At 58.6% G+C, this 111519-nt stretch carries 121 protein-coding genes, 3 tRNA genes and 2 other RNA genes (2 of these 126 running past the window's edge); 90 read left to right on the top strand and 36 right to left on the bottom strand.

The genetic code is table 11. The annotated features are described in order from the left end of the window. The 5 genes from F3H58_RS06055 to F3H58_RS06035 all read left to right on the top strand — a co-directional run. On the top strand, positions 1-41 hold the 3' portion of the coding sequence (locus F3H58_RS06055; RefSeq protein WP_149741551.1) for a LysE family translocator. The gene continues 592 nt to the left of window position 1, outside the view; only the last 41 of its 633 coding nucleotides appear in the window; its start codon lies beyond the left edge, outside the window; it ends in the stop codon at positions 39-41. A 164-nt stretch (positions 42-205) separates the two neighbouring features. Next, positions 206-652, top strand: a complete 447-nt coding sequence (locus tag F3H58_RS06050) for a 6,7-dimethyl-8-ribityllumazine synthase (RefSeq protein ID WP_020809943.1) — start codon at positions 206-208, stop codon at positions 650-652. Between the two features lie 4 nt (positions 653-656). Beyond that, positions 657-1154, top strand: a complete 498-nt coding sequence (gene nusB / locus F3H58_RS06045; RefSeq protein ID WP_004441180.1) for a transcription antitermination factor NusB — start codon at positions 657-659, stop codon at positions 1152-1154. Between the two features lie 21 nt (positions 1155-1175). Further along, positions 1176-2399: an MFS transporter gene (locus F3H58_RS06040; RefSeq protein WP_149741550.1), complete on the top strand. Its 1224-nt coding sequence runs from the start codon at positions 1176-1178 to the stop codon at positions 2397-2399. Positions 2400-2617: 218 nt separating this feature from the next. Then, on the top strand, positions 2618-4756 hold the full coding sequence (locus F3H58_RS06035; RefSeq protein ID WP_149741549.1) for a sodium-translocating pyrophosphatase: 2139 nt from the start codon (positions 2618-2620) through the stop codon (positions 4754-4756). Positions 4757-4832: 76 nt separating this feature from the next. On the opposite strand, the gene F3H58_RS06030 is transcribed toward F3H58_RS06035, so the two are convergent. Further along, positions 4833-5363, bottom strand: a complete 531-nt coding sequence (locus F3H58_RS06030) for an outer membrane protein assembly factor BamE (RefSeq protein WP_149741548.1) — start codon at positions 5361-5363, stop codon at positions 4833-4835. Positions 5364-5635: 272 nt separating this feature from the next. On the opposite strand from F3H58_RS06030, the gene F3H58_RS06025 reads away from it, so the two are divergent. The 44 genes from F3H58_RS06025 to F3H58_RS05820 all read left to right on the top strand — a co-directional run bounded on the left by F3H58_RS06025 (position 5636) and on the right by F3H58_RS05820 (position 46126). Next, positions 5636-6175 carry a ubiquinol-cytochrome C chaperone family protein gene (locus tag F3H58_RS06025; RefSeq protein WP_149741547.1) on the top strand — a complete coding sequence of 180 codons (540 nt, stop codon included), beginning with the start codon at positions 5636-5638 and terminating at the stop codon, positions 6173-6175. 8 nt (positions 6176-6183) lie between these two features. Further along, complete coding sequence (locus F3H58_RS06020) at positions 6184-6747, top strand: YceD family protein (RefSeq protein WP_149741546.1); 564 nt, start codon at positions 6184-6186, stop codon at positions 6745-6747. A 98-nt stretch (positions 6748-6845) separates the two neighbouring features. Then, on the top strand, positions 6846-7907 hold the full coding sequence (gene plsX / locus F3H58_RS06015) for a phosphate acyltransferase PlsX (RefSeq protein WP_080817235.1): 1062 nt from the start codon (positions 6846-6848) through the stop codon (positions 7905-7907). 4 nt (positions 7908-7911) lie between these two features. Continuing rightward, on the top strand, positions 7912-8883 hold the full coding sequence (locus tag F3H58_RS06010) for a beta-ketoacyl-ACP synthase III (protein WP_149741545.1): 972 nt from the start codon (positions 7912-7914) through the stop codon (positions 8881-8883). Between the two features lie 244 nt (positions 8884-9127). Beyond that, positions 9128-9466 carry an integration host factor subunit alpha gene (locus F3H58_RS06005; RefSeq protein ID WP_003502236.1) on the top strand — a complete coding sequence of 113 codons (339 nt, stop codon included), beginning with the start codon at positions 9128-9130 and terminating at the stop codon, positions 9464-9466. A gap of 273 nt (positions 9467-9739) precedes the next feature. Next, positions 9740-10273 carry a MerR family transcriptional regulator gene (locus tag F3H58_RS06000; protein WP_149741544.1) on the top strand — a complete coding sequence of 178 codons (534 nt, stop codon included), beginning with the start codon at positions 9740-9742 and terminating at the stop codon, positions 10271-10273. Positions 10274-10436: 163 nt separating this feature from the next. Then, positions 10437-11165, top strand: coding sequence for a nuclease (locus F3H58_RS05995; protein ID WP_149741543.1), 729 nt, complete (start codon positions 10437-10439; stop codon positions 11163-11165). Positions 11166-11823: 658 nt separating this feature from the next. Continuing rightward, positions 11824-14415: a DNA-directed RNA polymerase gene (locus tag F3H58_RS05990; RefSeq protein ID WP_149741542.1), complete on the top strand. Its 2592-nt coding sequence runs from the start codon at positions 11824-11826 to the stop codon at positions 14413-14415. Positions 14416-14495: 80 nt separating this feature from the next. Next, complete coding sequence (locus tag F3H58_RS27140; RefSeq protein ID WP_162180300.1) at positions 14496-14645, top strand: hypothetical protein; 150 nt, start codon at positions 14496-14498, stop codon at positions 14643-14645. A gap of 427 nt (positions 14646-15072) precedes the next feature. Next, positions 15073-15750, top strand: a complete 678-nt coding sequence (locus F3H58_RS05975) for a hypothetical protein (RefSeq protein WP_188128795.1) — start codon at positions 15073-15075, stop codon at positions 15748-15750. A 349-nt stretch (positions 15751-16099) separates the two neighbouring features. Then, positions 16100-16783, top strand: coding sequence for an ssDNA-binding protein (locus F3H58_RS05970; RefSeq protein WP_149741539.1), 684 nt, complete (start codon positions 16100-16102; stop codon positions 16781-16783). 2 nt (positions 16784-16785) lie between these two features. Beyond that, positions 16786-17208: an endodeoxyribonuclease gene (locus tag F3H58_RS05965; protein ID WP_113049071.1), complete on the top strand. Its 423-nt coding sequence runs from the start codon at positions 16786-16788 to the stop codon at positions 17206-17208. Next, positions 17205-17849, top strand: a complete 645-nt coding sequence (locus F3H58_RS05960; protein WP_210246911.1) for an N-acetylmuramoyl-L-alanine amidase — start codon at positions 17205-17207, stop codon at positions 17847-17849. Before F3H58_RS05965 ends, F3H58_RS05960 begins: the two co-directional genes overlap by 4 nt. A gap of 106 nt (positions 17850-17955) precedes the next feature. Beyond that, positions 17956-18138, top strand: a complete 183-nt coding sequence (locus F3H58_RS05955; RefSeq protein WP_149741537.1) for a hypothetical protein — start codon at positions 17956-17958, stop codon at positions 18136-18138. 4 nt (positions 18139-18142) lie between these two features. Next, positions 18143-18355, top strand: a complete 213-nt coding sequence (locus F3H58_RS05950) for a helix-turn-helix domain-containing protein (protein WP_113090377.1) — start codon at positions 18143-18145, stop codon at positions 18353-18355. Between the two features lies 1 nt (position 18356). Beyond that, positions 18357-18716, top strand: coding sequence for a hypothetical protein (locus tag F3H58_RS05945; protein ID WP_149741536.1), 360 nt, complete (start codon positions 18357-18359; stop codon positions 18714-18716). Then, complete coding sequence (locus tag F3H58_RS27135; RefSeq protein ID WP_188128794.1) at positions 18716-18856, top strand: hypothetical protein; 141 nt, start codon at positions 18716-18718, stop codon at positions 18854-18856. The genes F3H58_RS05945 and F3H58_RS27135 overlap by 1 nt, the downstream gene beginning before the upstream one ends. Positions 18857-18876: 20 nt before the next feature. Then, positions 18877-19053, top strand: a complete 177-nt coding sequence (locus tag F3H58_RS27130; RefSeq protein ID WP_188128793.1) for a hypothetical protein — start codon at positions 18877-18879, stop codon at positions 19051-19053. A 2-nt stretch (positions 19054-19055) separates the two neighbouring features. Next, the gene (locus F3H58_RS27125; protein ID WP_188128792.1) at positions 19056-19220 is read left to right on the top strand and encodes a hypothetical protein; all 165 of its coding nucleotides are present in this window, start codon (positions 19056-19058) and stop codon (positions 19218-19220) included. 10 nt (positions 19221-19230) lie between these two features. Next, positions 19231-20862 carry a toprim domain-containing protein gene (locus F3H58_RS05940; protein ID WP_210246910.1) on the top strand — a complete coding sequence of 544 codons (1632 nt, stop codon included), beginning with the start codon at positions 19231-19233 and terminating at the stop codon, positions 20860-20862. Between the two features lie 115 nt (positions 20863-20977). Then, on the top strand, positions 20978-21742 hold the full coding sequence (locus F3H58_RS05935) for a hypothetical protein (protein ID WP_113090373.1): 765 nt from the start codon (positions 20978-20980) through the stop codon (positions 21740-21742). A 9-nt stretch (positions 21743-21751) separates the two neighbouring features. Then, the gene (locus F3H58_RS05930) at positions 21752-22354 is read left to right on the top strand and encodes a hypothetical protein (protein ID WP_149741535.1); all 603 of its coding nucleotides are present in this window, start codon (positions 21752-21754) and stop codon (positions 22352-22354) included. Positions 22355-22408: 54 nt separating this feature from the next. Continuing rightward, positions 22409-24460: a DNA polymerase gene (locus F3H58_RS05925; RefSeq protein WP_210246909.1), complete on the top strand. Its 2052-nt coding sequence runs from the start codon at positions 22409-22411 to the stop codon at positions 24458-24460. Then, positions 24432-24653, top strand: a complete 222-nt coding sequence (locus F3H58_RS05920; protein WP_149741534.1) for a hypothetical protein — start codon at positions 24432-24434, stop codon at positions 24651-24653. Before F3H58_RS05925 ends, F3H58_RS05920 begins: the two co-directional genes overlap by 29 nt. Further along, positions 24650-25396 (top strand): exonuclease, encoded by a 747-nt coding sequence (locus F3H58_RS05915; protein ID WP_149741533.1) that lies wholly within the window; start codon positions 24650-24652, stop codon positions 25394-25396. The genes F3H58_RS05920 and F3H58_RS05915 overlap by 4 nt, the downstream gene beginning before the upstream one ends. After that, positions 25372-25953: a deoxynucleotide monophosphate kinase family protein gene (locus F3H58_RS05910; RefSeq protein ID WP_149741532.1), complete on the top strand. Its 582-nt coding sequence runs from the start codon at positions 25372-25374 to the stop codon at positions 25951-25953. The genes F3H58_RS05915 and F3H58_RS05910 overlap by 25 nt, the downstream gene beginning before the upstream one ends. A 448-nt stretch (positions 25954-26401) precedes the next feature. After that, positions 26402-27943 carry a portal protein gene (locus tag F3H58_RS05905; protein WP_149741531.1) on the top strand — a complete coding sequence of 514 codons (1542 nt, stop codon included), beginning with the start codon at positions 26402-26404 and terminating at the stop codon, positions 27941-27943. 3 nt (positions 27944-27946) lie between these two features. Beyond that, positions 27947-28171, top strand: coding sequence for a hypothetical protein (locus tag F3H58_RS05900; RefSeq protein ID WP_149741530.1), 225 nt, complete (start codon positions 27947-27949; stop codon positions 28169-28171). Continuing rightward, on the top strand, positions 28171-28944 hold the full coding sequence (locus F3H58_RS05895; protein ID WP_149741529.1) for a capsid assembly protein: 774 nt from the start codon (positions 28171-28173) through the stop codon (positions 28942-28944). The genes F3H58_RS05900 and F3H58_RS05895 overlap by 1 nt, the downstream gene beginning before the upstream one ends. 18 nt (positions 28945-28962) lie before the next feature. After that, positions 28963-29202: a hypothetical protein gene (locus F3H58_RS05890; protein ID WP_113090363.1), complete on the top strand. Its 240-nt coding sequence runs from the start codon at positions 28963-28965 to the stop codon at positions 29200-29202. Between the two features lie 221 nt (positions 29203-29423). Next, positions 29424-30398: a phage capsid protein gene (locus F3H58_RS05885; protein ID WP_113090362.1), complete on the top strand. Its 975-nt coding sequence runs from the start codon at positions 29424-29426 to the stop codon at positions 30396-30398. Between the two features lie 93 nt (positions 30399-30491). Continuing rightward, the gene (locus tag F3H58_RS05880; RefSeq protein ID WP_149741528.1) at positions 30492-31073 is read left to right on the top strand and encodes a phage tail tubular protein A; all 582 of its coding nucleotides are present in this window, start codon (positions 30492-30494) and stop codon (positions 31071-31073) included. Further along, on the top strand, positions 31070-33436 hold the full coding sequence (locus tag F3H58_RS05875) for a phage nozzle protein (RefSeq protein ID WP_149741527.1): 2367 nt from the start codon (positions 31070-31072) through the stop codon (positions 33434-33436). Before F3H58_RS05880 ends, F3H58_RS05875 begins: the two co-directional genes overlap by 4 nt. A gap of 1 nt (position 33437) precedes the next feature. Beyond that, positions 33438-33926 carry a DUF2833 domain-containing protein gene (locus F3H58_RS05870; protein WP_149741526.1) on the top strand — a complete coding sequence of 163 codons (489 nt, stop codon included), beginning with the start codon at positions 33438-33440 and terminating at the stop codon, positions 33924-33926. Continuing rightward, a complete protein-coding gene (locus tag F3H58_RS05865) occupies positions 33905-34435 on the top strand; it encodes a virion core protein, T7 gp14 family (protein WP_149741525.1) in 531 nt (176 codons plus the stop codon). Before F3H58_RS05870 ends, F3H58_RS05865 begins: the two co-directional genes overlap by 22 nt. 104 nt (positions 34436-34539) lie before the next feature. Continuing rightward, positions 34540-36708 (top strand): hypothetical protein, encoded by a 2169-nt coding sequence (locus F3H58_RS05860; RefSeq protein ID WP_149741524.1) that lies wholly within the window; start codon positions 34540-34542, stop codon positions 36706-36708. Positions 36709-36753: 45 nt separating this feature from the next. Beyond that, entirely contained in the window at positions 36754-40518 is a 3765-nt protein-coding gene (locus tag F3H58_RS27120; RefSeq protein ID WP_188128791.1) for a hypothetical protein, read from the top strand. A gap of 73 nt (positions 40519-40591) precedes the next feature. Then, positions 40592-41968: a phage tail fiber domain-containing protein gene (locus tag F3H58_RS05850; protein ID WP_149741523.1), complete on the top strand. Its 1377-nt coding sequence runs from the start codon at positions 40592-40594 to the stop codon at positions 41966-41968. Further along, positions 41968-42411 carry a hypothetical protein gene (locus F3H58_RS05845; protein WP_035256515.1) on the top strand — a complete coding sequence of 148 codons (444 nt, stop codon included), beginning with the start codon at positions 41968-41970 and terminating at the stop codon, positions 42409-42411. The genes F3H58_RS05850 and F3H58_RS05845 overlap by 1 nt, the downstream gene beginning before the upstream one ends. 8 nt (positions 42412-42419) lie before the next feature. Then, positions 42420-42683, top strand: coding sequence for a hypothetical protein (locus F3H58_RS05840; protein ID WP_010971457.1), 264 nt, complete (start codon positions 42420-42422; stop codon positions 42681-42683). Next, entirely contained in the window at positions 42668-42916 is a 249-nt protein-coding gene (locus F3H58_RS05835) for a DNA packaging protein (RefSeq protein WP_210246908.1), read from the top strand. The genes F3H58_RS05840 and F3H58_RS05835 overlap by 16 nt, the downstream gene beginning before the upstream one ends. 465 nt (positions 42917-43381) lie before the next feature. Beyond that, positions 43382-45034 carry a phage terminase large subunit gene (terL, locus tag F3H58_RS05830; protein ID WP_210246907.1) on the top strand — a complete coding sequence of 551 codons (1653 nt, stop codon included), beginning with the start codon at positions 43382-43384 and terminating at the stop codon, positions 45032-45034. Positions 45035-45293: 259 nt separating this feature from the next. Continuing rightward, positions 45294-45827 carry an IS1/IS1595 family N-terminal zinc-binding domain-containing protein gene (locus F3H58_RS05825; RefSeq protein ID WP_149741521.1) on the top strand — a complete coding sequence of 178 codons (534 nt, stop codon included), beginning with the start codon at positions 45294-45296 and terminating at the stop codon, positions 45825-45827. A gap of 119 nt (positions 45828-45946) precedes the next feature. Further along, on the top strand, positions 45947-46126 hold the full coding sequence (locus F3H58_RS05820) for a hypothetical protein (RefSeq protein ID WP_149741520.1): 180 nt from the start codon (positions 45947-45949) through the stop codon (positions 46124-46126). A 54-nt stretch (positions 46127-46180) separates the two neighbouring features. On the opposite strand, the gene F3H58_RS05815 is transcribed toward F3H58_RS05820, so the two are convergent. Continuing rightward, a complete protein-coding gene (locus F3H58_RS05815) occupies positions 46181-46717 on the bottom strand; it encodes a hypothetical protein (protein ID WP_149741519.1) in 537 nt (178 codons plus the stop codon). A 722-nt stretch (positions 46718-47439) separates the two neighbouring features. Between F3H58_RS05815 and F3H58_RS05810 the strand changes: the two genes are divergently transcribed. The 7 genes from F3H58_RS05810 to F3H58_RS05785 all read left to right on the top strand — a co-directional run bounded on the left by F3H58_RS05810 (position 47440) and on the right by F3H58_RS05785 (position 50664). Further along, positions 47440-47904: a hypothetical protein gene (locus tag F3H58_RS05810; protein WP_149741518.1), complete on the top strand. Its 465-nt coding sequence runs from the start codon at positions 47440-47442 to the stop codon at positions 47902-47904. A 21-nt stretch (positions 47905-47925) separates the two neighbouring features. Next, an RNA gene (locus tag F3H58_RS05805) (hammerhead ribozyme type II) lies at positions 47926-47993 on the top strand. A gap of 242 nt (positions 47994-48235) precedes the next feature. After that, the gene (locus tag F3H58_RS05800; RefSeq protein ID WP_149741517.1) at positions 48236-48511 is read left to right on the top strand and encodes a DUF7249 family protein; all 276 of its coding nucleotides are present in this window, start codon (positions 48236-48238) and stop codon (positions 48509-48511) included. Between the two features lie 17 nt (positions 48512-48528). Then, positions 48529-48604, top strand: an RNA gene (locus F3H58_RS05795) — hammerhead ribozyme type II. 9 nt (positions 48605-48613) lie between these two features. Further along, positions 48614-48946 (top strand): hypothetical protein, encoded by a 333-nt coding sequence (locus F3H58_RS05790; protein WP_149741516.1) that lies wholly within the window; start codon positions 48614-48616, stop codon positions 48944-48946. Between the two features lie 637 nt (positions 48947-49583). Then, a complete protein-coding gene (locus F3H58_RS27495) occupies positions 49584-49715 on the top strand; it encodes a hypothetical protein (protein WP_286169117.1) in 132 nt (43 codons plus the stop codon). Between the two features lie 481 nt (positions 49716-50196). Beyond that, the gene (locus tag F3H58_RS05785) at positions 50197-50664 is read left to right on the top strand and encodes a MarR family winged helix-turn-helix transcriptional regulator (protein ID WP_010971460.1); all 468 of its coding nucleotides are present in this window, start codon (positions 50197-50199) and stop codon (positions 50662-50664) included. Between the two features lie 5 nt (positions 50665-50669). Here the strand turns inward: F3H58_RS05785 and F3H58_RS05780 are convergent. After that, positions 50670-50753 (bottom strand) — tRNA-Leu (locus F3H58_RS05780). A gap of 54 nt (positions 50754-50807) precedes the next feature. Between F3H58_RS05780 and F3H58_RS05775 the strand changes: the two genes are divergently transcribed. The 9 genes from F3H58_RS05775 (at position 50808) to F3H58_RS05735 (ending at position 62249) form a co-directional block, all read left to right on the top strand. Further along, positions 50808-51974, top strand: coding sequence for a tyrosine-type recombinase/integrase (locus tag F3H58_RS05775; RefSeq protein ID WP_149741515.1), 1167 nt, complete (start codon positions 50808-50810; stop codon positions 51972-51974). 367 nt (positions 51975-52341) lie between these two features. Next, complete coding sequence (locus F3H58_RS05770) at positions 52342-54846, top strand: heavy metal translocating P-type ATPase (protein ID WP_188128790.1); 2505 nt, start codon at positions 52342-52344, stop codon at positions 54844-54846. A gap of 12 nt (positions 54847-54858) precedes the next feature. Next, complete coding sequence (locus F3H58_RS05765; protein WP_149741641.1) at positions 54859-55869, top strand: 2Fe-2S iron-sulfur cluster-binding protein; 1011 nt, start codon at positions 54859-54861, stop codon at positions 55867-55869. Between the two features lie 11 nt (positions 55870-55880). Beyond that, on the top strand, positions 55881-56369 hold the full coding sequence (cueR, locus tag F3H58_RS05760) for a Cu(I)-responsive transcriptional regulator (RefSeq protein WP_065654034.1): 489 nt from the start codon (positions 55881-55883) through the stop codon (positions 56367-56369). Between the two features lie 72 nt (positions 56370-56441). Further along, positions 56442-57386, top strand: coding sequence for an ABC transporter permease (locus tag F3H58_RS05755; protein ID WP_020810438.1), 945 nt, complete (start codon positions 56442-56444; stop codon positions 57384-57386). Further along, complete coding sequence (locus tag F3H58_RS05750) at positions 57376-58281, top strand: ABC transporter permease (protein WP_149741513.1); 906 nt, start codon at positions 57376-57378, stop codon at positions 58279-58281. Before F3H58_RS05755 ends, F3H58_RS05750 begins: the two co-directional genes overlap by 11 nt. Before the next feature lie 139 nt (positions 58282-58420). Then, a complete protein-coding gene (locus tag F3H58_RS05745; protein ID WP_020810436.1) occupies positions 58421-59503 on the top strand; it encodes an ABC transporter ATP-binding protein in 1083 nt (360 codons plus the stop codon). 12 nt (positions 59504-59515) lie between these two features. Continuing rightward, positions 59516-60526: an ABC transporter ATP-binding protein gene (locus tag F3H58_RS05740; RefSeq protein ID WP_149741512.1), complete on the top strand. Its 1011-nt coding sequence runs from the start codon at positions 59516-59518 to the stop codon at positions 60524-60526. 229 nt (positions 60527-60755) lie between these two features. Beyond that, a complete protein-coding gene (locus F3H58_RS05735) occupies positions 60756-62249 on the top strand; it encodes an ABC transporter substrate-binding protein (protein WP_149741511.1) in 1494 nt (497 codons plus the stop codon). Between the two features lie 247 nt (positions 62250-62496). Here F3H58_RS05735 and F3H58_RS05730 read toward each other — a convergent pair whose 3' ends face one another. Together F3H58_RS05730 and F3H58_RS05725 are read right to left on the bottom strand one after the other, a co-directional pair. Further along, on the bottom strand, positions 62497-62751 hold the full coding sequence (locus F3H58_RS05730; protein WP_003521591.1) for a heavy-metal-associated domain-containing protein: 255 nt from the start codon (positions 62749-62751) through the stop codon (positions 62497-62499). Positions 62752-62857: 106 nt separating this feature from the next. Continuing rightward, positions 62858-64315 carry a TrkH family potassium uptake protein gene (locus F3H58_RS05725; RefSeq protein WP_188128789.1) on the bottom strand — a complete coding sequence of 486 codons (1458 nt, stop codon included), beginning with the start codon at positions 64313-64315 and terminating at the stop codon, positions 62858-62860. A gap of 80 nt (positions 64316-64395) precedes the next feature. On the opposite strand from F3H58_RS05725, the gene ilvA reads away from it, so the two are divergent. The 3 genes from ilvA to F3H58_RS05710 all read left to right on the top strand — a co-directional run bounded on the left by ilvA (position 64396) and on the right by F3H58_RS05710 (position 67435). Then, a complete protein-coding gene (ilvA, locus tag F3H58_RS05720) occupies positions 64396-65670 on the top strand; it encodes a threonine ammonia-lyase (RefSeq protein ID WP_065654028.1) in 1275 nt (424 codons plus the stop codon). Positions 65671-65740: 70 nt separating this feature from the next. Next, positions 65741-66052 carry an HlyU family transcriptional regulator gene (locus F3H58_RS05715; protein WP_065654027.1) on the top strand — a complete coding sequence of 104 codons (312 nt, stop codon included), beginning with the start codon at positions 65741-65743 and terminating at the stop codon, positions 66050-66052. A 117-nt stretch (positions 66053-66169) separates the two neighbouring features. Further along, positions 66170-67435 carry a GGDEF domain-containing protein gene (locus F3H58_RS05710; RefSeq protein ID WP_149741510.1) on the top strand — a complete coding sequence of 422 codons (1266 nt, stop codon included), beginning with the start codon at positions 66170-66172 and terminating at the stop codon, positions 67433-67435. Between the two features lie 28 nt (positions 67436-67463). Here F3H58_RS05710 and F3H58_RS05705 read toward each other — a convergent pair whose 3' ends face one another. Beyond that, a complete protein-coding gene (locus tag F3H58_RS05705) occupies positions 67464-68081 on the bottom strand; it encodes an FMN-dependent NADH-azoreductase (protein ID WP_080856228.1) in 618 nt (205 codons plus the stop codon). A gap of 149 nt (positions 68082-68230) precedes the next feature. On the opposite strand from F3H58_RS05705, the gene F3H58_RS05700 reads away from it, so the two are divergent. Beyond that, positions 68231-69199 carry a LysR family transcriptional regulator gene (locus tag F3H58_RS05700; protein ID WP_149741509.1) on the top strand — a complete coding sequence of 323 codons (969 nt, stop codon included), beginning with the start codon at positions 68231-68233 and terminating at the stop codon, positions 69197-69199. A gap of 272 nt (positions 69200-69471) precedes the next feature. Further along, the gene (locus tag F3H58_RS05695) at positions 69472-70014 is read left to right on the top strand and encodes a DUF2087 domain-containing protein (protein WP_149741508.1); all 543 of its coding nucleotides are present in this window, start codon (positions 69472-69474) and stop codon (positions 70012-70014) included. Positions 70015-70057: 43 nt separating this feature from the next. On the opposite strand, the gene F3H58_RS05690 is transcribed toward F3H58_RS05695, so the two are convergent. The 3 genes from F3H58_RS05690 to F3H58_RS05680 form a co-directional block, all read right to left on the bottom strand. Next, entirely contained in the window at positions 70058-72046 is a 1989-nt protein-coding gene (locus F3H58_RS05690) for a bifunctional 2',3'-cyclic-nucleotide 2'-phosphodiesterase/3'-nucleotidase (RefSeq protein WP_149741507.1), read from the bottom strand. A gap of 207 nt (positions 72047-72253) precedes the next feature. Beyond that, entirely contained in the window at positions 72254-72589 is a 336-nt protein-coding gene (locus F3H58_RS05685) for a PilZ domain-containing protein (protein ID WP_003502271.1), read from the bottom strand. Between the two features lie 97 nt (positions 72590-72686). Then, positions 72687-73154: a DUF1203 domain-containing protein gene (locus tag F3H58_RS05680; RefSeq protein ID WP_149741506.1), complete on the bottom strand. Its 468-nt coding sequence runs from the start codon at positions 73152-73154 to the stop codon at positions 72687-72689. Between the two features lie 164 nt (positions 73155-73318). Here F3H58_RS05680 and F3H58_RS05675 point away from each other — a divergent pair, with 164 nt between their 5' ends. Then, positions 73319-74206 carry a DUF4344 domain-containing metallopeptidase gene (locus F3H58_RS05675; RefSeq protein WP_149741505.1) on the top strand — a complete coding sequence of 296 codons (888 nt, stop codon included), beginning with the start codon at positions 73319-73321 and terminating at the stop codon, positions 74204-74206. Positions 74207-74488: 282 nt separating this feature from the next. Here F3H58_RS05675 and sseA read toward each other — a convergent pair whose 3' ends face one another. The 4 genes from sseA to F3H58_RS05655 all read right to left on the bottom strand — a co-directional run bounded on the left by sseA (position 74489) and on the right by F3H58_RS05655 (position 79276). Beyond that, positions 74489-75910 carry a 3-mercaptopyruvate sulfurtransferase gene (gene sseA / locus F3H58_RS05670; protein ID WP_149741504.1) on the bottom strand — a complete coding sequence of 474 codons (1422 nt, stop codon included), beginning with the start codon at positions 75908-75910 and terminating at the stop codon, positions 74489-74491. A gap of 16 nt (positions 75911-75926) precedes the next feature. Next, complete coding sequence (locus F3H58_RS05665; RefSeq protein ID WP_149741503.1) at positions 75927-76664, bottom strand: alanyl-tRNA editing protein; 738 nt, start codon at positions 76662-76664, stop codon at positions 75927-75929. 12 nt (positions 76665-76676) lie between these two features. Then, entirely contained in the window at positions 76677-77714 is a 1038-nt protein-coding gene (locus tag F3H58_RS05660; RefSeq protein WP_003521575.1) for a cysteine synthase A, read from the bottom strand. A 122-nt stretch (positions 77715-77836) separates the two neighbouring features. Further along, the gene (locus tag F3H58_RS05655; RefSeq protein ID WP_149741502.1) at positions 77837-79276 is read right to left on the bottom strand and encodes a cryptochrome/photolyase family protein; all 1440 of its coding nucleotides are present in this window, start codon (positions 79274-79276) and stop codon (positions 77837-77839) included. Between the two features lie 188 nt (positions 79277-79464). Between F3H58_RS05655 and F3H58_RS05650 the strand changes: the two genes are divergently transcribed. The 3 genes from F3H58_RS05650 to F3H58_RS05640 all read left to right on the top strand — a co-directional run bounded on the left by F3H58_RS05650 (position 79465) and on the right by F3H58_RS05640 (position 80984). Further along, positions 79465-79734: a DUF982 domain-containing protein gene (locus tag F3H58_RS05650; protein WP_188128788.1), complete on the top strand. Its 270-nt coding sequence runs from the start codon at positions 79465-79467 to the stop codon at positions 79732-79734. Between the two features lie 135 nt (positions 79735-79869). Beyond that, positions 79870-80427 carry a methylated-DNA--[protein]-cysteine S-methyltransferase gene (locus F3H58_RS05645; protein WP_149741500.1) on the top strand — a complete coding sequence of 186 codons (558 nt, stop codon included), beginning with the start codon at positions 79870-79872 and terminating at the stop codon, positions 80425-80427. A 113-nt stretch (positions 80428-80540) separates the two neighbouring features. Beyond that, positions 80541-80984, top strand: coding sequence for a TIGR02594 family protein (locus F3H58_RS05640; protein WP_149741499.1), 444 nt, complete (start codon positions 80541-80543; stop codon positions 80982-80984). 70 nt (positions 80985-81054) lie between these two features. Here F3H58_RS05640 and F3H58_RS05635 read toward each other — a convergent pair whose 3' ends face one another. Continuing rightward, positions 81055-81294, bottom strand: a complete 240-nt coding sequence (locus F3H58_RS05635; protein WP_065654014.1) for a hypothetical protein — start codon at positions 81292-81294, stop codon at positions 81055-81057. Between the two features lie 170 nt (positions 81295-81464). Here F3H58_RS05635 and F3H58_RS05630 point away from each other — a divergent pair, with 170 nt between their 5' ends. Beyond that, on the top strand, positions 81465-81854 hold the full coding sequence (locus F3H58_RS05630; RefSeq protein ID WP_149741498.1) for a DUF2934 domain-containing protein: 390 nt from the start codon (positions 81465-81467) through the stop codon (positions 81852-81854). Between the two features lie 102 nt (positions 81855-81956). Here F3H58_RS05630 and F3H58_RS05625 read toward each other — a convergent pair. After that, a tRNA-Asn gene (locus F3H58_RS05625) sits at positions 81957-82031 on the bottom strand. A 176-nt stretch (positions 82032-82207) separates the two neighbouring features. Between F3H58_RS05625 and F3H58_RS05620 the strand changes: the two genes are divergently transcribed. Further along, positions 82208-82486 (top strand): hypothetical protein, encoded by a 279-nt coding sequence (locus F3H58_RS05620; RefSeq protein ID WP_125145988.1) that lies wholly within the window; start codon positions 82208-82210, stop codon positions 82484-82486. Positions 82487-82489: 3 nt separating this feature from the next. Here the strand turns inward: F3H58_RS05620 and F3H58_RS05615 are convergent, their stop codons facing one another. Next, positions 82490-83134 carry an exopolysaccharide biosynthesis protein gene (locus F3H58_RS05615; RefSeq protein ID WP_149741497.1) on the bottom strand — a complete coding sequence of 215 codons (645 nt, stop codon included), beginning with the start codon at positions 83132-83134 and terminating at the stop codon, positions 82490-82492. 511 nt (positions 83135-83645) lie between these two features. On the opposite strand from F3H58_RS05615, the gene F3H58_RS05610 reads away from it, so the two are divergent. From F3H58_RS05610 to F3H58_RS05580, 7 genes are all read left to right on the top strand, one after another. Continuing rightward, positions 83646-84233 (top strand): YqaA family protein, encoded by a 588-nt coding sequence (locus F3H58_RS05610; protein WP_080856238.1) that lies wholly within the window; start codon positions 83646-83648, stop codon positions 84231-84233. 138 nt (positions 84234-84371) lie between these two features. Continuing rightward, positions 84372-84926, top strand: coding sequence for a dual specificity protein phosphatase family protein (locus F3H58_RS05605; RefSeq protein ID WP_003521565.1), 555 nt, complete (start codon positions 84372-84374; stop codon positions 84924-84926). 295 nt (positions 84927-85221) lie between these two features. Next, a complete protein-coding gene (locus F3H58_RS05600; protein ID WP_188128787.1) occupies positions 85222-86334 on the top strand; it encodes an ABC transporter substrate-binding protein in 1113 nt (370 codons plus the stop codon). Between the two features lie 112 nt (positions 86335-86446). After that, positions 86447-87499, top strand: coding sequence for a FecCD family ABC transporter permease (locus F3H58_RS05595; protein WP_149741496.1), 1053 nt, complete (start codon positions 86447-86449; stop codon positions 87497-87499). Beyond that, the gene (locus F3H58_RS05590) at positions 87496-88317 is read left to right on the top strand and encodes an ABC transporter ATP-binding protein (RefSeq protein ID WP_149741495.1); all 822 of its coding nucleotides are present in this window, start codon (positions 87496-87498) and stop codon (positions 88315-88317) included. The genes F3H58_RS05595 and F3H58_RS05590 overlap by 4 nt, the downstream gene beginning before the upstream one ends. Further along, positions 88314-88769 (top strand): pseudoazurin, encoded by a 456-nt coding sequence (locus F3H58_RS05585; protein WP_149741494.1) that lies wholly within the window; start codon positions 88314-88316, stop codon positions 88767-88769. The genes F3H58_RS05590 and F3H58_RS05585 overlap by 4 nt, the downstream gene beginning before the upstream one ends. Positions 88770-88841: 72 nt before the next feature. Continuing rightward, positions 88842-89339 (top strand): ferritin, encoded by a 498-nt coding sequence (locus F3H58_RS05580; protein WP_065654008.1) that lies wholly within the window; start codon positions 88842-88844, stop codon positions 89337-89339. Positions 89340-89409: 70 nt separating this feature from the next. Here the strand turns inward: F3H58_RS05580 and F3H58_RS27115 are convergent, their stop codons facing one another. The 3 genes from F3H58_RS27115 to F3H58_RS05565 all read right to left on the bottom strand — a co-directional run bounded on the left by F3H58_RS27115 (position 89410) and on the right by F3H58_RS05565 (position 90192). Further along, entirely contained in the window at positions 89410-89613 is a 204-nt protein-coding gene (locus F3H58_RS27115; protein ID WP_020811145.1) for a hypothetical protein, read from the bottom strand. A 103-nt stretch (positions 89614-89716) separates the two neighbouring features. Next, positions 89717-89977 carry a hypothetical protein gene (locus tag F3H58_RS05570; protein ID WP_065654007.1) on the bottom strand — a complete coding sequence of 87 codons (261 nt, stop codon included), beginning with the start codon at positions 89975-89977 and terminating at the stop codon, positions 89717-89719. A gap of 138 nt (positions 89978-90115) precedes the next feature. Beyond that, positions 90116-90192: transfer RNA gene (locus tag F3H58_RS05565), tRNA-Pro, on the bottom strand. Between the two features lie 218 nt (positions 90193-90410). Here F3H58_RS05565 and F3H58_RS05560 point away from each other — a divergent pair. After that, a complete protein-coding gene (locus F3H58_RS05560; protein WP_149741493.1) occupies positions 90411-90947 on the top strand; it encodes a DUF1269 domain-containing protein in 537 nt (178 codons plus the stop codon). Positions 90948-91018: 71 nt separating this feature from the next. Here F3H58_RS05560 and F3H58_RS05555 read toward each other — a convergent pair whose 3' ends face one another. From F3H58_RS05555 to uppC, 6 genes are all read right to left on the bottom strand, one after another. Continuing rightward, on the bottom strand, positions 91019-91660 hold the full coding sequence (locus tag F3H58_RS05555) for a hypothetical protein (RefSeq protein WP_149741492.1): 642 nt from the start codon (positions 91658-91660) through the stop codon (positions 91019-91021). Between the two features lie 172 nt (positions 91661-91832). After that, a complete protein-coding gene (locus F3H58_RS05550; RefSeq protein WP_104679367.1) occupies positions 91833-91982 on the bottom strand; it encodes a hypothetical protein in 150 nt (49 codons plus the stop codon). A 79-nt stretch (positions 91983-92061) separates the two neighbouring features. Beyond that, positions 92062-93303 carry a polysaccharide biosynthesis O-antigen ligase family protein UppF gene (uppF, locus tag F3H58_RS05545; RefSeq protein ID WP_149741491.1) on the bottom strand — a complete coding sequence of 414 codons (1242 nt, stop codon included), beginning with the start codon at positions 93301-93303 and terminating at the stop codon, positions 92062-92064. Further along, on the bottom strand, positions 93300-94853 hold the full coding sequence (uppE, locus tag F3H58_RS05540) for a polysaccharide biosynthesis glycosyltransferase UppE (RefSeq protein ID WP_149741490.1): 1554 nt from the start codon (positions 94851-94853) through the stop codon (positions 93300-93302). The genes uppF and uppE overlap by 4 nt, the downstream gene beginning before the upstream one ends. Before the next feature lie 221 nt (positions 94854-95074). Beyond that, entirely contained in the window at positions 95075-96220 is a 1146-nt protein-coding gene (gene uppD, locus F3H58_RS05535; RefSeq protein WP_188128786.1) for a polysaccharide biosynthesis type 4 glycosyltransferase UppD, read from the bottom strand. Between the two features lie 16 nt (positions 96221-96236). Next, positions 96237-96809, bottom strand: a complete 573-nt coding sequence (uppC, locus tag F3H58_RS05530; RefSeq protein ID WP_003502309.1) for a polysaccharide export protein UppC — start codon at positions 96807-96809, stop codon at positions 96237-96239. A 210-nt stretch (positions 96810-97019) separates the two neighbouring features. Here uppC and uppB point away from each other — a divergent pair, with 210 nt between their 5' ends. Beyond that, positions 97020-99287, top strand: a complete 2268-nt coding sequence (gene uppB, locus F3H58_RS05525; RefSeq protein WP_149741488.1) for a polysaccharide biosynthesis protein UppB — start codon at positions 97020-97022, stop codon at positions 99285-99287. Positions 99288-99305: 18 nt separating this feature from the next. Here the strand turns inward: uppB and uppA are convergent, their stop codons facing one another. Next, positions 99306-100532: a polysaccharide biosynthesis GNAT family N-acetyltransferase UppA gene (uppA, locus tag F3H58_RS05520; RefSeq protein WP_149741487.1), complete on the bottom strand. Its 1227-nt coding sequence runs from the start codon at positions 100530-100532 to the stop codon at positions 99306-99308. Positions 100533-100629: 97 nt separating this feature from the next. Further along, positions 100630-100842, bottom strand: coding sequence for a DUF2842 domain-containing protein (locus F3H58_RS05515; protein ID WP_020811154.1), 213 nt, complete (start codon positions 100840-100842; stop codon positions 100630-100632). Between the two features lie 143 nt (positions 100843-100985). On the opposite strand from F3H58_RS05515, the gene F3H58_RS05510 reads away from it, so the two are divergent. Continuing rightward, positions 100986-102089 (top strand): COX15/CtaA family protein, encoded by a 1104-nt coding sequence (locus F3H58_RS05510; protein ID WP_162935989.1) that lies wholly within the window; start codon positions 100986-100988, stop codon positions 102087-102089. Positions 102090-102095: 6 nt separating this feature from the next. Here F3H58_RS05510 and F3H58_RS05505 read toward each other — a convergent pair whose 3' ends face one another. The 8 genes from F3H58_RS05505 to F3H58_RS05470 form a co-directional block, all read right to left on the bottom strand. Next, positions 102096-102941 (bottom strand): aminoglycoside phosphotransferase family protein, encoded by an 846-nt coding sequence (locus tag F3H58_RS05505; protein ID WP_149741486.1) that lies wholly within the window; start codon positions 102939-102941, stop codon positions 102096-102098. A gap of 10 nt (positions 102942-102951) precedes the next feature. After that, positions 102952-103884 carry an N-acetyl-gamma-glutamyl-phosphate reductase gene (gene argC, locus F3H58_RS05500; protein ID WP_080856250.1) on the bottom strand — a complete coding sequence of 311 codons (933 nt, stop codon included), beginning with the start codon at positions 103882-103884 and terminating at the stop codon, positions 102952-102954. Between the two features lie 70 nt (positions 103885-103954). Then, complete coding sequence (gene speB, locus F3H58_RS05495) at positions 103955-104908, bottom strand: agmatinase (RefSeq protein ID WP_149741485.1); 954 nt, start codon at positions 104906-104908, stop codon at positions 103955-103957. After that, complete coding sequence (locus F3H58_RS05490; protein WP_149741484.1) at positions 104908-105240, bottom strand: XRE family transcriptional regulator; 333 nt, start codon at positions 105238-105240, stop codon at positions 104908-104910. Before F3H58_RS05490 ends, speB begins: the two co-directional genes overlap by 1 nt. Beyond that, on the bottom strand, positions 105230-105595 hold the full coding sequence (locus tag F3H58_RS05485; RefSeq protein ID WP_149741483.1) for a type II toxin-antitoxin system RelE/ParE family toxin: 366 nt from the start codon (positions 105593-105595) through the stop codon (positions 105230-105232). Before F3H58_RS05485 ends, F3H58_RS05490 begins: the two co-directional genes overlap by 11 nt. A gap of 117 nt (positions 105596-105712) precedes the next feature. Next, a complete protein-coding gene (gene rpsI, locus F3H58_RS05480) occupies positions 105713-106180 on the bottom strand; it encodes a 30S ribosomal protein S9 (RefSeq protein WP_149741482.1) in 468 nt (155 codons plus the stop codon). A 2-nt stretch (positions 106181-106182) separates the two neighbouring features. Then, entirely contained in the window at positions 106183-106647 is a 465-nt protein-coding gene (rplM, locus tag F3H58_RS05475) for a 50S ribosomal protein L13 (RefSeq protein ID WP_003502335.1), read from the bottom strand. 252 nt (positions 106648-106899) lie between these two features. After that, positions 106900-107736: an EamA family transporter gene (locus F3H58_RS05470; RefSeq protein ID WP_149741481.1), complete on the bottom strand. Its 837-nt coding sequence runs from the start codon at positions 107734-107736 to the stop codon at positions 106900-106902. 906 nt (positions 107737-108642) lie between these two features. On the opposite strand from F3H58_RS05470, the gene F3H58_RS05460 reads away from it, so the two are divergent. The 3 genes from F3H58_RS05460 (at position 108643) to F3H58_RS05450 (ending at position 110791) form a co-directional block, all read left to right on the top strand. Further along, positions 108643-109077 (top strand): CoA-binding protein, encoded by a 435-nt coding sequence (locus F3H58_RS05460; protein WP_149741480.1) that lies wholly within the window; start codon positions 108643-108645, stop codon positions 109075-109077. Positions 109078-109151: 74 nt separating this feature from the next. Beyond that, positions 109152-110435: an O-acetylhomoserine aminocarboxypropyltransferase gene (locus F3H58_RS05455; protein ID WP_149741479.1), complete on the top strand. Its 1284-nt coding sequence runs from the start codon at positions 109152-109154 to the stop codon at positions 110433-110435. 14 nt (positions 110436-110449) lie between these two features. Continuing rightward, entirely contained in the window at positions 110450-110791 is a 342-nt protein-coding gene (locus F3H58_RS05450) for a cupin domain-containing protein (RefSeq protein ID WP_149741478.1), read from the top strand. Between the two features lie 22 nt (positions 110792-110813). On the opposite strand, the gene F3H58_RS05445 is transcribed toward F3H58_RS05450, so the two are convergent. Further along, positions 110814-111128, bottom strand: a complete 315-nt coding sequence (locus tag F3H58_RS05445) for an ArsR/SmtB family transcription factor (RefSeq protein ID WP_149741477.1) — start codon at positions 111126-111128, stop codon at positions 110814-110816. 89 nt (positions 111129-111217) lie between these two features. Between F3H58_RS05445 and F3H58_RS05440 the strand changes: the two genes are divergently transcribed. Continuing rightward, a protein-coding gene (locus tag F3H58_RS05440) for an SDR family NAD(P)-dependent oxidoreductase (RefSeq protein ID WP_188128785.1) crosses the window boundary here: on the top strand, positions 111218-111519 show its beginning. The gene runs 469 nt beyond the window's last position; the window shows 302 of its 771 coding nt (coding positions 1-302); it begins with the start codon at positions 111218-111220; the stop codon falls past the right edge of the window.

The following is a 111519-nucleotide window of genomic DNA, read 5'->3' as shown; positions in this document are numbered from 1 at the left end:
TGATGGGGCTTGGCGTCCATCTCGCCTTCCAGAAAACCTGATTGTCGCGGAGCCGCGCCTGAAGGCGTGAAACCCGGCCAAATGCCCCGCAGACGCGGCCCCTTGCGCCGCTGATACATGAAATTACTTGCCAAAAACGGCCAGCCGTGGTTTGACCGCCGCAAAAGCCGGTATGATCCGGCATCAAGCTTTTCAGGAAAATATCATGTCCAAACCCCATCTTCTTATCGTGGAAGCACGTTTTTACGACGATATGGCGGATGCCCTTCTCGAAGGCGCGAAATTCGCGCTCGATGAAGCCGGCGCCACCTATGACGTCATTACCGTTCCCGGTGCGCTGGAAATCCCCGCCGCCATCGCCATGGCGCTTGACGGTGCTGACAATGACGGCACGGAATATGACGGTTTCGTTGCGCTCGGCATGGTAATCCGTGGCGAGACCTACCATTTCGACATCGTCTCCAACGAATCCTCCCGCGCCCTGATGGATCTCGCTGTCAGCGAATCGCTGCCGATCGGCAACGGGATCCTCACCGTCGAGAATGACGAGCAGGCATGGGCGCGCGTGCGTCGTTCCGACAAGGACAAGGGCGGTTTTGCGGCGCGTGCGGCGCTGACCATGATCGAGCTGAAGAAGAAGCTGGGTGGCTGAGCGCATGTCGAACGTTGAAAATGGCGGCGAACCGCGCCAGCCTTCGGTAAAGCCCGCCAACCAGCGCGGCGCGGCCCGCCTTGCGGCCGTGCAGGCGCTTTACCAGATGGATGTCGGCGGAACCGGCGTCATGGAAGTCGTGGCCGAATACGAGGCGCACCGTCTTGGGCAGGAAGTCGACGGCGATACCTATCTGAAGGCTGACCCGTCCTGGTTCCGTTCCATCGTTTCCGGCGTCGTCCGAGATCAGACGAAGATCGACCCGCTGGTGCGCTCCGCCCTTCTGGAAGACTGGCCGCTGTCGCGCCTCGATGCTACCGTGCGCGCCATCCTGCGGGCCGGCACTTTCGAGATTCTCGAGCGCAAGGACGTGCCGGTCGCCGTCATCGTCACGGAATATGTTGAAATCGCCCGTGCTTTCTTCGAGCATGACGAGCCCAAGCTGGTGAATGCGGTTCTGGACCGCATTGCCAAGCAGGTGCGCGGCGAGGCAAAACGCTAAAATACGTTAGGTGAGGAAGATATGAGCGCGGTTTCCGTCCCCGGACTTGAAGTTCAACTGGACGAGGCGAAGCGCAACGTCTTTCTCCTCACCATCGCGCAGGCGATCATGGGATCGGCTGCGCCCTTAAGCTTTTCGGTCGGCGCACTTGCCGGCTATCAGCTGCTCGGCGCGGACAAGTCGCTGGCGACCGCGCCTCTCACCGGCTTCAATATCGGCGTTGCGCTCGGCGCGATCTGCGTGGCGGCCGCATCCCGCTTCCTCGGCCGCAAGGCAGGCTTCATGGTCGGCGCGCTGATGTGCTCCATCGGCGGCGGCATTGCCGCCGTGGCGCTCTTCCGTTCGGATTTCTGGCTGTTTGCCGTCGGCCTGCTGCTGATCGGCATTTCCGGCGGCTTCACGCAAAAAATCCGTTTCGCCGCAGCCGACGCCTCTCCATCCTTTTACAAGCCTAAGGCGATCTCCTGGATTTTGGCCGGCGGCATCATTTCCGCGATTGTCGGGCCGCAACTCGCCATTTTCGGCAAGGACCTGCTTGCGCCGGTCACCTTTGCCGGCGCTTTTCTGGCGCTCGTTCCGCTCGGCCTCGTCTCGATCGCCATTCTGGCGTTTCTGAAATTGCCCGACCCCAAGGCGGCCGCCGCCCATGTCGAATCGGTAAGGCCGCTGTCGGAAATCGTCCGCACGCAGCGTTTCATCACCGGCATGATCTGCGGCATCGGTTCCTATGCCCTGATGACCTTCATGATGACCGGCGCACCGCTCGCCATGGTCGTCGGCTGCGGTTTCCCCACCGAACTCGCCACGCTCGGCATCCAGTGGCACGTTCTCGCCATGTTCGGCCCGAGCTTCTTCACCGGCATGCTGATTTCCCGATTCGGGGCGGAAAAAATCGTGGCAGTCGGCCTGATCGTGCTGATGGCCTGCGCCATCGTCGCCCATATGGGCATAGAGCTGTGGAATTTCTGGGCGGCGCTCATCCTGCTTGGCCTCGGCTGGAATTTCGGCTTCATCGGCGCGACCGCCATCATCACCTCCAGTTACCGCCCGCATGAGGCGGACAAGGTGCAGGGTTTCCACGATATCGTGCTGTTTGGCACCGTGGCGCTGTCATCCTTCTCTTCCGGCAAGGTGTTTACGGCCTGGGGCTGGTCGGTGATGAACCTCGTCATCTGGCCGGTTGCCGGGCTTTGCCTCCTGCTTGTCCTGTCGCTCGTCCTGACAAGCCGCAAAAAAGCAGCCTGAGTCGCGCGCCGCACTCTACTCCTTTCAAGTTTCAGGCAAATTTGTGGGCTTGACGCGGCACCTCGCGCCAACGCAATCTCCGCTCCGAGGACATTTTTCCTTGGGAGGGGAACAAATGCCCAAGACGGGATTTGGGACAGGCCGTCCGCATCTCCCTGCACAAGGTTTCGCCACGCCGGGGAGGGAGTGAGACCCGGCCTTTTGGGAGGTAAGTGCGCATGACCGTAATACCCATAGTAATTTTATGCGGTGTCCTGTCCGTCGTTTACGCGGTATGGGCCACCAAAAGCGTTCTCGATGCCGATCAGGGCAACGAGCGTATGCGTGAAATAGCAGGTTTTATCCGTGAAGGTGCGCAGGCTTATCTCACCCGTCAATATCTCACCATCGCCATCGTCGGACTGATAGTCGCCATTCTGGCCTGGTATCTCTTGTCCTCCATGGCGGCTATCGGTTTCATCATCGGCGCGGTTCTGTCCGGTGTCGCCGGTTTTGTCGGCATGCATGTCTCCGTGCGCGCCAATCTGCGCACCGCGCAGGCCGCCTCGCACAGCCTTTCCGCCGGTCTCGATATTGCCTTCAAGTCGGGCGCCATCACCGGCATGCTGGTGGCGGGTCTCGCGCTGCTCGGCGTCTCGATCTATTATTACATCCTCACCGCGGTGATGGGCCACGCGCCCGGCTCGCGTGAGGTGATCGACGCGCTGGTGTCGCTCGGTTTCGGCGCTTCGTTGATCTCCATCTTCGCCCGTCTCGGCGGCGGCATCTTCACCAAGGGTGCGGATGTCGGCGGCGATCTCGTCGGCAAGGTCGAGGCCGGCATTCCCGAGGACGACCCGCGCAACCCGGCAACGATTGCCGATAACGTGGGCGACAATGTCGGCGATTGCGCCGGCATGGCGGCTGACCTCTTCGAAACCTATGCCGTCTCCGTTGTCGCGACCATGGTTCTCGCCGCCATCTTCTTTGCGGGAACGCCGATACTGGAAAGCGCCATGGTCTATCCGCTGGCGATTTGCGGCGCGTGTATTCTGACGTCGATTGCCGGCACTTTCTTCGTCAAGCTCGGCACCAACAACTCCATCATGGGCGCTCTCTATAAGGGGCTCATTGCCACCGGCATCTTTTCCGTCGCCGGCCTTGCCGTGGCAACCTATGCCACGGTTGGCTGGGGAACGATCGGCACTGTGGCCGGCATGGAGATCACCGGCACCAATCTCTTCTTCTGCGGATTGGTCGGCCTCGTCGTGACGGCGCTGATCGTCGTCATCACCGAATATTATACCGGCACCAACAAGCGGCCGGTCAACTCCATCGCCCAGGCATCGGTCACCGGCCACGGCACCAACGTCATTCAGGGCCTTGCGGTGTCGCTGGAATCAACGGCGCTGCCGGCCATCGTCATCGTCGGCGGCATCATCGGCACCTACCAGCTTGGCGGCCTGTTCGGCACCGGTATTGCCGTTACCGCCATGCTCGGCTTGGCGGGCATGATCGTCGCACTCGACGCCTTCGGTCCGGTCACGGACAATGCCGGCGGCATCGCCGAAATGGCTGGTCTTGATCCAGACGTTCGCAAGGCGACCGATGCGCTGGATGCCGTTGGCAATACCACCAAGGCCGTGACCAAGGGTTATGCCATCGGCTCGGCCGGTCTCGGCGCCTTGGTGCTGTTTGCCGCCTATGCCAACGACCTGTCCTATTTCGCCGCCAATGGCGATACCTATCCCTACTTCAAGGACATTGGCGAGATTTCCTTCAGCCTCGCCAATCCTTACGTTGTTGCCGGCCTGCTGTTCGGCGGCCTCATCCCCTATCTCTTCGGCGGTATCGCCATGACGGCGGTGGGTAAGGCGGCAAGCTCTATTGTCGAGGAAGTGCGCCGCCAGTTCCGCGAAAAGCCCGGCATCATGGCCGGAACGGAAAAGCCTGATTACGGCAAGGCCGTGGACCTGCTGACACGGGCAGCGATCAAGGAAATGGTCATCCCGTCGCTCCTGCCGGTTCTGGCGCCGCTCGTCGTTTATTTCGGTGTGCTGGCCATTTCCGGCTCCAAGGCGTCGGCCTTCGCGGCACTTGGCGCATCGCTGCTTGGCGTCATCATCAACGGCCTCTTCGTGGCGATTTCCATGACCTCCGGTGGCGGTGCATGGGACAATGCCAAGAAGAGTTTCGAAGATGGTTTCATCGACAAGGACGGCGTGCGCCACGTCAAGGGTTCGGACGCCCACAAGGCGTCGGTGACGGGCGATACGGTCGGCGATCCCTATAAGGATACCGCCGGTCCCGCCGTCAACCCGGCGATCAAGATCACCAATATAGTGGCGCTGCTGCTGCTTGCGGTTCTTGCCCACTGAGGGCTTATGTTCCGAACAATGAAAAAGGCCCGGGGAGCGATCCCCGGGCCTTTGAATTTTCCGTTTCTTCTTCCGATCAGGGGGTGTTGTTGCCCTGACCCAGAATGCTCTTGGCGATATTGGCGCCCGAGGTACCGCCGGAAAGCAGCTGCTGCAGGAAGGTGAGGTCCTTGCCGCCCGTCGGCGTGGTGCGCGAAATCGTGTCGAAGACCTTGCCGTCCTGCAGCGTATAGTTGGCCTTGCGCTCGATTACGCCGTCCTTGTTGAAGTAGATCGCGAGAATGTTCTGCTCGACCAGCGCCGGCTTCATGAAGGCCGCGCGGCGCACGCGCTTCTGCGAGATGTAATAGAAAACCTCGTTGCCGAAGGTCGCGGTGGTGGAGGGCGTGCCCATGGTCAGCAGAACCTGCTCGCGGCTCGAACCTTCCGGGATCAGCTGAAGCGACTGCTCGTCCATGACGTAGCCGTTATGGAACACATCGGTCGTGCTGCTGCAGGCGGAAAGCAGGCCGGATGCGAGCACGATTGCGATGGCGGTCTTGCTCAGAACATTGCCGTGATTTGCGGATTTCTGCTTGCTCAACTGCTTTTCCCCGACTGCGATCATGAATGGCACCTTCCGGCATTGCGTGGTGCACAGTGTCTGTGCACATGATTGTGTCAATCCGGGGACGGAAAATCCCGGTCACTCCCCAAATTCAATGCTTTCCCGGTCTTTTGGAACTCTCTCCAGTTCTCTTCGACTGTTTCAGGCGAAAGACGAACGTGACCGCGACAGCATTGCAATTCGTGGATGCTTCGGTAAACCAGCTTTGACGATCATGCAACAAGTGCGATGGGCGGTAAGCGAATTCACCCGTCCCGTTCGGAAAAAAAACGATGATATTCGGGCTGTTCAAGAAGAAAAACAACAATCGCGCCATTGTCGACCGGCAATATGCGACTTTGACCGCCGCGGCCCGTACGCCCGCTTTCTATCTCGATCTTGGTGTTCCCGATACGGTCATGGGCCGCTTCGAGATGCTGTCGGTCATCATGATTCTCTATTTCCGCCGCACCAAATCCTCCGATGTCAGCGGGCAGGAAATTGCCCAGGAGATCGTCGACGCCTTTTTTCAGGACCTCGATCATTCCATTCGCGAATTGGGGATAGGCGATCAGGGCGTGCCGAAGCGCATGAAGAAATTCGCCGGCATGTTCTATGGGCGGCTTGAATCCTATGCAGCGGCGCTGGATGCTTCCGATCGCGTTGCCCTTGCCGCGGCGCTCCGGCGCAATATATATCCGCAGGTAAATGAAAAGGCGCCCGATATGGAGGGGCTGGCAGGCTGGATGATGGACACATCCGCGCAACTTGCCGCCCAGTCCGAAGACACAATAGCAACCGGAAGCCTGACGCTGCCCTTGCCTGGACGATGAGGTTCACGATGAACGCGCGACACCCTGCAAATGACGACCTGCCTTTTTCCTATCCCGTAAAGGTAGGCCATATTTCCGCCAATCCGGTCAGGATTGGTCTCGAAGCCAGTGCCGAGGAACTGAAGGCGCTGGCGAAATTCTGGAATGTGGTTTCCGTCGAATATCTGAAGGCGGAGCTGCAGGTTTCCCGCTGGAAGAAGGATGGCGTCAAGATCAAGGGCGAAGTGCATGCGGCGGTAACGCAATCCTGCGTCGTCACGCTGGAGCCGGTATCGAGCAAGATCGATGAGACCGTCGAGCAGATTTTCGTTCCGGAAGGTTCGAAACTGGCGCGGATGGTGACCAATGAGGAAGGCGAGATCGTGCTCGACCCCGACGGCCCGGATATTCCCGACCAGTTCACCGGCGACAGCATCGACGTCGGCGCGGTGGTTGCCGAATTTGCGGCACTCGCGATCGATCCCTATCCGCGCAAAGCGGATGCGGAATTTGCCGAAGCGGCCGACAGGGAGCCTGAAGAAGAAAAGCGCCCGTCGCCCTTTGCCGTGCTGAAAGATTGGAAAAAAGACTGAATGGCCCCGTTGGGCTGAAATAATTTTATTGTAACGAAGGCCGGAAAAGGTATTTTCGCGCAAAACCGCTGATTGGCGGGAAGAAGGATAAGGGACGAGTGATCAGAATTGCAATTGACGTCATGGGTGGCGATTTCGGCCCAGATGTTGCCATACCCGGTGCCGCCAAGGCGCTTGAACGGCACAACGATGTAACTTTTCTGCTCTACGGGCAGAAGAGCAAATGCGACCCCATTCTGGCACAATATCCCGCACTTCGGGAAAAGTCGGTCTTTCACGATTGTGAAGTCTCTGTCAGCATGGACGAGAAGCCGAGCCAGGCGCTGCGCCGTGGCCGCTACGTCTCCAGCATGTGGCGCGCCATCGAGGCCGTGAAGCTCGGCGAGGCGGATGTTGCCGTTTCCGCCGGCAATACTGGCGCGCTGATGGCCATGGCGAAATTCTGTTTGCGCACCATGGCGCGGGTGGAACGCCCGGCAATCGCCGGCATCTGGCCGACGCTGAAGGGCGAAAGCATCGTGCTCGACATCGGCGCGACCATCGGCGCCGATTCCCAGCAGCTGCTGGATTTCGCCCTGATGGGCGGCGCCATGGCGCGTGCGCTTTTCGATATCGACCGTCCAACCGTCGGCCTGCTCAATGTCGGCGTCGAGGAGGTCAAGGGTCAGGAAGAGGTGCGGGAGGCCGGACGTCTGATCCGCGAGGCCGATCTCGCCACCATCGATTATCGCGGTTTCGTCGAAGGTGACGATATCGGCAAGGGCACGGTGGATGTGGTGGTGACCGAAGGTTTCACCGGCAACATCGCGCTCAAGGCCGCCGAAGGCACTGCACGCCAGATCACCACGCTTTTGCGCGAAGCGATCTCCCGCAGCTTTTTTGCCAAGATCGGTTATGTTCTGGCAAAAAGCGCCTTTGACGTGCTTCGTGAAAAGATGGACCCGCGCAAGGTCAATGGCGGCGTGTTTCTCGGCCTGAACGGTATCGTCATCAAGAGCCATGGCGGCACGGATGCCATCGGTTTTGCCTCGGCCGTCGATGTCGGCTACGACATGGTTCACAACGGCCTGACGGCCAAGATTGAAAATGATCTGAAAATTTACCACGCAAGACGGCTTCCGCCCCCGGCGCCCGAAGCTCTCGTGGCTGACGAGGAATAAGGGAATGATCCGCTCTATAGTCCGTGGTTTCGGGGCAGCGCTTCCGAAGCGTGTCATGACCAACAGCGAAATCGAAGGGGTCGTCGAGACTTCCGACGAATGGATCGTGCAGCGCACGGGCATCAAGCAGCGCTATATCGCCGGCGAAGGTGAAACCACCGCGTCTCTCGGCGAAGCGGCGGCGCGCGCCGCGCTCGATAATGCCGGCCTGACGCCCGACGATATCGACCTCATCATTCTGGCCACCTCGACCCCGGATAACACCTTTCCGGCAACGGCGGTGAACATCCAGAACCGTCTTGGCATGACCCATGGTTTCGCCTTCGACATGCAGGCCGTCTGCTCCGGTTTCGTTTATGCCGTATCGACCGCCGATCTCTATATTTGTGGCGGCATGGCCAAGCGCGTTCTGGTGATCGGCTCCGAGACCTTCTCGCGCATCCTCGACTGGAAGGACCGCACCACCTGCGTTCTCTTCGGCGACGGCGCCGGCGCGCTGGTTCTGGAGGCCGGTGAAGGCGAAGGCACTTCTGCCGATCGCGGCATTCTGACAGCGCAGCTTCGCTCCGATGGCTCGCACAAGGAAAAGCTTTATGTCGATGGCGGACCTTCCACCACCGGCACGGTCGGCCATCTGCGCATGGAAGGCCGGGAAGTGTTCAAGCACGCCGTCGGCATGATCACCGACGTCATCGAACAGGCCTTCGAGGCAACGGGCACGACGTCCGACGATCTCGACTGGCTGGTTCCGCATCAGGCGAACAAGCGCATCATTGACGGCTCTGCAAAGAAGCTCAACATCGACCCGGAAAAGGTCGTGATTACCGTCGATCAGCACGGCAATACCTCGGCCGCCTCCATTCCGCTGGCGCTCGCCGTTGCCGCTGGTGACGGACGCATCAAGAAGGGCGATCTGGTCATGCTGGAGGCCATGGGCGGCGGCTTCACCTGGGGCGCGGTGCTGCTGCGCTGGTAAAGGCCTGATTTCCGCATTTGCCGGGGCGCTGGCGCGAAATCGGTTGTGATTTTCGCGCTCACGCCCCGATCGGAAGCGCCGGAGCGGCCGAAGCCTGTGTCAAAACCGTATCACTCGCTCTAAGCCCTTGCACTGATTGCCGAAAGCCTCAAATGAATCTGGAACAATCCCTTGACCGGTCGCCACAAGGGAAATAATCTCGGCGGCTCCTAGAGAAGAGTTCAGACACGGTTTGCGGGGAAAAATGGCCGGGAAGACAGTGACACGCGCAGATCTTGCAGAATCTGTGTTTCGTAAAGTCGGGCTGTCCCGCACCGAATCCGCCGAACTGGTCGAAACGATCATTGACGAAATATGCAACGCGATCACCCGCGGCGAAGTCGTCAAGCTTTCTTCCTTCGCGACATTCCAGATACGGGAAAAGAACGAGCGTATCGGCCGCAACCCGAAGACGGGTGAGGAAGTTCCGATTTCCCCACGTCGCGTCATGACCTTCAAGGCCTCGAACGTGCTGAAGCAGCGCATTCTGAAGGCCCATACGGCCCGCAAGGCCAAGCAGAAGGGCCAGAAGGCCGGGGCGTAATCCCTCTTTCAGGTCTAAGCAACACGCCTTTTTTGCCGTATCGCAAGCCTTTTTCCCCATTCTTCTTGTGAACATACTTGAATTTCAACGTGCAAGCCGTTGAAATCCGGTCGACTCATATCATAATCAATTTTAGTGATTTGTATCTCGCCGCAACGGCGTCGGCGCGGGGTCGTAACCGACTTTGCGTGGTGTTTGACCGGCGGGTGAAAAGCGTTCTCGTTCAGTGTCCGGCCGGATGCATGGCGCTTCGGTTCGGATGGGAGTGGAAATTTGGATAAAAGCCCCGACGCGTTTCGGACGATCAGTGAAGTGGCGGATGAGCTGAACCTGCCGCAGCATGTGTTGCGTTTCTGGGAAACACGCTTTCCGCAGATCAAGCCGATGAAACGGGGCGGGGGCCGCCGTTATTACCGTCCTGACGATATCGATCTCCTGAAGGGCATTCGCCACCTTCTTTATGACCATGGCTACACCATCAAGGGCGTACAGAAGCTGCTGAAAGCCAATGGCAACCGCTTCGTGGCGGCCATCGCCTCCGGTGATCTCGCGACCATGGAAGCCATCATGGCGGCGAGCGGTGAAAAGGAAGTCGCCGAACCGCGTGTCATCGATACCGATGGGGACGAGGTCGTCGGTCGCCCGAAGGCCAAGCCAAGCGGCCGTTTTTTCGGCTTCGGCGGTGGCGGCGGCGATGCGGAAATATCGGTCGGCAAGTCGAGCATCGGCAAGGACGACCAGGCGCTTTTGCAAGAGGCCCTGTTCGATCTCCTCGAATGCAAGCGCCTTCTCGATCAGGTTCGCTGAGGGTTTATCCACAGCTCATTTGCGTGCTTTCCATTCGGGAAATCGAGAAAACAAGGGGTTAGGGCGTTTTCCCGATTCTCTGAAAAACGAAAACACCCGGCAATGCCAACCTTTCGGAAACTCCTTTGGCCGATAATGCGGCTCCGTAAAAAGGAGTCCGATCGTGAGCAATCGAAAATCGACAGCACGACGCCGCACGGCGAAGAAATCGGGTGGCGGCAGCGTTTGGCCCTGGGTGCTGATGTTGGGCGTCGTTGCCGGCGGCATTCAGGCTTACGAACATCGCGACAGTCTTTTGCCGCAGCGGCATGTTGCAAAGGCGACATCTCCGGCCACAAGTTCTTCGAAAGTCGCGACGGCGGCCAAACGCGATTCCGTCACGCCGCAGAAAGTGGCGTCCATTCGTCCCGCATCGCCGGCTCTGCCCGGCAACGGCCCGGTGCCGCCGCGCCCTATCGCCATGCCATCCGCCTCGCAGCCGAGCCAGGTCGCCGCTATCCTGCCGGAAACGCGCCCTTCGGTCGAAAAAATCTCGCTCGGTGAAAAAAGCGGTACTTTTGCCTTTTGCGGTCGTTCCGGCCTCAACAATTGCGTGGCCGATGGCAACACCTTCTGGATGAAGGGCGTGAAAATGCAGCTTGCCGGCATAGAAGTGCCGCAGATCGACCGGGCGCGCTGCATGGAAGAGCGCCAGCGTGGTTTCATTGCAAAGGTCAGGCTTCGCGACATGCTGAACGCCGGCGCCTTCGACGTGGCGTCTTCCGGCGAAGCTGGCGGGCAAGCCACGGAACGCAAACGGCTTTCACGTTCGGGCGTTTCTTTCGCCGATCAGCTCGTGCGGGAAGGGCTCGCGCATCCGGCACCGGCAAAAAATCAGTCTTGGTGTGGCTAAAGTCTTCTCGCTTTTCTTCGAATCGGAAAAACGCTCCAGCTCTTTGTTTGCCGCATTTCCGGACGGAAAACCGGGTTCCACTTTTCCTGGAAATGCTCCGAGGCCCCGTTGACCGAAACGGTTCGGCCTGTGTAGATGAGGCTCAGTCGTGTTTGGGACCGGCCCCAATGCCGGGCGCCAGAAACATGACGATTTTTTGCAGCGCCTCTGCCGAAACGGTACGCGGCTCGGCAATGCGGACGTGGCGAAATCGGTAGACGCAGCAGACTTAAAAGATCACCTTTAGTCTAGTCATCCGTGGATAGTTTCAGAATAACGAGGCGTGGAACCTAGCAGTTCTGCGCCTTTTTTACGACTTATATCTATCCACTACTGCATAACATAGCGTTTTTGCATAGTTGGTTCCTCTGCCTGTGGCAGGACTTGTGGCGTAAATGCGGGAATTTGACGTCCTACTGAGCCAGCACCGCAGGCAATTACCCCACACTTAAGGAAAAGACGGCAACGGCATCCCCTTCGTAACGAGAGGGATGATCAGCCGTGCGCCGATTACCCCTCACCATAGGCATCTCACAAAACCCCTCACCATAGGCCCAGTCCCCGGTTCACTTACTTAGGTGTTCCGAGGGCGGGCCTTTTCTTTTGGAAGGCTCTTCCCTTGATCGAACTCGACACCACTAACGAACTTTTTCTCGCCGCCCATGGATGCCTCCCGACCGAGCATGAAGCTTGGGAAAAGCAGATCGCTCTTGAAGAAGAGATGCGTTCGGCAGGCATCGCCCGCTTCGAGAAGGGCTTGGAAAAGAACCGGGAGAAGAACGCCGAGGCGTCCAATCTCTCCTCGCGCCGCATGATCATCCATGCACACGCTCAAGTGATCGCTGGTCTTGAGGCATTTCTAGCCGAGGCAAGCTCAGGCAAGGCAGGGAAGAAGCATACCGCCGTGGCGTATCTCAAAGATGCGGACCTCGACGTGGTTGCCCATCTCACGCTGCGGAACCTCTTCGATTACGTCTCCATGCGCATGAAGCTCACGCCGCTGTCCATCCGGCTCGCTGCGATGGTCGAGGATGAGCTGTTTTTCAATGCGTTCAAGGGTCACGACAAGGACGCCTATGAATACGCAAGGAAGAAGATCAGCGAGCAGACACACAACGCAGTCCACCAGAAGCGCGCCATGACCAAGCATGCCAAGCATAAGGGTGCCGAGTGGCAGGACTGGAGCCAAGACGTGAAAGCCAAGGTCGGCTTGAAGCTGATCGAGATCGCCGTGGAACAGACCGGCCTCTTTGAGATCGTCCGTCAATCGGAAGGCGCTCACAACACCAACATTTACGTGGTCGCTACCAAGGAAACGTTGGATTGGCTGGCCACGGAGAACTCCCGCCTTGCACCGTTGTCTCCGGTTTATCTTCCGACCCTAGTTCCACCGCGTCCGTGGACCTCTCCATTCCGAGGCGGTTACTGGTCGGGCAGGGTTCGCAACCTCAGGCTCATCAAGACCGGCAACCGTCAGTATCTGATGGACCTTGAGAGCGTGGATATGCCGAAGGTCTACCACTCGATCAACGCGATGCAGAACACGGCTTGGTCAATCAATCACCGCGTCTATGAGGTGATGGCTTCGCTTTGGGATAATCAATCCACCCTCGCATGCATACCCCAGGCTGATGATATGCCGCTCCCGGAGAAACCCATGTGGCTCGCCCCGGAAATGAAGAGGGAAGACATGTCGCCGGAGCAGCTCGAAGAGTTCTCGCGTTGGAAGTCCGAGCGGACCACCATCTACGAGGCGAACGCCCGTGCCGTCTCCAAGCGTCTGGCTTTCTCCCGCATGCTGGGCGTTGCCACTCGGTTCAAGGATGAGGAGGAGTTCTACTTCCCGCATCAGATGGACTTCCGTGGTCGCGTCTACGCTGTCCCGCTCTTCCTTAATCCCCAGGGCGACGATGCGTCCCATGGTCTCCTCCAGTTCGCAAACTCGGTCCCGATCACGAACGAGGAGGGAGCTGACTGGCTGGCCATTCACGGCGCTGGTCTTTGGGGCGTGGACAAATGCTCGATGAATGAGCGTGTCGAGTGGGTCATGGCGAACCAGAGGGAAATCCTCGCGTCCGCTGAGAACCCCTACGACAACCGCTTCTGGTTGACCGCAGAGAAACCATGGCAGGCGCTTGCGTTCTGCTTCGAGTGGCAGGGCTACGTTGCCGAGGGCTTCGCCTTTCATTCGCATCTGCCGGTACAGATGGACGGTACATGCAACGGCCTCCAGAACTTCTCGGCCATGCTCTTGGACGAGATCGGCGGGGCAGCAGTCAACCTCGTGCCCAGCGACAAGCCCAACGATATCTATGCCACGGTCGCTTCGGTCCTCATAGCGAAGCTCCGTGATATCGATGCGGCATGCCCGGAAGACACGACCACCAAGGAAGTGAAAGACAAGGAGACGAAGGAGAACAAGACCATCGTTGTTGAAAGCGATGGCTCGATGGCTCGGAAGTGGCTGGCCTATGGCATCACTCGCAAGGTGACCAAGCGCCCAGTCATGACGCTCGCCTATGGTGCATCTGAGTTTGGCTTCCGGGAACAGGTGTTCACCGATACGGTCACCCCCTGGAAACAGGCAGCGGGCGAGGCGTTCCCCTTCGAGGGCACCGGCTTCGCTGCGGCTTCCTTCCTCGGTCTCCTCATTTGGGATTGCGTGGGTGAAGTTGTGGTCGCGGCTGCTGGTGCCATGGACTGGCTCCAGAAGGTGGCCAAGATCGCGGCTAAGGAAAGCCTGCCCGTCATCTGGAATACCCCGGCTGGCCTCAAGGTCATGCAGGAATACACCACGAGCGAACAGAAGCGGCTTGAGCTGACGTTCCAGAAGGTGCGCCTCCAGCTCTCCATCGACGTTGCATCTAAGAAGATCGACAAGCGCAAGCAAGGAAGCGGCATCTCGCCCAACTGGGTCCACTCAATGGACGCGGCGCATATGCAGCTCACCGTTTCCCGATGCCACGACGAAGGTATCCGTTCGTTCTCGCTCATCCATGACAGCTACGGAACCCACGCGGGTAACGCCTGGGCGATGGCTCAATTCCTCCGGGAAGAGTTCGTCAAAATGTACGGGGACCACGATGTCCTTGCTGAGTTTGGCCGAGAGATTACGGCCATGCTCCCCGAAGGAACCCAGCTTCCTCCGCTCCCTGAAAAAGGCTCCCTGGATTTGTCTCAAGTCCTTGAGAGCGCTTTCTTTTTCGCCTGATCAATCCACTAGTGGAAACATTTGCGATGGTGATTACCCCTCACCATAGCAATCCTCACAAATCGACAAGGATTTTCCCCATGACCACCAACGTCAATGAAATGCAGTCCACCCTCGGCAAGGCAATCGTGCTCTGGAAGTCTGGCCGTAATGTCAGCTTCGCAATGGCCACGGAACTCCGTGAGCAGGGCTACGATGTTGCCGCGCTGGCCAAGGCTCATCGAGCATGAGCCGCGTCTACAATCCTTGTGTGGACTGCCGGTTCGCTAAAGCCGAGTACGGGTTCGTATGCACTCACCATCAGGTCGAGAAGGCAGACCCCGTTCTCGGTGCCACGTATCCCGACTGCCGGGATGCCAGGGAGATAGTGGGGAAATGCGGACCACACGGCGAGTATTTCCAGAAGCGACCACCCAAGCGTTCACTCCTCCAGAAGATCGCGGGGGCGTTCAAAAGTGACGCCTCCTGAGATCACGCCGAACACAGTCTCCTCATGGTGCCGCACCTTATCCCTCCATCGGGAAGAGCTGGCGAGTAAGCCCGGTCACCAAGCAGCACTCAACATCCAAAACGCACAGCGCATGTTGAACCAGACAGTCGCCCAGGTTCGGGCTGGCTTTCGTCTGGTCAAGCGCACCTGACAAATAGGAAATGCGAATGACGAACCTAACGCCCGCGATATACGGCGCAGCCCCGAAAGACTTGGGCGAAATGAAGCTCGACACTTCCGAGATGATGTTCTGGCTCTACCTGCCAATCAAGATGCCCGGAACATATTCCGAGCAGTTGCCCAAGCAACTCGACCCATACTTGGAGGTCATCGACCGCGTTTATATGGACGTGATCAAGACCTACGGACGGCAGCGCTGGAAGGACAGCTACGTCTACCTTTCGGTCAAGGTTCTGCATGTCACCCCCGATGCCCCCGGTAATCGCCCTGGCTGGCACAGTGATGGCTTCCTTACAGATGACCTGAACTACATCTGGGCCGACCGTAACCCGACTGAGTTCTTCATCACCGACCGGCCCTTTAAGGTGGTCGAAAACCATAAGGAATCGATGCAAGTCTTCGACCGTATGGCAACCTACACTCTACCCTCAGCAGGTGACCGCCTCGAACACGCCAAGGTCAACCACCTCTACCGCCTAGATCAGACCGTCATCCATCGGGTGTCACTGAATGTTGACAGCGGCAAGCGGGCGTTCGTGAAGGTCTCGATTTCCGACAAGCCTTACGTCCAGCTCGGCAACTCTATCAACCACCTTCTGCCTGAACATCCGCGTCCTTCGTTGGTACGTCAGGCCGAGCGCAACTGCCCGCAGGGTGGTGCATGATCTACCTCCGCATCCGAGGCAAGGTGGCACGTGTCGTGGACTGCCCTCGTTGCAATGGCTCAGGTGTTAGAACGTTGCGGTCGGGAAGCGTTCTCATATTGCAGCCTGACGGTAGCCTGTCCGAGATGATGACGGGTCATACTTGGCGCTGCCGCTGCCAAGCTGGAAAGATCGTGACCCATCCTTGGACCCGAGGACGCAGCCTGCCTCCCTTAATCGCAGCCAATATCCACCGCCGCTGAGCGATTACCCCTCACCATAGCAATTCTCATAACCGCCCAAGCTCGCCCCCTGCGCCACCTCGGCCAGGGGGTTTTTCTGTTTGGGCCAAGCCAACGGAAATTCAACAATGGCAAAAGCCCCCCAGCGTCCAACCCTCACTTCCATGAAGGGCGCTTTCAAATTCCCCAAGCTCACCGTGCCGGACACCAAGTTCAAGGCCGAGGGTGAGTATTCCGTCAAACTCGTGGTCGCATCCGATGCCCCCGGCGTGGCTGACTTGATCAGCAAGTGCGACAAGGCCGCAGCCGACAGTCTCAAGGAAGCCAAGGCAAACGCGAAGAACGTGGCCGAGGCCAAGAAGTGGGAGACGAAGTATCTTCCCTACGCCTACCTCGAAGACGAAGAGACCGGCGAACCCACGGGTGAAGTCGAGTTCAAGTTCACGATGAAAGCTTCCGGCGTCTCGAAGAAGACCGGCAAGCCGTGGACCCGCAAGCCCTCGCTGTTCGATGCCAAGGGCAAGCCGATCAAGGACGAGCCGGAAATCGGTGGTGGCACCATCGGCAAGATCAGCTTCCAGATTATCCCCTATGCCCCGACCACAACGGTGGGTGCTTCCGCCAAGCTGGCTCTCGAAGCCGTCCAGATTATCGAGCTGCGTCAGTTCGGGGACAAGTCCGCATCCGCCTACGGCTTCGGTGAGGAAGAAGGCTACGAGTACACCAAGGACGAAGACGACGACAGCACGTTCCCCGATGGTGACGAGGACCAGTCCGGCGCTCCTGATGAAGAAGAGATGGTGGACTTCTAATCATGGGATACCGCACCCCCGCCGACAAGCTGGGGGATGTGGGCCTGCGTGAAGGCTTTCGCTCAGGGCTAGAGGAGAAGGTTGCAGACCAGCTCCGTGCCCTGGGCATCGAAGTGAAGTTCGAAGAGCGCCGTGTGAAATACACCAAGCCTGCCCGAACGGCCACCTACACCCCGGACTTCGAGCTGCCGAATGGCATCATCATCGAAACCAAGGGTCGCTTCGTCACTGCCGACCGTCAGAAGCATATCCTCATCAAGGGCCAGCATCCCGAGCTGGACATCCGCTTCGTCTTCTCAAACTCGAAGGCGAAAATCTCCAAGACCTCCGCGACGACTTACGCCGACTGGTGCCGCAAGAACGGTTTCCAATTCGCGGACAAGACCATCCCCCTCGGGTGGATCAAGGAAACCCCATGTCAATGAAATCCCGTACCCGCACGGACTACATCGCCGTGCATTGTGCGGCCACGCGACCATCCCAGGACATTGGCCGCGCTGACATCGACCGCTGGCACCGCGCCAAAGGCTGGTTGATGATCGGCTATCACTTCGTCATCCGCCGCGATGGTCGTGTTGAAACCGGGCGTCCGGTTGATGCTATCGGCGCTCACGTCGAAGGCTACAATTCCGTCTCGGTCGGCATCTGCCTTGCTGGTGGTGTCGATGAACATGGCCGCAGCCAGGACAACTTCACGCCTGCTCAGTATGCAGCGCTGGCCGAGTTGCTCATCGAACTCAAGGCCAAGTATCCCAAGGCCACCATCCAGGGCCACCGGGACTTCCCGAAGGTCGCCAAGGACTGCCCATGCTTCGACGTGCGGAGCTGGGTGAACCAGACCGGCGTGTTCCTCACGAAGGAACCCGTGGTCAATCCCAAGCCCGTCGAAGGTACGCCGAAGAAGGCACCGAAGGACAACGGCTGGGCGTACCACACGATTGTCGAGGGTGACACACTGTTCGCCCTGGGCCGCAAGTATGGCGTCTCGGTCGATCAGATCACGGCGCTCAATCCAGGCATCCGGGTCAAGTCCCTCAAGATCGGCCAGACCGTCCGCGTCCGCTGATTACCCCTCACCATAGCAATCCTCACACTCACCCTCGGTCCACTCGGGCCGGGGGGCTTCTGTGTTTCCAGCGCCAATGCGCAATCAACAACCGATAGGAAATCCAATGCCCGTTTCTCGCACTCGCCCCATCCCGACTTCCGCTGAGCGCACCCTTCACCCGACCAAGGGTTACCGCAAGGTGAGCATGAAGCGCTCCCTCGCTGCTGCTGCCACTGCTGCAATCAAGTCCGGCAAGGTCTCCGCCGATCTCAACCAGATGCGCAACTTCCTCAAGCACGGAGCCTGAGCCTATGACGACCAAGATTGAACGCATCCGCCAGCACTTCTTGTCTGGCCGCTCTCTCACCCAGCTCGAAGCTATCGGCCTCTATGGTGCATTCCGGCTCGCCGCCCGTGTCCACGAACTCAAGGCCAGCGGCATGAAGATCGATACGAAGATGAAGGAAGACCCGAACGGTTCGCCGTATGCGGAATACAGCCTTCGCAGCAAGAGGGTCCGCTAAGATGAACCAGCAGCAAGCAAAATATACCATCGCTCGAATTGATCAGCTCGAAGCAAGGAAGCTCGAAGAACTGAGGAAGGCTTGCACCACGCCAGCCAAGCGGCTCGCTAGCCATGAGCGGGCAGACCTCATCCGTAAGGGCAAGGTCAAGCTGCGGGCAGACTGCACCGACATCAACTACCACACCGATGTCGTCAACGCCTTCGACTTCTCCAAGCATGAGTGGTCCGAGCGGCTCTCTGATGATCACGAGGCACGAGCCGCAGCGGTCAAGGCTCAGGCCAGCCGGGTGCGGGACGAGGTGATGCTGGGCGACAACGCTGAGGCGCTCAAGCTGCTTCGTGAGTTTGCGGGGGAATGATGGCCGCATCCAACTTCCTCCCGGAACCCGAAAAGTTCCTCACCTTCCTCATCGTGCTCACCGTTGTTCTGGCTTTCGTTCTCTTGAGCGGGTGCCAGCACCAGCCGCCCGGTGAAAACCTCTGGCTCCTCGTTCGATGAAGAGCCGGAGGCCACCCTTAGTGCGCCTCCCGATTACCTCACTCGATACCGTCATCACCATGATCGTCACCAGCTACGCCAAGGCGCTGGCCGGTGCGGTCTCTCGGCGTGAGCTGACAACGGAGCAGGCTCTCCAGATCACCGACAATGCAGACGTTCTGATGCTCGAAGGCATCCAGACGCTTCCCAAGGAATAACCATGGAATATCTCATTCGCTTCATCGGCCTGCTGATCGCTGGCCTTATTTGGGCTGGCATCATCAAGCTCGCCGCTTGGTCGTTTGGCTACTCTGCTCCGTTCCTCGGCTCCTGGGTGCTGGGCTACGTGATCTCTCTTCTCGTAACGATGATCAACCGTCGATAACCACCGACGCATGACAGAAGAAAGCTCCTTCGTTCGCAAGGAGCCATGCCCCAAGTGCGGCTCAAGGGACAACCTTGGCCGGTACTCGGACGGTCACGCCCATTGCTATGGCTGCGGCTACCGCGAGCGGGGCGATGGCTCCAGCTACACCCCATCAAAATCCAAAGGCACCATCATGTTTGACCCTATCCAGGGCGAGTACCGCGCTTTGCCGAAGCGGGGGCTGACCGAAGAGACGTGCCGAAAGTTCGGCTATCTGGTCGGCCAGAACAAACACGGCAAGACCGTGCAGGCCGCTCCTTACTATGACGAAGAAGGCAACCTCGTGGGCCAGAAGACCCGCGATGCGGACAAGAACTTCTCCTTCCTCGGCTCCTCTCGTGACGCCCTTCTTTTCGGGCAACACCTTTGGCCGTCCGGTGGTCGCCGGGTGGTGATAACCGAAGGTGAGATCGATGCAATGTCGGTCTCCCAGGTTCAGAACCACAAGTGGCCCGTGGTCTCCATCCCGAATGGTGCCCAGGGTGCCAAGAAGTCCCTCGCCAAAAACCTCGAATGGCTGAACTCATTTGAGGAAGTCGTCCTGATGTTCGATCAGGATGAACCCGGCAAGGAAGCGACCCGAGCGTGTCTCGATCTCTTCCCATCGGGCAAGGTCAAGATTGCCGAGCTTCCCCGCAAGGACGCCAATGAGATGCTCATGGCAGGCGAGGGGGACAAGATCGTTCAGGCCGCGTGGAACGCTAAGACCCACCGACCGGACGGCATTGTCACCCTCGGGGACATCAAGGAAAAGCTCCTCAAGCCAATCGAATGGGGTCTCCCATGGTGGCTCGGCTCTCTCACGGACCTAACCTATGGCCGTCGCTATGGTGAACTTTATGCTCTCGGGGCTGGCACGGGTATCGGCAAGACCGACTTCCTCACCCAGCAGATTGTCTTCGATATCACCGAGCTTAACCAGCCGGTCGGCCTATTCTTCCTTGAGCAGCAGCCCGAGGAAACCGGACGGCGTGTAGCCGGAAAGCTTGCCGGTCGTCGCTTCCATGTTCCCGATGCGGGATGGACCGAAGGCGAATTGACCCAGGCCGTGGACCAGCTCGAAGCTGGCGGCAAGCTCTTCCTCTATGACAGCTTCGGTGCGACCGACTGGGAAGTCATCCGCGAAACTATGCGGTTCCTCAACAAGTCTGAGGGCGTCCGCATCTTTTACCTCGACCACCTCACGGCACTCGCTGCCGCCGAGGAGGATGAGCGCAAGGCCCTCGAAGTCATCATGGCTGAGATCGGCGGTCTCGTGAAAGAGCTGGACTGCATGATCATCCTCATCAGTCACTTAGCTACCCCCGAGGGCAAGCCCCACGAGGAAGGTGGTCGCGTCATGATCAGGCATTTCAAAGGCTCCCGAAGCATCGGCTTCTGGTGCCATTACATGTTTGGCCTGGAGCGCGATCAGCAGCACGAGAATGAGGAGCTTCGGTCTATCACCACCTTCCGGGTTTTGAAGGACCGATACACCGGCCAAGCAACTGGCAAGGTCATTTATCTCGGTTATGAGCAAGAGACCGGGCGGCTCTTCGAGACCACTCTGCCCGAAGAGCGTCCGTTCGAAAACGAGACTTCCGACGACATTCCATTCTAGGAATTTCATCCTCACTATCCACAACCAGAAACAGAATAGGAAATTTGTCCTAGCTCTTTGCCGTGCTTTGAGTTACACAAATGTTCCTGTTCTGTTCTAATTTAGGGAACCGCAAATGATGCACCAAGACACCAGCATGCACGTCCTCTCCGCAGTAGCCGCAATTGGTGCACTCGGGAAAGAGAACAGGGAACTATCTGGCGACAACCAGAAACTCATCAGGGGAGCAGCCAATCAGGCCGCGACTATTCGGACGCTCGAAGAGCGCAACTCCAAGCTGGAAGCCGAGGTCACCCTTGAAAAGTACAATGTCGAGTTCCTGAAAAACCAGGGCCGAAAGACGCGGTTCAAGAACAGGGAAACCAAGAAGGCTTTGGGCCAAGCCCGAAACCATCTAGGCCAAGTTCTCGACCGGGCCGAACGCGCAGAAGCAGCGAACGCAACGCTTAGCGCCGCAATGAGCAAGCTTGTCGCGGAGAAGGTGAAGCTCTTGGAAGAGAAGGAAAAGCTGGAACTCGCCATTGACCGCATGGTCGAAGGTGAGCGTCTGCCATTCCAGATCGTCACCGAGAAAGCACCATTCAACGTCCTCGTCTACAAAGGCGGTCCTAAGGATTTTCAGATGGATCAAGTCGTGGTCCGTCAGCTCGGGATGTCCCTTCGTATCGCCCCTGAACATCGCCGTGATCTTCTGGCGCATGCCGCTATGGCAAAGGAAGCTGCCGCAAAGGTTTCCGAGAAGATGGAGCTGGCAATCCTCGAAGCACTCCGAGGTGAGCCGGTGACCCATGGCGAGATCAACCAAGCTCGCCACGCATATTACGTCGAGCGCACCAAGCGCTTTATGGACCCCGACCTCTACCGTCACCCGCTTTTCTAAGGAAACCTCATGCACTCTCTGCACAACATATTCCCCAACGTGGGAGCGCTTCCGGCTGCTTGGAAGACGGAACTTTTCTGGCTCGGCGCTACTGCCTATCCCTTCAAGCCTGTCCTTTCGGGCGGCGCGCTTCGTGACCATTTCCATGGTGCTGAGGTGAAAGACCTTGACGTCTTCCTACCGTATGGTCCGGGTCTCGTGTCCGCTATTGATGCAGCCCTCCAGTCCTCCGGCTGGCTACTGACCCAATCCATACCGCCTTCTTGCGCTGGCCTAGGTGAAGTCGTGGAAGTCCGAGGCTACCAGAAGGACGGCGAGACCGATCTCAACATCATCTTCCTAGACCCCGGTGTCGATTACTCGGCTCTCGGTGTCGCCCAGCGGAATGACTTCGGTATTTGCCAGATCGCCGCCTGGATCGAGGATGACGAGTGGCGCTTCGAATATACCGATGCCTTCATTGAAGACGTGATGGCGAAAACCTTCACTCTGCTTCGGGAGGGTGACGAAGCCCGCAGTCTGCGCCGCTACGAACGGCTCAAAGAAAAGTACCCCGACCACACCTTGGTCACCCCCAACATTACCCCCACGACGAACCTCCTTCCGATCTAATCGAAGGGGGTTTTTTCTTGCTCGTGGGTGTCACTCCCGCGAGAGGACATCCCCTTGATCTCCCCCCCATTCATCTGGCGGAACCCTGATGGTTCCCCGGTTGCTATCGACGGTCCACGCTATAACTTCGACATTGAGACAAACGGTCTCCTTGATGCCACCGACCGCATCCATTCCATTTGCATGGAAGACCTCGACACCGGGGTCATTTACTCAGCACACGATCACGCCGACACCTGGAAAAACCCGAACGAAGCAGCGGGTATCGTGATCACCATCACCATCGAGCAGGCTGTGCGCTTGCTCATGGAGGCCGGTGAACTCATTGGCCACAACATCATCAAGTTCGACATTCCCGCCATCCAGAAGGTGTTCCCGTGGTTCAAGCCGAAAGGCCGCATCACGGACACCTTGGTCCTCTCTCGCCTCATCTTCCCGAACCTCGGGGACTGGGATGCGAAGCAGTCCCGCAAGGGGAAGTTCCCAGGCAAGCTCATCGGCTCCCACGGCCTTGAAGCCTGGGGCCTTCGCCTCGGAGAGTGGAAGGGTGACTACTCCAAGATGATGGAGGAGCAGGGGCTTGACCCTTGGGCGCACTGGTCTCCTGAAATGCAAACGTATTGCGAGCAGGACATCAGGGTCACTGGGGGTCTCCTCCAGCGGATTGAAGCGAAACGTTATGCTCCTCAATCAATAGAGCTGGAGCATGCCTTCGCCACCATCATCGCAATGCAGGAGCGTTACGGCTTCGGCTTCGATGAAGAGGGCGCTGCTCGTCTCTATTCCACTTTGATCGCCAAGCGGCAGGAGATCGCGGAGAAGCTCAAGGTTTCCTTCCCGCCGATCACCGTCCGAACCCCGTATGTCCCCAAGGTCAACAACAAGACCAAGGGGTGGGTCAAAGGCGTACCGACCTTCAAAGAGAAGGTTGTCGAGTTCAACCCATCATCCCGCCAGATGATCGCCCAGCGCCTCAAGGACTTCGGCTGGGAACCCGAGGAGTTTACGCCGAATGGCCAACCGAAGGTCGATGAAACAATCCTCTCAAAGCTCCCCTGGCCAGAAGCCAAGGTTCTTGCTCATCACTTCCTTATCGAAAAGCGAATTGGCCAGCTGGCCGAAGGAGATCAAGCCTGGCTGCGTCTTGTCCGTAAAGGACGCATCCATGGTGGCGTCAATACGAATGGTGCCGTTACCGGGCGTTGTACCCACTCTCGTCCCAATGTCGCCCAGGTGCCCTCAGTCGGCGCACCATATGGTGAAGACTGCCGAGCATTGTTCTGTGTCGCCAAAGGCCGGAAGCTGGTCGGCGCTGATCTCTCGGGCCTGGAGCTTCGCTGTCTCGCTCACTTCATGGCTCGCTATGATGACGGCGAGTATGGCCGGATGCTTCTCGAAGGGGACATCCACTGGGTCAACGTCCTCGCCCTTGGCTTCGTCCCAGCCGGGACCGAGCGTGATGAGGAACGATTCCCCATCCACAAGCTCTTTCGAGGCGGGGCCAAGACGTTCATCTACGGCTTCCTCTATGGTGCCGGTGATGCGAAAGCCGGGTCTATTGTGGCAGACATCGCCATGCGTGAAGTCCGAGACGGCCTAGGCTGCTCGGTTTACAAGCGGTATTTCCCAGCCAAGAATGAGCTGGGGTATAACCCAAGCCCGAGTGAGGATGACCTCAAGCGGGTAGGGAAGCGCCTCAAGAAGAGCTTCCTGGATAAGACCCCAGCCATCGCGAAACTTCGTGAAGCTGTAAAGAAGGCCGCAGAACGCGGTTACCTCATTGGCCTGGACGGACGCAAGCTCCACATCCGGTCACCCCATGCAGCCCTCAACACCCTCCTGCAATCCGCAGGTGCCCTCATCGCCAAGCAGGCGACCGTCTTTGCGTATCTGGAGCTATCCAGACGTGGATATCAATTCGGACGTGACTTCGCCATCGTGGCGCATGTGCATGACGAATTGCAGGTCGATGCCCGCGAACCAATCGCCACCGAAGTCGGAGAAGTCCTCGTCCAGTCGATGAGGGATTGCACCGCTCACTTCAAGTTTCGCTGCCCAATCGACGGAGAGTTCAAAATTGGCAACAACTGGAAAGAAACTCACTGACGTTCTCAGCCGCGCTTGGCATGGCCCTTTCAAGACCAAGAGCGATTTTGCACGAGAAAACGCTGACATGATCGGCATGGCCGCATCTGACGGCTTCATTACCACCCGCATCGCCACCGGCATGTATGGCCGCGAATGGCGCATTACCGCCTCTGGTATCCAGCACCTCCACACCCTGCGGGGTGAAGCATGAGCCGAACCCTCCTAATCGACGCTGACGTGGTGGCCTATCAAGCTGCTGCAGTTTGCGAAACAGCGACCGACTGGGGCGATGGATACTGGACGTGGCATGCTGATGAGAACGAGGCGAAAGCCAAGGTTCTCGAAGCCATCGACCGCACAATGGCCGAGTTGGAAGGCACGGCTATCAAGCTCTGCCTCACCGACAGCGAAGGTAACTTCCGGTTTGGCGTCCTGCCTTCCTACAAAGGAAACCGGAAGGGCACCAAGAAACCCTTGGTCCTCAAGGCGATCAAGCAGTGGCTCATTGATGAGCATGACGCCTACTTCCGCCCCGGCCTAGAAGGTGACGACTGCATGGGCATCCTCGCCACTGCAAACGTCATCAAGGGCGAGAAGGTCATCGTCTCCATCGATAAGGACATGAAGACCATCCCCGGCCTTTTCGTCCATCGCCTTGAAGACGGCATCATGGAAATCTCCGAAAGCGAGGCCGACTACTGGCACCTCTACCAGACGCTCACCGGGGACACCACGGACGGCTATGCCGGTTGCCCTGGGGTCGGCCCGAAGAAAGCCGAGGCTCTCCTTGGGGATAACCCGAGCTGGGCCACGGTCGTCAAGGCATTCGAAAAGGCCGGTCTCACTGAGGCCGATGCTCTCCAGCAGGCCCGCGTTGCCCGCATCCTCCGCGCATCCGATTACGACTTCAAGAAAAAGGAACCAATCCTTTGGACCCCAAGAACCCCAACCTGATTGCCTTCTATTCGCCTGCGGCACAGATGGGGAAATCCACGGCAACCCGGCTCCTCAAAGAGGGGCTGGGCTACCAGAACGTTAAGTTCGCGGACCCCCTCAAGGCAATGACCCGCTGCTTCCTGGAGCAGATCGGCGTCCCTCCTGAACAAATCGAAGACTACGTTGAGGGTCACCTCAAGGAAGAACCCCTCACGGAGTTCGGCTTTGACGGTCTCACCACTCGCAAGATCATGCAGACCCTCGGTAAAGAGTGGGGTCGTGATCAGATCGACCCTAATCTCTGGACAACGATCGCTGCCCGTAAAGCCCGCCGCATCATCGCAGACGGCAAGCGAGTGGTGATCGATGATATGCGCTTCCCGAATGAATACGACCTCGTGAAGAACATGGGTGGCGAGACGTGGTGCGTCTATAACCCCCGCGTGGAAATCCCTGTTTCCGGCCATCAGTCGGAAGGACTTCTCGCCAATCACGCCTTCGATAAAGCCCTCATCAATGCGGGGACGATTGAAGACCTGGAGCAGTCGGTAGCAGAGGCGGTCACCCGCTTCTGATTACCCCTCACCATAGGAGGCTCCCTTCATGTCTCAATCCATTCCACCAATTCCCGAAGGTTTGCTCAAGGAGCTGGAGAAGCGATTTCCCCCAACCTATCCCGACATTTCCCTTTCCGAGCGAGAGCTTTGGGCAAAGGCAGGTGAGGGGAGGATTATCCAATTCCTTCGAAGACAGTTTAACGAGCAGAACGAGGGACGCCTGAAAAGGTCACCCTAATGTGCAAGACCCCTAAAGTGCCCAAGTCGGAGACACCAGCTCCCGCACCGGCACCCCCTGCGCCCTCGGCAGCTACCGCCCAGGGTGATGTCATCCGAGAGGAAGACAACGACACGTCCGTCCAGAAGGCCCGTAAGAAAGGTCGTAACTCTCTTCGCATCAAGCTCGATGCTGGGAACACTGGCGGCTCAACCGGACTGAATATCCCGCAAGCCTAAGGAACCCAGCATGGCCAAGACCGCTGCTGCGCGTTACTCGCAGCTTGAGCGGCTGCGCCAACCGTTCCTTTCCAGGGCCAGAAGCGCAGCGAAACTAACCATTCCCACGCTGCTCCCTCCCGAAGGCCACAATGGCGATGCATCTCTCCCGACCCCTTTCCAGGGCATCGGTGCACGAGGCGTCAACAATCTGGCCTCGAAGCTCCTCCTCGCACTCTTTCCACCGAACAGCCCGATCTTCCGCCTTTTGATTGACGACTTCACGATTGAAGAACTCACGAAGCAGGAAGGCATGAAGGCTCTGGTCGAAGAGGCCCTCGGCAAAGTCGAGCGCGCCGTGATGACGGAGATCGAGGGAGCAGCAATCCGCGTCACCGCCTTCGAAGCGCTCAAGCAGCTCATCGTGGCCGGTAACGTTCTCCTCTACCTTCCACCTGAGGGAGGCATGAGGGCCTACCGATTGGACCGCTTTGTCGTCAAGCGCGACCCCATGGGTAATATCCTTGAGCATATCACCAAGGAGACCGTCGCTCCCGACACGCTGCCCAAGGAGTTCGTTGCCAAACTCGGCCCGAACGCCAAGCAGAAATTCAACAACGCGATGTCGGCGGATAAGACCCTCGATCTCTACACCCATGTCAAACTCGTGAATGGCATGTGGCGCATCTACCAAGAGGTGGAAGGCGTCAAGGTTCCGGGCACTGAGGGTACGTATCCCAAAGGCAAGTCCGCCTGGATACCGCTCCGGTTCACCAAGATCGACGGCGAGGATTATGGCCGTGGCTACGTCGAGGAATACTACGGCGATCTCAAGTCTCTCGAAACGCTAACCAAGGCGATTGTCGAAGGCTCTGCTGCTGCTGCCAAAATCCTCATCCTGGTAAACCCGAATGGGTCCACCAATAAGAAGGTGATTGCGGAAGCACCAAACGGCGCTGTCCGTTCTGGTGACGCCAAAGACGTTACCTTCCTCCAGCTCGATAAGTACGCTGACTTCCGCATCGCCAAGGAAACGATGAGCGAGATTTCGCAGCGGCTTGCTATGGCATTCCTTCTCAACACTGCCATCCAACGGGCAGGGGAGCGGGTAACTGCCGAGGAAATCCGCTACATGGCGGGCGAGCTGGAGGATGCCTTGGGTGGCGTCTATTCCATCCTCTCCCAAGAGTTCCAGCTTCCCCTCGTGTCCCGCATCATGTTCTCCCTAGAACGCACGAGGAAACTTCCGCCGCTGCCCAGTGGCGTGGTGAAGCCCGCTATCACGACCGGCCTTGAAGCTCTTGGTCGTGGTCACGATCAGATGAAGCTCGACAGTCTCCTCCAGCGCTTGGCTCCGCTCGGTCCCGAGGTGCTGGCCGAGTATCTGAACGTTGGCGATTACATCAAGCGCTCCGCAACTGCCATCGGCATCGAAGCCACCGGCCTCGTTCGAAGTGACGAGGAGGTTCAGCAGATGCGCCAGCAGAAGCAACTCCAGCAGATGATACAGCAATTCGTGCCTGAGATGGCCGGTGCTGTCCGCGATCAGCTCAAACCCGAAGCCCAAGGATAACCCATGGAAACCCCCGAAGTCACCCAGCCGGTGACACCGGAGATGCCCGAGGTTGTGCCCGCAGTTACCCCGGAGGTCACCCCTGAGGTGGCCCCCGAGCCTGCGAAGCCGAAGCCCGCCGCCAGCTCCAAGAAACCCAAGAAGACCCCCGAGGTATCCCCGGAACCCGCAACTCAGCCGCAATCGACCGCCCCTTGGTCGCTCGGCTTTACCATCGTGGACAACTGATGACGACTGAAACAACCTCAAATGCAAGTCCGGTAGACGCCCCGAACGGACACGACCAAGCGATGGCCGAGAAGTTCGATGCAGCTCAGGCCAAGTCCGGCCAGCATGAGCAACCGACAACGCCGAAGGTCGAGCGACCGGCTGGCCTCCCGGAGAAGTTCGCTTCTTGGGAAGACATGGCCAAGGCTTACTCCGAGCTGGAGAAGAAGCAGGGCCAGACCACAACGACCCCGGAAGTCCCGGCGAACGCCGAGGACGCCCAGGCCCAGGTCGAAGCTCTCGGCCTCGATTTTAATGCGTTCTCTGCTGAGTATGCGGCAAACGGCGAGCTGTCCCAGGCGACCTATGATGCACTCGCCAAGGCCGGTGTTCCCAAGGAAATCGTAGACGCCTATGTCGCTGGCCAGGAAGCCCAGGCTGCGCAGATGGTCGAGAGCGTTCAGGCCGAGTTCGGTGGTGCCGAAGCTTATGGCCAGATGGTCAACTGGGCTGCGGCTAACATGTCGAAAGCCGAAGTCTCCGCGTTCAACAAGGTGATGGATGGTGGCGACCTTGGCAGCATCAAGCTTGCCATCAGTGGCCTCCAGGCGCGCTACAAATCGGCGGTGGGTGACGAACCGAGCCTCCTCAATGGCGGTAACGGAAACACCGATGTCGATGCATTCCGGTCCACTGCCGAGATCACCTCGGCAATGTCCGACCCCCGCTACGCCAAAGACCCGGCCTACCGTGCCGAGGTCCAGGCCAAAATTGGAAGATCGAACGTCTTCTAATCCAACCAAGGAAAATCAATGGAAATTCTCACGACCGTTTGGGCGTGGCTCCTGTCCAACTGGGAGACACTCCTTGCAATCGCCTTCGCCGTAGAAGTCGTGGCCGTGCAGATCGTGAACCTTACACCCACCCCGGTGGACAATAAGGCTCTGGTCGCACTCCACAAGGTTCTCGTCTTCGTGGCCAATATCGTCCCGAACACCAAGGTCCAGGCAAATCGGGCCGCTGCTGATCAGGCGATGAAGTCCCTGAAATAACTATGATCTTGCTCCTCCCGCTTCGGCGGGCGGGGCACCTTATTCCTGATGATGAAGTCTAGTCACGCTGCGCCAAAGCAATGCGCGGTGACGCAAAGGTAAATCCCGAAAACAACACATGCCGACCCATTGCCCTCTGCGGAGGATAACCTTGGTTCTGCTTGTGACGAGTTCGCTGGAAAGCCTGATCAACTTCCAAACTCATCACAGGAAATCCAAATATGACTGATGCAAATGTAACCCGCCTTGGCCAGATCAACGGCGCTGGTGAAGTCGATGCAACCTTCGCAAAGATTTATGCCGGTGAAGTTCTGACGGCCTTCGAAAAGGCAACGGTTATGACTGATCGCCACATGACGCGCTCCATCTCTTCGGGCAAGTCTGCGGCGTTCCCGGCGACCGGCCTCATCGACGCCTACTACCATACTCCGGGCAAGGAGCTGGTGGGCCAGAAGGTGAACCAGAACGAAGTCCTCATCCATATCGATGACCTCCTGGTCTCGGATGCTTACTTCGCGAATATCGATGAAGCCAAGAACCACTACGACATGCGCTCCATCGTCACGACCGAGCAGGGCCGCAAGCTTGCCCAGGTCATGGACAAGCACGTCCTCCAGGTCGGCGTCCTCGCAGCCCGTGCGGCCAATGCTGTCTCCGGTCTTCCGGGCGGCTCGGTCGTCTTCCAGAACGAGAGCGGTATGCCGAACTCGGCTGACTTTCTCGGCAATGGCGACCATCTGGCCGCAGCTCTCTTTGCTGCTGCGCAGAAGTTCGATGAGAAGGACGTTCCCGAAGAGGACCGTTACGCCTTCGTCCGTCCGGCCCAGTATTACAAGCTGGTCCAGGCCGAGAAGACCATCAACCGCGACTTCGGTGGCGCTGGTGCTTACTCGGACGGCAAGGTCTATCGTGTTGCCGGTATCGAGATCGTGAAGACCAACAACCTCCCGAGCGCCAACATCACGGAAGGCGTCGAAGCCGGTACTTCTGCTCGCTATGCCGGTGACTTCTCGAAGACCGCGATGCTGGTCATGCAGAAGCAGGCCGTTGGCACGGTGAAGCTGCTCGATCTCGGTCTCGACGCTGGTTACGACCCGCGCCGTCAGGCCCACTTCGTGATCTCCAAGTACGCAGTCGGCCACGGCATCCTGCGTCCCCAGGCTGCAATCGAAGTCCGAGCCGCTGCTTCGGCCTAATATCATCCACCTTCGGGTAGAAAACCACAATCGACTAGGGGAGTGAGCTTCGGCTTGCTCCCCTTTTTTTCATCATTTGACCGGAGGCCCGCCATGCTGGCAGAAACCCCCACTACGGTCCTCGAAGCTGTGAACCAGATCATCGCTACCATTGGCGAACCCCCGGTGAACAGTGTGGAGGACAATGGCGTCATTGACGCTGTGATGGCGCTCCAGGCGCTATCTGCGGTGAACCGCGCAGTCCAACTCAAGGGCTGGCATTGGAACACCGAAGAGAACTACCCGATTGCTGCGACGTACCCCGAGGGCGAGCTTCGGCTTCCCAAGAACACCCTCAAGGTGGACACCTCGGGTGCAGATGGTGATCTCGATCTAGTCCACCGTGGCCAGCGGCTTTACGACCGGAAGAACCACACCTTCCAAATCGGTCGGTCGGTGAAGGTGGACATCGTGTTCCTCTTGCCTTTCGAAGAACTTCCCGAAGCTGCCCGAACGTACATCACCGTCAAGGCTGCACGGCGCTTCAATGAGGGACAGATTGGTTCCGAACTTCTCTCGAACTTCACCTTACGCGATGAGCAGATGGCTTTGTTCGCGCTGGAGGAAGCCGAAGGCGAGACCGCTGATTACAACATCCTCGACAATGCATTCATCGGTGAGGTCACCAGCCGATGACATTGATCAGCACGACCATCCCAAACCTCATCAATGGGGTTTCTCAGCAGCCATACTCTCTTCGCTTGTCATCCCAAGCGGAGGCCCAAATCAACGGTTACAGTTCTGTGGTCGAGGGTTTGAAGAAGCGGCCACCTGCGCGCTTCATTGCTAAGATCAGCAATACATCACTGGGCCGCGCTTATATCCACATGATCAACCGCGATGCTACTGAGCGGTATGTAGTGGTGGTAACCAACGGTAACCTCCGGGTTTTCCGCATGGACGGCTCCGAGGTCTCCGTGGCGTTTCCCAACGGCAAAGGCTACCTTGCATCTAGCGCGCCTGATGCCAACTTCGTGGCGGTCACCGTGGCCGACTATACGTTCATCCTCAATCGCGCCATCACGGTCCAGATGGAGGGGACGCTCACACCTACGCGCCAGAAGGAAGCGATGGTATGGGTTCGTCAAGGCGCATATGGCCTCACCTATGGCCTCGACATTGGCGGTTATTACCGTGAGTTCAAGACGCCAGACGGCAGCTCAGCCACACAGTCAAACCAAGTCGCTACAGACTTCATCGCGCAGAACCTCGTAAACCAGCTCAACAACGATGCGGGCTTCGTATCACAATACGCTTTGTCTCTGCATGGCTCGACCATCCATGTTGTGCGGCGAGACGGTGCCGATTTTTATGTCCAGACTAAAGACGGTCTTGGCGACCAGGGCATCAAGGTATGCAAGGATTTCGTCCAGCGCTTCACTGATCTTCCCGCCCGTGCCGTTCATGGGTTCCGGGTGGAAATCCGTGGGGATAGCTCGTCTAGCTTCGACAATTACTGGGTCGAATATGACAACCCAACGGGTGGCAACGCGACCGGAGTTTGGAAAGAAAGCTATCGTGGCGGGCAGCAGTATCGTCTCAACGGTGGGACGCTCCCGTTTGCATTGAAGCGATTGTCCAATGGCACATTCTCATTCGAACAAATTCCATGGGATGCCCGTAAGGTAGGTGACGCCGAAAACATTCCGCCGCCCTCATTCGTCGGGAAGCAGATCAACGACCTATTCTTCCATCGAAACCGCCTCGGCATAGTCGCGGATGAAAACGTTGTCTTCTCCCGGTCGGGCGAGTTCTTCTGTTTCTGGCGCTCTTCGGCAACTCAGCTTCTCGATACAGATACCATTGACGTGGCCGTGAGCCACTCGAAGGTGTCCATCATCCGGCATGCTATCCCGTTCAATGAGACGCTTCTGCTCTTCTCGGACCAAACACAGTTCATGCTTGGGGCCAGCGACATGCTCACCCCGTTCACGATCTCGATCAACCAGACTACCGAGTTCCAAGCATCGCTTTTGGCGAAGCCGGTGGGTGCTGGCCGAAACGTGTACTTCGCAATGAACAAAGGCGCCTTCTCCGGTATCCGGGAATATTACGTCGATGGCGAGACGAAGACCAACGACGCGGCAGACATTACCGCGCACGTGCCCAAGTACATCCCTGGGGGTGTCACGAAGTTGGCTGCAAGCTCAAACGAGGATGTCCTCGTGGCGCTCACGCCGGAAGAGCCGAACGCCCTCTATGTCTACAAATACTACTGGCAAGAGCTGGAGAAGCTCCAATCCTCTTGGTCGAAGTGGACATTAAGCCCCGGCTCCAAAATCCTTTATGTCGATTTTATCGAGAGCGATCTTTGGATGCTTGTCGAGAGGAACGGGCAGGTTTCCTTCGAGGTGATCAGCCTGGAGGCGGGGCGGTTCGATGAGGGGGTGCCCTTCATGTTCGCTCTCGACCAGCGGGTAACCTCCAGTCAGTGCGCGGTTACCTACGATGCCACCTCAGACACCACAAGGATTTCCCTTCCGTACACCGTTGATGCGCCATCGACTTTCCAGATTATCGGCATGGATGAAGGCCCGTATCGTCGCGGTCAAATTGTGCCATTCACCTGGGCCGATCAGCGTTTCGTTGTGAAGGGGAAGGTGACCAAGTTCCTGGTCGGAAGGGTCTTCGAGTTTAGATACACCTTCTCAAAGCTGGTCATCAAGGAAGAGGCGCTAGGCGGTGGGCAGATGACCGTGGGCGCAGGACGCATGCAGCTTCGGCGCATGATCGTAACATTCAACGATACTGGTTACTTCCGAGCGGAGGTCACGCCGTTCCGCCGAGATACCTTCCGATCGATCTTCTCTGGCCGGGTTATCGGCTCAGGCCACAACATCCTCGGCGCTCCATCTATCGAGCAAGGCCGCTTTCGCTTCCCGATCTCGGGCCGGAACGAGGACATCAAGATCGAGATCGTTAACGACACCCCGCTTCCTTGCGCGCTTCTCTCTGCGGAATGGGAGGCCACTTTCATCATCCGCTCAAGGAGAACCTAAGATGCTTACAGCCCGACCTTCGACCGCCGAGGACGTTGCCTATCTGGCCCCTCGGCTCCGCAAGGAGGATGTCGAGGAAGTCTTGGCCGCTGGGGGCGTGACTATGGAAGAGAGCCTGATGGACGGCCTCCAGTCTCCCGATGGGTGTTTCACCGGGATTGATGAGGATGGCAAGCCGGTCGTGATGTTTGGCACAGCTCCGCACCCTGTCTCTCCAATGGTGGGGTGCATCTGGCTGTTGGCGAGCGATGACATCCACAAACACCGGACGGACTTCCTAAGGAAAACCAAGCCGTTCGTTGATCTCTTCCAAGACAAGTATCAGCTCCTCATGAACTATACCGATTGCCGGAATGTCCTCCATCACAGGTGGCTCCGCTGGTGTGGTTTCAGCTTCATCAACATCGTCAAGGGCCTCGGCCCAGGAGACCATCCGTTCTTCGAGGTGGTCAGAATTAGGAACGACCAATGTGCGACCCCATTACAATGATGGTCAGCTCGTTCGCGATTGGTGCTGTGCAGACCGGCATGGAATTTATTGGTGCCAAACAGCAAGCCAAGGCGCAGAACGATATGGTCCGCGAGAACCAGAAAGCAGCAAACGCAAACCTTGTCCGAGAATATGCTGACGTTCAGACGCGGCAGATCCAGGAAGAAGATGCTGCCGCCGTTCAGAAGCAGGACATTTCCCGCGAAGCCCGAGCAGCCCGTGCCACCACCATGGCCGCAGCCGGGGAAGCCGGTGTATCCGGTCTCTCGGTCGATGCTCTCCTCGCGGACGTTTACGGCAAAGAGGCGACCGCCAAGGACCGAATCAGCCAGAATAGCGGCTTCACCACCTCAAACCTCACGCGGGAGATGGACGGCCTTAAGGCGAAAGCCCAGGACCGCATCAACTCCATGCCGTGGGCAACCGGCCCCAGCCCGTTTGCGGCTGCGCTCAAGATCGGTGGCATCGGCCTGAATAGCTACGACAAATACAACAAGCCCAAGGGGTAACCATGGCAAACCTACCGGGATTGACCCGACAAGATGACCGCCCCTCCGTGGGTGGTGCGAACCGTGGCCGGGTGCAGGTTCGTAACCCCATCGGGGATGTAGCCTTGCAGCCGCAGGCTCGCCCGGTGGACACCTATAGCCGCCCTCAGGCCGCACCTTCTGGACCCAACGGCCTCCAGCAGCTCGCCGGGGCGCTTGCTCAAATCAGCCCAGCGCTCACCAACTTTCTCGATAACTCAGCCGCGAAGGCACAGAAGGACGCCGAGGACCGCGCTATGCGGCGTATTGGCGGCATGAGCTTCCAAGAGGCCCGTGATGCTGTGAATAGCGGCAAGATGACCGAGATGGATAACCCGTGGTTCAAGGCTGCTTTCATGAAGCAGTACGGTGAGCGGCTGGCCTATGAGCGCGTCAATGAGCTTTCCACGGAATACGAGACCAACTTCGATAAGAACTCTGGTGATGTCGATGGTCTTATCCGTGGTCGAACCTCGGAAGACTTGGAGCAGTATGGAAACGACCCCCATTTCACCGGGGCGTATACCAAGGTCATGGACGGCTTCGGTGCCAGGGCGAAGACCGCTCAGGCTCAATACAAGACCGAGCAGGTAAAGCAGGACACCGTTAGCGGCGTCTATGACACCTTCCATGGCGAAGCCACTGCACTACGGGACGCCGGTAAATCCCCCCAGGAAATCGTCAGTACCCTACGGGGGAAATACGAGGGCAACCGATCTCTGCTCCATGTGGACTTCAAGGAGCAAGACAGGGAGATGGTCCGTCTGGCCGAAGCTTTCGCGGCCAAGGGCGACATGGCTATGGTCAACGCCATCCTCAACTCCGAACGCAAGGGAGCCGATGGCACTGTTCTCGGTCCCTTGTCAGCCAACCGGGAATTTCAGGCGGATGCCGTCCGTATCCAGAACGGTGCCAAGCGGCAAAACTTCGAGCAGAACGAGGAAGCCACCCGTGATGTCCGAATGGACTTTTGGGACCAAGCCAGACAGGGCCAGCTAAAACGAGATGATCTTGTGGCTTGGCACCGGGCGAACCCTGGGGCTTTCTCAGAGGCTCAAGTCCTCTCTCTGATCAATCAGAACGACACCTTCAACGAGCAGCAGTCCAAGGAGCTGGCCAAGGCAGAACAGAAGATCGCTCTGCAAAAGGCTGCTGATCAGGCCGAGGAAGATCTAGTCTCCCGGAACCTCGAAGCAACCACGCGGGGCATGCTGCCGTATATCGAAGAAGCAACCGTCCCCACGAAGACAGGGGAAACCCGAACGATCTCCGTGGATGACCAGAAGAAGGCAGTGGCCAAGCGCTTGGTCGATCAGACGGAGTGGCTCGTAGGGAAGGGCAAAGCTACCCCCGAGCAGGCTTTCGGGATGCAGGTTGAGAGCTTCTCAGTCGGAAATCTCACGAACCCGAAATGGGAGCATGTCCTGGGTGCCGGTCCTAAGGCCGCAACGCAATTCACGCTCTCCGGTGGCGAACCGCCGCCCGCTCTCCAGGATAGTGTTGATCTCTACATGAAGCTACACTCGGCCAACCCGAAGCTTCTTGAGACACACATAAAGGACAGTTCCGACCGGGATTTCTACGAGGCTTATCGCATCGCCACTCAATACGGGAAGATGAACCCTACCCAGGCGATGCAGACTGCAATGATGCAGACCTCGGACCCGTCGAAGTTTCAGGGGGCAGGGACGCAGCAGCGCTTCGATGCAATTGATGAGCGGGTGAAGGATATCACCTTTGGCGGCATCGCCGGCTGGTTCTCATCTGCTCCGAGAAACCAAGGCTACGTTGCAAACGAGATCGGACGCCTCGGAAAGTTCTATGCTCAGAATGGGATGGGAACCGATGCAGCGCTCGATGAAGCCAAGAAGCGTTTCGAGGCGACCCATACTGAGGTCAATGGAAACTTCGTCTACACCGCAGGCCGCGACATCCCGCCCAATTTCGGCCAACTCGCCACGTTCGCAATCGAACAGTATGTGAAGGACTTCGGAGACAAGGAAGGCGTTGATGTCAGTGACCTAACGCTTCGCCCCGCGACCAATGGGCAGGGCTGGATGATCGTCCATCAGCTCGGTCAATATCCTGTCGAGAACCCAGCTCGCGGGAACATCAGCCTGCGTTCGCTCTACGATCTTGATCAGAAGCGCCGCGCCGATGTCATCCAGGGCGTGATCGATGCTCAGGATACGAAGCAAGAAAACCGAGCCTTGTCCAAGGAGCGGGTCGATATCGAGAAACACTTCCTCCCATAACACGGGTCACCTTCGGGTGGCCCTTTCCATTTCTAAGGACCACCTATGTCAAACAGCAATAGCGCGCCTTCGTGGCTGCGGTACGCCAACCGTGGCGCAAAGCGTAACCTTCCGATCAGCGGCGATCTCGTCAGCGCCCTTGGGTTCCTTGAGGACATGGGTGTCGAAATGGAAGTTTTCAGTGGCGGGCAGGTAACCAAGGAAGAGGCCAAGGCTGGCAAAGGTCAACGCACGGGGTCCGTTCGGCATGACCACGGCGGCGCGGCGGATGTCTTCTTCTACCAAAACGGCAGGAAGCTCGACTGGTCGAACCCTGCGGACGTTCCGGTTTTCCAAGAGATCGTCCAACGTGCTCGTGGTGCTGGCGTCACTGGCTTCGGTGCAGGGCAGGGCTACATGCAGCCCGGTTCTATGCATATCGGCTTCGGGAACCCTGGCGTATGGGGGGCTGATGGAAGCGGTGACAACGCTGCTGAATGGCTACGCGAAGCCTACAACCGCGCCCCCTCATCAGGCAATCGGGAACCCACTCGGCTCACCTTCTCGAACCCAGGTCCCGACCAGCCGCAATCCAACTACACCCTAGGCCAGCCTGAGAACACCGTGTCAGTCATGGACGCTACTCAGCCAATGCTTCCGACAACCATGCAGGAAGACAGGGAAGCGGCCCAGGCCCGTGAGGATGCTATGCCGGACGTATCGCTCTGGCAGGGCGTGAAGGATGCCGTCAGCTCCCAGTCCTCAGTTGTTGCGCTCTTTCAAGACCGACCCGAAGCAGCGCCCGACCCGAACTTCCGGCTCGACAAGAAGCTCACCGAGGAACTCACCAAAGGCGTCCCGGAGCAATACTGGGACCGCTTCGCAGATGCGCAATCACTTCCCCATGCGGAGCTGATGCGAAACACCATCATCAAGAATTTGGAAGCCGAGCAACGTCTTGCATCTATGGGATGGGGCGGTGTCGGTTTGAAGATCGCGGCGGGCGTGACGGACCCCTTGGCTTGGGCTGCGGGCGCGGGCATCTCGGCTGTATCCATGGGAACCGGAGCACCTGCTGCTATGGCGGCTCGGTTTGGTCGGATGGGTCAGATTGCGTTGGCCGGTGCCGAAGGTGGCGCAGGCGCTGCGGTTTCCGAAGGCATTATCTACGCGAACAAACCTACCGCCGAGAGTGCTGATCTATGGTGGGGCATTGGCACCGGCATGCTCCTGGGCGGCGCGTTCGGCTCCCTAGCGAGAAACCCGGCAACCCGTGAGGAGGCCCAGCAGCTCCAGAAGATTGGCAGGGACATGCAGAACGGGACAGCCTTGTCACCGGCCGGTGGGTCAACCACGGGTGCGATGCAGGTGAACCCGAGGGAACCTCTCAGGATGGACACTGCGGATATCGTTCGCGATGCCGAGAGGCCGGATGTCTTCCATGCAGGTGGTGCGCGATATGACAGCGCTTACTCACTCAAGAGTTCCGAGAACGATCTCACCTCCATGATCGGTAACGTGATCGTAGAGGACGGTGCCCGCAACAAGACCGGCCTAACGCCAATCGGGGCTTCGGAAGTCCAGGCGCTCCTTCATCAACGTGCCGAGGCCCGCTGGGCAGCTTCCAACCAAGCCAACTGGAAGCAGTTCAAGGAGCGGAACCCGGAAGTCAGCCGCGATGAGTTTCATCGGCAGGTGACCGCGTTCGTCCGAGATCGCGATCTCATGGTGGAATACGACCCCGCCGTGAAAGCCCAAGGCTCCATCCTCAGGGATATCTTGGGCACCTATGCGGAGACCGCAGCGAACCCCGGCCTTATCGATGGTCGCACATTGCGCCCTGTTCGGGGTTTCGAAGGGATGACACGGAACGACTTCTATGTCCCCCGCATCTTCGATCTCGGCTCTATTCAGGAACACCTCACCAAGTTCGGCCATAAGACCCTCTCGGGCTTGGTTGCCCGTGCCATGCGTGAGGTCAATGACGAGATCAGCGAAGAGTTGGCCAACAAGTTCGCCTCGAATTACATCAGGAAACTCCACTCGCTTTCCGCTGGTGAGCTACAGGGGATGTCTCGGGTGTTTTCGGGTGAAGACCTCGACGCGCTCAAGGCAAACCTTACGCGGGACACCGATCTCTCCGAGGCCGACATCGACGCGGTTGTCAGTCACATGAAGCCGGGGAAGAAGGACGGTGCCAGCCGCCACGGGAAAAGCCGGATGTTCTATGATGAGAACTTCGGCCTCATGCTCCCATATTCCAACGGCCAGCCGGGGGCACAGTTCGTCCGCATCTCTGACCTGTTCGTCAACGATGCAGACACGCTCATGCGGTCCTATTCCCGGCAAATGTCGGGGCGTATCGCCATGGCTCGCATGGAGATCAGGAACCCGAAGTGGCAGGCCGGTGACCTGGGCGATGAACACTTCGTCAAAGGCATCACCTCGGATGGCGAATGGCAAACCCTGATGGATAAGGTGCGTGACGTGGGTGACCAGAAGGGCATCCAGGCTACCACCAAGGAGGACATTGAGCGCCTCAACTGGGTCTATAACACCATCGTCGGGAAGCCCACTTGGAACGAGGGGTCGAGATGGAGCCAGTTCCTTCGGATGGCCAGAGACTATAACTTCATCCGCGTGATGGGGCAGGTGGGCTTTGCGCAGTTGTCGGAGACTATGAACACGGTTTCCCAGCTCGGCCTCAAAGCCTCGTTCACCAACGTCCCTTCGTTCCGGGCAATGTGGCGTAATGCCAAGACTGGGATGCTAGATGATGCCTTGGCCCGCGAATGGGAGGAGATGACGGGCGTTGGTGCAGACTGGGTTCGTCACTCCACGCACCGGAGGGAGGATATCTTCGACAACCCGTTGGATGCCTTCAATAACCCAATTCTCCAGAAGTTGGACGATGGCCTTCAAGCCGGAAAACGTGCGGTCTCCGCAATGTCCGGCATGGCTCCGGTGAATACCGCGCTCCAGCGTTGGACCGGCAGGGCGATCATGAACAAGTTCGCGCTGATGGCCCAAGGGAAAACTACGATGAACCCAAGGCGACTGGCCGCGCTTAACCTCGATCAGCGCAGGGTGGAGGCCATTTATGACAACATCCGCAACCACGCTACGTTCAAGGATGGTCGGCTCAAGTCGATGAACTTCTCCAAGTGGGCAGATCAGGAGGCCGTGGCAAACTTCGAGTTCGCCGCGTTCCGTCTGAGCCGCTCCATCATCCAAGAGAACGACATAGGCCAGATGGCCATGTGGATGTCAGCTCCTCTTGCTCGGACGTTCCTCCAGTTCCGCTCCTTCGTGCTGGCGGCTTACACCAAGCAGACGCTCCAGGGGTTCAACTTCCGGGATGCCACGACAGCTACGGCGTTCATCACGACCTCCTTTGCTGCCTCCATGAGTTACATGATGCGGACCTATGCCAACTCAGTGGGCCGCAGTGACCGGGAGGACTATCTGGAGAAGCGCCTGTCTCTCGGAAGCATCGCGGCTGCGGGCGTCCAGAACGGCTCCTGGGCTACCATTATGCCTATGATCGTTGATACCCTGGGCGCTCCTTTACGTGAGGGTGGTCAGCCGATCTTCGATGCCCGGTCTACCGAGCTGGGGTCGGATGCAATCTTCGGAAACCCATCGGCCGATTTGGCATCCAGCGGTATCAAGGCTCTCAGCGTCTTCGGTCAGCAAGCGCACGGCAAGCGGTTCTCGCAGGCAGATGCCAGAAACCTTGCCCGCATCCTTCCGTTCCAGAACCTCAATGGAATTTCGCAGCTCCTCTCAACGATGATCAGTCCGCTCCCGGAGTGGTCACCGAAGAAATAACTGCACCCGATCAAACCTTTCGGCCCTCGTCACATAACAGTGGCGGGGGCTTTCTTCGTTTTTGGAGAATGCAATGCCTCTCTCATATGCCCACTCCTCGGGTGATGGCAGCAACCGCCTCTTCGATGTTCCTTGCGAATATCTCTCGAAAGCGCACGTTACGGTGCGGGTCGATGGCGTCCTTGTGCCGTTCTCGTGGATCGATACCTACCGCCTCCAGACGACCACGGCTCCTCCCTCGGGTTCCGTTGTGGAGGTACGAAGGGTGACGCCAAGGGTGGACCGTCTCGTTACGTTCACCGATGGCTCCACTCTGGTCCAGTCGGACCTCAACACCTCGACCCTCCAGTCGTTCTTTCTTGCTCAGGAAGCGTTCGATCAAGGCGCGGCATCCATGGCTGTCACTGAGGACGGACAGTTCTCGGCGCTCAACCGCCGCATTACAAGCCTTGCAAACCCTGTCAGTGCCCAAGACGCCGTGACAAAGCTTTGGGCTGAGACTGCTATGTCCTCCCAACTGGTCCTCGCAACGCAAAAGGCTCTCGATGCTGCGACCTCGGCTGCACAGTCGGAAGCTTCTGCGGCCTTTTCAGACAGTCGTGCCGCCGCCGCCCTGGCATCCAAGAATGCCGCTGCTGGTTCGGCCACCGCTGCCGCTCAGTCGGAAGCCAATGCCCTCGCAAACAAGAACCAGACGCAGCTTGATCGTGCCGCTACGGCTGCCGATAGGGTGCAGACTGGCTTGGACCGGGAAGCTTCCGCTGCGTCCGCTGCTGCCGCCAAGAAGTCGGCGGAAGATGCTGCCTTGTTCGACCCGTCGAGCTACTACACAACGTCTCAAGCTGATGCGAGATATCCCGCGAAGGCTGATGCTGCGACCAAGGCTCAGCTGGACGCTCTCGCGGCAATTGTTGATGACCCGTGGGCGACACAGCCGCTAGGTGTCCCTATCCCCGCAAGCATGGGCATTGCCGGGACCGCGTATCCGCCGACCAACAACCCGCGCTATCGCTACATCATCCTTACTGCGGGGCAGACAGGCTCGGGCGGATACAACAACGGCATACTCACTTCGGAGGCAGTTACGGGAAGTTGGCCCGCAATCAGCGCTGCCGCCATCATCAACTTGGCCGGTTCTCCATTCAATGGCAGGCAGGTTCAATTGATCAACACGTCCCGCGCATTCTTGCGTCCGGGCAACGGCGGCGCTCATCAATACTTCGCAGTGCAGTCACACAACCACGGCGTCAACGACCCAGGACACGCCCACGGTGGTGTTCAGAACGGCACGGCCTCTACGGGCCGGTCAACCTCAGTCGATCAGCCTCCCGCCGTCTTTTCTTTCGGTAATACGTGGGGGGCAACCACGGGCATCTCGATCCAATACGCAGGTGATGAAGAAACTCGCCCGCGCAACTTTGGTGTCGATTACGTAATGAGGATTAAATAATGCCATACGCATTCGAAGGCGGTGTTGCGACCGACCCCCAAGTCGGTGCCGTCGAAATTACTTGGGAGCAGTATCAGAACGCTATTGCTGGTTTCACGGCTGGTAAAGCTGTGACCATCAAAGGCGGGTTCCACTTAGTTGATGCACCCCCCATGGAAAGCCCCGGTGATGAACCTTCGGTAGACATGGGCCTCCCGAACATTTCTGGTAGGCAGTTATGGCTTGCTGCTCTCAGCATCGGCGTGAGAAAAGACGCCGTGCTGTCTTCCCTCAATGATATCGAGGATGAAGAGCAAGCTGAAATCCTCCGCATTGAACTCACCGAGCCACCGTTGAACGGCTACGAGCGACTTAGCCCCGCAGTGGAAACCTTCCGGGTGATGCAGGGTATTCCGATGGAGCAGTTCAATGACCTTTGGCTATGGGCCTCTCAGATCAAATAGCAGGACCAATGGACGACACTCAGAACTTCTATCTGATGTTCGGACGGCTGGAGGGCAAGGTAGACACTTTGCTCTCCCAGCAGGGCGGCATCAACAAGCGCATTGATGATCACGACACACTCATTGACGATCACGACACGCGCATCACGCAACTCGAAAACCAAAGAGAACGACAAGTCGGCATCCTGTCCTCCATCCGGTGGGGCTGGGTTCTGTTGGCCGCAGCTATCGGCACGTTCTCGGAGGAAATCAAAGCATGGATACTGCGATGACCAATCTCAGCGAAATCATGAAGAACCTTCACGAGGCCCTGGCCCAGGAGCTTCTCGACCGGGTTAACGGCGGGCAAGCCACTGCTTCGGACCTTTCGGTAGTTCGCCAGTTCCTCAAGGACAACGGCATCGACAGCGTTCCGAAGAAGGGCGACCCCTTGGAACGCCTCAGTCACACCCTGCCATTCACCGAGGCAGATGACGAGGAAGCTGCAAACACGCTTCCCTGCTAGCGCTCGACCTTGACTGGTCGCCAGATGACATGAGCGCCCCTGGGGTCGGGGTCGAAGAACTCAAGACTGATCTTCATTTCCCGGCCCTTGCACTCTTCACAGCGGAACTTCAAAGCCCACGGGCTGGTGTTCCATCCCTTGTACGACGCAACGTCCCGCGCAAGGAATTTACCAACACGGCCACAGCGTTTGCACTCCACAACAATCAACATGTTGTGCCGAGCTGCTTCTTCTAGGGTTCTCAAGCTTCCTGCCATGTCGGCATAGATGGAACGAAATGAGAACACCGTCAAGCAACCGCTGCTGGCTCTTCCTCTTCTCGTAACTCCCCAAAGGCGCATCAGTGCGGCCTTTCGCTCGCTAAGGCAGGTTTCGGCACAACGCTGAGCCTGCCTTTTCTATGCGCCCTTGGAAGCCCCAAGGCCACCAATGACATCCAAATCAGAACTTAGCTCGGGGACCAGTTTGACCCCGGCTGACCCGGTGCTGCGTGACTTTCGGAACTTCCTGTTCCTCGTCTGGAAGCACCTCAATCTTCCGCAGCCGACAGACGTTCAATACGACCTTGCCCAGTATCTCCAGAAGGGACCAAAGCGTTCCGTAATCGAAGCGTTCCGTGGCGTGGGGAAATCCTGGGTAACCTCGGCGTTCGTCTGCTGGCTTCTCCTCAACAATCCCCAACTCAACATCATGGTTGTCTCCGCTGCCAAAGATCGAGCGGATGCATTCTCCACCTTCACCAAGCGCCTCATTGCCGAGATGCCTATCCTTGAGCATCTCAAGCCGGGGAAGGGGCAGCGAGACAGTAACATCGCGTTCGACGTAGGACCGGCTGGGGCATCCCAGTCTCCCTCGGTCAAGTCCGTGGGTATCACCGGGCAGCTCACCGGCTCCCGCGCTGACGTGATCATTGCCGATGACGTTGAGAGTTTGAACAACGCGATGACCTCGACCATGCGCGACCTCTTGGCTGAACGCATCAAGGAGTTCGATGCCGTTCTGAAACCAGGTGGTCGCGTGATCTACCTCGGCACCCCTCAGACGGAAATGTCGATTTACAACCGACTCCCCGAGCGTGGCTATGAAATTCGCATCTGGCCCGCACGTATCCCGGTGGACCCGGACAAGTACCAGGGCCGACTGTCCCCGTTTGTCATGAGGATGATCCAGGACGGCGCTCCAGCCGGAACCCCAGTTGACCCCAAGCGATTCCATGACCTCGACCTGTTGGAGCGTGAGGCGTCCTATGGCCGCTCTGGTTTCGCCCTCCAGTTCATGCTCGATACCAGCCTCTCCGACCAGGACAGATACCCTCTCAAGTTCCGTGATCTTCTGGTCACCACGCTCGACCCGAGGATGGCCCCGGTCAAACTCATGTGGTCCTCGGACCCTGATAAGCGGCTGGACATTCCCATGGTCGGCCTCCAGGGCGATGCCTATCACCGCCCCATGTGGATGGCCCCGGAGATGGCCGAATACACCGGCTGCGTCATGGCTATCGACCCCTCAGGCCGAGGCAAGGACGAGACGGCCTATGCCATCGTCAAACACCTTAATGGCTGGCTATACGTGGTCGCCAGTGGAGGTTTCAAGGACGGCTATGGCGAGGCTACCCTCAAGGGCTTAGCGCTACTGGCGAAGCAGCACGGGGCGAACAAGATCATTGTCGAAGCCAACTTCGGTGACGGCATGTTCACCCAGCTCCTAAAGCCCGTAGTGACCCGCATCCACGCCTGCGAGATCGAAGAGGTGAAGCATAATCAGCAGAAGGAGCGCCGCATCTGCGACACTCTGGAACCGCTGATGAACCAGCACCGCCTCGTGTTCGACCAGAAGGTCATCGAGCATGACCACAAGGGCACCTCAGAACCCATCAGGCAGCTCATGTACCAGATGAGCCGTATCACCCGCGACCGTGGCTCCCTGGCCAAGGATGACCGCCTGGACGTGCTTGCGATGGCCGTAGGCTATTGGTCCGAGAGCATGGCACGGGATACCGATAAGGCGCACGAGGAACACCTGGAGGGTCTCCGGGATAAAGCCTACGAGGCGTTCATTGAGCTTTGCCAGAGCAACAGCGGGTTCTCGATGGACGATGAGCCGTCCTGGCTGAACTAGTAAAACTAGGGCTTCTTCGGAGGCCCTATTCCCCATCTATCTATTTATTTTTGGTGAAAAAGTGCCATTTAATTTGCGGGTCCATCGGCCTATTTTGGATTCGGTTCCAAGCCGAAAGGAGAAGCGAGTGGACTTACTTCAATTAACTGCAACAATTGTTGCTATCAGCGGCTTAATCGCTGCACTAAGCGCGCTACTTCGCGAGCTTCGAAACTGGCGGAAACCCGTCGCTACCGAGGTCGAGAAGGAGTAGCACGGCATGGAGGATGAAGACGTTTATTGCCCCCAGTGTGGGGGCGACACCTTTGTCAAAAACGGTAAAGTACGTGGAGTGCAGAGATATAGGTGTCAGCCCTGTCGATTTAACTTTGTGATGGAGGTTAAACACAGATGGGAGCCGACTGCGAAGCTGATAAATCTCATCTTCTTGGCAGATGGCGAAAATATAATAAAGGCTGCCGAAGATATCGGCGTTACTCCTCAGACACTAGATCGATGGCAGCTCGAAGCTAAAGAGCACAATGACTGGTTCATTGACGCACTTGCTTCGCATGCGGTTTTCTCTTTCAATGACGATGGGGATATAGAAAGCGCTCTGAGTGGCGCACTTGGTTTCTACCAATTCATTACAAATAGAGACCCGTGCAATTACTACGATGCCTTGGCTCCTAAGCTATTTCAGCGAATACTGGAACTCGGGACGCAAAGCATGCGGGTCGAGCTGGTACTGCTTCTCAGGAAACACCATGTCGGCCCACCACTCGATCCAATATTCGATTACCCCTCACCATAGGAGGAGGAAACCTATCCCCTCCGGTTCATATATATAGGTTGGGTATGATCAGTCCCATGCTTGTATCTCGTGAGATGAGATCGTAGGGATGGTTTCCATCATCCACGGTAGAGACCAGCATGGCTTCCTCTGATCATCGTTCTTCCGATCATCCCCCTTACGGTAATGATCCAATCTCTTTTGTTAAGATGCTCTTCAAAGGATGGAAGAGCCTCGGTCCTGGAAACCTCTGGTTCTGGATTGTCCCGCTTATGGTGGTTTCCATGGTCGCCGGTATCGTCCGCAGCGTCCTCGGTTGACCGCGCAGTTTTGTGGCGCTTCTCCTTCTCGGGCTTACGCCCTCGCAGGAGAAGTCAATAAAGCCCAGCTAGGATTTCCTCTCTAATCTCCATAACTGCCGGTTCGAATTTCCAGAGATCAGCATCTCCGGTCAGCAGCTTAGGCACTACCCCATTGGCATGCCATGGTTTAGCCAGTCCAAGCTGCCTTAGCCTATGCATATGGGTCGGGATGCCAAAACCGTTATCCATCCAGAACTTCCTAACGATACCCGCATCACTGGCATAGCCGAGAGCCTCTATCAGGAAGTCATGTTCCTCATTGGTTAGATGCCGTAAATTTCCCTTGACCAGTTCATTGTGCGCTTCACGTTCTCGAATGACACGCTCTCGCTTTTTGGACAGATAGACCCTCTGGCTAGCCTGACGAAAAACCCAAGTGACCACATGAGCGGCCAGTACCGAACCTGAGAGAACCTTTAGGATGGCCACTGTGTGGACGTTGAGTGCATCCGGTGCGGCAAAGGTGATCACCCAAGCAAAGAAGAAAAGCGCAATCGCTGATATTGGCGATGCGATCAACTCCTTTAGTGATGAGATAATTGGCTCCACGACTTCCCCCAGTAATACGCCCGCGCCTATTTTGCTGAAAAAATCCGAGGCGGCAATCGATAGAAATGCTCGCGCGTGGTCCCCCCTCGGCCCCCTCATTCTACCTCAGGCGGCGCATGGTGACCCCCGTAATGCCACGGATACCGCCACACGACACGCGGAAGCCCTGCATTTGTGGCACTCCAAGGAGACTAAGCATCGCATGAGGTGTCCTGATGGGCGCATATGGGGTGCAAAGGGCAGGGCTTAGGCCGTCCAGCACTTTCTTTCTGTGTGTCTCTCTTTGTCGGGGCGTCTACCTGTTTTCCTCATCAGTCCACCTAACGCCACCTCATGCCACCCGTGGCGCGCCCTCATGCTCTCCTCATGCCGTCCTAACGCCGCCTCATGCACTCCTCATGTCGCCACATATCCACCAATGCACACGCCACATGCTGCATTGGTATAAATTATTATCATTTAATTTCAGATAGATAGTTGATAAAACGCGGGCGACTGTCTGTTTTTTTCATTTTCGATGTTGATAAACTATGCAGTAGTGGATATATGTTTTGACAACGAACAGCGGTTCGGGGCGGCGGGTTATCCCTCCGGGTTCTTTGGAAAACTGAATAGCGCTAGTCCACCGTGCGCACGGAATAACGGGGACATTGTACGGGGCTGATGCTGTCCCGCTGATGAGGCCGAAGCAGGCCGAAACAATCACGAGATGGAGTGCAGGCATGTTCACACAAATCACCATGATCGACTACAGCCGCCCCATGGCAGAGCGGATTAAATCCCGTAAGTTCTGCGGTCCATACCGCTGGACACCTTCCGTACCGGGCAGTGGCCGTGGCTTCTATCAAGCTAGCCATGGGCTGCTAATGGACCGCCACGGGTCAAGCCTAAACCTCCGTTTGGAGGAAGCTAACGAACACCTTGGCCATTCGCGGTTGCGGTTCACTACTGGGTACTACGCGGACCCTTATGGTGAAGGCGATACACTGAAACCGATTATTGCGCGCCTTCCTCGTAATAGGGGTTTCTTGGCAGGGTGGACCATGGGCGAAGGAATGGCCGCTTCGGTTTCCGGGACTATCTACGAAACAGAGGAAGAAGCAGCATACGCCGCTCATTCCGAAGCTGAACACGACGCAGAGCGGTGCCGCGAAGCTTACGAAGAAGACACCACAATTGCGGCTTGATCTAACCACCACTGCATAGTTAAGCGAAACCGGAGGCTTTCCTCTGGTCGTCCTAGGGTCGCGCCTAGGGCCTGATGAGCTAGCGGAACAGGTAAGGCGGGCGGCCCCGCTGATCTAGCCGGAACGACCCGACGATACAGGGCCAACTTGTGGGAGAAAGAGCCATGACAACATGGACCTTCACCCTTCGCTGGAGAACGAAAAAGGCCAAGGTCTCGATCACCTTGGCCCTATTCATAACCCTATAGCGTAAGGGGGCCGGGGGGCCTTAGTGGCTCCTCGGTTCCCACAAGATAGTCAACTCCACCTATAGCGACAAGAGGAAACTATCATGAAGGACGAAGGCTGCAACGGCTGGACGAACCAAGAAACGTGGGTCGTCAACGCTTGGCTCACCAATGAGGAGCAAATCTACCATCTCGCCACCTCACTAGCCGTAGGCGCTCCCAATGCGCTTGTCGCGGGGGAGAACGTGAAGGCGCTGGTAGAGGAGATCGCCGCAAACTGGTTCGGTGATACCCGACCGGGAATGATCGGTGACCTCCTGAATGCCGCTATGGCGCGGGTCAACTGGACTGAGATAGGCGCGTCTTTGCGCGAAGAATAATCCACCAATGCAAACATATGCGAAACCGGGTGTCGATTCGGCTGGCGTCCGGTCGTCCTAGGGTCGCGCCTAGGGCCTGATGAGCAGCTACAAGGAGCAGACATGAACGCCAACATTCTGGCAATGCATGCGGTTGAGGGACGGACCTTCACCGCTTCGGAACTCTTCAATTGTTGTTCCAAATCGGAAGAACCCGACTGGTCCCAGTTTGACGGGCTGGAACTCGGCGGCTGCGTCAATGTTTCCGAGAGTGAGGATGAGACGTGGTTTGAGGGCGGCTATGATCGCACCGAGGCCGAACTCTTCACTGTATACGGGCACTACCCGGTCGGCGGTGTCGAGGCGATCACGGACGCATGTGACTTTGAGACGGCTATGGAGATCGCCCAGCACCTCCGAGGCCGCTCCGGTCTGCAACTGACGGTCATGTGCTGACATGGCCCGATACTCCTCAACAATCGACATATGGACCCTCACGGACGAACAGCGGGCAAAGCTGCCGGTCGGCCAATGGGTCACCGCTGGCCCCGATAGTGCCCGAGGTCGTTTCCTTGGTGCTGGGCGGTCAACTCAGGTTGTCGCGTGGCTCCCCAATGCTCGCGGCTCCGGGGACTACCGAGGCTACATGACAACACTTCGGAACTATGCCCGGAGCATTGCGCCATGACCCTTCACCCTATGGATGCTCACGTTATGGCCGCAATAGAGGGTCGGGATTACATAGATTGGAGGGGTCGGAACTACGGAAGACCGGCCAGCCGAAACCAGCCTTCGGCACCACCAAGTAGGGCAGATGCTCTATGACATTCAACACCAGCCTCTTCCTGCTTTTCATGGGCTGGAGCGCGCTGACCCTCGGGTGCGCCGTCTGGTTTTCCAAACAATCCAACTGATACCGAAACCGGCTCCCTAGGGTCGGTCGTGGGGCTTGGCATGCCCCACCTGATGATGGTTGCCATTCCCGGAGATCAACATTGACCCAAACACCATTTCTCGCTTGGTGGCGCTCAACGTGCCCCATGTCGCCCCTTGGTGACGCATATGCAGCCTACCGGCTAGCCCGAGGTGACGCATGAACGACATCACGCAATCAGGGCGTTTCCGCAAGTGGCGCGTTCGTCGCCGCAAGCGGTTCACGCTGGTCTATTTCATCGACTGCATGACCGGCCAACTGGTCGGCTTTCACGCTCCGGTGAACAGTTAACGAAAGCTCTTGCTAACATAATACGCGGCCTTTATATCCACGTCCGGGAATGTTCCCGATCTCGAAAAGGTGCGTTACAAGGCAATGATTGGCTTGGAAGTGAAACTGCCGGGGGGCAGAGAGAGTTTTATCGAAGTCCGCAATGAATGGCTGGGCTTCGGATGGATTGGAGATGCGGACGACCGGGAGGTCTTTCTCGGTTACCTTCAAGTCACGGTTTCGCGGACGCGGGGCCAAACTACGGGCCACTGGGGACCGCGCAGGGCTTTGACCTTGGCGTTCTTAGTCGGCCTCGCTGTTCCCATGAACTACGGGAAGGCGGTCGAGTTGATAAGCGATTGGGCTGTCATCTTGAGGCCCAATCAGGAGTTGGTTTTAGAAAAAAGCCGGTAGTGCGAGAAAAAGGGCTGGACAACATAGCCCCTCGGCGGTCTATCCATGAACGGGTAGATTTTCACCGGCGATATGACAGGAGAGGCCCATGACGACCACTACTGAAACGACCAAGCGCGATGCAGCTTTCACAGTGTCTCGCGTCATCAATATGCTCCGAACCCTAAGCCCTGATATGCCGATGCAGCAAGCGGACGTTCTGTTTCAGGTCGTTCTTTATCCGGGCCTCACCATGGCAGATATCTGCAAAAGAACCGGATTGTCTCAATCCTCGGTCTCGCGCAACGTCTCTGCCATGTCGAAATTCCATCGCCTCGGGAAGCCGGGGCTGGACCTTGTGGAAGCTGTCATCGACCCTCGGGAACCCCGGCGTCGTCTGATATTCCTCACAACTCATGGCAAGGCATTCATCACGAAATTGCTCCGCAACGTCGATGCAGAATATTCGGTCGATAAGGAAACGGATGCGCGCCTTGAGATCGAGCGCATGCACGAAGAGGCAATGGCCAAGGAAGAAACCAGCTCGACCCGTGGACGCGCTAAGCGGCCTCAGTAAGTAGCTGGTGCCCGCAGCCGGACTTGAACCGGCAAGCCAGAGGCGGCGCATTTTAAGTGCGATGTGTTTACCAATTTCACCATGCGGGCGGCTGCTTCTCGGTATGCCGGATGCATTCCCATGTCAACTTGAAGGAGAGCTAAATGGCGAAGAAACGTGGTTCCTCTTGGGAAGGGACCGTAACTCATAAAGGCGCTCGGCATCGCCGCAGCTTCGCAACAGAAAGCGAGGCAGAACTTTGGGAACTCGACAGTAAGGCGAAGCTCATCAGGGGCGAACCCATCGACATGGGTGAGAAGGCCGCAAAGCGTAGGGGCGACCTCCCGTACACGCTCGGGGAGCTGGTCCAGCACGTCTATGAAACCCATTGGGCACCTATGCCATCGGGTGCAAAGCAGCTCATCAACGCGAACCTCATCGTTGCCGAGATCGGCGCAAGTCTTCCGGTCGCAAAGCTGGGGAAAGCTGACGTTGACCGCGCGCGCTCGAAGCTGCTGGCGGCTGGCAACGCTCCGGGGACAGTGAACCGTAAGGTCGCGGCTCTTTCCAAATGCCTCTCAGAAGCCGAGGACTTGGGCATCATCGAGCGAAAGCCGAAGTGCAACAAGTACAAGGAGAGCGAACACCGGGTTCGTCGCTTCACACCGGACGAGGAGAAGAAGACGCTCGCGTTCTTTGATCGCATCGGGCACCAAGACATGGCCGATTACACCGTCCTATCTCTGGACACCGGCATGCGCCAAAGCGAAGTCTTATCTCTCCATTTCGAGGACATCCAGAATGGCCGTGTGACCGTTTGGGGTGTGGGCGCAACCGGGCAGCGTACCAAGTCCGGCAAGAGCCGCACCGTGCCTCTGACAGCTCGTGCCCAGGCGGTCTTTGATCGTCGCCGCGAATACACCGAGGGCAAGGCGGTGTTTCCGAGCCTCTCCAAAAACTCGGTCGCGCATTACTGGGGTCGTCTCTCGGAGGCGCTCAATCTGGAAAGCGACAAGCAATTCGTGCCGCATATCCTTCGTCATGAGTTCTGCTCACGACTTGCTTCTAACGGTGAGAACGCTGCTGCCATCCAGAAGCTCGCAGGCCATGCAACACTGCTGGTCACCCAGCGCTATGTGCACCTCTTCGGTGATGAGCTGGATGATGTCATTGGTCGCATGGAAAAGAAGGAAACTCTCGCCGGGAGCCGTGCCACAACGGTCATCGTAGACGAGATCGAGACGGACACCCAGGCACTCGCTCAGCTACTCTCGCAGTTGCCACAAGATCAGCTCAAGGCGATCTTTAAGACTGTGATTTCAGCGTCTTAAGCCGCACACTGGAAATAATCTTCGTGTGCGTCTTGTGGCTGATGTCGTGGCCACGCCCTACCTCTCACGACAAGTATAGGCTTCGGGCGTAGCTAAAACCGGAGCGTTATCAACGGCTTGATCAGACAGTATCGTCACCCAAGGGGACTTAAAATCTGCCGACCATTGGTCTTGCGGGTTCAAGTCCCGCCGTCCGCACCACTTTCTTCCCCTGACTTATCGTCCGTGTCCACCTCCTGAGCCGGCGTAAAACGCCCGTTCACGTGCACGGCATGGTCACCTGAAAATCATCAAAAAGAACCTATTGACCTTGCCACGATGGGAAGCCCTATCTTTTTTTTAACACAAGAAAAGAGGGGTCATACGCATGTCACAAATGGAGATTCGGGCGAGTCATCAGATTGCGATCGATGGCATGACATGCGCCTCCTGTGTCGGCCGCGTGGAAAAGGCGATTGCCAAGGTCCCGGGCGTTCTGAAAGCATCGGTCAATCTGGCAACGGAACGTGCCGACATTTCCTTTTCCGGGCCGCCGGATGTGCCGGCCGTTATCGAGGCTGTGCGGCAGGCCGGTTACAGCGTCGAAGAGAAAACCATCGAACTCGATATTGAGGGCATGACCTGCGCCTCCTGCGTCGGACGTGTCGAAAAGGCGTTGAAGGCCGTTTCCGGTGTTTCCGGTGCAAGCGTCAATCTTGCGACGGAGCGCGCCACCGTCCGCGTCGCCGGCAACGCCGCGTCTGCGGCCAATCTGGCGTATGCCATCCAGCGGGCGGGCTATAAGGCGAACGAGATTGTCCCCGACAAAGCCAGAGATGGAGAGCAGGACAAGCGCGAGGCGGAACTGCGCCGCCTCAAAATCAGCCTCGCCGTCGCCGTTGTTCTGACGCTGCCGGTTTTCGTGCTGGAAATGGGGTCGCATCTGGTGCCCGCCATCCATGATTTCGTGATGGAAACGGTCGGCATGCAGGAAAGCTGGTATCTGCAATTTGCGCTGACGACGCTGGTTCTGTTCGGGCCCGGCCTGCGCTTCTTCAAAAAGGGCATACCCGCACTTCTGCGGCTGGCGCCGGACATGAATTCGCTCGTCGTGCTGGGCACAGCCGCTGCCTGGGGATTTTCGGTTGTCGCAACCTTCATGCCCAAAATCCTGCCGAGCGGCACGGCCAATGTCTATTACGAGGCGGCGGCGGTCATCGTCACGCTCATCCTTCTCGGACGTTTTCTGGAAGCGCGCGCCAAAGGCCGCACCAGCGAGGCGATAAAGCGGCTGGTCGGCCTGCAGGCCAAGTCCGCCCGCGTGCTGCGCGATGGCGAAACCATCGATGTGCCGTTGCAGGATGTGCGCACCGGCGATGTGATCGTCGTTCGTCCCGGCGAGAAAGTGCCGGTCGACGGGCTGGTCCTCAGCGGCTCTTCTTATGTCGATGAATCGATGATCACGGGCGAACCGGTGCCGGTCACCAAGGCGGCGGGTTCCGAAGTCGTCGGCGGCACGGTCAACCGCAACGGTTCTTTCACCTTCCGCGCCACCAAGGTCGGCGCCGATACGCTGATCGCTCAAATCATCCGCATGGTCGAGGAGGCGCAGGCCGACAAGCTGCCCATCCAGGCGCTGGTGGACAAGGTAACCAACTGGTTCGTGCCGGCGGTGATGCTGGCAGCGCTCGCCACCTTCATCATCTGGTTCATGTTCGGGCCAGATCCGGCCTTGACCTTTGCGCTCGTCAATGCGGTTGCGGTGCTCATTATCGCCTGTCCCTGCGCCATGGGCCTTGCCACGCCGACCTCGATCATGGTCGGCACCGGCCGCGCCGCCGAAATGGGCGTGCTGTTCCGCCGCGGCGATGCGCTCCAGACGCTCCGGGATGCCGATGTGATCGCCGTCGACAAGACCGGCACCCTGACGCTCGGCAAACCGAAACTGGTGCATTTTACCACGACAGAGGGCTTCGATGCGGATGAGGTGTTGCGCCTCGTCGCCTCGCTGGAGAACCATTCCGAGCATCCGATTGCCGAAGCGATCGTCGAGGCTGCAAAACATGGCGGCCTGACGCTTGCCGATGCGGAAGGCTTCGAGGCGACCCCCGGTTTTGGTGTTGCGGCAACGGTTGACGGCCGCCAGGTGGAAGCGGGCGCGGACCGGTTCATGGCCAAGCTCGGTTACGATGTCGCGATGTTCGCAGACGATGCCGAGCGGCTGGGCCGGGAAGGGCAGTCGCCGCTTTATGCCGCCGTCGATGGCAGGCTGGCCGCGATCATCGCGGTCGCCGATCCGGTCAAGCAGACGACCCCGGAGGCGATTGCGGCGCTGCATGCGCTCGGCCTCAAGGTCACGATGATCACGGGTGACAATCGCCGCACCGCTGAAGCCATCGCCCGCCGCCTCGGCATTGACGAGGTGGTGGCGGAAGTGCTGCCCGACGGCAAGGTGGAGGCCGTCAAGAGGCTTGCTGCCGACGGGCGACGTGTCGCCTTTGTCGGCGATGGCATCAACGATGCGCCGGCGCTGGCCGCCGCCGATGTCGGTCTTGCCATCGGCACGGGCACGGATGTCGCCATTGAAAGCGCCGATGTGGTGCTGATGTCCGGCGATCTGCGCGGCGTCGCCAACGCCATCGCACTCTCCAAGGCCACGATCCGCAATATCGGCCAGAATCTGTTCTGGGCCTTCGCTTACAATGCCGCTCTCGTTCCCGTGGCGGCCGGAATATTGTATCCTGTCAACGGCGTTCTGCTGTCGCCTGTCCTTGCCGCCGGAGCCATGGCGCTTTCCAGCGTCTTCGTATTGACGAATGCGCTGCGCCTGAAAAGCTTCCGCGCGCCGCTGGTGGACAGATCGTCTGGCATGCAGCTCGCAGCGGCCGAATAGGAGGCGGACATGATGACGCCTGGCAACACAATCTATCTGCCGCAGATCGGACGCAGCATCATGGCGGCGCAGGGTGAGACCGTGCTTCAGGCCGCATTGGCCGCAGGGGTTACTTATCCGCATGGCTGTCGCATGGGCCGCTGCGGCGCCTGCAAGTCTCATCTCATTTCCGGCGAAATCGATCTTCTCAAGCATACGCCCTTCTCCTTGACCGAAGAGGAGAAAGCCGATGGCCTAACACTCGCCTGCCGGGCCGTGCCGTTGAGCGACATGACGATCAGCTGGCTCGACGGGGCGGATGAGATCGCCGATATTCCGACCGGCCGCTTTGAGGGCGTGGTTGCGGAGGCGGTGGATGTGACGCACGATATCAAGCTCATCCGCATCCGGCTTGACGATCGCGGGCAGTTTACCTTCAAACCCGGACAATATGTGCGCCTGCTTTATCCCGACTGTTCGCCGCGTGATTATTCCATTGCCAGCAGGGTGGATGAGGAACTGATTGAATTCCACATCCGGCATGTTCCCGGCGGCATGACGAGCGGCCGCATCTTCTCGCTCGCAAGCGCGGGTGATCCCGTCACGATAGTCGGGCCTTTCGGCTCTTCGTTCCTGCGGGAAAAACATTGCGGGCCGATCCTTGGTATCGCCGGCGGTTCGGGGCTCGCTCCCGTCAAGGCCGTTGTCGAGGCGGCGCTCGCAACGGGCCGCGAACGACCGGTTCATGTCTATTTCGGCGCGCGCGCGGAGCGTGATCTCTATATGCTTGACCGCTTCGGCGATCTTGCCGCGCGGCATGGCAATCTGAGTTTCGTTCCGGTTCTCTCGCATGAGGAACATGCCAATATCCGGTGCGGTTATGTCGGTGCGGCCGTGGCGGATGATTTCGACGATCTCGATGGCTGGAAAGCCTATATTGCAGGCCCGCCGGCCATGATCGAGGCGACGGTGCCGCAGCTTCTGGCGCGCGGCATGCGCACCGCCGACATTCATGCAGATGTGTTTTTCACCCCGGAAAGATAGGAGCAGGATCGATGAACATTGGCACAGCCGCCACCGCATCCGGTGTTTCTGCGAAGATGATCAGGCATTACGAGACAATCGGCCTGATCAAATCGGCAAACCGCACGGAGTCCGGATACAGGGTTTATACGGCCAATGATCTGGAAACGCTGCGTTTCATCCGGCGCGGACGCGATCTCGGCTTCTCCATCGAAAAGATCAGGCAGCTTATGACGCTCTGGCGCGATCCGGGCGGCGCCTCCTGCGATGTCAAACGTATCGTCATGGAACATGTCGTCGATCTGGAAGCGAAGATGCATACGCTTCGCGAGATGGCCGACACGCTGCGAAATCTCGCAAACTATTGCCCTGACAACGGGGAGCCGGATTGCCCGATCATCCATGATCTCGCCCATGCCGAGGATATCGATTTTACGACCGTGGCCATCGTGCCCAAGCGCACCGGAATGCTGAAGGGCACCTCCGGTCCGGTGATGGATCTACAGCGCCCGGTGAAATAAGCGGCCGTTTTCCTTTGGGAAACGGGTGTGGATTGCAGTGCAGACGCCAATTGTGGTGAAGGAGACCAAGCCATGTGGATACAGATAATACAGCGCTTCCTTATTCTGTGCCTGATGCTGGCGATCGTGTCTGTCATCGCGTTTCTTTTGCCCTATATGGCGGGCGGCGATCCGGCCCGCACCATTCTCATGTCGCGTATGCGAGATACGGCGCTCGATCCGCATGCGGTCGAGGCGCTCAGGGTCAGCCTCGGACTGGACCGCCCGCTCTATGTGCAATATTTCGCATGGTTGTCGGGCGCGCTGCGGGGCGATCTCGGATTTTCCTTCACCAGCAGCCAGCCGGTCGCCGCCGAGCTTTTGCGGTCGCTCTGGGTGTCGGTGACGCTGGCGCTGACGGCGCTGGCGGTCGCGGTGGCCGTCGCCCTGCCGCTCGGCACCCTGGCGGCGATGCGTCCCGGCGGTCGGCTGGACAATTTCGCGACGCTGATGATCCAGACCTTCGTTGCAACGCCCGAATACTGGTTTGCGCCGATGTCGGCGCTGGTCTTCGCGCTCTATCTCGGCTGGTTGCCCTCAGCCGGATGGGATAGCTGGCGTTCGCTGGTGCTTCCCGCGCTTACCCTGACGCTGCGGCCGCTCGCCTATTTCACCCAGGTGACGCGCGCGGCAATGGCCGAGGTTCTGCGCGCGCCCTATATCACGGCGGCCCGCAGCCGTGGTCTCGGCATGCATGGCACCGTCATGCGCCACGGCATCCGCAACGGCTCGCTGCCGGTGGTCACCTTCTTCGCCCTGTGGCTTGCCGGCCTGCTTGGCGGATCTGTGGTCGTGGAAGTGATCTTCGCCATTCCCGGCATGGGCCGGCTTCTCTACGACGCCGTGGTCAATCGCGATATTCCGATGCTGCAGGGCGGTTTCATCTGCATCGTGGCGCTCTCCATCCTGATCAATACCCTGGCCGACAGCTTTTATGTCCTGATCAATCCAGCAATGCGAGCTCACCATGACCATTAGCCACTTCCCGAGCGCGTCTGCCGCCGCCATGCCGATGACCACGCCCAAGCGCCCTTCGAACCTCGCCCGGTTCACGGATTTCATCCGCCGCCGGCACTGGACCTTCTATGCGGGATCGGCGATTTTTCTCGTCATCATCCTGCTGCTGGTGATCGCGCCGTGGATTTCGCCCTATGATCCGGCAAAGCAGAGCCTGCGGCTCAGGCTGAATGCGCCGAGCGCCGCCTATTGGCTTGGGACGGACCATCTCGGGCGCGATGTCTTGAGCCGGCTTTTGATCGGCGGCCGCTTCACGGTCACGATTGCCGCCATCACCGTCATTCTGTCGGTGGTGATCGGAACCTTCATCGGCATCATCAGCGGCCGCAGCCGCGGCATCCTCGACGAAGTGCTGATGCGCATCGTGGACCTGCTTATCGCCATACCGGACGTGGTGATCGCGATTTTTCTCGTCGCAATCTTCGGTCCGGGATATGGCACGCTGATCGCGTCGCTGACCATCGTTGGCTGGACACCTTTTGCGCGGCTGGCGCGGGGGCTGACGCTCTCGGTCAATTCCCGCGAATATATCCGCGCGGCAGAGGTGCTCGGCTGCACACGGCGCTTCATCATCTTCCGGCATATCATTCCCAACACGATCTGGCCCATCGCGGCCGTGGCGTTCCTGCGCTTTGGCCACAAGCTGATCACGGTGGGCGGATTGTCGTTTCTGGGCCTTGGCGTACAGCCGCCGGCGGCCGACTGGGCGCTGATGCTGGCCGATGCGCAGGCTTACGCGGAACGGATGCCCGTTCTCGTCATCGCACCGGGTCTGGCGATTTTCCTGGCGGCGCTGAGCGTGACGTGGATCGGCCATGGCCTGAACCTGGAAACGAAGAAAACCAACGGTCATTGACGCCTGCCAACGGGCAATGGTCGATTTGACGATTGTCAAACATAGATGACGCAACGGAACCGGAAGGAGAGTAATATCGTCTGAAGCCGCATGAAGAATACGCAATGCCTCCGATTCAATAAAAATAAGGGGAACTCTTATGAATATCGAAGGACAAACGCTTGCCAATACGGCCATGTCCCCTGAATGCGCACCGCTTCTGGAGATAGAGGACCTGCACGTTTCCGTGCCGGCGCAAAATGGCCGCAAGTTTGTTATTTCGGGCCTGACGCTTTCCGTCAACGCCGGAGAAGTCGTCGCTCTCGTCGGCGAATCCGGGTCGGGCAAGAGCATGACGGCGCTGTCGCTGATGCGGCTTTTGCCGCAGGGCGCGGAAATCAATTCCGGCCGCATTTCCTTTGCCGGTCGCGATATTCTCGCTCTTTCATCCTCCGAACTCGATGCGCTGCGTGGCGCCGATATCAGCATGCTGTTCCAGCAGCCGCAGGCCATGCTCGACCCGACCAGCCGGGTGAGGACGCAGGTGGCGGAGCCGCTCTGGATCCACCGTAAAATGAGCCGGCACGCAGCACTTAACCGGGTCGTCGGCCTTCTGTCGGATGTCGGCATTCCCGATCCGTCGGCACGGGCGCAATGCTTTGCGCATGAGCTTTCCGGCGGCATGGCGCAACGTGTGATGATTGCGGCCGCACTCTCGGGCAATCCGCAGCTTCTGATCGCCGACGAACCGACGACGGCGCTTGATGTCACTGTCCAGGCACAAATCCTGCGCCTGCTGGACGACGAGCGCCGCAAGCGCCGGCTTGCCACGCTGCTCATCACCCATGATCTCTCGGTCGTCGCCGCCTTCGCTGACCGGATCGCGGTCATGTATGCCGGCCGCATCGTCGAGGAGGGGCCGACCCAGGCGATCCTCAAGGCGCCGCAGCATCCCTATACCAAGGCGCTCATCAGCTGTTCGCTGTTGACCACCGACAGCGAGGGGCAGCTGCTGACGATCCCCGGCTCCAGTGCGCAGGCCCATGACATGTCCTGCGGCTGCCGGTTTCATCCGCGCTGCGCGCTTGCCAATTCGGCAGGCATGAGCGGCCGCTGCATGGCCTCGGAACCGGATTTGAATGCCTTGCCCGAAGGCCGCAAGGCGCGGTGCTGGGCGGTCGGTCACGACCATGCCAACCACGATCATACCGGTCACGACCATGCCGGTCACACGGTCTGCTGAGGGAGGGCGACGATGCTAGCAACAGCGACGACACAGACCCCGCCATCGGCGGAAAACAGCAAGCGGCCATTCGTGGTCGCGAAGAACCTTTGCAAATATTATCCCATATCGGGCTTCGGTCACCGTGTGGTGAAATCCGTCGACGATGTTTCCCTGACGATCGGCGAGGGGGAAGTGCTTGGTCTCGTCGGTGAATCCGGATGCGGCAAAAGCACGGTTGCCGGGCTGATTACGCGGCTGACCCACGCAACGAAAGGTGAGGTCAGCATCGGGCAGAACGATATGCTGCACATGCAGGGTGAGGCGCTCCGGCGTATGCGCCGGGTCGTGCAACTGGTGTTTCAAGACCCTTATTCCGCACTCGATCCGCGCATGCGTATCGGCCAGAGCATGGAAGCGCCGCTTGCCCAGCATGGCATCGGCACGCGCGAGGAGCGCACGGCAAGGGTTTTCCGGATGCTGGAAGAGGTCGGCCTCGACGGCTCTTTTTACGATCGGTATCCGAGCCAGTGTTCCGGCGGCCAGTTGCAGCGCGTCGTCATCGGCCGCGCGCTGCTTCTCAATCCGAGCTTCCTTGTCTGCGACGAACCGACATCGGCGCTCGACGCATCGATGCGCACGCAGATCCTGAACCTTCTGATGGACATGAAGCGCCGTCACGGTTTGACGGTTCTGATGATTTCCCACGATCTGCGCGTGGTGCGTTATCTCTGCGATCGCATCGCCGTGATGTATCTCGGACGTGTCGTTGAAATCGCCGACCGGGAGGAGCTTTTCCGGGCGCCGAAGCACCCCTATACCAAGGCTCTCATAGCATCGTCGATGCTGGACGAGACGGGGTTATATGCACCGGAGATGCTTCTGGACGGCGATCTGCCGAGCCCTCTCAATCCTCCCAACGGCTGTAAATTCCACACCCGCTGCAAATATGCGACCGAGATATGCGGCGAGGTGGAGCCCGTTCTGGAAGGCGTTTCCGGCGAGCATTTCGCGCGCTGCCATCGCTGGCGGGAATGGGGCTGACGGACAACGCAGTTACAGTTCTCTGTTGCCGTAAAACAGATGAATTGTGTGTTTTCGGATTAATATCGGAATAAAATTCCGAGTATAAAACGTAAAATAGATAATATTCGAATGGATAATCGAGAGATATCCATAGGGTATTCTTATTGACTTTATAATGATTGAGTGAAATTTCGTGAAAATATGCGAATTGTGAGCGTTGTCATCAAAAATAAAAGGGGAATATTCTATGATGAAGCACGTACTTCTGGCGTCATGCGCCATTGTGGTTTCGTTTGGAGCGGCTGCGGCAGAGGCCGCCACGATTACCTATGACGATTATACCGGCGTCAAGACCGGCTGGCAGATGGCTTCCGACGATGCCTATCTGGGTTCGCGCGCCGGCTGTTTCGAAAGCCTGGTCCGCGTCGGTTATGACACGAAACTGGAGCCGGGGCTGGCCGAATCCTGGACGCAGACCTCGCCGAAGGTTTGGGAGTTCAAGCTGCGCAAGGGCGTGAAATTCCAGAACGGCGAGCCGCTTAATGCCGCTGCCGCAGTCAATGCACTCACCAATCTTCTGAAAGCGCCCGTTCCGGCCCGGGCCTTTTCGCCGAAGCTGATCGCTGCCGTTGACGCAAGCGGTGACGATATCGTGAAGATCACCACCATCGAGCCATCGGTGCTGCTGCCGGCGCAAATGGGAAGCCCTGCGACTTCGATCCTCGCGCCGTCAGCCTATAAGGATGGCAAGGTCGATCCGATTGGAACCTGCACCGGCCCCTTCAAGATCACCAAGGTTGATCCCAACCAGTATATGGAGCTGACCGCGAACCATGACTATTGGGCCGGTATGCCGAAGCTTTCGGGTGGTCGCGTGAACTTTATTCCGGATGCCGATACGCGAGCCACCCAGATAAGAAGCGGTGAAGTGCAGATTTCGCGCGTGATCCCACCCTGGACGGTAAAGACCGTTGAAGCGGCCAAGGGCGTCAAGGTTGCGCCGATCACCGTGCCGCGGATTACCGAAATGCTGCTCAATAATTCAAAGGCGCCATTCAAGGATATCAAGGTTCGGCAGGCGATCCGGGCCGCCATCGATACCGCCGGTATTGCCGACAGCATCTATGAAGGCGTGGTAAAGCCCGCAACCATGCCTTTCGCACCGGGTGAGCCATGGGCGCCGCAAGACGTCGCACCCGCTTATGACCTGGAGAAGGCAAAGGCTCTGCTGAAAGAGGCCGGAGTTGCTCCCGGCAGCCTGAAGCTGACGCTTCTCGCCTACACGGAAAGAACCGAACTCAAGGATGTTGCCGCCGTTATCCAGGCCCAATTGCAGGAAATCGGCATCAAGGTCGATGTTCGCGTTGCCGACTACACCGCGATCGAGCCCGATCTTCTTTCCGGCAACTTCGACATGGTTCTTCTGTCGCGCGGTTATGCCACCGATGTTGCAGAACCGATCGGCTTCCTCAATGCCGATTACACCTGCACAGGCGGTTACAACATCTCGCATTATTGCAGTGAGGAAACGGACAAGCTGATCAAATCGGCTTATGCGGTTGCCGAGCCGGCCAAGCGTTACGCCATCTACGCCGAAGCGGCGAAAAGGGTTTATGATGAGGCCGTCACCGTCTACCTCATCCATGAAACCGCCTTTGATGCCTATTCGGACAAGGTTGAGAACTTCAGGCCGCATCCGATCAATTACTTTATCATGACTAAAGATTTGGCCGTGAAATAAGCTGATCTAGATTAGCTCACAAGATAAGGCCCGGCTCGCAGGAGCCGGGCCTTAGTGCTGATAGGGTGCCGTCATGCCTCGGTGTGAAACTGTCGCTACATGGTTCTGCAGGAATATCTTGTAGGGAATATCTGAAAGGACGAAATTCGATGTCGTCCAAAGGGTGCCACGCGGGTTCAGCGTGAGGCGGGGCAGATGGGGCGATCCGGCGGCCGCAGGGATGAAGCGCCGCCGGTATCTCTTCGGATCAGGCGCGTGCTTCCGGCGTATAGCCTGCAGCGGTGATGATCTCGGCAATACGTGCTGCATCGGAGACGCCGCCAACCACAACCGTGCGGCTTGCCGGATCGGCATGCACGGCAGCGCCGGGAACGGTCTTTTCGATCGCGCCCTTGATCACTCCTGCGCAGTGACCGCAGGTCATGTCTTCAACGTGAAAAGAAAGGTCTGCATCAACCGGTGCCGTCGTGGTTTCGGCGTGATGCTGGTGAGCGGTGCACATAGGCGGTTCTCCATGGTTTGGAATTCTAACAGGAGGAGCCTGGACTATTCCAACGTGGGAAGGTCAAGCGCTTTATTCGCTCGCGCTCAACAAGTGTGTCACGACATCAACTGCGCCAGAAGATCGGCATCAGCAGCACCAGAACAGTAAGGATTTCCAGACGTCCGAGCAGCATCAGGACCGACAGGAGATAAAGCGCGGGATCGCTGATGGTGGAGAAATTGCCGGCCGGGCCGATGATCGGGCCGATACCGGGCCCGACATTGGCGAGCGAGGTCGCCACGGCCGAGGTTGCGGTCAGGAAATCATAACCCATCAGGCTCATGGCAAGGCTGCCGGCGATCCACAGCGCGATGAAGCAGCTGACGAAGAGGAAGATCGTCCGGATCGTATCGGGATCGACCACCTGCTGGCCGTAACGCACCGAATAGACCGCGTTCGGATAGATCAGCTTCTTCAGCCCGGCGCGCACCACGTTGAACATGATGAGAAAACGATAGGCCTTGATGCCGCCCGCCGTCGAGCCGGAGCAGCCGCCCATGAAGGTTGCGAAAAAGGCGACGATGATGACGAAAGGCCCCCAGAGCGTATAGTCGTCGCTGGCAAAGCCACCGGTCGAGAGGATGGAGGTCATATTGAAGAAGGAGTGGCTGAGCGCATCGTCCAGCGGCACGCCGTTCCTCAGATGATGATACACGCCGACTGCGATGGAAATCGCGCAGAGATAGCCGAGAAAGACGGCGATCTGCGGGTCGCGTAGCGTTTCCAGCCGGCGGCGCACGGCAAGCAGGATCATGACCGAGAAGGGCAGGCTGCCGAATATCAGGAAGATGGTGGCGATCCACAGCAGCGCCGTATTGTTGAAATAGGCGAAAGATGCGTCATGGGTGGAGAAACCGCCGGTAGCGATCGTCGACATGGCATGGTTCAGCGCATCGAAATGCGACATGCCGGCAAAATCATATGCGACCGTGCAGGCCAGTGTCATGATGATATAGATGCCCACGAAAGCCCGCGTGAAGCTTGCCAGCCGCGCAAAAGGGCGGTCGTTGCCGGTATCGGAGGATTCCATACGGAAGAAGGTCATGCCGCCGACGCGCAGCAGCGGCAGGATGAAGAGACCGAGCGCGACGATACCGATACCGCCGAGCCAGCACAGCAGCGAACGCCACAGAAGGATACCCTGCGGTGCATTGTCGAGACCGGCAATGACGGTCGATCCCGTTGTCGTAATGGCGGAAATGGATTCGAAAAGGGCCTGGCCGAGCGTCAGGTTGAGTTCGGACAGGTAAAGCGGAACCGCGCCGACAATGGAAAAGACCAGCCAGAGCAGGTTGACCAGCAGAAAGCCGAAACGTTTGTTGAAGGCCGCAATCGGCCCGCGTGTCGCCAGCGCGCAGGCAAGCGCAAAGCCTCCGCACATGAAACCCGACAGCGCAAACACCATCCAGTCGTCATTGCCGTAATAAAGATCGGTAAGCGCCGGCAGAAACATGGCCGTCGCCATGTAAAGCCCGAAGATGGACGCCACATAGATGACCGAGCGCATAAGATTGCTGTTCAAGAAATCAAACCCATAGTTCGTGGCCGCGCTGAAATGAGTCTTTGTCTCGGACGCCGTCCTATGGCATAGCGGGTGCCATTATGAATTTCAATGGATTGACTATCGTGGACAAGCAGCTTGTGGAAGCAGCGCGGCGGGAAGTGCGGGAGATATTCCCGGAAACGCCGTTGCAGTTGAATGAACATCTCAGCCGTCGATATGGCGCGTCGATTTGGCTGAAGCGTGAGGATCTGTCCCCGGTTCGTTCCTACAAGATTAGAGGCGCATTCAACTTCCTGCGCAAGGCGGTGGCCAAGGCCGGCAAGGGCAAGGTTTTCGTCTGTGCTTCGGCCGGAAACCATGCGCAGGGCTTTGCTTTCGCCTGCCGTCATTTCGGTGTTCAAGGCGTTGTTTTCATGCCGGTGACGACACCGCAGCAGAAGATCGAAAAGACCCGCATCTTCGGCGGCGAATTCATCAGCATCCGTCTGGTGGGCGATATATTCGACCAGTGTTATGCCGCCGCCCGCAAATATGTTGAGGACAATGACGGCTACATGGTGCCGCCCTTCGACCATGAGGACATCATCGAAGGCCAGGCGACGGTCGCCGCCGAAATCATGGATCAGCTTCCGGAAGGCACAAAGCCGGATATCGTCGTCATGCCCGTTGGCGGCGGCGGTCTTTCTGCCGGTCTATCGGGCTTTCTGGCTGGCACGGTCCGCAAGGAGAACTTCGTGTTCTGCGAGCCGGAAGGGGCGCCGAGCCTGAAGAAAAGCCTTGAACGCGGCGAACCGGTGACGCTGAACAAGGTCGATAATTTCGTCGACGGCGCCGCCGTCGCCCGCATCGGCGACCTGAACTTCAAGGCCCTGAAGGATTTTCCGGCCGAGCAGGTCATGCTCATCCCGGAAAACGCCATCTGCGTGACGATCATCGAGATGCTGAACCTCGAAGGCGTGGTGCTGGAGCCGGCCGGCGCGCTGGCAATTACCGCGCTGGAAAAGCTCGGCCGCGAGAGGCTGGAAGGCAAGACGGTCATCGCCGTCGTCTCCGGCGGCAATTTCGATTTCGAGCGTCTGCCGGATGTGAAGGAACGCGCCATGCGTTATACGGGCGTGAAGAAATACTTCATCCTGCGCCTGCCGCAGCGCCCCGGCGCGCTGCGCGATTTCCTCAACCTGCTCGGTCCGGATGACGATATCGCCCGTTTCGAATATCTGAAGAAATCGGCCCGCAATTTCGGTTCGATCCTGATCGGTATCGAAACCAGCGCTAAGGAGAATTTCGCCGGCCTGCTGGAACGTTTCGAAGCCGCCGGTCTCGGTTATGAGGACATCACCGAAAACGACATCCTGTCGAACTTGATCATCTGATCGGAAGAGGCAGGGAAGGGCGGATCGTCTCCGCCCCTCAAAACTGACACAGATTGAGGGAGTGAAAGCCATGGCATCGTTTTTTTCCAAAATCCTCTCGGCCTTCGGCTCCGGCCAGCCGTCCTCCGACGCGCCGCAGAAGGTCGCCCAGGCGGAGCCGCATGCGCATGGCGACTATCTGATCTATGCGACGCCGATCAAGGAAGGCGGCCAGTTCCGCCTGGCGGGCCGCATCGAAAAAAAGGCCGGCGATGAAGTGCTGGTGCATGAATTCGTGCGCGCCGACGTCTTCACCAGCATGGACGATGCGGTTGAGTTCACGATCCGCAAGGCAAAGCTCATCATCGACCAGAACGGCGCTTCGCTTTTCCCAGGAAAATGATGACGCTTTCTTGCCTCGGATATTAAGATTCCGTTGTTTGCTTCGGCCTATCGTCTCTAGAGAGCATGGAGTCGCGCCAATCAACCCGCGCGATGTGGATCGATAGGGCATGTGCCGATGCAATGGGCAAATCTGGCCCTCTTTCTGACGGAGGCCATCGTCTATTTTTCGGTAATGACGGCATTCCTTCATTACCGGCATATTCTCGGCATCGGTGTTTTTCTCACCGCGCTGGGCGTCATGCATTTTCTGGAAACCTACCTGGCGGCCGTCTTTTACGTGCAGCTGCCTTTCGGTGTGGCGTCGCCCGGCTCCTCGATCCTTTTTGCCGGCAAGCTGATGATGATCCTCATGCTCTATATGCGGGAGGACGCGGCGGTCGTTCGACAGCCGATCTATGGCCTGTTTCTCGGCAATATAGTGACCGTCATCATGGCGCAGATCATCCGTTTCCATCAGACGGTGGCGATCGTTCCCGGGCAGTCGGTCAGCACCGCATTTCTGGATGACATGGGCGTGCTGATGGTCTGGGGAACCAGCCTGCTTTATATAGACGCCATCGCCATCATCCTGTTTTACGAAAAGCTGGGGCGTTATCTGCAGCGCCATATCGTACTGCGCTTTGCGATCTGCGGCGTCGTTATCCTGAGCTTCGATCAGGCGGGTTTTTATGGGGCGCTGCGATTGTTGTTCAATGCCCCCCTCGATGTCTTTTACGATGGCTGGAAGGCGAAGATGGCGGCAGTCGGCATCTATTCGCTGCTGTTTGCCACCTATCTCTGGCTGACATCGGCCAAGGGCCGCTTTCTGACACGCCGCAGCGTTGCCGATGTCTTCAACGATCTCACTTTCAGGGAACGTTACGAGGAGCTTCTGTCCCGCTCCGGACGCGATATGCTGACCGGCGTATCGGACCGCGCCCGCATGGAGCTCGATGCGCCCTCCGTCGTCGTGGAGTGCCTGGAGAAAAAGCGGCCGGTCAGCGTGCTGATTGTCGATATCGATCATTTCAAGACCGTCAACGATACGTTCGGGCACCTGCAGGGCGATGAGATCTTGCGGGAATTCGCCGCCGTCCTGAAGCGCGCCGTGCAGCCGCTGGGACATCTCTACCGCTTCGGCGGCGAGGAATTCGTGGCCCTACTGCCGGCGATGACGCATGAAACGGCGCTGGCATTTTCGAACAATCTTCGGGCAGCGATCCTTGCGGACCTGCAACGGCCGGACGGTTCGCCACTGACCGTCAGTATCGGCGTCGCCACCGCTTTCGAGGATGGGCAGCTTTTCCGCGCGCTCCTATCGGAGGCCGATGCGCGGCTCTATGCGGCAAAAAATAACGGCCGGGACCAGGTCCACGGCCGTTACGGAATGTGGGTCGGCTGATACCTTTTCGGTCTCAGCCTCAATCGGCTTAAGCGGCCTGCGCCAGCTCGGCAACCTTGGCTTCAGCGGCGGCCACAGCCTTTTCGACGGCTTCCGGACCGAATGCCAGGCCTTCGACATAGATGACTTCCACATCGGTCATGCCCATGAAGCCGAGAACGGTCTTCAGGTAAGGAACGGCATGGTTCATCGATACGGCCGGGCCTTCGGAGTAAACGCCGGCCGCAGCCAGAACGATGTAGACCTTCTTGCCAGTGGCGAGGCCGACCGGGCCGGTTTCGGTGTATTTGAAGGTCTGGCCGGCGCGGGCGACATTGTCGATCCACGACTTCAGGCCGGAATAAATGTTGAAATTGATGAGGCCGGTGCCGATGACGACGGTGTCGGCGGCCAGAAGCTCGGTCACCAGCTTGTCGGAATAATCGGCGGCAACCGCTTCTTCGGCGGTGCGCTGGTCGGGCGCCTTGCGGATGGCGGCGGTCTTGACGGTGTCGAGATGCGGGATCGGGTCAGCAGCGAGATCGCGGTGGACAAGGGTGTTGGAAGCCGACTTGGCCTTCAGCTTGCTTGCGAGTTCACCGGCAAACTTGTTGGAAACTGATTCGTCGCCACGCGGGCTGGAAGTGATGAGAAGAATGTTGGACATGGTCTTTCCTTGCATATGCGATGAATTGACGGGCGCCTTGGGAGGGCGGGAGAGCACGATGCCCTTCCTTTGCGCTCTATATGAAAAATTACTGCCATCAAGAAAACTGTGATAATGTGGAAGCAATCTATCGATGAAATGGATGGGACATGGACGCGAACCCGACCCTCGATCAATTGCAGGTGTTTTTGACGGTTGCCGAGACCGGCAGTTTTTCCGCCGCGTCACGTGCGCTCAATCGTGCCCAGTCGGTGGTCAGCTACACCATCGCCAATCTCGAGGCGCAGCTTGAAGTGACGCTGTTCGAGCGCAGCGGCGTGCGCCAGCCGAAGCTGACGGATGAAGGCCGCGCCATGCTGGAGGATGCAAGGCGCATCGTCGCCGGACTGCAGGAGATGCGCGCCCGCGCCAAGGGGCTGAAGCAGGGGCTTGAGGCGGAACTCTCGGTCGCCATCAGCACCATGGTGCCGGCGGAGGCCATGGTGGCCGTGCTGCGGGATTTTCGCCAACAGTTCCCAACCGTCACCCTCAGCCTCAATGTCGGCGAGCTGGGCATGGTCATGGAGATGGTGCTCTCCCGCAAGGCAGGTATCGGCATTGGCGGGGCGATGCTGCGTCAGGACGATGAACTCGTCGTCGAAAAGGTCGGCCATTCCTTTATGTTGCCGGTCGTCGCGTCGGATCACCCGCTGGCGCAGATCGAGCGGCCGCTGGGCCTTGCCGATGTGCGCGAGGAGGTTCAGCTTGTCGTCACCGATGCATCCGGCCTGACCAAGGGCCGCGATTTCAATGTCCTTTCCTACAAGACATGGCGGGTCAGCGACATCGCCACAAAATACCAGCTCATCAAGGGCGGTCTGGGTTGGGGCGGCCTGCCCGCATCGATCGTCCGTAATGACATCACCAATGGCAGACTCAAGGCGCTTGAACTCGAGGCCTATGAGCAGGGCGAATATCCGCTATTTGCGCTGCGGCGGGTCGATTCACCCGCCGGCCCTGCCGGCCAATGGCTTGCCGAAGCATTTCAGCAACGCCTCTCTGCCTGCCCCAACCACAAGGATTTCAACGGGATGCTTGCGGCACACAAGCAGAGGACCATTCCTGTCGCCGCTGAGTGACATTGTCTAATTATATCTGGACCGAGCGGAGCCACCTTTTCCCCGGCGTGGAGAAGAAACGCGCGGCAACCTCGGCGCTATGCCAGCAAGGCCAATTGACGTAGGCGGGTCGCCTGCCTATACCTAAACCACGGTCAGCATTTCACCGAGGCATCGCCGTCCCGCAAGGGAAGCTAAACCTGCATTTTTAAAGTTTGACAGCACTTATCCCGTGCCATGTCGGAAGCCGGCGATCAGCGACACCTTTTCGGAATGGCACTTGAGGGTAAGTCATGCCACGTTCGATCCTTTCCATTGATATCGCCGACCTCTCGACTTTCGCCAAATCCGTCCGCGAACAGATCGGCAGGCTGGACCGAAAGCCAAGCCATGTGGAGATGCTCAATCTTCTGAGCCGAGCTGCCGGGTTCCGAAATTTCCAGCACTTGCGAGCCTCGCGCGAGCCATCCGATGACAGCGGACCATCCCGGCCAGATATGCTGCCGGCAGCTAATGAGGGCAGGGTGCTGAAGACCGTTCGTGTCTTCGACGCTGCCGGCCGGCTGATGCAATGGCCGGCGCGCCGCTCGCAGCAGGAATTATGCCTCTGGTATCTATGGGCAAAAATTCCCGCCGGGCGGAGCTTTTCCGAGCGCGAATTCAGCAGCTTTCTGGATAGCCTGCACCTGTTCGGGGATGCGGCGATGCTGAGGCGCGATATGGTCGGCCTGAGGCTTATCCGCCGTAACCGGGATGGCAGCGATTATCGGCGCATCGAGCAGAAACCGCCATTGGAACTGCCGCTTCTGCTGCGAGCGCTCGGTGGGCGGGAATAGGGAAGTGCCCTCCCGACGATAAGCCGCCGAAAGGCCGCAGCCCTCAAAGAACCAGACGGAACTTCGCGAAACCTTCCGCGCCGTCGCCGGCATCCTCGATCTTTGCGCCCTTGATATCGGCCGCATAGTGGCGGCCCTTGGGGCCGGTCTCAAAGATCGCCGTGGTATCGGCCACCGGCGCGAAGGACCAGTTTGCATCCGCAGACGGGTTGATGGTGCCCTGATCGATGATATAGCGCACGATCACGTCGCGGTTGGTATCGGGGGCCACGAAGATCACCTTGTCGCCGGCGATATCGGGGAATTTGCCGCCGCCGCTGGCCCGGTAATTATTCGTCGCCACCACGAATTTCTGCTCGGGATCGATCGGCTTGCCTTCAAATTGCAGGTTGACGATGCGGTTGCTGTCCGGGTTGATGGCCTTGCCATCCTTGTCGAATTTCGCCGGTTTGGAAATGTCGATCTGATAGGTCACGCCGTCGATGACATCGAAATTATAGGACGGGAAATCCGCATTCAGCAGCGGCGCATCCTTTGCGCCGGCCTCGACCGTATTGAACATGCCGGCCGACATTTCCAGCCAGTTCTTTACCTGCGCGCCGTTGATCAGCACCGCCTGCACCGTGTTGGGGTAGAGATAAAGATCGGCGACGTTCTTGATGGCGATGTCACCGGCGGGGACATCGGTATAATAATCCGCACCGCCGCGACCGCCGGACTTGAAGGGGGCTGCCGCAGAAAGCACGGGCAGATCCTTGTATTGCCCTTCCTTCAGCATGTCCTTGATGTACCAGGTCTGGGCATTGGAGACGATCTGTACGGAAGGATCGTCGGCCACCAGCGCGAAATAGGAATAGAGCGGCGCGGAGGTCTTGCCGACGGGACGGCGCACATAGGCAAGGGCCGCCTCGTGATCGGCCTTGGCGGCGGCGAGGACTTCCGCCTTGTCCGTGAAATCGGCGACGACCTTGCGGTTTTCGTCGCGGTGGTAGATCGGCCGGGCTTCGGAGGTGAAGTCGACGATCTTCCAGCTCTTGCCGTCCTTTTCGAGCAGCAGGTCGATAAGGCCCATATGCGAGCCCCAGAAGCCGGCCATCACCGCCGGCTTGCCCATGAGCGTGCCCTTGACGGCATCCGCACCCTCGATACCGTCCCAGGTCTTCGGACCGGGGAAGACCAGATGCTGGTGGCCGGTGAAGATCGCATCGATGCCTTCGACACCTGCCAGATAAAGCGAGGCGTTTTCCATGCGCTCGGTCTGGCCCTTGCCGTCGATACCGGAATGGGAAAGGGCGATGACGATATCCGCACCTTCCTCCTTCATGACCGGAACCCAGGCTTTTGCCGCCTCGACGATATCGCGCGTCTGCGCCTTGCCCTCGAGGTTCTTGGAATCCCACATCATGATCTGCGGCGGCACGAAGCCGATGATGCCGACCTTGACCGGGCTCGTCACGCCGCCGCCGTCGCGGATCTGCTTTTCAAGAATGACATAGGGCTTGAAAAACAGCTCGTCGTTCTTCGGATCGGAAGCAAGCTGGCCCTTGGTGAGATTGGCGCAGACGTAAGGGAAGCCCGCACCCGCCAGCGTGTTCGACATATAGTCGAGACCGTAATTGAATTCGTGGTTGCCGAGCGTGCCGCAATCGTAACCCAGCACGTTCATGGCGTTGATCACGGGGTGCTTGTCGCCGGCCTTCATGCCGCGCTCATAGGCGATATAGTCGCCGAGCGGGTTGCCCTGCAAGAAGTCGCCATTGTCCACCAGCATCGAGTTTCCGGCTTCGGCGCGGATGGTGTCTATGATCGAGGCGGTGCGCGCCAGTCCCATCGTGTCGTTCGGCTTGTCGGCGTAATAATCATAGGGAAAGACGTGAACATGGATATCGGTCGTTTCCATGATGCGCAGATGCGCCTGGTTGGCCGCCGCACGCGCAGCAAAAGGGTGCAGCATCACCAGCGCCGAGGAGGCTGCGATGCCGCCCAGAAGCGAACGCCGGGTAATGGGGTGGAGAGCGAGAAGCGACGACATGGGAACTCCTTCGGATGAAGCTTGCTCTGTCTTGAAAAATGACAGGGTAGAAGCAATCGCAGAGGAGTCCATCACCAAAATGACAGGCCCGTGACAGATAGGCCGGTTTTCAACCGTTTGATAAATTTTTTATCACGGGCGTGCGGCGCAGGTGTCGCCGCACCGAAGAATGCGCATCGTTTGCTCTGCGCATTACCGTGCCCTGGATCAGCGGGCGAGGGTCGGTTTCACTTCTTCGTGGAAGAAACGGAAATAGGAGGAAAGCTGCGCCAGCGTGTTGGTGGAAAGTTTGAGCTGGAGGCCGAGGCGGTTCATGTGCTGCCATTGCACGACGCCCTCGATGAAGCCCAGATCCTCACTCTGCACCTTGACCCGGCTGCCCTTGGCGGCTGCGAAAGGTCCATCCAGCTCGAGCGCCATTCCGGTGGCGGAAAGATCGACCACACGCCCTCTGGTCGACTGGCTGAAATAATGCACGGTCGCAAAAATCCTGGTCTTGCTGCGGGGCGCGGTCCGGGTCGCCATATTGAGGTTGTTTGTCATTTTGCTGCTCAAATCAATTGTTTCCGATACCTGCATTATGGTGCGGAAAACTTGAGAGCCGTTTAGTTCTTCTCTTAAAATTGCATGTAATTGCCGATTATGCTGTGTCGATACGGCACTGATAGCAATTATTGCGGGCGGAGCGCACATGCACATAAGCGACATCCGCGCGCTCCAGAAGGTGCCGCGCGCGCGAAACGATCTCGTCTGTCGCCGTCACCGCGCCGGTGCCGTAGACGATGCGGTCATCGGCTCCATAACCGCGCACGATATAATCCGGGCTGTCCAGCATCGGCGGAATGGCCTGCGTCTGCGGATAGCGCTCACAGGCGTCGGCATGCAGAAACACCGGGCCCGTTTCCGCATAGGGCTGTAGCGAGGGAAAGGGCCGGTAGGCGAGGATCAGCATCCCTTCGCCTTCCCCGATCTGGGAAAGGCAGTGGCGGCAGGGCATGCCGCCGGGAGAAACGGCTCTCTCCGGCGGATTGCCGTAGGCGTCGGCGGCTCCCGCGCGGAAGTCTTCGGCTTCCTTAGCCGGCATTGCAGTGAAAACGAGATCGGTCATGACGGAGACCTCCTGGGTTGGGTTCGGCGTTGCTTCTTTGCAGCTATGGTCCCGAAACGGATCACTATCCACCCGATTCTTGACAGGCGATGCAACCAGCCCATTGCGTGACTCGTTAGCTTCGGGAATCAGTGACGCTCCTCGTTCCCGGAAGGTCTGATTTTATGTTCCGTCGTTTTCTGGCCGCCGTTCCGCTGGCTTTCGTTTCGTTGACGGCTCCGCTTGAGGCCGAGGCGCAGGTCGCCTCCGGTCTCGATGGCCTGTCCGACGAACAGCTTCAGCAGGCGGTCAATTTCGTCATCGGCAATGCGATCTTCTCGCTTTATCACGAGGATGCGCGCATGCTGATCTCGGATTTCGGAACGGCGGACACGGCAAGTGTGCAGGCGCCGGCCGATCAACTGGCTGGAACGCTCATCCTCCAGGCCAACGAGGAATGGCTCGACACCGCGCTCGTCAATGCCACGGACAGCTGGTATCTGGCGCGTGAGGCGGAGACCTTGCCTGAGCACGAAGCCCCGGTCTTCTCCGCGCTGGTGCCCGACAGGAGCCGCGATCGCAACATGGCCTGCCTGATGGTCGGCCGTGACAAGGACGGTTATGGCGATCTGGCCGCCATGATGGGGCTCAACAATGCCGAATTCGACAAATGCGCCGCCGCCTATCCGGGCGTCGCTTCGGCCTGGGAGAATTTTCTGAGCCCCCACCGCAGCCAGACGCCTTCCAGATTCTCCGTCAGCTACGTGCCGCCGCGCGACCCGGAGCTTGAGCCCTACGCCATCATGATCAAGGAATCGAAGGTCCTCGATCTCATCAGCCGCAGTTTTAGCGGCTATGGCTTGAAGGGGGACGTCAAGCTGACGGCCAAGTCCTGCGGCCGTCCCGACGTCTACTGGTCGGCGGAAAAGCGCGAGATCACCTATTGCTATGAACTCGGCAAGTTCCAGGCGGAACTGATTGCCGATCACCTGCTGAACACCGTCACGGAAGACAAGGGCGCTGCCGGCGGGCAAATCCCGACGGCCGCCGCTAATCTGGAACGGGAAATCTGAGGCCGGATTGCCGAACGCTGGCAATCTGGCTTCCCGATATGGGAGGGAAGTGCCGTGCCGGTTGTCGTGCGCAATTTCGCCATCTCGCTTGACGGATACGGCGCGGGGCGAGAAGAGAGCAACTTTTCGAAGGGATGGATTCGCCTGCACTTGGTTATCGCTGCACGCTAGGCCGGCGAGGGCGCTACCCGTCTAACTATCGACAAAGCGGGAGTGCTACGTCACCTTGCGCCGTCATTTCTGTGAACAAGCACGGGAATGAGGCTAGTGAACCGGCGCCCCTCAATTTCGCAGCGATATCTCCAAAAGCTCGGCATCGGCAAGCGGCTCCACCCAGGCCTCATAGGTGCCGACGGGCGAAAAGCCCATCATCTGGTAAAGCTGCAGCGCGCGCGGATGGTCGAGCGTGTTGGTGGTCACCGTCACCCGTTGCGGATTGTCCTGCCAGGCGGCGTAAAGCGCCTGCAACAGGAACCACTTGCCGACGCCTGCACCGATCGCCTCTTCGAGCAGCCCGAAATAGGAAAGCTCGGTCACCTCGTCGCTCGCCTTGTTCAGTTCGAAGAAACCGGCGGGCGCACCATTCATATAAAGAACCGTAACGCTGTTTTTCGGATCGCGCAGGATGGCGGAAAGCTCCGCATCGCTCATGCGCATGCGCTTTTGCCAGTGCCAGCGTTTCCCAACCCGCCAGTAAAGATAGCGGTAGAAATGCAGGGGAATATTGTTGACCCGCATGAGCGCTGTCTGGATGTTGACGGGGATCGGTAGGCTGACCTTCGGCGGAGCCGTCATTTCCAGCTGCGTCACATGCGCCTTCAGCGGTCCGTGCGACAATGTGGGGATTGCATCCGCGGGACCAGTAACCACCGGCGTATCCTGCAATCCGCCCCATTCCGACCATGAGCCGTCGTAAAGCGAATTATCCTTGTGACCAAGCGATTCCAGGGCCAGGGTGATGACGGCGGCGGTGACGCCCGAGCCGCAACTGGTGACGACGGGCTTCGAAAGATCGATGCCGGCATCGGTCACCATCTTGCGGATGGCGGTGAGGTCCTTGAAGTGGCCGTTTTCGGAAAAGGCTGTCGCGGGCAGGCTGCGCGCGCCGGGCATGTGGCCGGAGCGCATGCCGGCGCGCGGCTCGGCCTCGTCGCCGGTAAAGCGTCCGGCGCCACGGGCGTCGGCAATCTGCTTTTCACCGCTGTCGACGATGCCGCGCATGGCGCCAAGCGAGGTTACGCGCTTCTCGTTGAAATCAGGCGTAAAGGTTGCCGGCTCGATTTCCGGAGTGCCGGTTTCGAGCGGCCGGCCTTCGCGTTTCCAGCCATCGAGGCCGCCATCCAGCACATAGGCCTTGCGCACGCCCATCACCCGCAGCATCCACCACACGCGCGGCGCGGAAAAGAAGCCGGGGCCGTCATAGACCACGATCGTATCCGTATCGCTGAGGCCAAGCGCACCGGCCTGTTCCGCGAAGAATTCCGGCGAGGGCAGGGAATGCGGCAGGCCGGTGGTATGATCGGCGATCTTGTCCTGATCGAAGAATACCGCACCGGGCAGGTGACCCGCCGCATATTCTTCCGCGCCGTTGCGCTTGTGCGCCGGCAGATACCAGGAGGCATCAACGACACGAAACCCGGCCGTGCCGAGCTGTTTTTCCACCCAGTCCGCCGAAACGACGAAACGGCTCTTATCCGTGCTCACGATGTTTCTCCCAATCTCAGGCAACAGCTTCAGGCGCGCCGAAACGAATACGGAACCGCCTGTTCTCCTTGCCCTTCTTTTCTATCTTGGCAATGTGAATATCGCCTACTTCCTGCGTTTCGGAAACATGGGTACCGCCGCAGGGTTGGCTGTCGATGCTGGAGTTTTCGCCGATGCAGACGAGGCTGACCCGGCCAAGGCCCATTGGCGGGCGCACATTCTTGGATTTGACGATGCCCGGATTGGCCTGCAGCTCCTCGTCGGTGATCCATTGCAGGAAGACGGGATGGTTGGCTTTCACCAGCTGCATAAGCTTTGCCGTCACCTCGTCCTTGTCGATGGTTTCCGACATGTCGAAATCGACACGCGATTCATCCTCGCCGACGGCGGCTCCGGTGATCGGCCATTGGCAGACGACGGAGAGCAGATGGCAGGCGGTGTGCATCCGCATCAGCTTGTAGCGACGCGGCCAGTCCACATGCAGGGTGAGTTTTTCGCCGACTTCAGGAGAAGGCTGGCCTTCGAGCGGCACATGGATGATCACGCTCTTGTCGGCGCCGTTTTTGGTGATACCGAGTTCTATGCGTGAACCATCGGCCCGCTCGAGAAAGCCGCTATCGCCCGGTTGGCCGCCGGAGGTGGCGTAAAAGCATGTCTGGTCCAGCTCTATGCCGCCATCCTCATGCACCGCCGTGACGATCGCTTCTGCGGTGGAAAGATAAAAATCGTCACGGAACAGGGCATTCACAGGCATTTCGGCATGTCCTCAAACGGTTTCGTACGGAACCGCAATCTCGCTTTTCGTCGCCAGCCACTGTGGGATCGGAAGTCCCTTGGAACGCAGGAAATCCGGATTGAAAAGCTTCGACTGATAACGATTGCCGTAGTCGCACAGTATCGTCACGATTGTATGCCCCGGACCGAGCTCGCGGGCAAGGCGGATTGCGCCGGCAATGTTGATGCCGGAGGAGCCGCCAAGGCAAAGCCCTTCCTTCGTCACCAGATCGAACAGCACCGGCAGCGCCTCCGCATCCGAAATGCGATAGGAGAAGTCAGGCGTAAAACCTTCCAGATTGGCGGTGATGCGCCCCTGTCCGATGCCTTCGGTAATGGAGGAGCCTTCGGATTTCAGCACGCCGTGCTTGTAAAATTCATAGAGAGCCGCACCCTCGGGATCGGCAAGGCCGATCTTGATGTCGGGATTGAAATCGCGCAGGCCGTCGGCCACGCCCGCAAGCGTTCCGCCGGAACCGACCGAGCAGATGAAGCCATCGACCTTGCCATCCGTCTGGTCCCAGATTTCGGGGGCAGTCGTTTCGATATGGGCCTGACGGTTGGCGATGTTGTCGAACTGGTTGGCCCAGATCGCACCGTTTTCATCGGTTGCGGCAAGCTGTTTTGCCAGCCGGCCGGAAACCTTCACGTAATTGTTCGGGTTGGAATAGGGGGCGGCCGGAACTTCGACCAGCTTCGCGCCGAGAAGCTTCAGCGCATCCTTCTTTTCCTGGCTCTGCGTCTCGGGAATGACGATGACCGTCTTGTAGCCCAGCGCATTGGCGACCAGCGACAGACCGATGCCGGTATTGCCCGCAGTACCCTCCACAATGGTGCCGCCCGGTCGCAGCTGACCGCGCCGCTCGGCATCGCGGATAATGTAGAGTGCGGCGCGATCCTTCACCGATTGCCCGGGATTGAGGAATTCCGCCTTGCCGAGGATTTCACACCCCGTCGCTTCAGAGGCGGCTTTCAGACGGATGAGCGGCGTGTTGCCGATAGCACTGAGCGCAGAGGAGTGAATGGTCATGATTGAGCCTTCTTGTCTGAGCGGAAATTAGGTGCCGTTATGTCCCGTTACAACCGCTTCAAGGCAAGAAATTATCTTCCCGGCTTTGGCTTAGCCACGCAAAATTTTGCCGATACCCAATTTTATGCGTTCTTCTTGACGTCGGCATAGGCCGCAAGCGCTCTTTCGCGCGCTTTTCCATGGTCGACAATCGGCAGCGGATAGGTCTTGCCAAGCTCGATGCCCGCCTTCTTCAAGGCCTCTTTCGGCGCTTCGAACGGCTTGTGGATGTATTTTCGCTCAAGCTTTTTCAGCTCCGGCACGAAATGGCGCACATAATCGCCATCGGCGTCGAATTTTTCGCCCTGCAATATGGGGTTGAAGATGCGGAAAAACGGCGAGGCGTCCGCGCCCGAACCCGCCACCCATTGCCAGTTGGCGGCGTTGGAGGCCGGGTCCGCATCGACAAGCGTGTCGCGGAACCATTTCTCGCCCTTCCGCCAGTCGATCAGCAGATGTTTGATGAGGAAGGAGGCCACGATCATACGCACCCGATTGTGCATCGTGCCGTGTTTCCACAATTGCCGCATGCCGGCATCGACGATCGGATATCCCGTCATCCCGCGGGTCCACGCCGTGAAGGATTTTTCATCGTCTCGCCAGCGGAAGGCGTCGAAACTGTCGTTCCAGTTCTTTTCGTCGAGTTCGGGAAAATGAAACAGCAGGTGATAGCAGAATTCCCGCCAGACGATTTCCTTGCGAAAACGGCTGATATCGTTGGAGGCGATGTGGCGGGAAAGCCCCTTCGTCGCGTGCCAGACGGTAGAAGGCGATATTTCGCCGGACGCCAGATGCGGAGAAAGCAAAGAGGTTGCGTGCTTTGCCGGAAAGTCGCGGCCTTCTTCATAACCCTTCAAAGCGCCATCGATGAAATCGTCGAGTTTCTCCCGCGCTCCGCCTTCGCCGGGAGACCAGATGTCGCTGAAGTGTTTCGCCCAGTCGGGCTTGGTGGGTAACAGTTTCCAATCGCCAGGCTTTTCCGATTTCGGCCACGTCTTCGGCGCCTTCAGACCCTTCGGCGCACCCGCCGGCGCATGTGGCTCCTCGCCGCCCTCCAGCGCCCGCCAGAAGGGCGTATAGACCCGGTATGGACCGCCGGATTTCGTCTGCAGCCTCGATGGCTCATGCAGCAGATGGCCGGAAAAGCTGCGCACCGTCAGGCCGTCATCCCGAAGCGTCTGTTTCAGCGCCTTGTCCGTCGCCATGCCGGCAGGATCGTATCGGCGGTTCCAGAATACCGCCTCTGCACCGGTTTCGGATATCAGATGGCGCAATGTCTCGCCGGCGTCGCCGCTCAAAAGCACGAGGCGGCTGCCGATTTTTTCCAGTGCGGCGGTCAGGGACGTGAGGGAGTGGTGAAGCCACCATTCCTGCGCGCCGCCCAGCGGGCCGCATGATTTTTCCCTGATATAGACGGGGATGACGGGGCCGCCATGCTCCACGGCGGCAAGCAAAGCGAGGTTGTCCGAAAGGCGCAGGTCCTTGCGGAACCAGACGATGGCGGGGGAGGCTGCTGTCGACATGAAAGGACCCGGTTCACTTCCGCTTGAACGAGTGTTGAAACGCTTTGTTCCGCAAATCGGCTACAATGGAAAGATGGAGGGCATGGTTTTTCGAGGGTTATTTTTTCGCCCTTGAAACCGCTGATAAAGGGAACCAACTGGAGGAGCCGGCGTTTGTCGCGGGTTAATAGAGCATGGAAGTGCAATCAATGTTGCTGAATGACGTTAAGTGGGAAAAGCCCGTTACCATCTCCCTTGAAAACGGTGCTCCCCGTATTTTCAATGGCGTTTACGAAGCCTTCGATTTTCTCCAGCACGAATGGACTGAGCGTGGCGACAAGGTGTATGAACAGGCGCTGCGCCTGTGCCGCGCCTCGCTGATGGGCGACGTGGCGGGGGAAATTGCCCGCACGGCTTTCGTTGCCGCCAGCCGGCAGGCGCAGTGCCTTGTGGAAGAGCCGGGCAAAATCGCGTCCTGAACGGATTTTCGGAATTTATGTGTATAAGGCCACCCGCCAAAAACGGGTGGCCTTGTTTGTTGAGGAGCAGGAAACGGGTTGTTTCGAATGCGGGATATGGCATCGTGCATGCAAAAATGCGGATGAGCAACGGCAATGAGCAACCACTGCGGCTATATTGTTTTTCCCACAGCCCTCGGCCATTGCGGCCTTGCATGGGCGGGCCGGGGCATTGTGCGTTTGCAATTGCCCGGCTCTGACGCCGGCGAGACCGAAAAACTTCTCCAGAAGCGCCTGCAATACGCGTCCATCGCCGTTCCCGAAACACGCACGCGTGAGGTGATTGCGATGATCACCCGTTATTTCGGCGGCGAGGAGATCGATTTTACCGCCGTCGAACTCGATCTCGCCGGGCAAGAGCGTTTTTTCCTCGATGTTTACGCCGTTGCGCGGCAGATCGGTTGGGGCGACACGACGACCTATGGCGGCATCGTAAAAACGCTTGGCCTCGGTATGGAAAAGGCCCGCGATGTCGGTCAGGCCATGGCGAAAAATCCGGTGCCGTTGATCATTCCCTGTCATCGGGTTCTCGCCGCCGGCGGCAGGCTTGGAGGCTTCTCCGCACCGGGCGGAACCACCACCAAATTGCGTATGCTGGATCTCGAAAATGCCGGCCGCCGCCGCACCGATGAGGCGCAGGGCAGCCTGTTTTGAAGCAATGACAGATCAGCGCACATGAATAGGCGTCTGATTTCTGCCCATTTCTCGTCAAATTGTCGCTAAATTGTCACAATACACGGGCGCCCTCTAACATAAGGGCGAGACGTTTGAGAGTATCCGCGTTAATTCTATCGGTTGCCTTGTCTTTTACAGTCGTTGCATCGGCCTCTGCCGGCATGCTGAACCAGGCAGAAAAATACACCGGGCTGCATGAGTCCAAGAACAACAAGAGCCTCAAGAACATTCTTGGCGCAAATCCCCGCAGCACTCCATGGTGTGGCCTTTTCCTGCATGCGGTCGCCAGTAAGGCCGGCCGGCAATCTCCCAAATCCTATGGATTTGCGAAGTCCTGGACATCCTTCGGTTATGCCGTGCCAGTCAGTCAGGCAAAACCCGGCGATGTCGTCGTCATTCGCAATGGCCGCGGTTACCACGCCGGCATTTTGAAGAGCATGAGCGGCAAGACCGCCCAAATCCTCGGCGGCAACCAGTCCGGCCGGGTGCAGGTGTCGAACTTCAACCGCAAGTCCATCGTTTCGGTCCGCCGATAAATCTCCTGACATTTTTGACGGCATTTTTTCGATAAAGGCGGGCTTTGACCCGCCTTTTCCATGTTTGGGCCTAAGGCTGCTCTCTGGTGCCAGGTGCTGCGTCGCGCTGGTCGTCGTCCTCAAGGTCTGTGGCGACGATGAAGGCGTCCTCGTGCTGCCTTGCGGCCTGCCGGCGCGCACGCAGGCTCACGCTCTCGTCCGGGTAAATCTCGACATCTTTGGCTTTCAGTTCGCTGTCTGTTTCAAACCGCGCGACATCGTCGTCCTCAATATCAAGCGGTTCGGTTTTCGGCTTCTGCGGGGTGGTCATGAAGCGATCTCCTGCTGGTTTCTGCAGGCCAAACGATCGGCGGCCGATGACGGTTCCGTTTCTCGCGGAAATGCTTATTCGTCGCAGGTCAAAGCGGAACTAACTCTGGCTTTTTTTGTTTTTTCAATGGCACAATCAAAACCGGTGCAACGTAAAAAGGGAGGTTCGTTATGAGCCATGACCGCGAAGCCGCAATCCGTGAAAAAGCGCGCGCAATATGGGAGAGGGAAGGAAGACCCGACGGGCACCATGAAAGACACTGGATCGAGGCGGAACGGGAGCTTTCCGCAGATGCGGAAGCGGCGAAGTCCAAAAGCGGAAATGGCGTGAAGAAGTCTGCTGCCGCGAAAGCGCCTGCGAAGAAGACGCCAGCGAAAAAGGCAACTTCGGCAAATGCCAAATCACCCGCGGTAAAATCCCTTGAGAAAGAGCGGAAATCTACGGATAAGAACAAGGAAGACGATCTCACCGAGAGCCTTGAGGAGAGTTTTCCGGCAAGCGATCCTCCGGCGCTGACCAACGCCACGAAGGCGACGAAAAGGGCTGTCAAGAAGAACTGATCGTTTGGCGGTAGGATAATGGGGAAGTCACGACAATCCCCCAAGAAGAATGGGGCGAATTGCAGCTGCACTTCGCTCTTCAAAACATGTTTTTGAGAGAAATGGCTCCCCGGGCCGGATTCGAACCGGCGACCTGTCGATTAACAGTCGAATGCTCTACCGCTGAGCTACCAGGGAACGTCCACCGCTTGGCGCGGTGTGAGCGGGGTAATACAAATGCTTTTCCGATTTGCCAAGCGGTTTTTTCAAAAAAAACGCATTCCTCTTGTTTTATCCATCCAGAGTCCCGATTTTCCGGGCTTATCGCCGGTGAAAAAATTATCCACAGGCCAGATGCAAAAGGGCAGGATGGAATGAAATTCGGTATCGACCACAGAACGCACCGCCTCCATGTCGGAAAATGGAGCTTTGCCATGCCGCGTTCGCGCGTCGGCAGGATTGCTACCGGCTCGGCGCTGGTGGTGGGCGGAACGCTGGGTTTCCTGCCCGTGCTCGGCTTCTGGATGGTTCCGCTTGGTCTCGTCGTGCTTTCCCACGATCTGCCGGCGGTTCGCCGCCAGCGGCGACGGCTGGCGGTCTGGTGGGCATCGCGGCAGAACCGCCGCGACACCCGCAATGGCGACCGGCAATAGGTCTTATGCGCCGATGGAACTGCTGATGCCCTGGCCGGCCCAGAAGGCCGCATAGGCGAGCGCTGCGAAATAAATCGCCGTCAGCCCCAGAAACAGGTAGCCGCCGAGCACGGTGACGCCATCCCTCTGAATCATCCCTGCCGAAAAAAGCAGGATCGCAACGCCTGGAAGGGTGTTGGAGAAGGGAATGAAGCCGAGCGGCATCATCAGCAATACGCCCGCCGTCATCAGCGCAAGTCCGTTTATGCGGTTGGCGATGATGCCGGTCGTCAGCGCGGGAATGCGCGGGCGGATGAAACCGTCGAGCTTGGAGACAATGGCGACGCCTTTTTGAAGGGCGGGAATGAGCTTTGCCGTCTCCATCTGCCGGTCGAGGATTTTCGCCGGCAGCCATGGCAGGCGGTTGAGGGTGATTGCGAGGCTGACAAGAATGATCGCCGCACCAAAGACCGTGCTGACGCCGGGAATGGAAACCGGGATGAGGAAGGGCAGGGAGGCGATTGCGCAGATAAGCAAAAGGCCCTGTTCGCCGATCGCTTCCATCAACTCGCGCAACGTGATCGTCTGACCCTGCAGCTTTCCTATCAACTTCTCAAGCGTCGTGCTGAGCTTTTCAGACGTATCAGTGAATGCGAATTCGTTCGTCATGCGGCTTCCCGGAAGTTGTTTAACTCCGGGATTGATAACATCCATCCGGCCCGATGCCTATCGCCGATAGAAAAGGAGCCTCATCACATTTGGTCGCGCGGTTCGCCTGGATTAGTGCGAAACCCAGCTGCTGTAGGCGCCGGCAAGAAGAACTATCAGCAGAATGACAAGTATGACCGGATTGATCGATGTAACGAAGTTTACATAGTCCATGATAACTTCCTCCTCTTTCCTCCACTTCTTATTCTACAGCAAAAAGGCGAGTTCATCTACCGCAGGGTGAAATTTCGCATTGCAACAACTAATCTGCGGTGAGGGCTGGAAATGCTCGTCTTTATGATTTTTTGCGATGCAAAAATAAATTTTCCAACATTTGCCATTCTCTTGCGTTGTCTCTAATCCTCATTCGGGGCCGGTCTCTCCGGCCCGTCGGCAACCGCATGAATCACCGCCGATATGCTTTGGCTCCCGCCTGCCTTCACTCCGCAACGCTCTTCCCCGGGGACACGACATGCTGAAAAACATCTATGCCTGGACGATGGCGCTCGCCGCGCGCAAAACCGCCGTGTGGTGGCTGGCAATCGTGGCTTTCGTGGAGAGCTCCATCTTCGTTGTGCCTGCCGATGTGCTTTTCCTGCCCATGGTGCTGGCCAGACCGAAAAAGGCGATGTTTTATGCGCTCGTGGCAACTGTCGCCTCGGTTTTTGGCGGAATCGCCGGCTGGTTCCTCGGCCACTATGCCTTTGAAAGCATCGCGCGGCCCATTCTCGAATTTTACGGCAAGCTCGACAGCTTCGAGCATCTGAAGAACTCCGTTGACTACGAAACCATCGTTCTCCTGCTGGTGACATCGGGGCTCGCGCATCTGCCGCCGATCAAGGTCGTGACTATCCTCTCCGGCGCGGCCAATATCAGCCTTGGCCTGTTCATTCTTTCGGCCGTCGTCACGCGCGGCGCGCGCTTTTTCATCCTTGCCGGATTGCTGCAGAAATACGGGGAATCGGTGCGTCATTTCATCGAAAAACGCCTCGGCGCCATCACCGCGGCGGCGGCCGCCGCGCTCATCGCGGTCTATGCGGTTTACGTTTTCGTGCGTTGATCAAGCGCAAATTTTCTACTCTTACAATACTGTCGCATAACTTTCAGCTTACTGTCAGAATCCGTCTGTATCGGTTCTCTCGTCGAATGAGGGAACCGTTTTATTATGCGAAGATTTTGGAAGTGCTCCTTTTGGGGCATGGGTATTGCTGTGCTTGCCGCAGGCGGTTACCTCTACGCCATTCAGCTCCTGGGCAATTTTCACGAGGTTGTCGCGGGGCAGCTTTATCGCTCCAACCAGCCGAGCAATGAGCAGCTCGTCCGCTATACCAAAGACCATGGTATCAGGACGGTCATCAATCTGCGCGGTGCGAACGAATCCAAGGCCTGGTATCGCGATGAGGTCGAAACCGCCCGCGAACTGGGACTTAATCATATCGATTTCGGCATGTCGGCAAGTCAGGAGCTCGACATGAACAGGGTCAACGAGCTGGTCGCCATCATGCGCGATGCGCCGAAGCCCATCCTCATTCATTGCAAGGCCGGTGCGGACAGGACAGGCCTCGCCACCGCGCTCTATCTCAGCCGCGTGGCAAAGCTTGATGAGGAACAGGCGGAAAGCCAGCTTTCCTTCCGCTTCGGCCATATCGGCATTCCCTATCTCTCGGAAACTTACGCCATGGACCGGACTTGGGAGAACGCGGAAAAGATGCCAGTCGTCGACGATTTCGCCATCGCCTCCAACGAGTTCTGAAGTCGGCTCGGGGGCATTTCCCACAGGGCACACTTCAATGATCTGAACGGGATCTTGCGTCCTGTCTCGATGGCGGAGGTTATCGGGACGGGCGCAACCCAAAGACCTTGGCCGGCTGAGGGCGCGGCAGCGCTGCATCTATCGCCGCCGCCCAGCGCAATATTTCCCGGTGTGCATTTTACCGGAAATGACAATTTTCATTTTTATATTAGCAACTTATGCGATCTTGCAATTTAAGTTGACTCGCAGTGTCACCTTTTATACAGCGGCATTGTTTCAACTTCTGGATCGCATCATGACCCGCAAAAAATTTATCGGCGGCCTTGCCGCATCGTTCTTATCCGTTTTCTTTATCGCACCTTCCGCCACCGCTGCAGAGAAGACCATCACTGACGTCATCGGACGCGAGGTGAAGGTTGATCTTCCTGCAAAACGCGTCGTTCTCGGTTTCTATTTCGAGGACTACATGGCGGTCGGTGGCGAAAAGGCCTATGATTCCGTTGTCGGCATTTCCCGCGAAGCGTGGGAAGGCTGGGTTCCCGCCAACTGGAAAATGCATCTCGCTCACCGCGCCTCGCTTGCGGATATTGCCGATGTCGGCGAAGTCGAAGCCCAGACCTTCTCGGTCGAAAAAGTTCTGAGCCTCAATCCTGATCTGGTGGTCCTGGCGGATTGGCAATACAAGGCGCTCGGTCTCGATGCCGACCGTCTGGAAGAAGAGGGGATTCCCGTCGTTGTCGTCGACTATAACGCCCAGACGGTCGAGCGCCACGTCGCCTCCACCCGGCTTTTCGGCGAACTCACCGGCCAGCAGCAGCGCGGCAAGGAAATTGCGGAATTCTACGCCGGTTCTCTGAAGGATGTCGCCGAACGGGTGGCGAAATCCGGTCAGCCGAAACCGAAGGTCTATGTCGAATTCGGCAATAAGGGACCGGCCGAATATTCCTTCACCTATGGCAAGAACATGTGGGGCGCCATGTCCACCGCCGCTGGCGGCGACAATATCGCAGCACCTTTCGTTGAGTGGTGGGGACCGATCAATCCCGAGCAGGTTCTGGCTTCGAAGCCCGACGCCATCTTCATTTCCGGCCGTGAAAACAACAAGAACCCCGCAGCGCTGGCGATGGGGCAGGCGGTGAAGGCCGCGGATGCCCGCGAAAAGCTCAAGGCCTTCGAAACGCGTCAGGGCTGGAGTGAAGTGCCGGCCATCAAGAACGGGCAGCTGTTCGGTGTCTATCAGGGCGCGTCGCGCACGCTCTCCGATTTCGCCATGGTGCAATATATCGCCAAGCAGCTTTATCCCGCGCAGTTCAAGGATGTCGATCCGATCGCCAACTATCTCGGCTATTACAGGAAATACCTGCCGGTCACGCCTGAAGGCACCTTTGCCATCGCCGTCAAGGATTGATGGTTCTGTGGCCGGCGGCGGAAAAGCATATTTGCTTGCCGCTGAGGGTTAAATTCCGCGGACGCCACTGCACGGCGTCCGTTTTTCACCGTCTTTTTCAAACAGGTTTTCCATGATAATTGCCGCCCGCAATGCCGAAGCCATCGGTGCGCACCGGCTGCGTGAACGTCGTCGCTGGCGCGTCGTCTTGGTCTTTTTCGTGCTGATGGCGGTGAGCCTCGTTCTCGATATCGCCACCGGTCCCTCGCTGCTGTCGCCCGCCGAAGTGGTGAAGTCGCTGACCGGCCTTGGCGAACGGGCGGCGATGACCGATTCCATCGTACGTGGCCTTCGCCTGCCCATGGCGCTGATGGCGCTTGCCGTTGGAGCGGCGCTCGGCGCCGGCGGCGCGCAGATGCAGACCTTGCTGAATAATCCCATGGCGAGCCCCTATACGCTCGGCATGGCGGCTGCAGCGGGCTTTGGCGCCGCGCTGGTGCTTTCGCTCGGCGGTCTCGGGCTGGATGCCATGATTGCCGTTCCGCTCGGCGCTTTCGTCTTTTCCATGCTTGCTGCGCTCTTTCTCTTCATGCTGGCCTCCATGCGGCAGATGACGGCCGAAACCATCATTCTCGGCGGCATCGCGCTTCTTTTCCTGTTTCAGTCGCTGCTGTCGCTCATTCAGTTCCTGTCCTCGCCGGAACTGTCACAGCAGATTCTTTTCTGGCTGTTCGGCAGCCTGACCAAGGCGACCTGGCCGACGCTTGGTTTGACAGCCGCCGTCACCGCCTTCTGCTGCGCCATGCTGATGGCGGATTGCTGGAAACTGACGGCGCTGAGGATGGGGGAAATGCGGGCAGCCAGCCTCGGCATCAATGTGCGCCGGCTGCGCATGAAGGTTCTCATCATCGTCGCCATCATGACCGCGACGGCCACGAGTTTTGTCGGGGTCATCGGTTTCATCGGGCTGGTCGCGCCGCATATCGCCCGTATGACGGTGGGCGAGGATCAGCGCTTCTTTTTGCCCATGTCGGTACTGAGCGGCGCGCTGATGCTTTCGGCAGCCTCGATTCTCTCCAAATCGATCATTCCCGGCGCTCTGTTCCCGGTCGGCATCGTCACCGCCATTGTCGGCGTGCCGTTTCTCCTGTGGCTGATTTTCGCTCCGAAGAGGCGCGGCCGATGATGGTTCTGGATAATATTTCCGTCGAACGGGGCGGGCAGGTTATTGTGAGAGACCTCTCGGCACGCCTGGAGCCCGGGAAAATCCACGCCGTCATCGGCCCGAACGGAACGGGCAAGACGACGCTTCTCAGAGCGATCTTCGGCGACCTGCCGCTCGCCAACGGCGCGATCAGCCTCGGTGATCGTCGCCTTCAGGCTGGAGAAAGGGCAGGGCGGCACAGAAGGGACTGGCGGGATCGCTTCGCCTATATGCCGCAGGATACCGCAGCCGATATAGCGCTCAGTGTGCTGGAGGTGGTGGCGCTCGGCCGCTTCGGCCGGCTTTCGCTTCATATCGACGACGAAACGCTCGATCTGGCCATGACACGCCTGCATCAGGCCGGAATAGCCCATCTGGCGGGCAGGGAGATCGCTTCGCTCAGCGGCGGGCAACGGCAGATGGCGCTTTTTGCGCAGGTTCTGATGCGTGAGCCGCAGGCGATGCTGCTCGATGAGCCGGTTAGCGCGCTGGACCTCAAGCATCAGGTGGCGCTTCTCGATCTGGTGCGGCGGGAAACCCGCGCCAATGGCCGGGTGACGCTTGTCGTGCTGCATGATCTCAATCTAGCCTGCCAATATGCCGACAACCTGCTGGTGATTTCGGATGGCGCGCTGAAGGCGACCGGCGCACCGGGCGATATCGTCACGCCGAAGCTCATTTCCGAGACCTATGGCGTTGCCGTGGAGGTGCTGCGCGACCGGCGCGGCAACCCCGTCATCCAGCCGGCGGGGGATCCGCCGCTCGAACATTTCAAAACCCTTGAAGGAATAATTGCATGAAACGATTTTTGATGACGCTTGCCACGGCTTTGGCCGTAATCCTGCCCGCCACGCCATCCCTTTCCGCCGAACACAAGATACTGATGCTCAATTACGGCAAGGATGGCGGCATGGTCTTCGAGCCTTCCTATGTGAAGGCGGAGCCGGGCGACACCATTACCTTCGTGCCGCAAAATTCCAGCCACTATGTGCAGTCCTATGCGGTTCCGGACGGCGTTAGCCCCTGGAAAAGCAAGCTCGATGAGGCCTTCACCGTCACCGTCGAGAAGGAGGGCGTCTATCTCTATTATTGCCCGCCGCATCTGATGATGGCGATGATCGGCATCATTCAGGTCGGCAAGCCCGTCAATCTCGAAGCCGTCAGACAAAAGGCCGAGAAGCTGCGGCCCAAGCTCGTCATGAAGAGCGAAAGGCTGGAGGCGGCGCTGGGGCAGGTGACGTCCGCACAATAACGCCCCGCCGTTCAGGCCGCGCCAATCCGCACCGCAAACCCGCTTCTTCAACCCGAAACCAAGGATGAAACCATGGCAAACAAAGTCATCGAAACGACGCTGAACGATCTCCTCAATGGCGAGCTGCGCGCCCATCACGCCTATCTTCAGGCGGCCGCATGGGCGGCGGAACGCAATCTCGACGGTTGCTATAAATTCCTGCTCGGCCATGCGGCGGAAGAGCTGGAGCACATGCACCGCATCTTCGGCTTTCTGAACGATCTCGGCGCACGCGTCACCTTTTCCGAACTGCCGGCGCCGCAGGTCACGGCAAACGACATCAAGGGGCTGTTCACCATCGTGACGGAGCACGAATCCCGCGTCACCGCCGCCATCAACGCGGCAGTCGATCTTGCCCAAGTGGAAAAAGATCACGCCACCACCTCTTTCCTGCAATGGTTCGTGGATGAGCAGCATGAGGAAGACAGCCTTTGCCGCACCATACTCGGCAAGATCGAGCTGATCGGCGACGGCCCCAATGCGCTTTACCTGATCGACCGCGAAATCGGTCAGCTGGCGGACAAGGGCTGATTGCTGCGCTGGTTTTTCTTACGCTCCACAAGCCGCACCGAACATGGCTTGTGGAGTGGAAGCCGTCGGTTCAATCGCGTCCGATATCCGGCGTCCATCCGCGCGTATATCCCTTTCCCATAATGGCGACAGCAAGGGAAAGCTGTTCCTGCAGATGCTCGATTTCGCCGAGAAGAGCTTCGACAGCCGCCTTCGCATCGCCGTCGTGACACTGGATGACATATCCGGCTATGTCGTCAGGCCGTATGGGGGTGATTTTTTCAGCGTCGGACATAGTGGATGACCTCTCTTTTGTTCACTAAATGTTCTAATTTTAGCAGAGAGTCAACAACGCAATGGGCGTCGCCCTTTATAGTCCGGCACTGCGGAATTGAACGTTAGTGAACAGACGGTTCTTCGCCATCCAGAAAGCTGCGAATCCCGTCCTTCTCACACGTGGCCAGGAATTCTTCCCAGGCGTCTTTGTCGGTCGCGAAGGGTTCGTCCCAGGTGGTGACATCGTCATGCTCGCTGATGACCTCGAGCGTCCAATCCTGCTGGGTGCCAGCGGGCCGGTAGATATCAACCAGAACCGTGATGCCGTCGTCTTCAAACTCGCCCGAGAATTCTGAGTGTTCTATTTTCGTTTTTTTGGCCATCTTGGCACACCTCATTCTCAGGCCTGGACAAACGTATAGCCCAATCCGGGCTTTTAAATTCGCGCATGGCGCAGGTTATCAGATAGCTGAAACAAATATAGCCAGCTCTGGGGGAACTGGCTATCTATCTGATTTTAATGGTCGGAGCGGCGGGATTCGAACCCACGACCCCTTGACCCCCAGTCAAGTGCGCTACCGGGCTGCGCTACGCTCCGAACCTGAAAGCCGTTTATATATAAGCCTGTTAGGGCGCAAGCGGAAAATGGTCTTTTCATAAAAAAAGGAGCAAAGGGTGTGGATGGCGCAGAGAGGGCTAAGCAGCCCGTATGGGCGGCCGTCAAACGCATGACACATCCTCTTTCCATCATTGCCGGAACAAGCCGCCCGCTTCGGCGTTCAATCGCAGCGGAATTGAAACTCAGGGAGACGAACTATGTCCGAACTCGTCGTTGTTGGATTTGACGGAACGGAAGTGGCCGACAGGGTGCTTCTGAAGCTTGCAGGCCTGAAAAAGGAATATCTGGTCGATCTGGAAGATGCCGTGGTTGTCGTTCGCGATGAAGATGGCAAGGTGCATCTGAAACAGAGCGTCAATCTCACGGCGATCGGCGCAAGCTCCGGTTTCCTGTCCGGCGGTCTCTGGGGCGGCCTCGTCGGCCTGCTGTTCCTCAATCCGCTGGCAGGATTTGCAATCGGCGGCGCCATCGGTGCCGGCACGGGCGCTCTTGCGGGCTCGCTGACGGATTTCGGCATCGATGACGATTTCATCAAATCGCTCGGCGAGACCATTCCCAACGGTTCTTCGGCGCTGTTCGTGCTGATCCGCAAGGTGCAGCCGGAAAAGGTGCTGGCGGAACTGGAAGGCCTACGCGGGCGGGTCATCAAGACGTCGCTGTCGCCAGCGCAGGAGGCGCAGTTGCAAAAGGCGCTTTCCGGCGGAGCCGAAACGGCTGCGGCGCCTGCCGTCTGATCAGACGATGAAAGCGAGGCTGCGGCATGTTCCATGTCGCGGCCATTCGTTCAGGCGTCGGCGAATTCGGCTTATACGGTCAAAGTACCGTTTTTCGCCTGTGGCCAGGTGAGATAATAATAGCGACTGCCGACGCTGCCGAAAAATGCGTTGTCGCCGGAAATGGTATCGACATAAGCGCCTGTCTCGCTTCTCGCATAGGCCGAGCCGTCGCGTTTGAGATGGTCTTTCAGAAAGTCGCTCCATCCCGTCATGGCGATATCCGTGGCCGGTTTAGAGGTGGTTTGTGTATCGGAGGCCACATCCCAGGCCTTGATTTGCGCACCCTCGGCGGGATCGGAGATGGTCAGCGTGCCGGCCGTCAAAGCCTCCAGCATGGCCTTGGCCTGTGAAGCCTTGTCCGGGTGCGCGGTCAGTTCTTCCAGCGTCTCCTTCAGCTCCTTCATGAAATCGGCCTTGGTAATATCGCCGGAAGAAAGCTGGGTATCCGTGTCGTCGGTCTGCGTATCCTCGTTCGAGGTCTGGGCATATTGCGCCAGAAGCTGCGTGAGCCGCGTGTTGGAGGAGGAGGAGGTGTCCAGCCCGTAGGAATCGAGGAGAGACGTCCGCGTCGAGGAGGAGGTGGCGGCGGAATTGTCTTCCTGCTCCTTGATGGCCTTGAGGGCCAGTCTGGTGGCGGTGAGGCGTGTGGACAGGTCGATGGAGGAGACCATTGCGCTAGCTGTTTCCTTGATCGGGCGATACGCATCATTCGTACCGAACCGGCTCGGCGGGCATCGATCCCGCCTTTCGTCTCCTCTCATAAGAAGACCGGGCGAATCCCTGCCGTGTTCGGCTTGGGATGCACCCGGTCTTAATGGCCGGACTTTGCGCGACGCTTGCGGATCAGTTCTCCTGAACGGAGACGCCGTTCGGGCCGATATTCATCTCGATCCCCTTCGGCTTGCTTTCCTCGTGCCAGACATAGACGCCAAGGCCTGCGATGACCACGATGAGTGCGCCGATGATGAGATAGAGATTATTGGTCTGCGTCATTAAGATGTCTCCCCGTTTGACCATCAGAATCCGGGGCTAAACGCATGAAATGGCGTAAGGTTCCGTAAGGGCAAGCGTTTTAGGCGGCACGCGCGCGGCGGCGCAGGCTTTCGCGTTTTTCAAGCGCCATGCATCCCCACAATATGCCAAGCAGCAGGAAGAAGTGTCGCCAGTGGTCGGTATCGATGACGGCGCCGATCATTACATGCCCGACGAACGTCACCCAGGAAATGATGAGGAACGGCTGCCAGGGCCGTGGCCGCAGCAGGTGCCTGAAACCGGCGGCGATGGTCCAGCAGATCAACACGAGATAGATCACGAAACCGAACCAGCCATGCGTCGTCAGGCTCTTCAGCCAGATATTATGTTCGGCGGCGGGAAAGATATTGTCGAACACCATGGGGCCGATGCCGAGCGGGTGTTCCATGGCGAGCAGGAAGCCGAGATAGTGGCGGGCAAAACGCCCGAGATGGCCGCCATCATAAGATTGCACCGCCGAAGCGCGGCTGGAGAACAGATCCGCCACCTGCTTGAACTGCAGCGCGATGATGACCGCCGCGACCATCAACCCGGCGGCGACAAGAAATAGCACGAGAATCTTCAGGCGAAACGCGGCCGTGCGCTCCTTCAGCAGCATCACGAAGACGAGGAGGATGGTGGCGAACAGAAACAGGCCCCAGGCCGCGCGCGAGAACGACAGGAACACAGCAAGCGACAGGATGAGCAGCCCGGCGATCCGCCAGGGCGCATGCATCGCCTTGCCGGTGAGAAGGCCGTAAATGAGGTAGAGCGAGGGCGTCACCAGAAAGGGACCGAAAACGTTCGGGTCCTGAAAGGCGCCCTTGGCGCGGTCGTAAAGGGTGAAGACCTCGAAACCCGGAATGGCGTGGAAATATCCGATGATGCCGAGCAGGGCGGTGATGAGCGCCGCCGCAAGCCAGGCCCGGAAAATTAAAAGCAGCCGCTGGTATTTGTCCTCGATGATCGCCGCATAAAAAACCGAGGTTAGCGCCAGAAAGGTCGAGACGGCGAGATAAAGCGGCCCCTCGTCCAGATCGGCCATGGTGGTGAGCGAAAGATAACCGCCGACATTGAAGGCCAGCAGCAGGCACAGAAGCAGGACGACGGTGCGCGAAAGGCGAAGGCCGAGCAGGAACCACAGGGCCACCTGTCCCACCATCATCAGCTCATAGGGCGCCGGCTCGGAAATGACGAAACCGGAAAGGAACACGCCGAATGCGATGAAGAACGAACCGACGAGCCGCATGGCGGCCAGCGGCGCGTCGAAATCCGGTGCGTGCTGGTAGCCGGTGTGGGTCAATAGGCGTTTTCCGATTTCAGCAGCCGTATCGGTGTGAGGAACAGGATCTTCAGATCGAGGAACAGCGACCAGTTCTCGATGTAATAGAGATCGTATTCGGTGCGGAACTTGATCTTGTCGCCATGGTCGATCTCGCCGCGCCAGCCGTTGATCTGCGCCCAGCCGGTAACACCGGGCTTGACCTTGTGGCGCGCGAAATAGTGCTCCACCACCTCGGTATATTTCAGGTCGCCCGTCTGGGCATGAACGGCATGCGGGCGCGGCCCGACGAGCGAAAGGTCGCCGTAAAGAACGTTGAAAAGCTGCGGCAGCTCGTCCATCGAGGATTTGCGCAGGAAGCGGCCGACGGGCGTGACGCGCGGGTCGTTCTTCGTCACGGCTTTTTTCGCGGTCGGATCGCTGAGTTCCGTGTACATGGAACGGAACTTCCAGACGTTGATCGTCTCATTGTTGAAGCCGTGGCGCTTCTGCTTGAAAAGGACCGGGCCTTTCGAGGTCACTTTCACGGCAATTCCCGCGCCCACCATCACCGGCCATAAAAGGGCGATGCCGATGAGGCTGAAGGTGATGTCGAACACCCGTTTCGCCACCGAATCCCAGTCGCGGATCGGCTTGTCGAACACATCGAGCATCGGCACCTTGCCGACATGGGAATAGGCGCGGGGGCGGAAACGCAATTTATTGGCATGCGCCGCAATGCGGATATCGACCGGCAGCACCCAAAGTTTGCGCAGAAGCTGGAGAATGCGCGCCTCGGCGCTGAGCGGCAGGGCGATGATCAGCATGTCCAGCTTCGTCAGCCGGGCAAATTCCACCAGCTCTGCGAAGGTGCCAAGCTTGGGATAGCCGGCGACAACCTCGGGAGAACGGGCGCTTTTCCGGTCATCGAAGATACCGCAGATGCGGATATCGTTATCGGACTGCTGTTCCAGCGAGCGGATAAGGTCCTTGGCGGTATCGCCGCCACCGACGATGACGGCACGGCGTTCCATGACGCCGTTGCGGCCCCAGTGGCGAATGGCGAAGCCGAGGATCAGCCGTCCGGCGAAGATCGCCACCGCACCCGTTGCATACCAGATGCCGAAGGCCTGCCAGGAATGCAGCGCATCGGGAAAGAAGAGGAGAAGGAAACAGGCAATTCCCACGAAAGAAAGGCACACGGCGCCCTGAATGCGTGCGAACATCTTCAGCGGCGTGCGCAGTGTCGGAAGCTGATAGCAGTCACCCGCCTGCAACAGAAACACGCAGAGCGCCGCCCCCAGCACGCCGCCGCCGAAAACCGACAGAAAGGTTTCGAGACCGCGATCGGCTGCGATGCCGTTGACGATGGCGGCGATGACGACGAGCATCGTGAATTCCAGGAGCCGCAATTGCCCGATCACCATGTTGGGCGAATGGTTGCCGGCACGAAGCTGGTTGGCGATCTGCCGTGCAAGCGGATTGAGAACGACGGTTTCGGATGCCGAAGCCCCGCCGGCTTCATGGTCGGAGAGTTTTTTGCGCAATGACGCCAGATCGAATTGCAGTCTGTCCTTGTCAGTCTTGGTCATTGCCTTGGTCCGCACCCTCCAGCGCATCGGCCTTAAAATCGCATTGGATTTTCGACCGGAACGATGCGCAACCTCAAAGTGGTAGAGCGCCCGTCGTGCATCCGAATGGACACGCGGCGCTCTACGAGCAGAAAACTAGCCGAAACATGCTAAGAAACGTTTATGATGAGTTTCTACAGGACGGTCGGAATATACAATTAAAAATCGTGTTTTTGAAATGGCTATTGGGTCGATAACAGGTCGCGATAGAGTTTCATCATCTCATCCGCCATGACCGGGGTTGAAAATTTCGCCTTGAAGCTGTCCGGGCGAGGCATGATCCGCTGCGCCCAGCCGGCATCCTCGGCATCCTTGACCATGATCCGTGCCAGCGCATCGGCGTCGCCAGCCGGCACGAGCGCCTCGCTGTCTTCTCCGAGGACTTCGGGAATGCCGCCGACATGCGAGGCGATGACCGTTTTTCCCGCCGCAAGCGCTTCGAGCACGATATAGGGCATGGCTTCGGCGCGCGACGGCACCACCACCGTCGTTGCCAATTCGAAGGCGTGTCTGGCGGGCATGGCCGCATGCATGGAAATCCGTCGGGAAAGCCCGGCCTTGTCGATCATCGCCGCATATTTGTGCCTGTCCGGTCCGTCGCCGACGATCACGCCGGTCATCGGCTGACCGATGCTGCGTTCCATTTTTGCAAATGCTCTGATGAAGACATCCGGTCCCTTGAGGTCGCGCAACATGCCGATATAGAGAAAACGGGCTGCATCTTCGCGGGCGGGCACGGTTTCGAACTCGCTTTCCTGCACGCCGTTATAGATCATCGCGGTGCGGGTGCGCGGCCTGCCGACCTTGGCCTCGTAAGTCGCCTGCTCGAAATTACAGACGAAACAGAGCGCATCGGTGAAATGCTCCTGAAACCGCTCCAGCCGAAGGAAAAGCTGCCCTTTGAGGCTGTTTCGGGCGTAATGCAGGCTGCCGCCATGCGGTGAATAGAGGCGGGCTACGCGATACCTGTTCGCCCGCAGGAGTGAGCCGATCAGCCGGGCAAGAGCGCCACCCTTGGCGCTGTGTCCGTGCAGAATGTCCGGCCGCAAACTTTTGATGTGCTTGTAGGATTTCCACAGCGCCATGAAGTCGCCGGGGCTGATGGACCGCCGGATGGGCAGGCGGGTGAGGCCAAGCTCCAGCAGCGGGGTAATTTGTGCGAAAAGCCGTTCCTCATACGCGCCGCCGGTGGAGCTGTCACAGACGATGCCGACCTTGTGGCCCTGTTTCACATGTTCTTCGATGAGGTCGCGCACATGGCGGAAAACACCGCCCACCGGGGAGCGGAAGCAGTGAATGATGCGCAGGGGAGGGCCGTCATCCGACACGTTCGCCACTCCGTTTTCAGAAGAAGCGTTCACGCACATAGACGGTATCGCCGGCCAGAATGGGCGCGGTGATACCGATCCGGCCGGTCATCACCTCGGCATTGATCTTGCGGGTGATGTCGACATCGGCCTGATTGGCGCGCGGGGTGAAGCCGCCGGCAATGGCGATGGCGTTTTGCACGGTCATGCCCGGCACATAGGAATATTGGCCGGGACGGCCGACTTCGCCCATGATGAAGACCGGGCGATAGCGGTCGATCTCGATCGTCACGTCCGGATCGCGAAGATAACCCTGGCGCAGTTTGGCGGCGATGGCGGCTTCGAGCTGCGGCAGGGTCTTGCCGCGTGCGGGAACCTGGCCGACGAGCGGGAAGGCGACATAACCGGCCTGATCGACCGTATAGGTATTGGTCAGCCCGGCCTGCTCGAACACGTTGATGCGCAGCCTGTCGCCGCTATCGACATGATAGGGCTGCAGGGCGGCTTCGTTGAAGGACCTCGGAGCGGGTTGATATGCCGCGCAGCCGGAAAGGGCCGTCAGAACGGCGAGCGTCAGTGCGGTGACATGTCGTGATCCGGCGAGCGGCATCTCATCTGGCTCCGAGTCGAACTTTGATCATTCTTATCGTTCTGTTAGGGTTAATGTGCGGTAAACGACCGGCGCGAGCGTTGGTAATATCGGCTTTATTTCGTCGGATTCGCAGGGATTAACTGTTGTGTTACCGGCAAGACTTAAACTTTGCGAAAATTGACCATCTATATTTGAGCGCCCGAGGTTTGTCTCGGTTACGGAGCCCGCATGAACGGCGATCGCATTGACGACAGGGATGTGGATATCGATCTTGCGCAGCTTGTCGCGGCCATTTGGCAGCGCAAGGGCCGGATCGCGGCAATCACGCTTCTTGCCGGGGGCACCGCCTTCGTGATCTCAAGCATGATGTCGCCCGCCTACAAGGGCGAGGCGCGCGTGCTGATCGAATCCCGCGCGGCCTCCTTCGGCGCCTCGCAGCAGTCCAATGCGCCCGCCGAACCCGTGCTCGATGAATTAACCGTTTCCAGCCAGGTGCAGATCCTGCAATCGGTCGACCTTATCAAGCAGGTCGCCAAAGACATGAAGCTTTACGAGCTGGATGAGTTCGATCCGGAGGCCCATCCTTCGCTCATCTCGCAGCTCCTGGTCGCCGTCGGCGTCAAGAAGGACCCGCTTCAGGTGCTGCCAGAAGAGCGGGTGTTGACTGCCTTCCGGGAAAAGCTGCAGGTCTATCAGGTCGAAAGCTCGCGCGTCATCACGGTCGAATTTTCCTCGCAAGACCCCAAGCTGGCCGCCGCCATCCCCAATGAGATGATGAAGGCCTATATCGCCCTGCAAAGCGGCGCGAAGCTGGATACAAGCACGGAAGCGGCGCGCTGGCTGGAGCCGGAAATCGCCAATCTTCGCGAAAAGGTGCGCGAGGCCGACAGGAAGGTCGCGGATTACCGCGCCTCCTCCGATCTTCTCTCGGCGGGGCAGGGCGAAACGCTCGCCACCCGCCAGCTCAGCGATATCTCCACCGAACTCGGCCGTATCCGCGGAGAGCGCGCCAATGCGGAGGCGCGGGCGGAAGGCGTGCGCAGCGCGCTTGCAAGCGGCCGCCCGCTCGATACTTTCCCCGATGTCGTCAGTTCCCCGACGATCCAGAGGCTGAAGGAAAACGAAACGACGATCCGCAGCCAGATTTCCGATCTCTCGTCCTCGCTGCTGGAAGGCCATCCACGCATCCGCGCGCTGCGCAACCAGCTCGACGGCATACAGCGACAGATTCAGGAAGAGACCCGCAAGGTGCTGGCAAGTCTCGAAAACGAGGCCAATGTTTCGCGCCTGCGGGAGCGACAGCTGGTCCAGCAGCTGAACATGCTGAAATCGGAAAGCGTGCGTGCGGGCGAACAGCAGGTGGGCCTCAACGATCTGGAGCGGGAAGCCTCGGCGCAAAGGCAGCTTCTGGAAACCTATCTTGCCCGTTACCGCGAAGCGACATCGCGCGCCGGCTCGGTGGATTCCACGCCGGCCGATGCGCGCGTCATCTCGACGGCGGTGGAGCCGCGTGAACCCTATTTCCCGAAGACCGGCGCCATCACCATCGTCGTGACGCTGGCGGCGTTTCTGCTGTCCTGCATCGTCGTCATGCTGGTGGAGCTTTTCACCGGCCGGGCTTTGAAACCCATGGGCAGGAATCAGGTTCCGCCGCTCTCCGATCCGCCTTCTCCTTCGCGTGCTCCAGCCGATCCGGACAAGACAATGGATGTGCCGGAGCAGCCTGTCGCGGCGCGCCATGAAACCGTGCAGCCTGCTGCGCGGGCCATGCCGGTCGCGGCATACCAGCCCGTTGCCGAAGAGGAAGAACGGCATGCACCGGCCGTCGCTGCTGCTGCCACGCCGGCCTTGCCGGTGGAAGATGTCACGACTGCGAAAGAGGAGGCAATGGAGGAGGAAATCGACACCGATGACGATTTCTCCATCGACGCCGTTGCAGGTTTCCTGGCCACCCGCCTCGCCAAACCGGTCGCCGCAATCGTGTCGCCGGCCGGTGATAGCGGTTCGACCACGTCCGTCATGCTGGCGCGCGCTTTGTCCGAAATGGGCCGTTCGGTCGTTCTCGTCGACATGACGGCGTCAGCCTGTCCGACGCGGCTGATGGCGCCGGAAGCCGGGCTTCCCGGTGTCATGGACCTTCTGGCGGGCGCCGCCGCTTTCGGTGAAACCATTCACGGCGACCGTCTGTCCGACGCCCATATCGTGCCGCGGGGCAATGCGCAGCCGCGCGAGGCCATGCGCGCGATAGACCGTCTGACGATGATCCTCGGCGCGCTCTCCGATGCTTATGATACCGTCCTCGTCGAATGCGGCGCGGTGCAGATTTCGAGCCTCGGGAAAATGCTGCGCAACCTGCCGGCGGAAATCATCGTCTCGGTTCCCGGCAAGGATAGCGAATTGCTGGAAAAGACGCTCGGTGAACTGGTTGCTGAGGGCTATGAACAGGCATTGCCGATGACCGGCATGCGCAAGCCGGACCATCTGAGCGCGGCCTGAGATGCGGCAAAACCCTGCTCAGTCGGTGGCGGTGTCCATCTTCGAGCGTCCGGCGCGAAAACGCTGTATGAGCGCATAAAGCGCCGGATTGGATTTGATCAGGCTTTTCGTCCGGGCGATGGCGACATAGGCCGAGGCCGCAACACGACCCTTCAACGTCACCGGCAGGAATATATCGTGCTGCACGGTGAAAAGCGGGCACCAGCTGCGCTTATAAAGCTGGTCGCCGACGCCGAAATCGAAGATCGCGGCCTTTTCGCGACATGCCCTTTCGATCATCAGCCAGAACAGCAATTCACCGGGGCTGAGTTCCGAAACGGATTCATCGATCGAACCGAACTGGCAGATGATGTGATCCTGCTTGCGCGAAAGGCCTGCTATCGCGGCGATGACGCCCTCGCTTTCGCCATGCAGGCGAATGGCATGCAATTCCAGCAGACTGTTCGTGCCCGTCTCGGGAAAATTGGCCAGATCGTAGAAGAAATCCCGTACCGATTGATCCCGAAACACATCCGGAATGCCCTGCGAGGCGAAACGGGCGGCCTTCTGGCGGAAAAACGCCTGTAACAATTCGCACTTTTCCTGTGGTGACCGTGCGATCACATGGCTGTAACCGCCCATTTCCTCTGCCCTTCGGCTCTGGATGCGGAATTTCTTCCGTCGCCTCTTGGCATTGACCTGCCGAAGCGTGGCCTCGAAACTTTCGAACAGCGGAAGCTGGAAGGCCGGATTCTGGTTTTCGACGGAAGCAAGATGCGAGAGCGGATTGGTCCTGTCGCGCCACGTCAGCGGTATGTTCTGTAAGGCCAGAATATCGGCCCGGCCATGCAGCAGCTTCCGCGCTTCGCGGGCAATCGCCGCTGCGATTTCCTGTCCGGCCTGTTCGGCAAAGGAGGGGTCGAAAAGCCCCGTATTGATATTGTTGAAACGGCCGCCGGGAAAACGCGCCTTGCGAATGCCGCCTTCCAGTACGATTTCGAGCGGCAGCAGAAAGATCGTCTTGCCGCCCTGACGGCCGCGAAGCGTCAGGAGCGCGTTGTCCTGCGTCTGCGCCCAGATGGAGCACCAGCCGAAACCCTGATGCAGTGAGTTGAGCGGGTCGTTTTCCAGCCGCTCCCAGTCGGAGCGGATGGTGGAGGCGTCGTCGACCAGATCGATCAACAGACGATCAGCGCCGCGCCGCTCGTTTTGCACGGCGGTCGGTGCTTGCTCGTCGCTGATAAAGACCGGCCCCTCAGCCGCCATCCACTCTCTCCGGTTGTTTCGGTCGGACTATATCGCTGAGCGGCAAACAATCGGTTTATAAAATTGCGACCTCAGGGTGTCATGCAGTGGCCGGCGCTTAACCCTGCTTTTTGGGTCCGGCCATCCATTTGATGATCAGCATCGCCGGCAGAACCCATAGGATTCCGGTCAGCACGAAATAAGCGAGATGCACCCACCAGGGCGATTGCGCCAGCGCCGCCGACGCAATGGCCGTCGCCACCACGGCGTAAACGACGACGAGGCAGATGATGACGATGGTGCCGATAAGCGATCTGAGGCGAGGGTGCATGAAATCTTCCGTCATTGAGTATTTGCGAGGGACTATAGCGCCGCGACCGGATGCCGCAAACCCTGAGGCCTTGTTTTGTGGTGCCGGTTGGGGCTAATCAACATGACTGTATGAGGGAGACCTGAAAGATGCGTTCGAGCGGCATGACGATGGCAAATGGTTCTGCGGAAATGGTGGTGGAGGCTGCCCTGCAGAAACAGGAGAAGGACCGCCGCCTGCTGCGCATCTGGCTGCGCGTCGTGCTTTTCACGCTCTTCTGTCTGGTCCTCGTCGGCGGCGCCACGCGGCTTACCGAATCCGGCCTGTCGATTACCGAGTGGAAGCCGATCCACGGCGCCATTCCGCCGCTTTCCGTCGCCGAATGGGAAGAGGAGTTCCAGCTCTACAAGCGCATTCCCCAATATCAGGAAATCAATAAGGGCATGTCGCTCGACGAGTTTAAGACGATTTTCTGGTGGGAATGGGCGCATCGACTGCTTGCCCGCACCATCGGCGTCATCTTCGCTTTGCCGCTCGCCTTCTTCTGGCTCACCGGCCGCGTCGAAAAGCGCTTGCGCCTGCCGCTGGTCGGTCTTCTGGCGCTTGGCGGCTTTCAGGGCTTCATCGGCTGGTGGATGGTCTCTTCCGGCCTCGTCAACCGGACGGATGTCTCGCAATATCGCCTTGCCACACATTTGACCATCGCCTGCCTCATCTTTGCGGGCTGCATGTGGATCTTGCGCGGACTATCGCATCATTCGCCCGAGGCCGCCGACGAAAAGACGGGCAGGGGTTTTGCCGCGCTGCTGACGGTGCTCTGTCTCTTCCAGATCTATCTCGGCGCATTGGTGGCGGGGCTGAATGCCGGCCTCTCCTATAACACCTGGCCGCTGATGGACGGCTCGCTGGTGCCGGGCGATCTCTTCCTGCAACAGCCCTGGTGGATCAACCTCTTCGAGAACCCCAAGACGGTGCAGTTCGTCCACCGCCTCGGCGCCTACACGCTGTTTGCCGCCACGCTGTGGCATATGGTGTCTATGGCGCGCGCGCTGCCGAATACGCCACACGCCCGCCGCGCGGTGCTGTTCTTCGTGCTGGTTTCCATTCAGGCGGCGCTCGGCATCACCACGCTGCTCATGCATGTGGATATTCATGTGGCACTTGCCCATCAGGGCATGGCGCTGATCGTGCTTGGTTTCGCCGTCGCCCACTGGCGCGGTTTTATCGGCGAATATCCCGCGCCCGTTGCCGTGGAAGTCAGGGACTGAGGCGGCTTAGAACTGCCCGAGCACCGTTTTGATGGTGGCCGCGACGGCGAGTTCGTTGTCGCGTTCCTCCGCATTGCCGTCCTCTTCGTGCCACGCGGCAGAAAGGCAGCCATAGGCAAAGGCATATTGCAGCAATAGCCGTTCGTCCCGTTGCAGAGCCTTCGCAAAAATCGCCGCCATGGAGGCGATGCGCGCCTCGCTGCGGGTGAGGTCGAAACGGTCAAGCGGATTGGAGAACATGTTGGCGACATCGAGCGCCGCATCGCCGATCAGGCCGGCCGGATCGATGATGATCCAGCCGCGTTCACTCCGCATGATGTTCTCGTGATGCAGATCGCCGTGCAGCGGCTTGATATCTCGCTGCCGGTCGATCAGTGCCTGCGCCAGCGCGGCGCCCTCGATATAGGGGCTGTCCACGCCGTCAGTACGGTCCTGTTCGGCCTTGCGGAACAGGCTCTCGAAATAGAGCGGCAGCGTCAGCAGGCTTGAAGGCGGCGGCTGCTGCGATGGCTGATGATATCTGAGCAGGACATCGGCGGCGATTTCCGTGGTGGCATCGTCGTTGCCGTCGCGAAACAGCACGTCGCGCAGGGTCTCCGTGCCGGCATGTTCCATCAGCAGAATATCGTCGGAGCGGTCGAGCAGCTCCACGCAGCCGATTCCGGCGCGCCATGCCATGAAATCCGCGCCGCGAAGGCTGTCCTTCAGTACTTTCTGTTTCAGAACCTTGGCGACGGCAAGGGAACCGTCGCCGCGCGTAAGCTCGTAGACCACCCCGGCCGGCGTATCGGCAATAGGTTTCGCGGCCTCGATATTCCACGAGGCCGGAAAAGGGAGCGGGGCAATCTTCATGAGAAAAGTCTCATGCGGAGAGCATCAGTTCCATGTTCTGCACAGCAGCACCGGATGCGCCCTTGCCGAGATTGTCGAGCAGCGCGACGAGATTGATGTGTTCGCCGCCCGGCGTACCGAAGACGAACAGTTTCATCGTGTCCTTGCCTGCCAGTTCCTCGGCGTCGATGCGCGCGAGCCCCTTGCTTTCGGCAAGCGGCACCACATTGACGATGTCCTGTCCCGCATAATGGGCGGTCAGCGCCGCATGGATCGTTTCCACGGTCGCGCCTTCCTTCAGGTCGGCAGCAAACAGCGGCACCTGCACGATCATGCCCTGCGGGAAACGACCGACGGAAGGCGAAAACAGCGGTGCGCGGTCGAGCTGGCCATGAATGGTCATTTCCGGCACGTGCTTGTGCTTGAGCGTCAGGCCATAAAGGAAATTATTGGCGCTGATCGCGTCATCGCGGCTCTGGTCTTCCATCTGGGCGATCATCTGCTTGCCGCCGCCAGTATAGCCGGAGACCGCATTGACGCTGACAGGATAACCGTCCGGCAGGAGGCCAGCGGCCCGCAGCGGGCGAATAAGGGCGATAGCACCGGTCGGGTAGCAGCCGGGATTGGCGACGAGGCGGGCAGAGCGAACCTTCTCGCCCTGGTCCTTATCCATTTCGGCAAAGCCATAGGCCCAGTCCTGATGGACGCGATAGGCGGTCGAGGTATCGATGATGCGGACATTATTGTTGCCAGCCACCATGGAAACGGCTTCCCGGGACGCGTCGTCCGGCAGGCAGAGGATCGAAATGTCGGCGCTATTGAGCATATCCTCGCGCATCGCCGCATTGCGGCGCTCGGCCTCGGGTATGGACAGCAGCTCAATATCGCGGCGACCGGCAAGGCGCGTGCGGATCTGCAGACCCGTGGTGCCGTGTTCGCCATCGATGAAGATCTTCGCTGTCATGTCCTTGTCCTGACTTTTCAAAGGGTTGCGAGGCTAATCGGAATCAGTTTGGCAGGCGCCGGCTTCTTTATCAGCCGGCCTTGGCCAGCCGTTCGGCGCGCAGGCCAAGCATATACATTGCAACGGTGGCTCCGGCAATGGCGGTAATGTCAGCATGGTCGTATGCGGGTGCTACCTCCACCACGTCCGAGCCACGAATATCGAGCTGGCCAAGCCCGCGCAGAACGGAGAGAATTTTGGCACTGGTCGGCCCGCCGGCCACCGGCGTTCCGGTTCCCGGCGCAAAGGCGGGATCGAGGCAATCGATATCGAAGGTCAGATAGGCGGGCATGCCGGCCGTGTGCTTGACGATCAGCGAGGCGATATCGCTCGCCCGCATTTCCTCCACCTCATAACCGTGGAGAATACGAATGCCGAAATCGTCAGGCGCATGGGTGCGGATGCCGATCTGGATCGACCGGTCGGGGTCGATCAGGCCATCGCGCACGGCGCGGGCCACGAAGGAGCCGTGGTCGATGCGCTTGCCGTCGTCGAACCAGGTGTCCTGATGCGCATCGAACTGCACCAGCGCCAGCGGTCCATGCTTGGCCACATGCGCCTTCAAAAGCGGCCAGGTAATGAAGTGATCGCCGCCGAGCGTCAGCAGGTAATCCGACTTGGAAATGATCCGGCGCGCTTCCTTTTCGATCGTATCAGGCGTTTTCCAATGGTTGCCGTAGTCGAGCAGGCAGTCGCCATAATCGATGGTCGGCATATGCGCGAAAAGATCACGCGCGAAGGGATATTGCGGATCGTTGTCGAAGATCGCCGAGGCGCGGCGGATCGCCTGCGGCCCGAAACGGGCGCCCGGCCGATTGGAGGTGGCAGCGTCGAAAGGAATGCCCCAGATGGCCGTCGATACACCCTTGAGGTTCTTGGTATATTTGCGCCGCATGAAGGAGAGGACGCCCGCATGGGTCGGGTCGGTGGCGGCCGAGGTCAGGGTCGTTGCGGTGAAGGCATGGTCGATGGTTTTGTTGGGCATTATTTATCCGCCTTTTCTGCAAGATCGGCGAAGTTGCGAATTTTGATCGCGCGGCCGTCGAAGCGCGCGACGATTTCAAGTTCGCCGCCCATCGCCTCGATGAACCGGCGTAAGGTACCAACATACATATCAGCGCGCTTTTCCAGTTTTGCGACGGAACTTTGACCGATATCCAGTGCCTGCGCTATTTCGTCCTGCGAGAGTTTCAGCGCCCTGCGAACATCCGCAAGGTTCATTTCTTCTTCCAGACGATCTGCTTCGGTTTTAGACTTAACACGCGCGTCGTCCGACATCCGGTTGCGCAACCGCGCAAAACTGTGCCTACCGCTCATTGTGTTTCTCCTTTTCAAGCTCGGCCAGATGCTCGGCATAAAGGTCGTCGGCAATCGGGATCATGCGGTCATAAAACCGTTTGTCTCCCGTCTTGTCGCCGCCAATCAAGAGAATCGCCATTCGACGGGGATCGAAGGCATAAAAAATCCGCAACGGCTTTCCGCTACTTTGGATTCGCAATTCGCGCATATGCGCGTGACGCGATCCATAAATGCCGCTCGAATAGGGGAACGGCAGTTGAGGGCCGCGTTCTTCCAGTTTCTGAACATGAGCGTCGATGCTGATGTGTTCGCTTTCTTCAAGCGTTTCCCACCATGTTCCGAATTCGTCCGTATACTCGACGACATAATTCATGAGGCAATATTATTCCCTTGAGGGAATAATTCAAGATGCCGTCGGGGGACAAAATAAAAAAAGGCGGAGCCGAAGCCCCGCCTTTCGAAGTTCTGAACGAACCGTTCTGAGAAGCGATTAGCGCTTCGAGAACTGGAACGAACGGCGGGCCTTGGCCTTACCGTACTTCTTACGCTCGACAACGCGGCTGTCGCGGGTCAGGAAGCCACCCTTCTTCAGAACGGAACGCAGGCCCGGTTCGAAGTAGGTGAGGGCCTTGGACAGACCGTGACGGACGGCGCCGGCCTGACCGGACAGACCACCACCGGCAACGGTGGCGATGATGTCGAACTGACCCGTGCGGGCAGCGGCGACGATCGGCTGCTGAAGGATCATCTGCAGTACCGGACGTGCGAAATACGTGGCGAAATCGCGGCCGTTGATGATGATCTTGCCAGAACCGGCCTTCACCCATACGCGGGCTACGGCGTTCTTGCGCTTGCCGGTCGCGTAGGAGCGGCCGAGGGTGTCAACCTTGCGGACATGCACGGGAGCCGAAGCTTCCGATGCCGGGGCGAGGTCTTTCAGAGAGGAAAGATCGGCCATTATCAGGCGCTCCTTACGTTCTTCTTGTTAAGCGCGGCCACGTCGAGAACGGTGGGCTGCTGTGCTTCGTGCGGATGGTTCGAGCCGGCGTAAACGCGCAGGTTCTTCATCTGGCGACGGCCGAGCGGGCCGCGCGGGATCATGCGCTCGATGGCCTTTTCAACGACGCGCTCCGGGAAGCGGCCTTCGATGATCTGGCGAGCCGTACGCTCCTTGATGCCACCCGGGTGACCGGTGTGCCAGTAGTACTTCTTGTCGGAGTACTTGTTGCCGGTGAAGGCAACCTTTTCCGCGTTGATAACGATGACGTTGTCGCCATCATCAACGTGGGGGGTGTAGGTAGCCTTGTGCTTGCCGCGCAGGCGGGTTGCAACGATGGTGGCGAGGCGACCAACAACGAGGCCTTCGGCGTCGATGATGACCCACTTCTTCTCCACCTCAGCGGGCTTCTGAACGAAAGTAGACATGGATTTCACTTTCTAACGTGGACCCGTCATCCTCTTTATGAAAGAGCATACGGGCGTTTCTTGTTGCTTGGTTTGGTTGCCGTCAAAGGCAACCGCAAATGACCCTATTCCGGCTGGAATCCGATCTGGCGCGCTTATACGGTGCGCGGGCGAAAGCGTCAATATGACGGATTCTGGAGGTCGTAAAAATAATGTAGCAAAAACAATGACTTGATAATGAGGTATTATTTTACCTCAGTGAGCGGCCACGGTTTACCCCAGTCGCATCACCAGAACGCCCGCTGCAATGATGCCTCCGGCAAGATAACGCCAGATGCTGGCACGTTCTTTCAGGATTGCCACGGAGATCACCAGCGCAAAGAGAATGGAGGTTTCCCGGAGCGCCGCAACCACGGCGACGGGCGCCTTGGTCATGGCGTAGAGCGCCAGACCATAGGAGAGAATGGAGCCGCCGCCACCGATCAGGCCGCGCCACCAGTTGCGCCGGACATGGTCCGCGACCGGGCTCACACCGCGCTGGTAGAAGGCGAAGCCGAAAAGCAGCACGGGCGGCAGAAGCGACATCCACAGCGTATAGGAGATGGCGTTGCCGGAAAGCCTTGCGCCAACACCGTCGACGAAGGTGTAGGATGCGATCACGAAGGCGTTCAGCAGGGCGACCATGATCGCCTTTCCGCCACCGCGCCGCGCCTCGAAAGCGAGCGTCAGAATGCCGCCGGAGATGACGGCGATGCCGGCAAGGGCCAGCGGGCTTAAAATCTCGCTCAGGAACAGGCTGCTCGTCGCCGCGACGATCAGGGGCGCCACGCCGCGCATGACGGGATAGACAAGGCCAATGTCGCCGATCGTATAGGCGGCGGCGACAAGCCGGAAATAGGCGAATTGCAGAACGGCCGAAGCGATCAGGAAAGGAATGGCGACCGGCGCGGGAAATGGCAGGAAAGGCAGAAACGGCAGCGAACAGGCCGCAGCGCCCGCCGCGATCAGCGAGGCGTCCAGCGATTTGTCGGATCCGGCTTTGACCAGCGCATTCCATCCGGCATGCAGCATCGCGCCCAGGAGCACCAGAAGAAGAATGTCAAACGTCACAATAGAGACTCGCTCGCGGGCTACTTTGGGCAACCTACAGCATCGGTTTGAAAACCGGAATCGATTTTCGGTACGGGCGGTAAGCCTTTGCCGATTGCTCGAGCACGCGTTTTGCGCCCGGGAAGCCGCCCGCAAGCGGCATGTGGTCACCGCGGAAACTGCAACGCGCGTAAAATTTATGCTTTGTGCATGTCATGGCGCCGGGGAATGATTTTGCGCCGGGATCATATGACGTTCTGCTCATGATTTCATCCGCCAGATGGAGGCATGAGCGTCCGACGCACAGCTTGTGGTTTTGCCTCGGAGCGAATTTTCACTGAAAATACTACCAAATTTGTCAAATATTGGTGCACAGTGCGCCATGACGCTTTGGGCGCAAGATGTATCGATCGGACCACGCTGCGCGTGAAAAAAAATTTCATATCTTCCATTAATTGTGATCTGTAACGTTATAGATTTATATGTAGATTGATTTGCAGAATAACTTTCTGAAAATTAGGTATTTCTAATTTTCCTGTGAACGGAATGAAAACAAACAGGAGACGAAGAGCGCATGAATTGCACGCTAATGTTGTTTTTGCCCTTATTTGCGTCAATTCGCGCCATTTTGAAAACTGGACAAAAGTAGTCAGTATGACCGCCATTCCGGCGTTTGGTGAAATCATTTTGCGTGGGCGAAAACGTGCCGCTGCGCGGGCAGGTGTCTGCTGCAGCGGCAATTTTTCAGCCGGGCAGGGGTTCAAGAGAGCGAAGAACCTTCCTAGATGGAAGGGCGGACGCAACCGGTAGCGTCAGATATGTGTCGGTGGAATTATGCGGGAGACGCTATGCTCGCGGCGCTTTTAAATGGCGCAGCTGCATTGGTATTCTTCAAACCATGCGATGCTCCAGAAGGGATAAGTTGACATGCAGCATGATAGTTACGAGCCCGACTACCTCAGAAAAATTCTGACCGATGTCGAAACCATCGCCCTGCTGGGTGCTTCGCCCAACCCGGACAGGCCGAGCCACGGCGTGATGCGCTTTCTGCTGTCCAGGGGGTATCGTGTGTTTCCGGTCAATCCCGGCCAGGCAGGCAAGGAGATATTGGGGCAGAAGGTCTATGCCAAACTCGCCGATATTCCCGAGCCGGTGGACATGATCGACGTTTTCCGGGCGCCGGAATATTTGTCGGCAATCGTCGAGGAGGCGATCTTGCTGCCGGAGCGGCCATCGGTAATCTGGGGCCAGCTTTCCGTTCGCGATGACAATGCCGCCGCCAAGGCGGAAGCCTACGGTATGGAAGTCGTGATGGATCGTTGCCCTGCAATTGAGTATCCGCGTCTCAATATTGTGCGATAGTTGGTACGGATCGGACTTATCATTTGGCGGCAAGGCATTATGATCCCTCCGAAATTCCAATTGGAGGAAACATCATGCCGAGCAGCAATCCCGGGTTTTCGACGCTGGCCGTTCATGCGGGCGCGCAACCCGATCCGACCACCGGCGCGCGTGCCACGCCCATTTATCAGACCACGGCCTATGCTTTCCGCGACGCCGATCACGCCGCCGCCCTGTTCGGACTGAAAGAGTTCGGCAATATCTACACCCGCATCATGAACCCCACCCAGGCGGTTCTGGAAGAGCGCGTGGCAGCACTTGAGGGCGGCACGGCCGCGCTTGCCGTCGCATCCGGCCATGCCGCGCAATTGCTGGTCTTCCATACGCTGCTGCAATCCGGCGACAATTTCGTCGCCGCCCGCCAGCTCTATGGCGGCTCGATCAACCAGTTCGGCCATGCCTTCAAGGGCTTCGACTGGCAGGTCCGCTGGGCCGACGCCACCGATCCGGCCAGCTTCGAGGCGCAGATCGACGAGCGCACGCGCGCCGTCTTCATCGAAAGCCTTGCCAATCCGGGCGGTACTTTCGTGGATATCGCCGCAATCGCCGATGTTGCCCATCGGCATGGCCTGCCGCTGATTGTCGACAACACCATGGCAAGCCCCTATCTGCTGCGGCCGCTGGAACACGGCGCGGATATCGTGCTGCATTCGCTGACGAAATTCCTCGGCGGCCATGGCAACTCCATGGGCGGCATCATCGTGGACGGCGGAACCTTCGACTGGTCGGCGACGGACAGATATCCGGCGCTGTCACAGCCCCGGCCGGAATATTCCGGTGTCGTACTGCACCAGACCTTCGGCAATTTCGCCTTCGCCATCGCCTGCCGTGTGCTTGGCTTGCGTGACCTCGGCCCGGCGATCTCACCCTTCAACGCTTTCCTCATCCTGACCGGCATAGAGACGCTGCCGCTGCGCGTTCAGCGCCATTCCGACAATGCGCTTGCCGTCGCGAAATGGCTGAAGGCGCATCCCAAGGTTGGCTGGGTGCATTATGCGGGTCTGGAAGACAGCGACAACCACGCTATCCAGCAGCATTATTCGCCAAAGGGGGCCGGCTCCGTCTTCACCTTCGGCGTCAAGGGCGGGTATGCGGCCGGCAAGGCGCTGGTGGAAGGGTTGCAGCTCTTCTCCCATCTCGCCAATATTGGCGACACGCGCTCTCTCGTCATCCACCCGGCCTCCACCACCCATGCGCAGCTGACACCGGAACAGCAGACGGCCGCCGGCGCCGGGCCGGATGTGGTTCGCCTTTCGGTCGGTATCGAGGACGTCAAGGACATCATCGCCGATCTTGAGCAATCGTTAGCGAATATCTGAGGACCGAGGTCGCCATGACGAATTTTCTATCCTTCGATGATGTCGCCGGGCTGGAATACGGCGCGCCTGCGCCGGAGAGGCTGATTTCCGGCGAGCCCAAATTCACCACATGGAATATCGAGGAAGCTCCCGGCGGCATCTATGCCGGCGTCTGGCAGTCCACGCCCGGCAAATGGCGGGTGGTCTATGACGAATGGGAATATTTCAGCATTCTAGAAGGCCATTCCATCCTGACCGAAGACGGCGGCGCGCCGCGCGATCTGAGGCCGGGCGACCGCGCTATCCTGCGCCCGGGCTTTAGCGGCACCTGGGAGGTCGTGGAAACGACGCGTAAGGATTATGTCATCCGGCTTTGAAGGCGGATGCTTGGTCTCGTGCCTATTGCGCATCGAAATTGAGAATCGACGGAAGGAGCCCGGGAAATCGGGCTTCCATATCATCGATACGGACGACGCTGATATTCTCGACGCCCTGTTTATGGGTCCGGATCAATCCGGCCTCCCGCAGGATGCGCATATGGCTGGATAGGGTTGAGCGTGGCATATCCTGACAGGGCGCCGCCGAGCCGCAATTCTGCCCGGTCTCCGAACCCCATAATTTCCGAATGATGCCCATGCGGGCAGGTTCGCCAAGGGCGGCGAGCACGGCGGTGAGTGAGATGTCTTCTCTAGCAGGATGAAAAAACTGAGCCATGAGCCGGCTGTAGCATATGGATTGACAGGCTTCAATATTTCAATAAAACCGAAATACCGAATTTCGGTTATTCGGGATTATGGATATTTATGGAGTTTACGATGTCTGGAATATTCAACGGGCAAGTGGTCGTCGTCACGGGCGGATCGACCGGCATTGGCTTTTCAGTCGCGAAATTGTTTCTGGAAGGTGGGGCGGCTGCGGTCTATGTGACGGGCCGCAATTCAGCCAATCTCGATGCCGCCGTCGCCAAACTCGGGAGGGGGGCGATCGGCTTCGTTTCCGACGTCGCGAAGCTACCGGACCTGGAGGAGCTCAAGAGCCGCATAGAAGCTGATGGGCGGAAAGTCGACATACTCGTCGCCAACGCCGGCATCGCGGAGAATAACGA

It is taken from the genome of Rhizobium sp. NFACC06-2 (assembly GCF_900101425.1).
Taxonomy (GTDB): domain Bacteria; phylum Pseudomonadota; class Alphaproteobacteria; order Rhizobiales; family Rhizobiaceae; genus Agrobacterium; species Agrobacterium leguminum.
This window is presented reverse-complemented; position numbering and strand designations above follow the sequence as displayed.

Excerpts from the sequence above, each read along its gene's own strand:
- F3H58_RS06020 (WP_149741546.1), top strand. The coding sequence starts at position 6,184 with ATGAACGCGCGACACCCTGCAAATGACGACCTGCCTTTTTCCTATCCC.
- F3H58_RS05690 (WP_149741507.1), bottom strand. The coding sequence starts at position 72,046 with ATGTCGTCGCTTCTCGCTCTCCACCCCATTACCCGGCGTTCGCTTCTG.
- F3H58_RS05715 (WP_065654027.1), top strand. The coding sequence starts at position 65,741 with ATGGCATCGTTTTTTTCCAAAATCCTCTCGGCCTTCGGCTCCGGCCAG.
- F3H58_RS05650 (WP_188128788.1), top strand. The coding sequence starts at position 79,465 with ATGTTGCTGAATGACGTTAAGTGGGAAAAGCCCGTTACCATCTCCCTT.
- F3H58_RS05875 (WP_149741527.1), top strand. The coding sequence starts at position 31,070 with ATGACATTGATCAGCACGACCATCCCAAACCTCATCAATGGGGTTTCT.
- F3H58_RS05610 (WP_080856238.1), top strand. The coding sequence starts at position 83,646 with ATGCTGAAAAACATCTATGCCTGGACGATGGCGCTCGCCGCGCGCAAA.
- F3H58_RS05590 (WP_149741495.1), top strand. The coding sequence starts at position 87,496 with ATGATGGTTCTGGATAATATTTCCGTCGAACGGGGCGGGCAGGTTATT.
- F3H58_RS27495 (WP_286169117.1), top strand. The coding sequence starts at position 49,584 with ATGAACGACATCACGCAATCAGGGCGTTTCCGCAAGTGGCGCGTTCGT.
- rpsI (WP_149741482.1), bottom strand. The coding sequence starts at position 106,180 with ATGGCCGATCTTTCCTCTCTGAAAGACCTCGCCCCGGCATCGGAAGCT.
- F3H58_RS05585 (WP_149741494.1), top strand. The coding sequence starts at position 88,314 with ATGAAACGATTTTTGATGACGCTTGCCACGGCTTTGGCCGTAATCCTG.
- F3H58_RS27135 (WP_188128794.1), top strand. The coding sequence starts at position 18,716 with ATGGCCGCATCCAACTTCCTCCCGGAACCCGAAAAGTTCCTCACCTTC.
- cueR (WP_065654034.1), top strand. The coding sequence starts at position 55,881 with ATGAACATTGGCACAGCCGCCACCGCATCCGGTGTTTCTGCGAAGATG.
- F3H58_RS05770 (WP_188128790.1), top strand. The coding sequence starts at position 52,342 with ATGTCACAAATGGAGATTCGGGCGAGTCATCAGATTGCGATCGATGGC.
- F3H58_RS27140 (WP_162180300.1), top strand. The coding sequence starts at position 14,496 with ATGACCACCAACGTCAATGAAATGCAGTCCACCCTCGGCAAGGCAATC.
- rplM (WP_003502335.1), bottom strand. The coding sequence starts at position 106,647 with ATGTCTACTTTCGTTCAGAAGCCCGCTGAGGTGGAGAAGAAGTGGGTC.
- F3H58_RS05655 (WP_149741502.1), bottom strand. The coding sequence starts at position 79,276 with ATGTCGACAGCAGCCTCCCCCGCCATCGTCTGGTTCCGCAAGGACCTG.
- F3H58_RS05600 (WP_188128787.1), top strand. The coding sequence starts at position 85,222 with ATGACCCGCAAAAAATTTATCGGCGGCCTTGCCGCATCGTTCTTATCC.
- F3H58_RS05560 (WP_149741493.1), top strand. The coding sequence starts at position 90,411 with ATGTCCGAACTCGTCGTTGTTGGATTTGACGGAACGGAAGTGGCCGAC.
- F3H58_RS05695 (WP_149741508.1), top strand. The coding sequence starts at position 69,472 with ATGCCACGTTCGATCCTTTCCATTGATATCGCCGACCTCTCGACTTTC.
- F3H58_RS05955 (WP_149741537.1), top strand. The coding sequence starts at position 17,956 with ATGCCCGTTTCTCGCACTCGCCCCATCCCGACTTCCGCTGAGCGCACC.
- F3H58_RS05730 (WP_003521591.1), bottom strand. The coding sequence starts at position 62,751 with ATGTGCACCGCTCACCAGCATCACGCCGAAACCACGACGGCACCGGTT.
- F3H58_RS05485 (WP_149741483.1), bottom strand. The coding sequence starts at position 105,595 with ATGAATTATGTCGTCGAGTATACGGACGAATTCGGAACATGGTGGGAA.
- F3H58_RS05935 (WP_113090373.1), top strand. The coding sequence starts at position 20,978 with ATGATGCACCAAGACACCAGCATGCACGTCCTCTCCGCAGTAGCCGCA.
- F3H58_RS05550 (WP_104679367.1), bottom strand. The coding sequence starts at position 91,982 with ATGACGCAGACCAATAATCTCTATCTCATCATCGGCGCACTCATCGTG.
- F3H58_RS05765 (WP_149741641.1), top strand. The coding sequence starts at position 54,859 with ATGACGCCTGGCAACACAATCTATCTGCCGCAGATCGGACGCAGCATC.
- F3H58_RS05900 (WP_149741530.1), top strand. The coding sequence starts at position 27,947 with ATGGAAACCCCCGAAGTCACCCAGCCGGTGACACCGGAGATGCCCGAG.
- F3H58_RS05660 (WP_003521575.1), bottom strand. The coding sequence starts at position 77,714 with ATGACCATTCACTCCTCTGCGCTCAGTGCTATCGGCAACACGCCGCTC.
- F3H58_RS06005 (WP_003502236.1), top strand. The coding sequence starts at position 9,128 with ATGGCCGGGAAGACAGTGACACGCGCAGATCTTGCAGAATCTGTGTTT.
- F3H58_RS05885 (WP_113090362.1), top strand. The coding sequence starts at position 29,424 with ATGACTGATGCAAATGTAACCCGCCTTGGCCAGATCAACGGCGCTGGT.
- F3H58_RS05845 (WP_035256515.1), top strand. The coding sequence starts at position 41,968 with ATGCCATACGCATTCGAAGGCGGTGTTGCGACCGACCCCCAAGTCGGT.
- F3H58_RS05750 (WP_149741513.1), top strand. The coding sequence starts at position 57,376 with ATGACCATTAGCCACTTCCCGAGCGCGTCTGCCGCCGCCATGCCGATG.
- F3H58_RS05595 (WP_149741496.1), top strand. The coding sequence starts at position 86,447 with ATGATAATTGCCGCCCGCAATGCCGAAGCCATCGGTGCGCACCGGCTG.
- F3H58_RS27125 (WP_188128792.1), top strand. The coding sequence starts at position 19,056 with ATGGAATATCTCATTCGCTTCATCGGCCTGCTGATCGCTGGCCTTATT.
- F3H58_RS05505 (WP_149741486.1), bottom strand. The coding sequence starts at position 102,941 with ATGAAGATTGCCCCGCTCCCTTTTCCGGCCTCGTGGAATATCGAGGCC.
- F3H58_RS06030 (WP_149741548.1), bottom strand. The coding sequence starts at position 5,363 with ATGATCGCAGTCGGGGAAAAGCAGTTGAGCAAGCAGAAATCCGCAAAT.
- F3H58_RS05790 (WP_149741516.1), top strand. The coding sequence starts at position 48,614 with ATGAACGCCAACATTCTGGCAATGCATGCGGTTGAGGGACGGACCTTC.
- F3H58_RS05960 (WP_210246911.1), top strand. The coding sequence starts at position 17,205 with ATGAAATCCCGTACCCGCACGGACTACATCGCCGTGCATTGTGCGGCC.
- F3H58_RS05705 (WP_080856228.1), bottom strand. The coding sequence starts at position 68,081 with ATGTCCAACATTCTTCTCATCACTTCCAGCCCGCGTGGCGACGAATCA.
- F3H58_RS05735 (WP_149741511.1), top strand. The coding sequence starts at position 60,756 with ATGATGAAGCACGTACTTCTGGCGTCATGCGCCATTGTGGTTTCGTTT.
- F3H58_RS05775 (WP_149741515.1), top strand. The coding sequence starts at position 50,808 with ATGGCGAAGAAACGTGGTTCCTCTTGGGAAGGGACCGTAACTCATAAA.
- F3H58_RS05945 (WP_149741536.1), top strand. The coding sequence starts at position 18,357 with ATGAACCAGCAGCAAGCAAAATATACCATCGCTCGAATTGATCAGCTC.
- F3H58_RS05870 (WP_149741526.1), top strand. The coding sequence starts at position 33,438 with ATGCTTACAGCCCGACCTTCGACCGCCGAGGACGTTGCCTATCTGGCC.
- F3H58_RS05940 (WP_210246910.1), top strand. The coding sequence starts at position 19,231 with ATGACAGAAGAAAGCTCCTTCGTTCGCAAGGAGCCATGCCCCAAGTGC.
- argC (WP_080856250.1), bottom strand. The coding sequence starts at position 103,884 with ATGACAGCGAAGATCTTCATCGATGGCGAACACGGCACCACGGGTCTG.
- F3H58_RS05915 (WP_149741533.1), top strand. The coding sequence starts at position 24,650 with ATGAGCCGAACCCTCCTAATCGACGCTGACGTGGTGGCCTATCAAGCT.
- F3H58_RS06010 (WP_149741545.1), top strand. The coding sequence starts at position 7,912 with ATGATCCGCTCTATAGTCCGTGGTTTCGGGGCAGCGCTTCCGAAGCGT.
- F3H58_RS06050 (WP_020809943.1), top strand. The coding sequence starts at position 206 with ATGTCCAAACCCCATCTTCTTATCGTGGAAGCACGTTTTTACGACGAT.
- F3H58_RS05580 (WP_065654008.1), top strand. The coding sequence starts at position 88,842 with ATGGCAAACAAAGTCATCGAAACGACGCTGAACGATCTCCTCAATGGC.
- F3H58_RS05460 (WP_149741480.1), top strand. The coding sequence starts at position 108,643 with ATGCAGCATGATAGTTACGAGCCCGACTACCTCAGAAAAATTCTGACC.
- F3H58_RS06025 (WP_149741547.1), top strand. The coding sequence starts at position 5,636 with ATGATATTCGGGCTGTTCAAGAAGAAAAACAACAATCGCGCCATTGTC.
- F3H58_RS05930 (WP_149741535.1), top strand. The coding sequence starts at position 21,752 with ATGCACTCTCTGCACAACATATTCCCCAACGTGGGAGCGCTTCCGGCT.
- F3H58_RS05570 (WP_065654007.1), bottom strand. The coding sequence starts at position 89,977 with ATGGCCAAAAAAACGAAAATAGAACACTCAGAATTCTCGGGCGAGTTT.
- F3H58_RS05825 (WP_149741521.1), top strand. The coding sequence starts at position 45,294 with ATGGAGGATGAAGACGTTTATTGCCCCCAGTGTGGGGGCGACACCTTT.
- nusB (WP_004441180.1), top strand. The coding sequence starts at position 657 with ATGTCGAACGTTGAAAATGGCGGCGAACCGCGCCAGCCTTCGGTAAAG.
- F3H58_RS05800 (WP_149741517.1), top strand. The coding sequence starts at position 48,236 with ATGAAGGACGAAGGCTGCAACGGCTGGACGAACCAAGAAACGTGGGTC.
- F3H58_RS05865 (WP_149741525.1), top strand. The coding sequence starts at position 33,905 with ATGTGCGACCCCATTACAATGATGGTCAGCTCGTTCGCGATTGGTGCT.
- F3H58_RS05755 (WP_020810438.1), top strand. The coding sequence starts at position 56,442 with ATGTGGATACAGATAATACAGCGCTTCCTTATTCTGTGCCTGATGCTG.
- uppB (WP_149741488.1), top strand. The coding sequence starts at position 97,020 with ATGAACGGCGATCGCATTGACGACAGGGATGTGGATATCGATCTTGCG.
- F3H58_RS05820 (WP_149741520.1), top strand. The coding sequence starts at position 45,947 with ATGGCTTCCTCTGATCATCGTTCTTCCGATCATCCCCCTTACGGTAAT.
- F3H58_RS06040 (WP_149741550.1), top strand. The coding sequence starts at position 1,176 with ATGAGCGCGGTTTCCGTCCCCGGACTTGAAGTTCAACTGGACGAGGCG.
- F3H58_RS06035 (WP_149741549.1), top strand. The coding sequence starts at position 2,618 with ATGACCGTAATACCCATAGTAATTTTATGCGGTGTCCTGTCCGTCGTT.
- F3H58_RS05840 (WP_010971457.1), top strand. The coding sequence starts at position 42,420 with ATGGACGACACTCAGAACTTCTATCTGATGTTCGGACGGCTGGAGGGC.
- uppA (WP_149741487.1), bottom strand. The coding sequence starts at position 100,532 with ATGGCGGCTGAGGGGCCGGTCTTTATCAGCGACGAGCAAGCACCGACC.
- uppE (WP_149741490.1), bottom strand. The coding sequence starts at position 94,853 with ATGACCAAGACTGACAAGGACAGACTGCAATTCGATCTGGCGTCATTG.
- F3H58_RS27120 (WP_188128791.1), top strand. The coding sequence starts at position 36,754 with ATGTCAAACAGCAATAGCGCGCCTTCGTGGCTGCGGTACGCCAACCGT.
- F3H58_RS05455 (WP_149741479.1), top strand. The coding sequence starts at position 109,152 with ATGCCGAGCAGCAATCCCGGGTTTTCGACGCTGGCCGTTCATGCGGGC.
- F3H58_RS27115 (WP_020811145.1), bottom strand. The coding sequence starts at position 89,613 with ATGTCCGACGCTGAAAAAATCACCCCCATACGGCCTGACGACATAGCC.
- F3H58_RS05620 (WP_125145988.1), top strand. The coding sequence starts at position 82,208 with ATGAAATTCGGTATCGACCACAGAACGCACCGCCTCCATGTCGGAAAA.
- F3H58_RS05745 (WP_020810436.1), top strand. The coding sequence starts at position 58,421 with ATGAATATCGAAGGACAAACGCTTGCCAATACGGCCATGTCCCCTGAA.
- F3H58_RS05905 (WP_149741531.1), top strand. The coding sequence starts at position 26,402 with ATGGCCAAGACCGCTGCTGCGCGTTACTCGCAGCTTGAGCGGCTGCGC.
- F3H58_RS05890 (WP_113090363.1), top strand. The coding sequence starts at position 28,963 with ATGGAAATTCTCACGACCGTTTGGGCGTGGCTCCTGTCCAACTGGGAG.
- F3H58_RS05810 (WP_149741518.1), top strand. The coding sequence starts at position 47,440 with ATGTTCACACAAATCACCATGATCGACTACAGCCGCCCCATGGCAGAG.
- F3H58_RS05970 (WP_149741539.1), top strand. The coding sequence starts at position 16,100 with ATGGCAAAAGCCCCCCAGCGTCCAACCCTCACTTCCATGAAGGGCGCT.
- F3H58_RS05555 (WP_149741492.1), bottom strand. The coding sequence starts at position 91,660 with ATGGTCTCCTCCATCGACCTGTCCACACGCCTCACCGCCACCAGACTG.
- F3H58_RS05835 (WP_210246908.1), top strand. The coding sequence starts at position 42,668 with ATGGATACTGCGATGACCAATCTCAGCGAAATCATGAAGAACCTTCAC.
- F3H58_RS05950 (WP_113090377.1), top strand. The coding sequence starts at position 18,143 with ATGACGACCAAGATTGAACGCATCCGCCAGCACTTCTTGTCTGGCCGC.
- F3H58_RS05785 (WP_010971460.1), top strand. The coding sequence starts at position 50,197 with ATGACGACCACTACTGAAACGACCAAGCGCGATGCAGCTTTCACAGTG.
- F3H58_RS05515 (WP_020811154.1), bottom strand. The coding sequence starts at position 100,842 with ATGCACCCTCGCCTCAGATCGCTTATCGGCACCATCGTCATCATCTGC.
- F3H58_RS05685 (WP_003502271.1), bottom strand. The coding sequence starts at position 72,589 with ATGACAAACAACCTCAATATGGCGACCCGGACCGCGCCCCGCAGCAAG.
- speB (WP_149741485.1), bottom strand. The coding sequence starts at position 104,908 with ATGCCCAACAAAACCATCGACCATGCCTTCACCGCAACGACCCTGACC.
- F3H58_RS05510 (WP_162935989.1), top strand. The coding sequence starts at position 100,986 with ATGACGATGGCAAATGGTTCTGCGGAAATGGTGGTGGAGGCTGCCCTG.
- F3H58_RS05880 (WP_149741528.1), top strand. The coding sequence starts at position 30,492 with ATGCTGGCAGAAACCCCCACTACGGTCCTCGAAGCTGTGAACCAGATC.
- ilvA (WP_065654028.1), top strand. The coding sequence starts at position 64,396 with ATGAATTTCAATGGATTGACTATCGTGGACAAGCAGCTTGTGGAAGCA.
- F3H58_RS05965 (WP_113049071.1), top strand. The coding sequence starts at position 16,786 with ATGGGATACCGCACCCCCGCCGACAAGCTGGGGGATGTGGGCCTGCGT.
- F3H58_RS05850 (WP_149741523.1), top strand. The coding sequence starts at position 40,592 with ATGCCTCTCTCATATGCCCACTCCTCGGGTGATGGCAGCAACCGCCTC.
- F3H58_RS05490 (WP_149741484.1), bottom strand. The coding sequence starts at position 105,240 with ATGAGCGGTAGGCACAGTTTTGCGCGGTTGCGCAACCGGATGTCGGAC.
- F3H58_RS05635 (WP_065654014.1), bottom strand. The coding sequence starts at position 81,294 with ATGACCACCCCGCAGAAGCCGAAAACCGAACCGCTTGATATTGAGGAC.
- F3H58_RS05700 (WP_149741509.1), top strand. The coding sequence starts at position 68,231 with ATGGACGCGAACCCGACCCTCGATCAATTGCAGGTGTTTTTGACGGTT.
- F3H58_RS05450 (WP_149741478.1), top strand. The coding sequence starts at position 110,450 with ATGACGAATTTTCTATCCTTCGATGATGTCGCCGGGCTGGAATACGGC.
- uppC (WP_003502309.1), bottom strand. The coding sequence starts at position 96,809 with ATGCCGCTCGCCGGATCACGACATGTCACCGCACTGACGCTCGCCGTT.
- F3H58_RS05445 (WP_149741477.1), bottom strand. The coding sequence starts at position 111,128 with ATGGCTCAGTTTTTTCATCCTGCTAGAGAAGACATCTCACTCACCGCC.
- F3H58_RS05615 (WP_149741497.1), bottom strand. The coding sequence starts at position 83,134 with ATGACGAACGAATTCGCATTCACTGATACGTCTGAAAAGCTCAGCACG.
- F3H58_RS05665 (WP_149741503.1), bottom strand. The coding sequence starts at position 76,664 with ATGCCTGTGAATGCCCTGTTCCGTGACGATTTTTATCTTTCCACCGCA.
- F3H58_RS05975 (WP_188128795.1), top strand. The coding sequence starts at position 15,073 with ATGACGAACCTAACGCCCGCGATATACGGCGCAGCCCCGAAAGACTTG.
- F3H58_RS05740 (WP_149741512.1), top strand. The coding sequence starts at position 59,516 with ATGCTAGCAACAGCGACGACACAGACCCCGCCATCGGCGGAAAACAGC.
- F3H58_RS05680 (WP_149741506.1), bottom strand. The coding sequence starts at position 73,154 with ATGACCGATCTCGTTTTCACTGCAATGCCGGCTAAGGAAGCCGAAGAC.
- F3H58_RS05710 (WP_149741510.1), top strand. The coding sequence starts at position 66,170 with ATGCAATGGGCAAATCTGGCCCTCTTTCTGACGGAGGCCATCGTCTAT.
- F3H58_RS05895 (WP_149741529.1), top strand. The coding sequence starts at position 28,171 with ATGACGACTGAAACAACCTCAAATGCAAGTCCGGTAGACGCCCCGAAC.
- F3H58_RS05605 (WP_003521565.1), top strand. The coding sequence starts at position 84,372 with ATGGGTATTGCTGTGCTTGCCGCAGGCGGTTACCTCTACGCCATTCAG.
- F3H58_RS05645 (WP_149741500.1), top strand. The coding sequence starts at position 79,870 with ATGAGCAACCACTGCGGCTATATTGTTTTTCCCACAGCCCTCGGCCAT.
- F3H58_RS05675 (WP_149741505.1), top strand. The coding sequence starts at position 73,319 with ATGTTCCGTCGTTTTCTGGCCGCCGTTCCGCTGGCTTTCGTTTCGTTG.
- F3H58_RS05630 (WP_149741498.1), top strand. The coding sequence starts at position 81,465 with ATGAGCCATGACCGCGAAGCCGCAATCCGTGAAAAAGCGCGCGCAATA.